At 66.4% G+C, this 112,532-nt stretch carries 104 protein-coding genes, 1 tRNA gene, 1 pseudogene and 1 riboswitch (1 of these 107 running past the window's edge); of the genes and pseudogenes, 40 read left to right on the forward strand and 66 right to left on the reverse strand.

The window, feature by feature from the left end; translation table 11 throughout:
- Positions 1–480: 480 nt before the first annotated feature.
- On the forward strand, positions 481–1,569 hold the full coding sequence (locus tag AC4D2R_RS16075) for an AI-2E family transporter (RefSeq protein ID WP_490941118.1): 1,089 nt from the start codon (positions 481–483) through the stop codon (positions 1,567–1,569).
- Between the two features lie 461 nt (positions 1,570–2,030).
- Here the strand turns inward: AC4D2R_RS16075 and AC4D2R_RS16080 are convergent, their stop codons facing one another.
- The 3 genes from AC4D2R_RS16080 to AC4D2R_RS16090 form a co-directional block, all read right to left on the reverse strand.
- Positions 2,031–2,528 carry a hypothetical protein gene (locus tag AC4D2R_RS16080; protein WP_490941119.1) on the reverse strand — a complete coding sequence of 166 codons (498 nt, stop codon included), beginning with the start codon at positions 2,526–2,528 and terminating at the stop codon, positions 2,031–2,033.
- A 388-nt stretch (positions 2,529–2,916) separates the two neighbouring features.
- Positions 2,917–4,452: a PH domain-containing protein gene (locus AC4D2R_RS16085; protein WP_490941120.1), complete on the reverse strand. Its 1,536-nt coding sequence runs from the start codon at positions 4,450–4,452 to the stop codon at positions 2,917–2,919.
- Positions 4,449–4,916, reverse strand: coding sequence for a PH domain-containing protein (locus AC4D2R_RS16090; protein WP_490941121.1), 468 nt, complete (start codon positions 4,914–4,916; stop codon positions 4,449–4,451). The genes AC4D2R_RS16085 and AC4D2R_RS16090 overlap by 4 nt, the downstream gene beginning before the upstream one ends.
- 1,774 nt (positions 4,917–6,690) lie before the next feature.
- Here AC4D2R_RS16090 and AC4D2R_RS16095 point away from each other — a divergent pair.
- From AC4D2R_RS16095 to AC4D2R_RS16120, 6 genes are all read left to right on the forward strand, one after another.
- The gene (locus AC4D2R_RS16095; RefSeq protein ID WP_490941122.1) at positions 6,691–9,456 is read left to right on the forward strand and encodes a helix-turn-helix transcriptional regulator; all 2,766 of its coding nucleotides are present in this window, start codon (positions 6,691–6,693) and stop codon (positions 9,454–9,456) included.
- Between the two features lie 256 nt (positions 9,457–9,712).
- On the forward strand, positions 9,713–10,540 hold the full coding sequence (locus AC4D2R_RS16100) for an alpha/beta fold hydrolase (protein ID WP_490941123.1): 828 nt from the start codon (positions 9,713–9,715) through the stop codon (positions 10,538–10,540).
- Positions 10,541–10,564: 24 nt separating this feature from the next.
- The gene (locus AC4D2R_RS16105; protein WP_490941124.1) at positions 10,565–11,404 is read left to right on the forward strand and encodes an alpha/beta hydrolase; all 840 of its coding nucleotides are present in this window, start codon (positions 10,565–10,567) and stop codon (positions 11,402–11,404) included.
- 15 nt (positions 11,405–11,419) lie between these two features.
- On the forward strand, positions 11,420–12,262 hold the full coding sequence (locus tag AC4D2R_RS16110) for an MBL fold metallo-hydrolase (RefSeq protein WP_490941125.1): 843 nt from the start codon (positions 11,420–11,422) through the stop codon (positions 12,260–12,262).
- Positions 12,259–13,101, forward strand: a complete 843-nt coding sequence (locus tag AC4D2R_RS16115) for an alpha/beta fold hydrolase (RefSeq protein ID WP_490941126.1) — start codon at positions 12,259–12,261, stop codon at positions 13,099–13,101. Before AC4D2R_RS16110 ends, AC4D2R_RS16115 begins: the two co-directional genes overlap by 4 nt.
- A 103-nt stretch (positions 13,102–13,204) precedes the next feature.
- Complete coding sequence (locus AC4D2R_RS16120) at positions 13,205–13,909, forward strand: SDR family oxidoreductase (RefSeq protein WP_490941127.1); 705 nt, start codon at positions 13,205–13,207, stop codon at positions 13,907–13,909.
- A gap of 1,091 nt (positions 13,910–15,000) precedes the next feature.
- Here AC4D2R_RS16120 and AC4D2R_RS16125 read toward each other — a convergent pair.
- The gene (locus tag AC4D2R_RS16125; protein WP_490941128.1) at positions 15,001–15,930 is read right to left on the reverse strand and encodes an AraC family transcriptional regulator; all 930 of its coding nucleotides are present in this window, start codon (positions 15,928–15,930) and stop codon (positions 15,001–15,003) included.
- A gap of 275 nt (positions 15,931–16,205) precedes the next feature.
- Here AC4D2R_RS16125 and AC4D2R_RS16130 point away from each other — a divergent pair, with 275 nt between their 5' ends.
- Genes AC4D2R_RS16130 through AC4D2R_RS16150 form a run of 5 tightly spaced genes read left to right on the forward strand, consistent with a single transcriptional unit; the run spans position 16,206 to position 21,624 of the window.
- Positions 16,206–17,558, forward strand: a complete 1,353-nt coding sequence (locus tag AC4D2R_RS16130) for an ABC transporter substrate-binding protein (protein WP_490941129.1) — start codon at positions 16,206–16,208, stop codon at positions 17,556–17,558.
- A gap of 20 nt (positions 17,559–17,578) precedes the next feature.
- Positions 17,579–18,544, forward strand: coding sequence for a carbohydrate ABC transporter permease (locus AC4D2R_RS16135; protein ID WP_490941130.1), 966 nt, complete (start codon positions 17,579–17,581; stop codon positions 18,542–18,544).
- Positions 18,541–19,461, forward strand: a complete 921-nt coding sequence (locus AC4D2R_RS16140) for a carbohydrate ABC transporter permease (RefSeq protein WP_490903945.1) — start codon at positions 18,541–18,543, stop codon at positions 19,459–19,461. Before AC4D2R_RS16135 ends, AC4D2R_RS16140 begins: the two co-directional genes overlap by 4 nt.
- A 42-nt stretch (positions 19,462–19,503) precedes the next feature.
- Entirely contained in the window at positions 19,504–20,562 is a 1,059-nt protein-coding gene (locus tag AC4D2R_RS16145) for an NAD(P)-dependent alcohol dehydrogenase (RefSeq protein ID WP_490941131.1), read from the forward strand.
- A gap of 57 nt (positions 20,563–20,619) precedes the next feature.
- Positions 20,620–21,624: a carbohydrate kinase family protein gene (locus AC4D2R_RS16150; protein ID WP_490941132.1), complete on the forward strand. Its 1,005-nt coding sequence runs from the start codon at positions 20,620–20,622 to the stop codon at positions 21,622–21,624.
- A gap of 653 nt (positions 21,625–22,277) precedes the next feature.
- Here AC4D2R_RS16150 and AC4D2R_RS16155 read toward each other — a convergent pair.
- A tRNA-Leu gene (locus AC4D2R_RS16155) sits at positions 22,278–22,359 on the reverse strand.
- A gap of 142 nt (positions 22,360–22,501) precedes the next feature.
- Between AC4D2R_RS16155 and AC4D2R_RS16160 the strand changes: the two genes are divergently transcribed.
- Complete coding sequence (locus tag AC4D2R_RS16160; RefSeq protein WP_490903350.1) at positions 22,502–23,101, forward strand: ANTAR domain-containing response regulator; 600 nt, start codon at positions 22,502–22,504, stop codon at positions 23,099–23,101.
- Between the two features lie 108 nt (positions 23,102–23,209).
- Here the strand turns inward: AC4D2R_RS16160 and pyk are convergent, their stop codons facing one another.
- The 11 genes from pyk to hisI form a co-directional block, all read right to left on the reverse strand.
- The gene (gene pyk, locus AC4D2R_RS16165; protein ID WP_490941133.1) at positions 23,210–24,703 is read right to left on the reverse strand and encodes a pyruvate kinase; all 1,494 of its coding nucleotides are present in this window, start codon (positions 24,701–24,703) and stop codon (positions 23,210–23,212) included.
- A 46-nt stretch (positions 24,704–24,749) separates the two neighbouring features.
- The gene (locus tag AC4D2R_RS16170; RefSeq protein WP_490941134.1) at positions 24,750–26,207 is read right to left on the reverse strand and encodes a glutamate synthase subunit beta; all 1,458 of its coding nucleotides are present in this window, start codon (positions 26,205–26,207) and stop codon (positions 24,750–24,752) included.
- A complete protein-coding gene (gene gltB / locus AC4D2R_RS16175; protein WP_490941135.1) occupies positions 26,200–30,810 on the reverse strand; it encodes a glutamate synthase large subunit in 4,611 nt (1,536 codons plus the stop codon). Before gltB ends, AC4D2R_RS16170 begins: the two co-directional genes overlap by 8 nt.
- A gap of 248 nt (positions 30,811–31,058) precedes the next feature.
- Positions 31,059–32,222, reverse strand: a complete 1,164-nt coding sequence (gene lgt, locus AC4D2R_RS16180; protein ID WP_490941136.1) for a prolipoprotein diacylglyceryl transferase — start codon at positions 32,220–32,222, stop codon at positions 31,059–31,061.
- Positions 32,219–33,022, reverse strand: a complete 804-nt coding sequence (gene trpA, locus AC4D2R_RS16185; protein WP_490941137.1) for a tryptophan synthase subunit alpha — start codon at positions 33,020–33,022, stop codon at positions 32,219–32,221. The genes lgt and trpA overlap by 4 nt, the downstream gene beginning before the upstream one ends.
- The gene (trpB, locus tag AC4D2R_RS16190; RefSeq protein WP_490941138.1) at positions 33,019–34,377 is read right to left on the reverse strand and encodes a tryptophan synthase subunit beta; all 1,359 of its coding nucleotides are present in this window, start codon (positions 34,375–34,377) and stop codon (positions 33,019–33,021) included. The genes trpA and trpB overlap by 4 nt, the downstream gene beginning before the upstream one ends.
- Positions 34,378–34,460: 83 nt before the next feature.
- The gene (gene trpC, locus AC4D2R_RS16195) at positions 34,461–35,273 is read right to left on the reverse strand and encodes an indole-3-glycerol phosphate synthase TrpC (RefSeq protein WP_490941139.1); all 813 of its coding nucleotides are present in this window, start codon (positions 35,271–35,273) and stop codon (positions 34,461–34,463) included.
- Positions 35,274–35,522, reverse strand: coding sequence for an HGxxPAAW family protein (locus tag AC4D2R_RS16200; protein WP_490941230.1), 249 nt, complete (start codon positions 35,520–35,522; stop codon positions 35,274–35,276).
- Positions 35,523–35,668: 146 nt separating this feature from the next.
- Positions 35,669–36,280 carry a Trp biosynthesis-associated membrane protein gene (locus AC4D2R_RS16205; RefSeq protein ID WP_490941140.1) on the reverse strand — a complete coding sequence of 204 codons (612 nt, stop codon included), beginning with the start codon at positions 36,278–36,280 and terminating at the stop codon, positions 35,669–35,671.
- Positions 36,277–37,851, reverse strand: a complete 1,575-nt coding sequence (locus tag AC4D2R_RS16210) for an anthranilate synthase component I (RefSeq protein ID WP_490941141.1) — start codon at positions 37,849–37,851, stop codon at positions 36,277–36,279. Before AC4D2R_RS16210 ends, AC4D2R_RS16205 begins: the two co-directional genes overlap by 4 nt.
- A 4-nt stretch (positions 37,852–37,855) precedes the next feature.
- Positions 37,856–38,329, reverse strand: coding sequence for a phosphoribosyl-AMP cyclohydrolase (gene hisI, locus AC4D2R_RS16215; RefSeq protein ID WP_490941142.1), 474 nt, complete (start codon positions 38,327–38,329; stop codon positions 37,856–37,858).
- Between the two features lie 78 nt (positions 38,330–38,407).
- Between hisI and AC4D2R_RS16220 the strand changes: the two genes are divergently transcribed.
- Complete coding sequence (locus AC4D2R_RS16220; RefSeq protein ID WP_490941143.1) at positions 38,408–39,052, forward strand: TIGR03085 family metal-binding protein; 645 nt, start codon at positions 38,408–38,410, stop codon at positions 39,050–39,052.
- 32 nt (positions 39,053–39,084) lie between these two features.
- Here the strand turns inward: AC4D2R_RS16220 and hisF are convergent, their stop codons facing one another.
- The 9 genes from hisF to aspS form a co-directional block, all read right to left on the reverse strand.
- A complete protein-coding gene (gene hisF, locus AC4D2R_RS16225; RefSeq protein ID WP_490941144.1) occupies positions 39,085–39,855 on the reverse strand; it encodes an imidazole glycerol phosphate synthase subunit HisF in 771 nt (256 codons plus the stop codon).
- Between the two features lie 9 nt (positions 39,856–39,864).
- Entirely contained in the window at positions 39,865–40,710 is an 846-nt protein-coding gene (gene hisG / locus AC4D2R_RS16230) for an ATP phosphoribosyltransferase (RefSeq protein WP_490941145.1), read from the reverse strand.
- A gap of 75 nt (positions 40,711–40,785) precedes the next feature.
- Entirely contained in the window at positions 40,786–41,049 is a 264-nt protein-coding gene (locus AC4D2R_RS16235; protein ID WP_490903364.1) for a phosphoribosyl-ATP diphosphatase, read from the reverse strand.
- Between the two features lie 70 nt (positions 41,050–41,119).
- Positions 41,120–41,602 carry a 6,7-dimethyl-8-ribityllumazine synthase gene (ribH, locus tag AC4D2R_RS16240; protein ID WP_490941146.1) on the reverse strand — a complete coding sequence of 161 codons (483 nt, stop codon included), beginning with the start codon at positions 41,600–41,602 and terminating at the stop codon, positions 41,120–41,122.
- Complete coding sequence (gene ribB / locus AC4D2R_RS16245; RefSeq protein WP_490941147.1) at positions 41,599–42,264, reverse strand: 3,4-dihydroxy-2-butanone-4-phosphate synthase; 666 nt, start codon at positions 42,262–42,264, stop codon at positions 41,599–41,601. The genes ribH and ribB overlap by 4 nt, the downstream gene beginning before the upstream one ends.
- On the reverse strand, positions 42,261–42,920 hold the full coding sequence (locus AC4D2R_RS16250; protein ID WP_490941148.1) for a riboflavin synthase: 660 nt from the start codon (positions 42,918–42,920) through the stop codon (positions 42,261–42,263). The genes ribB and AC4D2R_RS16250 overlap by 4 nt, the downstream gene beginning before the upstream one ends.
- A 3-nt stretch (positions 42,921–42,923) precedes the next feature.
- The gene (gene ribD, locus AC4D2R_RS16255; protein WP_490941149.1) at positions 42,924–44,123 is read right to left on the reverse strand and encodes a bifunctional diaminohydroxyphosphoribosylaminopyrimidine deaminase/5-amino-6-(5-phosphoribosylamino)uracil reductase RibD; all 1,200 of its coding nucleotides are present in this window, start codon (positions 44,121–44,123) and stop codon (positions 42,924–42,926) included.
- Positions 44,120–44,812, reverse strand: coding sequence for a nicotinamide riboside transporter PnuC (pnuC, locus tag AC4D2R_RS16260; RefSeq protein WP_490941150.1), 693 nt, complete (start codon positions 44,810–44,812; stop codon positions 44,120–44,122). The genes ribD and pnuC overlap by 4 nt, the downstream gene beginning before the upstream one ends.
- 117 nt (positions 44,813–44,929) lie before the next feature.
- A riboswitch (FMN riboswitch) is annotated at positions 44,930–45,073 on the reverse strand.
- Positions 45,074–45,379: 306 nt separating this feature from the next.
- Positions 45,380–47,179, reverse strand: coding sequence for an aspartate--tRNA ligase (gene aspS, locus AC4D2R_RS16265; RefSeq protein ID WP_490941151.1), 1,800 nt, complete (start codon positions 47,177–47,179; stop codon positions 45,380–45,382).
- A gap of 163 nt (positions 47,180–47,342) precedes the next feature.
- Between aspS and AC4D2R_RS16270 the strand changes: the two genes are divergently transcribed.
- Positions 47,343–48,638, forward strand: a complete 1,296-nt coding sequence (locus tag AC4D2R_RS16270; protein WP_490941152.1) for an APC family permease — start codon at positions 47,343–47,345, stop codon at positions 48,636–48,638.
- A gap of 172 nt (positions 48,639–48,810) precedes the next feature.
- Here the strand turns inward: AC4D2R_RS16270 and hisS are convergent, their stop codons facing one another.
- Entirely contained in the window at positions 48,811–50,139 is a 1,329-nt protein-coding gene (hisS, locus tag AC4D2R_RS16275; protein ID WP_490941153.1) for a histidine--tRNA ligase, read from the reverse strand.
- 287 nt (positions 50,140–50,426) lie between these two features.
- On the opposite strand from hisS, the gene AC4D2R_RS16280 reads away from it, so the two are divergent.
- Together AC4D2R_RS16280 and AC4D2R_RS16285 are read left to right on the forward strand one after the other, a co-directional pair.
- Positions 50,427–51,929: a DUF349 domain-containing protein gene (locus AC4D2R_RS16280; RefSeq protein WP_490941154.1), complete on the forward strand. Its 1,503-nt coding sequence runs from the start codon at positions 50,427–50,429 to the stop codon at positions 51,927–51,929.
- Positions 51,930–52,023: 94 nt separating this feature from the next.
- Positions 52,024–52,710: a hypothetical protein gene (locus AC4D2R_RS16285; protein WP_490941155.1), complete on the forward strand. Its 687-nt coding sequence runs from the start codon at positions 52,024–52,026 to the stop codon at positions 52,708–52,710.
- Positions 52,711–52,922: 212 nt separating this feature from the next.
- Here the strand turns inward: AC4D2R_RS16285 and AC4D2R_RS16290 are convergent, their stop codons facing one another.
- The 9 genes from AC4D2R_RS16290 to pdxT all read right to left on the reverse strand — a co-directional run bounded on the left by AC4D2R_RS16290 (position 52,923) and on the right by pdxT (position 62,791).
- Positions 52,923–55,313: a RelA/SpoT family protein gene (locus AC4D2R_RS16290; protein ID WP_490941156.1), complete on the reverse strand. Its 2,391-nt coding sequence runs from the start codon at positions 55,311–55,313 to the stop codon at positions 52,923–52,925.
- A 113-nt stretch (positions 55,314–55,426) separates the two neighbouring features.
- Complete coding sequence (gene secF / locus AC4D2R_RS16295) at positions 55,427–56,425, reverse strand: protein translocase subunit SecF (RefSeq protein ID WP_490903375.1); 999 nt, start codon at positions 56,423–56,425, stop codon at positions 55,427–55,429.
- Complete coding sequence (secD, locus tag AC4D2R_RS16300) at positions 56,422–58,161, reverse strand: protein translocase subunit SecD (RefSeq protein WP_490941157.1); 1,740 nt, start codon at positions 58,159–58,161, stop codon at positions 56,422–56,424. The genes secF and secD overlap by 4 nt, the downstream gene beginning before the upstream one ends.
- 87 nt (positions 58,162–58,248) lie before the next feature.
- On the reverse strand, positions 58,249–58,719 hold the full coding sequence (gene yajC, locus AC4D2R_RS16305) for a preprotein translocase subunit YajC (protein WP_490941158.1): 471 nt from the start codon (positions 58,717–58,719) through the stop codon (positions 58,249–58,251).
- A 108-nt stretch (positions 58,720–58,827) separates the two neighbouring features.
- Positions 58,828–59,940 (reverse strand): Holliday junction branch migration DNA helicase RuvB, encoded by a 1,113-nt coding sequence (gene ruvB, locus AC4D2R_RS16310; RefSeq protein WP_490941159.1) that lies wholly within the window; start codon positions 59,938–59,940, stop codon positions 58,828–58,830.
- Entirely contained in the window at positions 59,940–60,563 is a 624-nt protein-coding gene (ruvA, locus tag AC4D2R_RS16315) for a Holliday junction branch migration protein RuvA (protein WP_490941160.1), read from the reverse strand. Before ruvA ends, ruvB begins: the two co-directional genes overlap by 1 nt.
- Before the next feature lie 141 nt (positions 60,564–60,704).
- Positions 60,705–61,283 (reverse strand): crossover junction endodeoxyribonuclease RuvC, encoded by a 579-nt coding sequence (gene ruvC / locus AC4D2R_RS16320; RefSeq protein WP_490941161.1) that lies wholly within the window; start codon positions 61,281–61,283, stop codon positions 60,705–60,707.
- A gap of 33 nt (positions 61,284–61,316) precedes the next feature.
- On the reverse strand, positions 61,317–62,075 hold the full coding sequence (locus tag AC4D2R_RS16325; protein ID WP_490903381.1) for a YebC/PmpR family DNA-binding transcriptional regulator: 759 nt from the start codon (positions 62,073–62,075) through the stop codon (positions 61,317–61,319).
- Positions 62,076–62,077: 2 nt separating this feature from the next.
- Positions 62,078–62,791 (reverse strand): pyridoxal 5'-phosphate synthase glutaminase subunit PdxT, encoded by a 714-nt coding sequence (gene pdxT / locus AC4D2R_RS16330; protein ID WP_490941162.1) that lies wholly within the window; start codon positions 62,789–62,791, stop codon positions 62,078–62,080.
- Between the two features lie 84 nt (positions 62,792–62,875).
- On the opposite strand from pdxT, the gene AC4D2R_RS16335 reads away from it, so the two are divergent.
- The 4 genes from AC4D2R_RS16335 (at position 62,876) to AC4D2R_RS16350 (ending at position 67,674) form a co-directional block, all read left to right on the forward strand.
- Positions 62,876–64,147, forward strand: coding sequence for a Mur ligase family protein (locus tag AC4D2R_RS16335; protein ID WP_490941163.1), 1,272 nt, complete (start codon positions 62,876–62,878; stop codon positions 64,145–64,147).
- Positions 64,147–64,869 carry a type 1 glutamine amidotransferase gene (locus AC4D2R_RS16340; protein WP_490941164.1) on the forward strand — a complete coding sequence of 241 codons (723 nt, stop codon included), beginning with the start codon at positions 64,147–64,149 and terminating at the stop codon, positions 64,867–64,869. The genes AC4D2R_RS16335 and AC4D2R_RS16340 overlap by 1 nt, the downstream gene beginning before the upstream one ends.
- 78 nt (positions 64,870–64,947) lie before the next feature.
- The gene (locus AC4D2R_RS16345) at positions 64,948–66,957 is read left to right on the forward strand and encodes a M3 family metallopeptidase (RefSeq protein ID WP_490941165.1); all 2,010 of its coding nucleotides are present in this window, start codon (positions 64,948–64,950) and stop codon (positions 66,955–66,957) included.
- 6 nt (positions 66,958–66,963) lie between these two features.
- A complete protein-coding gene (locus AC4D2R_RS16350) occupies positions 66,964–67,674 on the forward strand; it encodes a GNAT family N-acetyltransferase (RefSeq protein WP_490941166.1) in 711 nt (236 codons plus the stop codon).
- A 62-nt stretch (positions 67,675–67,736) separates the two neighbouring features.
- Here AC4D2R_RS16350 and AC4D2R_RS16355 read toward each other — a convergent pair whose 3' ends face one another.
- The gene (locus AC4D2R_RS16355; RefSeq protein ID WP_490903387.1) at positions 67,737–68,363 is read right to left on the reverse strand and encodes a hypothetical protein; all 627 of its coding nucleotides are present in this window, start codon (positions 68,361–68,363) and stop codon (positions 67,737–67,739) included.
- 287 nt (positions 68,364–68,650) lie between these two features.
- Here AC4D2R_RS16355 and AC4D2R_RS16360 point away from each other — a divergent pair, with 287 nt between their 5' ends.
- Positions 68,651–69,463: a DUF2382 domain-containing protein gene (locus tag AC4D2R_RS16360; RefSeq protein ID WP_490941167.1), complete on the forward strand. Its 813-nt coding sequence runs from the start codon at positions 68,651–68,653 to the stop codon at positions 69,461–69,463.
- A gap of 83 nt (positions 69,464–69,546) precedes the next feature.
- Here AC4D2R_RS16360 and pdxS read toward each other — a convergent pair whose 3' ends face one another.
- The 5 genes from pdxS to thrS all read right to left on the reverse strand — a co-directional run bounded on the left by pdxS (position 69,547) and on the right by thrS (position 74,846).
- Entirely contained in the window at positions 69,547–70,461 is a 915-nt protein-coding gene (gene pdxS, locus AC4D2R_RS16365; RefSeq protein ID WP_490941168.1) for a pyridoxal 5'-phosphate synthase lyase subunit PdxS, read from the reverse strand.
- Positions 70,462–70,646: 185 nt separating this feature from the next.
- Positions 70,647–71,582 (reverse strand): diacylglycerol/lipid kinase family protein, encoded by a 936-nt coding sequence (locus AC4D2R_RS16370; RefSeq protein ID WP_490941169.1) that lies wholly within the window; start codon positions 71,580–71,582, stop codon positions 70,647–70,649.
- A gap of 1 nt (position 71,583) precedes the next feature.
- The gene (gene pgsA / locus AC4D2R_RS16375; RefSeq protein WP_490941170.1) at positions 71,584–72,210 is read right to left on the reverse strand and encodes a phosphatidylinositol phosphate synthase; all 627 of its coding nucleotides are present in this window, start codon (positions 72,208–72,210) and stop codon (positions 71,584–71,586) included.
- Between the two features lie 3 nt (positions 72,211–72,213).
- Positions 72,214–72,834 (reverse strand): HIT family protein, encoded by a 621-nt coding sequence (locus tag AC4D2R_RS16380; RefSeq protein ID WP_490941171.1) that lies wholly within the window; start codon positions 72,832–72,834, stop codon positions 72,214–72,216.
- A complete protein-coding gene (gene thrS / locus AC4D2R_RS16385; protein ID WP_490941172.1) occupies positions 72,834–74,846 on the reverse strand; it encodes a threonine--tRNA ligase in 2,013 nt (670 codons plus the stop codon). Before thrS ends, AC4D2R_RS16380 begins: the two co-directional genes overlap by 1 nt.
- Before the next feature lie 222 nt (positions 74,847–75,068).
- On the opposite strand from thrS, the gene AC4D2R_RS16390 reads away from it, so the two are divergent.
- Together AC4D2R_RS16390 and AC4D2R_RS16395 are read left to right on the forward strand one after the other, a co-directional pair.
- Positions 75,069–75,500, forward strand: coding sequence for a VOC family protein (locus AC4D2R_RS16390; RefSeq protein WP_490941173.1), 432 nt, complete (start codon positions 75,069–75,071; stop codon positions 75,498–75,500).
- A 148-nt stretch (positions 75,501–75,648) separates the two neighbouring features.
- Positions 75,649–75,873, forward strand: coding sequence for a glutaredoxin domain-containing protein (locus tag AC4D2R_RS16395; RefSeq protein ID WP_490903691.1), 225 nt, complete (start codon positions 75,649–75,651; stop codon positions 75,871–75,873).
- Here the strand turns inward: AC4D2R_RS16395 and AC4D2R_RS16400 are convergent.
- Complete coding sequence (locus tag AC4D2R_RS16400; RefSeq protein WP_490941174.1) at positions 75,870–76,577, reverse strand: lipoate--protein ligase family protein; 708 nt, start codon at positions 76,575–76,577, stop codon at positions 75,870–75,872. The genes AC4D2R_RS16395 and AC4D2R_RS16400 overlap by 4 nt on opposite strands.
- 168 nt (positions 76,578–76,745) lie before the next feature.
- On the opposite strand from AC4D2R_RS16400, the gene AC4D2R_RS16405 reads away from it, so the two are divergent.
- Positions 76,746–77,195, forward strand: a complete 450-nt coding sequence (locus AC4D2R_RS16405) for a DUF4383 domain-containing protein (RefSeq protein ID WP_490941175.1) — start codon at positions 76,746–76,748, stop codon at positions 77,193–77,195.
- Positions 77,196–77,248: 53 nt separating this feature from the next.
- Entirely contained in the window at positions 77,249–78,139 is an 891-nt protein-coding gene (locus AC4D2R_RS16410) for a diacylglycerol/lipid kinase family protein (protein ID WP_490941176.1), read from the forward strand.
- Positions 78,140–78,163: 24 nt separating this feature from the next.
- On the opposite strand, the gene AC4D2R_RS16415 is transcribed toward AC4D2R_RS16410, so the two are convergent.
- The 3 genes from AC4D2R_RS16415 to AC4D2R_RS16425 form a co-directional block, all read right to left on the reverse strand.
- Positions 78,164–79,195, reverse strand: coding sequence for an aldo/keto reductase (locus tag AC4D2R_RS16415; protein ID WP_490941177.1), 1,032 nt, complete (start codon positions 79,193–79,195; stop codon positions 78,164–78,166).
- A gap of 58 nt (positions 79,196–79,253) precedes the next feature.
- Positions 79,254–79,538: a DUF427 domain-containing protein gene (locus tag AC4D2R_RS16420; RefSeq protein ID WP_490903399.1), complete on the reverse strand. Its 285-nt coding sequence runs from the start codon at positions 79,536–79,538 to the stop codon at positions 79,254–79,256.
- Between the two features lie 102 nt (positions 79,539–79,640).
- A complete protein-coding gene (locus tag AC4D2R_RS16425) occupies positions 79,641–80,417 on the reverse strand; it encodes a thioesterase family protein (RefSeq protein ID WP_490941178.1) in 777 nt (258 codons plus the stop codon).
- A 274-nt stretch (positions 80,418–80,691) separates the two neighbouring features.
- Between AC4D2R_RS16425 and AC4D2R_RS16430 the strand changes: the two genes are divergently transcribed.
- Positions 80,692–82,203, forward strand: coding sequence for a DHA2 family efflux MFS transporter permease subunit (locus tag AC4D2R_RS16430; RefSeq protein WP_490941179.1), 1,512 nt, complete (start codon positions 80,692–80,694; stop codon positions 82,201–82,203).
- A gap of 9 nt (positions 82,204–82,212) precedes the next feature.
- On the opposite strand, the gene AC4D2R_RS16435 is transcribed toward AC4D2R_RS16430, so the two are convergent.
- Positions 82,213–83,088: a Rieske (2Fe-2S) protein gene (locus AC4D2R_RS16435; protein WP_490941180.1), complete on the reverse strand. Its 876-nt coding sequence runs from the start codon at positions 83,086–83,088 to the stop codon at positions 82,213–82,215.
- 288 nt (positions 83,089–83,376) lie between these two features.
- Here AC4D2R_RS16435 and ypfJ point away from each other — a divergent pair.
- Both ypfJ and AC4D2R_RS16445 read left to right on the forward strand, forming a co-directional pair.
- Positions 83,377–84,308: pseudogene (ypfJ, locus tag AC4D2R_RS16440) on the forward strand (KPN_02809 family neutral zinc metallopeptidase).
- Between the two features lie 172 nt (positions 84,309–84,480).
- Positions 84,481–85,560: an ATP-dependent DNA ligase gene (locus AC4D2R_RS16445; protein WP_490941181.1), complete on the forward strand. Its 1,080-nt coding sequence runs from the start codon at positions 84,481–84,483 to the stop codon at positions 85,558–85,560.
- A 44-nt stretch (positions 85,561–85,604) separates the two neighbouring features.
- On the opposite strand, the gene AC4D2R_RS16450 is transcribed toward AC4D2R_RS16445, so the two are convergent.
- Complete coding sequence (locus AC4D2R_RS16450; RefSeq protein ID WP_490941182.1) at positions 85,605–86,129, reverse strand: DUF2427 domain-containing protein; 525 nt, start codon at positions 86,127–86,129, stop codon at positions 85,605–85,607.
- Positions 86,130–86,370: 241 nt separating this feature from the next.
- On the opposite strand from AC4D2R_RS16450, the gene AC4D2R_RS16455 reads away from it, so the two are divergent.
- Positions 86,371–86,706: a VOC family protein gene (locus AC4D2R_RS16455; RefSeq protein WP_490941183.1), complete on the forward strand. Its 336-nt coding sequence runs from the start codon at positions 86,371–86,373 to the stop codon at positions 86,704–86,706.
- On the opposite strand, the gene AC4D2R_RS16460 is transcribed toward AC4D2R_RS16455, so the two are convergent.
- Positions 86,647–87,297 carry an alpha/beta fold hydrolase gene (locus tag AC4D2R_RS16460; RefSeq protein WP_490941184.1) on the reverse strand — a complete coding sequence of 217 codons (651 nt, stop codon included), beginning with the start codon at positions 87,295–87,297 and terminating at the stop codon, positions 86,647–86,649. The two genes, AC4D2R_RS16455 and AC4D2R_RS16460, sit on opposite strands and share 60 nt — an antisense overlap.
- The gene (locus tag AC4D2R_RS16465; protein WP_490941185.1) at positions 87,269–87,646 is read right to left on the reverse strand and encodes an alpha/beta fold hydrolase; all 378 of its coding nucleotides are present in this window, start codon (positions 87,644–87,646) and stop codon (positions 87,269–87,271) included. The genes AC4D2R_RS16460 and AC4D2R_RS16465 overlap by 29 nt, the downstream gene beginning before the upstream one ends.
- Positions 87,647–88,506: 860 nt before the next feature.
- On the opposite strand from AC4D2R_RS16465, the gene AC4D2R_RS16470 reads away from it, so the two are divergent.
- Positions 88,507–89,253: a YqjF family protein gene (locus AC4D2R_RS16470; protein WP_490941186.1), complete on the forward strand. Its 747-nt coding sequence runs from the start codon at positions 88,507–88,509 to the stop codon at positions 89,251–89,253.
- Positions 89,254–89,277: 24 nt separating this feature from the next.
- Here AC4D2R_RS16470 and AC4D2R_RS16475 read toward each other — a convergent pair whose 3' ends face one another.
- The 4 genes from AC4D2R_RS16475 to AC4D2R_RS16490 form a co-directional block, all read right to left on the reverse strand.
- Positions 89,278–89,856 (reverse strand): dienelactone hydrolase family protein, encoded by a 579-nt coding sequence (locus AC4D2R_RS16475; protein WP_490941187.1) that lies wholly within the window; start codon positions 89,854–89,856, stop codon positions 89,278–89,280.
- Positions 89,849–90,880 carry an NAD-dependent epimerase/dehydratase family protein gene (locus AC4D2R_RS16480; protein WP_490941188.1) on the reverse strand — a complete coding sequence of 344 codons (1,032 nt, stop codon included), beginning with the start codon at positions 90,878–90,880 and terminating at the stop codon, positions 89,849–89,851. Before AC4D2R_RS16480 ends, AC4D2R_RS16475 begins: the two co-directional genes overlap by 8 nt.
- Positions 90,881–90,966: 86 nt before the next feature.
- Positions 90,967–91,734 (reverse strand): sulfite exporter TauE/SafE family protein, encoded by a 768-nt coding sequence (locus AC4D2R_RS16485; RefSeq protein ID WP_490941189.1) that lies wholly within the window; start codon positions 91,732–91,734, stop codon positions 90,967–90,969.
- A gap of 39 nt (positions 91,735–91,773) precedes the next feature.
- Positions 91,774–92,460 (reverse strand): cupin domain-containing protein, encoded by a 687-nt coding sequence (locus tag AC4D2R_RS16490; protein ID WP_490941190.1) that lies wholly within the window; start codon positions 92,458–92,460, stop codon positions 91,774–91,776.
- On the opposite strand from AC4D2R_RS16490, the gene AC4D2R_RS16495 reads away from it, so the two are divergent.
- Positions 92,443–92,817, forward strand: coding sequence for a DUF2087 domain-containing protein (locus tag AC4D2R_RS16495; protein WP_490941191.1), 375 nt, complete (start codon positions 92,443–92,445; stop codon positions 92,815–92,817). The two genes, AC4D2R_RS16490 and AC4D2R_RS16495, sit on opposite strands and share 18 nt — an antisense overlap.
- Positions 92,818–92,949: 132 nt before the next feature.
- Positions 92,950–93,540, forward strand: coding sequence for a hypothetical protein (locus tag AC4D2R_RS16500; protein ID WP_490941192.1), 591 nt, complete (start codon positions 92,950–92,952; stop codon positions 93,538–93,540).
- Positions 93,541–93,576: 36 nt separating this feature from the next.
- Here the strand turns inward: AC4D2R_RS16500 and AC4D2R_RS16505 are convergent, their stop codons facing one another.
- Together AC4D2R_RS16505 and AC4D2R_RS16510 are read right to left on the reverse strand one after the other, a co-directional pair.
- Positions 93,577–94,266, reverse strand: a complete 690-nt coding sequence (locus tag AC4D2R_RS16505; RefSeq protein WP_490941231.1) for a LacI family DNA-binding transcriptional regulator — start codon at positions 94,264–94,266, stop codon at positions 93,577–93,579.
- Positions 94,267–94,305: 39 nt separating this feature from the next.
- On the reverse strand, positions 94,306–94,596 hold the full coding sequence (locus AC4D2R_RS16510; RefSeq protein WP_490941193.1) for a LacI family DNA-binding transcriptional regulator: 291 nt from the start codon (positions 94,594–94,596) through the stop codon (positions 94,306–94,308).
- Positions 94,597–94,748: 152 nt separating this feature from the next.
- On the opposite strand from AC4D2R_RS16510, the gene AC4D2R_RS16515 reads away from it, so the two are divergent.
- Positions 94,749–95,936: an FAD-dependent oxidoreductase gene (locus tag AC4D2R_RS16515; RefSeq protein WP_490941194.1), complete on the forward strand. Its 1,188-nt coding sequence runs from the start codon at positions 94,749–94,751 to the stop codon at positions 95,934–95,936.
- Between the two features lie 121 nt (positions 95,937–96,057).
- Positions 96,058–96,774, forward strand: a complete 717-nt coding sequence (locus AC4D2R_RS16520) for a DUF4386 domain-containing protein (RefSeq protein ID WP_490941195.1) — start codon at positions 96,058–96,060, stop codon at positions 96,772–96,774.
- A gap of 125 nt (positions 96,775–96,899) precedes the next feature.
- Here the strand turns inward: AC4D2R_RS16520 and AC4D2R_RS16525 are convergent, their stop codons facing one another.
- The 3 genes from AC4D2R_RS16525 to AC4D2R_RS16535 form a co-directional block, all read right to left on the reverse strand.
- The gene (locus AC4D2R_RS16525; protein ID WP_490941196.1) at positions 96,900–97,628 is read right to left on the reverse strand and encodes a TetR/AcrR family transcriptional regulator; all 729 of its coding nucleotides are present in this window, start codon (positions 97,626–97,628) and stop codon (positions 96,900–96,902) included.
- 106 nt (positions 97,629–97,734) lie between these two features.
- Positions 97,735–99,342: an AMP-binding protein gene (locus AC4D2R_RS16530; RefSeq protein WP_490941197.1), complete on the reverse strand. Its 1,608-nt coding sequence runs from the start codon at positions 99,340–99,342 to the stop codon at positions 97,735–97,737.
- A 151-nt stretch (positions 99,343–99,493) separates the two neighbouring features.
- Positions 99,494–100,522: an NAD(P)-dependent alcohol dehydrogenase gene (locus AC4D2R_RS16535; protein ID WP_490941198.1), complete on the reverse strand. Its 1,029-nt coding sequence runs from the start codon at positions 100,520–100,522 to the stop codon at positions 99,494–99,496.
- A 91-nt stretch (positions 100,523–100,613) separates the two neighbouring features.
- On the opposite strand from AC4D2R_RS16535, the gene AC4D2R_RS16540 reads away from it, so the two are divergent.
- Positions 100,614–101,321, forward strand: a complete 708-nt coding sequence (locus AC4D2R_RS16540) for a TetR/AcrR family transcriptional regulator (protein WP_490941199.1) — start codon at positions 100,614–100,616, stop codon at positions 101,319–101,321.
- 67 nt (positions 101,322–101,388) lie between these two features.
- On the opposite strand, the gene AC4D2R_RS16545 is transcribed toward AC4D2R_RS16540, so the two are convergent.
- From AC4D2R_RS16545 to AC4D2R_RS16555, 3 genes are read right to left on the reverse strand one after another with little or no spacing between them, the layout of a single operon-like run.
- A complete protein-coding gene (locus AC4D2R_RS16545) occupies positions 101,389–102,873 on the reverse strand; it encodes an APC family permease (protein ID WP_490941200.1) in 1,485 nt (494 codons plus the stop codon).
- Positions 102,870–104,051, reverse strand: a complete 1,182-nt coding sequence (locus AC4D2R_RS16550) for a glutathionylspermidine synthase family protein (protein ID WP_490941232.1) — start codon at positions 104,049–104,051, stop codon at positions 102,870–102,872. The genes AC4D2R_RS16545 and AC4D2R_RS16550 overlap by 4 nt, the downstream gene beginning before the upstream one ends.
- Position 104,052: 1 nt before the next feature.
- A complete protein-coding gene (locus tag AC4D2R_RS16555) occupies positions 104,053–104,499 on the reverse strand; it encodes a tRNA-dihydrouridine synthase (RefSeq protein WP_490941201.1) in 447 nt (148 codons plus the stop codon).
- A 522-nt stretch (positions 104,500–105,021) separates the two neighbouring features.
- Between AC4D2R_RS16555 and AC4D2R_RS16560 the strand changes: the two genes are divergently transcribed.
- Together AC4D2R_RS16560 and AC4D2R_RS16565 are read left to right on the forward strand one after the other, a co-directional pair.
- Complete coding sequence (locus AC4D2R_RS16560; protein ID WP_490941202.1) at positions 105,022–106,335, forward strand: glycosyltransferase; 1,314 nt, start codon at positions 105,022–105,024, stop codon at positions 106,333–106,335.
- Positions 106,336–106,438: 103 nt separating this feature from the next.
- Positions 106,439–107,122 carry a M23 family metallopeptidase gene (locus AC4D2R_RS16565; RefSeq protein ID WP_490941203.1) on the forward strand — a complete coding sequence of 228 codons (684 nt, stop codon included), beginning with the start codon at positions 106,439–106,441 and terminating at the stop codon, positions 107,120–107,122.
- Positions 107,123–107,138: 16 nt separating this feature from the next.
- Here AC4D2R_RS16565 and AC4D2R_RS16570 read toward each other — a convergent pair whose 3' ends face one another.
- Complete coding sequence (locus tag AC4D2R_RS16570; protein ID WP_490941204.1) at positions 107,139–107,933, reverse strand: HpcH/HpaI aldolase family protein; 795 nt, start codon at positions 107,931–107,933, stop codon at positions 107,139–107,141.
- Positions 107,923–108,741 carry a cation efflux transmembrane domain-containing protein gene (locus tag AC4D2R_RS16575; RefSeq protein WP_490941233.1) on the reverse strand — a complete coding sequence of 273 codons (819 nt, stop codon included), beginning with the start codon at positions 108,739–108,741 and terminating at the stop codon, positions 107,923–107,925. Before AC4D2R_RS16575 ends, AC4D2R_RS16570 begins: the two co-directional genes overlap by 11 nt.
- Before the next feature lie 231 nt (positions 108,742–108,972).
- Here AC4D2R_RS16575 and AC4D2R_RS16580 point away from each other — a divergent pair, with 231 nt between their 5' ends.
- Positions 108,973–109,566 carry a hypothetical protein gene (locus tag AC4D2R_RS16580; RefSeq protein ID WP_490941205.1) on the forward strand — a complete coding sequence of 198 codons (594 nt, stop codon included), beginning with the start codon at positions 108,973–108,975 and terminating at the stop codon, positions 109,564–109,566.
- Between the two features lie 19 nt (positions 109,567–109,585).
- Here the strand turns inward: AC4D2R_RS16580 and AC4D2R_RS16585 are convergent, their stop codons facing one another.
- Together AC4D2R_RS16585 and AC4D2R_RS16590 are read right to left on the reverse strand one after the other, a co-directional pair.
- Positions 109,586–110,230: an NAD(P)-dependent oxidoreductase gene (locus AC4D2R_RS16585; RefSeq protein WP_490941206.1), complete on the reverse strand. Its 645-nt coding sequence runs from the start codon at positions 110,228–110,230 to the stop codon at positions 109,586–109,588.
- A 107-nt stretch (positions 110,231–110,337) separates the two neighbouring features.
- Complete coding sequence (locus AC4D2R_RS16590; RefSeq protein WP_490941207.1) at positions 110,338–111,198, reverse strand: EamA family transporter; 861 nt, start codon at positions 111,196–111,198, stop codon at positions 110,338–110,340.
- 85 nt (positions 111,199–111,283) lie between these two features.
- Between AC4D2R_RS16590 and AC4D2R_RS16595 the strand changes: the two genes are divergently transcribed.
- Positions 111,284–112,141, forward strand: a complete 858-nt coding sequence (locus tag AC4D2R_RS16595; protein ID WP_490941208.1) for a LysR family transcriptional regulator — start codon at positions 111,284–111,286, stop codon at positions 112,139–112,141.
- Between the two features lie 103 nt (positions 112,142–112,244).
- Here the strand turns inward: AC4D2R_RS16595 and AC4D2R_RS16600 are convergent, their stop codons facing one another.
- Positions 112,245–112,532: the 3' portion of a DUF1048 domain-containing protein gene (locus tag AC4D2R_RS16600; protein WP_490941209.1), read on the reverse strand. It continues 60 nt past the right edge of the window; 288 of the gene's 348 nt are visible here — the last part of the coding sequence; its start codon lies off the right edge, out of view; it ends in the stop codon at positions 112,245–112,247.

Here is a 112,532-nt window from a genome sequence, read left to right on the forward strand (position 1 = left end):
GCGCGAACTGCCTGGAATTGTCCTCCCAACTGTGGAAACAACGCCACCCCGCAGCCTGGTTCGCCGAAACGGTTCTCAGGCCTCTGCGACCCTTCCTCTGACCCACGGAAAACAATCCACCGACCCAGCGGACGACACGATCACGGCTTCGGCGCCTGCCACCAGACGTACGGCAATCAGCGCGCGTAATACATCGGGGCCGCAGCCGAATATTTGCCCGAACGGCGGTGCCGTCGGACGTCAGCACGACCGCCTTACCGGGGGACTTGGGTGACTCGGTTCCGCCCGGTCCGCGGGGTCGCTGCAGCGGTCGACATGGCCGCCGGCATTGGGCTTAAATTACTGCACTGAACCCATGACGGGTCGTCGAACAGCACCGGTACTGACTGGGCCTCCCGGGGCCAACACCCAAGCGCCCTGAGACAGCGCCCAGGGGCTGGTGTGAAGATTCTGACAAGTGCAAGGTAAGGCGGGGCCACGATGACAACTCACCCTGATGAAACAGCGGGCCCCGAGGGACTCCGGAAAATGCGTGCGCACTCGCTGTTCGGCATCGGCTTCCGGGTGACGCTGGGGATCCTGACGGCCCTCTTGCTGGCCATGGCGCTTGCCTCTTTACGCTCTGTCGTGTTCTCAGTGGGTGCCGCGTTGTTCCTGGCTCTCGGACTCAACCCACTGGTGCAATTCCTCCGTAGGGCCGGACTGACCCGCGGACGTGCCGTTGCCCTGATCGCTCTGACGACGGTGCTTGTTGTCGCCGGGATCCTTCTCATCGCCGGACCATTTGCCCTCGAGCAGGCACGGACCTTCATCAGGTCCCTGCCGGACACAGTGGAAACCCTGCGGTCGCAGGGGTGGTTCCAGCGGGTCAACGAGCTTTCCGGCAGTGCAGCCCAGAACTCCATCACTGCTCTGAGCGACATGCTCACAAGGCCAGAGGTGCTGAGGGGAGTTGCCGGCGGACTCCTGGGCCTCGGCGCGAGCATTGCCGGTTTCGTCTCCTCGGGCATCCTCGTCACAATCTTGACCCTTTACTTTCTTGCCGGGCTGCCGGGGATCAAGAAGGGCTTTTACGCACTGCTGCCCGCGTCAGGGCGACACCGCGGAATCTACCTCACCGAAAAAATTGCAGACTCGGTCGGAAAATATTTCAGCGGCATGGTTATCCTGGCCTTCATGAACGCCGTCTACAGCTTCATCCTCTTGAATGTCACAGGGGTGGATTACGCGTTCCTTATATCCGTCGCCGCATTCTTCATCACGCTCATCCCTCTCCTGGGGACCATCCTGACGACGATCTTTATGACGGTCCTCGCACTCCTGACCTCGCTTCCGGCAGGGATCACAGTGCTGGTTGGGATGCTCATCTACATGCAGGTCGAGGCGTATGTCTTCACTCCCCGCGTCATGAGTAAAGCCGTCAAGGTGCCAGGGGCCCTCGTCCTCATCGCCGCAACGGCAGGTGGATCACTCCTTGGGTTGCCCGGGGCGCTCGTCGCCATTCCAGTCGCCGCCGCTTGCCTGCTGATCGTCAATCATCTCGTCGTTCCCGCGCGGCGGCACCAGTAACGCCCCAGTTGTGGGAATTGATCATGTGGCACCTCCCCCATCTCCGACGGGCCAGAAGCGGGGCACACCGCCGTCCCATGACTGAGACGCGTTCCCGGCAGGGACCGTGGTGGATCCTGCGCGCCCCGAACTGGGCCTGTCCATGCCGTGCGCAGGCGGCTGATGATATCGGCGGCCCGGCTGCGCATTCGAACACTTCCCGGTACCCGGTTCCGAGGTGGATTGACCGGGCTGAAAGCGCTTTTGGCAACAGAGTTTGTAAGTTGGGCTGAGAATGAACTTCGAATAAAAGTCTACGCAAGTAAGCTAACCCCGGCCTCTGTGAGAACTCGGGCTGCGGTACACCTGGCCCGCAACTCCATCAGGCGCGCGCCAGCCGCTCACCGCCGACCTGGACCCGTCGCCGCGGACCCGGCGCGGACCGATTGACGTGGCGGTTGCCCGGGCATCGGCTGGCGTCGTCAATGGCCCGTCGGCCCGGCTTGCCGCGGGCGGGTCAGCAGTGCGGTCAGGCCAGCGGCAAGGCTCGCCGCGAAAAAGAGGAACTTCAGGACCGTAAAAGTAGAGGCCGCGGCAACCACACCAGGATCAAGCACCTCCGCGGCGAACGCTGCCTCAAGGATCAGGTTCTCCGTGATGTCAACGACAACATAGATCACCGGGACGGACAGCAGCAGCCATGTGATCTTTCTGCCGCGGGTGATGCGGGAGATGAGGAGTATCAAGGTGGCTGCAAAAACCACAGCAAAGAGCACGTCCCACAGGTAATGCGATGCGCCGTAACGCTCATACAATTCATCGTTCATGCGTCCTTGCACGCGGGCTATGTAATCGGCGTCATAGCCCGTGAGCAACGTATCCGGCATGGCTAGGCCTCCGGTGGCTCGCGCGAGGGAGGCAAGCTGGAGGCCGTTGATGGCTGCAAGGACCGCGCTGAGCAGGACGCCCGCGATAATCATGAGGGCGTTTCTGCCGCGTCTCTTCCTCACCGGTCCCCCGGCCGGTGTGCGATTACTCCTGCGCGGCCCGGATGGATTCGACGCCATGAACTCATTATCTGCACCCTTGCGGAAAATGGCACCCCTGGTCGTCCAACCCCCAACCTGCGGGCGCAGGCCGTATCGCTGACCGCGTCCGGCGCCTGGCCTTGCCCGGGCCCCGGCGGCTGCCCGGCCGATGAAAAGACAGCCCTCGACGTGCTCCCGGTCCCCCGACCTGCCACGGTGAAGAACGCCTCCGCTTCCACCCGTCTCCCGCCGGAGGCACGCCAACCACCCACAGTCCGGCCCGCAGGGATGCCCTTTCGGCAGGACGCCTGCCGGGGGTTTCCATCAGGGTTCGCCGAGCTCAGTCACCGTGCCACGGCCGGTCCGAAGCTTGCGTCGCGGCACGGTTCGGGTGCTTCCCCACGGCGAGGTGGGCGTCGATCAGCCCCGGTGTGATCTCCCGCGCTAGCATCACCGCACCGGTGCACCCTGAATCGTGCAGCCAGTAGGACCCCGGGCCTGCGGCGGTGGTGGCGACCGCAGTGACAAGTCCCAGGCGGTACTGGAACCACGACTGCCGGAACACCCAGCCGATCACTGTCCGCCGCTGGATCACCGAGGTGGCCCGCCGCACAGTGCCGCAACGCAGCAACAACAAATCAGGCTTCAGCCCGTGACCGAGCGCACGGTAATTATCATCCGCAACAACCAGCGTGAGGGCCAGGACCAGCAGGCCCGCCAGCGCGAACGTTCCCGGTCTCGCCTGCACCGGATCCGGAAAGAACACCCAGATGGTGAGCAGTAACAGGCCTGTGTAGAAGCCCGCCCACCGGTAGCGCTTATACCGGGCCTGCACGGGGTGCCCGGTCAGGTCCGTGAGATCGACCTCACGGCCCAGGACGGCGGAGGCCGCCCGGGCCACGTGGTCCGCCGGGGCCAGTGGTAGCAGGGTTCGGCGGCGGGCCGCCGGCAGGCGCCGTGCAAGGGTCTCCTGCGCGCCCGTGCCGGTACTGACAGCCAGCAGCCGCGCCCGGTGCAACAACCGCGGCACCAGCGGCTGCACGAACTCGACCCCCCGCAGCCGAGACTCCTGCAGGCTCAGCGACCGGCGCACGATCAGCCCGTGGCGGACCTCCAGGGTGCCGCGGGGGGTGCGCTCCAGCCCGAACCGCCACCAATACTCGAAGTACACCAGCACCGCCCCCAGGACGGCCACCACAACCGGCACCAACACCAGAACGCGCGCGGCGGCCACCAGATCCACCTGCTCGGTGAGCGCCCACCGCAGGGTGCGCACCCACCCGAACCACCCCACGAACAGCTGATAGAGCAAGGCGTAGGTCCCGGCCCAGATACTCAACGACAACGCCGTGAAGGGAGCCCACAGCGCCCAGCGGGCACGGCCGCGGGCCAGCATGCCTGACCCGGCCATCACGGGCCGGACGTGCTCGAGCAGCTCGGCGCGCAGCCCGTGGGCCACCGTCGTGGGCAGCCAGGCGAACACCATCGAGGCGTCCCGGCCCGTCTCCCCCGTTCCGAGGGAAATCTGGGTCAGTCCCAGCGGGCGGGCCAGCGCCCCGCTGCGCAGCATCACGCTGCGAACCCGCCGCCGGTCCACGGCAGTGCGGCGCCGCAGCAACCAGCCGCTCCTCAGCCGCAGCGTCTGCTCCTGGACGGCGTAGAAGGTGGTGACCCACCGAACCACGTGGTGCAGCACCACGGCAACGCTGATCACGGCGCCCGCCGGGTAGAGGTACTCGCGGACGAACCACTCCTCGAAGGGCACGGAGGATCGAAGCAGCATCACACTCAACCATGTCCAAGCCACCTGCGGCACTGAGCCGGCCACGATCGACCGCGGGTCGATGCGCCGCCACGGAATTACTGCCCCGCTCACGTCGCTTCCCCCAGGGCCTGCTCCGCCGCGCGCTCGAGCTCGTCCGCGACCCCGGCGGCGAGCTCCCGGTCCAGGCCTACCATCACCAGCGGGCCGTAGGAGGAGGCGGTGGAGACAATGACCGAGGACAACCCAAGCATCAGCTCCAGAAGGTTGCGGCGCAGATGTACGGCCTGAATCCGGTCGGTTGGCGCGAGCTGCCAGGAAATGCGAAGCAATCCGTCGCGCACATACATCGCCTCCGTACCAATCTCCCACCGGTGGATCTGGTACCGGACAGGTGGGGCCAGGAACACCATCACCGCACCGATCACCAGCAGGACCAGACCCAGCCGGTCCAACCACACCAGGACATCCGGAACCCGGGGCAGGAGCCTGGGAACACCGGCAAGCCAGCCGGGCAGGGCCTCCTGGACCCAGCGCACCGCCAGCCACGCCCCGCCCCAGCGCAACAAGGCGCTCAAGCCCCAATAAAGGAGGGCCCGGGGATCGACCCGGCGCTCAGGGACCCGCAGGCCCAAGGATCCACGGGCAGGTGACATACCGTCCCCTCTACATCTCAAAAACCGGCGCAGCAGCAGGAGCACCGTCGCCGCAACGGCCCGTATTCCCCCGGACCATGCACCAGAACACTATCGGCGCCCTGCCGGCGGTGACCAGAGAACGTGATTCACCGGACCTCGATGCGGTGGGGCCGGGAAGTTCCCGCAGAAGGATGGAGACACCCCTGATCACCGCGGCATTCCATGGGCCGGCACCTGCCGTCCGCGGGACAGGCAGGAACCCCGCTACGTCCCTGGGCCCGAACTTCGGCGGAGCGCCACCTGGGCCCCGTCGTCAGCGCCGGAAAAAGTGGCGGGGTCGCGCCTCGACCAGCGAACCTAGAGGACTAAGTCCATCCCGGTGCGGCCGGGCGCGACGTCAACGAAGCCGCGCGATTCATAGAGTCCGCGGCCCGGCGGATCAGCAATCAGGGTCACATAAGCTCCCTGCGGTGCGTGCGTTCGTACATCATAAGAGCGCCGGTTTGCGTTCAGCAGGAATGACTGGCCCGCGGAATGCTCCCAGGGGCGTGAAAAGCGCCGGTACTCCGCAGGGATCGGCACCTGCTGCAACCATTCCGCTGCCTGCCCGTCACAGATCTAAGGAGGTCCGTACCGTCACCCCCCCCCCCGGTTCCACGGTCCATGGACATGAAACTGCCCCCAGTTTGCCTGACTCCTGATCAGCCGGAACTCGATGAGACTTATGGTCATATGACGGGGCCTGAGGGTCGGCACCCGATTCCCACGCGTCCGCTTTCGGTGTCTCTGTAGCCGCCACCGAGCAGACGGATGTCGCCGCAACCTAAGTCTGCTCGTGGTGATGGTGCTCCTAAGTGGCCAACCTTGCGTGGCCGCCTCGGCTGAGCTGCTCGACGAGGATCACCAGGTCAAGAAACCGTCGCCTTAGTCATGTACCTACCCCGCCCCTCCCCCATGAAGTAGTAAGTAAGCCCAAACCGGGCTTCGCGAGAACAAGGAGGCACCCCACCCCCGGAAAACTCCAACCCAACCACCAGATCAGGCACCCGGACCGCACATTGCGCCGGATTGTCCACAGTCAGAGGGCACAACAGCCGCTGACGTGGGAAAACTTGTGCCCGAAGCGGGACTCGAACCGGACTCCATGCCCTGGAAATCCGCCACTCCCCCGAGAACATCCCCCATCCGGCCCAGTCCGGCACCGGTACGGCCCAGTCCATGACCCAGAGTGTGGACACTGTCCATACCCCCGCTTCTCCCCACCGGAGGCCTCTCCGGACAGCCGCACCCGCATGGACTGGGTGTGGCGCTTCTTCGCAGGACAAAGCGAACTGATCGGACCAAACGCATTCGCCTACGATCCGCCATCGGCCATCGGTCGTCACCAGCCAAAGGTCGACGCGCCTATGTCAGCGCCCCGTCCTCCGTCGTTTCATGCTCCTGCGGGCGGCGCACCGCGTCGAGGCCGCGGAATATCTTGGGCACCTACGTTCCCAGTTTGCTTCGCTCTCGAATTCTCATGCTGTTAGTTTGCCCGAGCCGCCGCTGAACTATATGGCAGAAGGTCTCTTGATATGCGCTGCGCGCCCGTATTCCGAGGGCTGCGGCGTCCCTTCGGGCCTCAGAAATGTCGCAGTAACTTTCCCTCCCGAACCGGTGACACTGGCTATCCTTCTCTCAAACGACAATCTCCTCGCCGTGGAATTGGAGCTTGATGGACAGGCTGGAGCCGCCGGTCAACCTTGTTGGACGATCCGACGACAAAGCCTGGCTCACTGGTCTTCTCAGGGCAGCGGCTGAAGGACACGGAGCAGCCGGGGTCGTACGTGGAGACGCCGGTGTCGGCAAAACCTTCCTCATATCCTCAGTCCTGGCTGAGCATCCGCAGCTCCCGATGAAGCTGATAGCCGGGGTCGAAGCAGAAGCCGACCTTCCCTATGCTGCACTCCAGAGAATGATTCTGGCCCACCGCGCGGCCCTTGATGACCTCACCGAAGCCCAGTGCTCAGCGCTCCTTGTGGCGTGCGGGCTGGCAAGCGGTCCTCCAGCCCCCAAGTCCTTGGTCGGCCTCGGGTTGTTAAGTCTCCTTGCGCGGGTCTCGGACGAAGCCCCCTTCGTATGCTTCATCGACGATGCGCAGTGGGTGGATCGCGATTCACTGGATGCTTTTGCCTTCGTAGCGCGGCGCATCCTGGCCGAACGGCTCGTCGTGTTGTTTGCCGTCCGGAGCAATGACGCGGAGCCAACTCCTTTGTACGACCTCCCTGCACGAACCCTCGCGGGACTGAACCGCGCCGACGCCTTGACGCTGCTCGAAACCTCATCCTCACAGGCGCTGGACCCGCGTGTCGCTGACCAGATCGTCGAAGCGACAGGGGGCAACCCACTCGCCCTGGTGGATTTGCTTACGGACCTCACGGGACGACAGCTCCGCGGTGAAGAACTTCTTCCCGAGCCGGTACCGCTGGGGAAGCACCTGGAGGCGCATTACCTCAGGCAGGGCCGCCAGCTGCCGCAGGAGACACAGATGTGGCTTCTGGCAGCAGCCACCGAGCCAGAGGGCAACCTTGAGGCGATCACAGCTGCCAGTGATGCCTTGGGTCTGCGGGACAATGCTTCACGTGCAGCAGAACTGGCCGGTCTGGTTCGTGTCGATTCGACCGTGACGTTCCGTCATCCGCTCGTGCGTTCAGCCATATACAACGGTTCGCCCAGTCATGACATCCGAGCTATGCACCTGCACCTTGCGCATGCAGCCGAGCGGAGGGGTGATACCTACAGGTGGGTGACGCACCGGGCGGCGGCCACCATCGGACCGGATGATGAGGTTGCTGACGCGCTTGAGGAAGCAGCGGATATGGCAACGAAGCGCGGCGGCTATATGACTCGAACGAACCTGCTCGTTCGTTCAGCAGCCCTCACTTCCGCCCAAACAGTCAAGAACCTGCGCCTCCTGGCTGCCGCGGAATCGGCAATCGCGGCTGGCGCACCTTCGCAGGCAGGCGCCCTGCTGAGGGCTTTGAAGCCCGAGGGACTCGACGATTTGGCTCGAGGGCGGCTCTTCATGGCCAGGTGCGATCTGGACACTCTTGCGCCCATGCCAGGTCCTATCTATGCGCATCGCCCTCAACGACTGTTGGTTGCGGCCCGGCTCTTCCGTTCCACCGCCCCGGCGCGGGCCAAGCAGGCCATTGCCAGCGCTTACTGGGCACTCGTTCAGGCCGACGAGATGGTACATGGGACGTCCTCCCGCGAGGTTGCCGAGGAAGCGCGTCGAATCTGCGAATCGGCCCCGGGTACCGATCTGCCCACTCAGGCCCTCATCGCTTTGAGCACCCTCGTCCTTGACGGACCTGCGGCGGCGGCCTCCCTCGTCCGCGCAACAATCGATCAGGCAACAGCACCTGGAATTGCCGACGAGGACATCCTGCAGTCCTTCATTTGCGTTGCATATGCCGCGTGCCTTCTTAGAGACCCGGAATCAAGCGAAGCGGTTCTTCAGCGTGCGGAACACGCTGCACGGAACCTCGGCGCCACCCTGGTGCTTTGCCGCATCCTTCTCCTCGGCGCGTACCTCAATATGCAGCAAGGCAGGATCCGCGAGGGCAGCGAGCGTCTCAACAGTGCGGCGGAGATCATCTCTTTCATGGGACTCCCAAAGGTGTGGGCCGACATGGTCACGTCCCTGCCGGTACTCCGAGGATGGCTCGGCGATGAATCAATTACCAGGGAGGACGAGGTCTCCGCCGAGGCAAGAGCTTTCGGATACGGCTTAAGCGGTGCCTCCCGCCTCATCGGGACCCTTCTGCTCCGAGCAGCGGAAAGCCGCTACGTCGAAGCGTGGAACGCCGGCCGCCAAGTCAGGAATGATGACCCGTTCTTCACCGGAGCCTTGTACCTGCCTGACCTTATTGAATGTGCGGCACGGGCCGGCGATCACCAATCGGCGAACAACCTCCTTGTACGCTTGCGAGAGGCGAGCCACCACTCCAGGAGTAAGTGGGCGGAAGGGCTTGAAGAACGAAGCATGACCCATCTCGACGACGACACACCCGCCCCGCACTTCGAACGCGCCCTAGAATTGCTCACCGGGCCCGCTCTGGAGATGGATGCCGCGCGCACACACCTGCTATACGGGGAATGGCTTCGCCGCCGGCGCCGACGGACCGAAGCCGCCGCTCACCTATTCAATGCGTTTGAGATATTCCAACGGCTTGGCGCGCCGGGTTGGTCGGCACGGGCGCGGCGGGAACTTGCCGCGCTCGGAGAAACACTCGGGCACAACAAACAGACCCTCGCTGCGACACTTACGCCGCAGGAGCTGTCCGTTGCCAGACTTGCTGCAGCGGGCAACACCAACGCCGACATCGCGGCCGAACTCTTCCTGAGCTCCCACACCGTGGACTACCACCTGCGGAAGGTGTTCCGAAAGCTCGGGGTGACTTCGCGGAGGCAGCTTCACAAGATCAACCTCGACTGAGGTGCGCCGCCGGGTTGCGGACCGCCGCGGCCTCAAAGGACACCGCCACCACTTTGGGCCTGGATGGGTTCGTAGTGCTCCTGCCACAATCGCGTAGGGTGCCGCGCAGTGACTGGGCAGCTGACCAGCCCAAGCTTGTAGCCCCACAGCGCGACGTGCGCCTTCGGACTGTGCACCGCACGCGATGCGGGCTGGTCCCTCGCCGTGGGATCTTCGGAAGGAACCCTGCTGGCGCCGAACCGAAGGAAACTTCTCCATGAGCTACGTGACCACCGAAGATGGAACGCAGATCTTCTACAAGGACTGGGGACCGGCCGATGGAACACCCGTCCTGCTCAGCCACGGCTGGCCGCTGAATGCCGATGCCTGGGACAGCCAGGCCCTCTTCCTCGCCGAAAACGGATGCCGCGTCATGGCCCATGACCGCCGCGGGCACGGCCGCTCCACGCAGACCTGGGCCGGCAATGAAATGGACACCTACGCCGACGACCTTGCCGTGGTGCTGGACACGCTCGACCTCAACGGCGTCACTCTCGTGGGCCACTCCACCGGTGGAGGGGAGGTCGCCCACTATGTGGGCCGGCACGGCCCGGCACGGGTCGCGAAGCTCGTGCTCGTGTCAGCGGTTCCTCCGCTCATGCTGCGGACCGATGACAATCCCGAAGGCCTGCCGGTGGCGGTGTTCGACAATATCCGGGCAGGGGAACGCGCGTCCCGCTCCCAGTTGTACCGGGACTTGGCCGACGGACCGTTCTTCGGGCACAACCGGCGCGGCGATGTCCCGCAGGGCGTCCGGGACGCTTTTTGGCTGCAGGGAATGGCCTCGGGCCACCGCGCGGCCTATGAATGCATCGCCGCCTTCTCGGCAACCGATTTCCGCGAGGACCTGGCCAGGATCGACGTGCCCACCCTCGTTATTCACGGCGACGACGACCAGATCGTTCCGTTCGAGGTCGGCGGCCAGCGCTCCGCGAAGCTCATCTCCGGCGCCGACTTGAAGGTCTATGACAATGCCGGCCATGCGCTGCCCGACACCGAGAAGGAACGCCTCTCTCGTGACCTCCTCGACTTCATCCGTTCTTGAGCCCGCAGAGAAAGGCACCCGCAAATGAATCTGCCGACTGAACCCAAACCACCGATCGTCCTGGTCCATGGGCTGTGGATGACCCCGTCCAGCTGGGACACCTGGGCCACAAGATTCCGCGGTCTCGGCCATGAGGTTATCGTGCCGGGCTGGCCGGGTGTCGATGACCGGTCCCCGGACAGCGTCCGCTACGACCCCAGTGCCCTTGAGGGCGTCGGCATCAAAGAGATCGTCGACCATTATGACCGGATCATCCGGGCTATGCCCGAGCAGCCGGTCATCATGGGCCACTCCTTCGGCGGAATCTTCGTGCAGATGCTCCTTGACCGCGGACTTGGGATCGCCGGGGTCGGAGTCGAACCCGGACAGCCCGCAGGGGTGCTCGCCTTGCCGTTCTCAACGCTGCGAACCGGCCTGCCGATCCTGTCGAATCCGTTCCGGATCAACAAGGCCAACCGGTTCACCAAACGCCACTTCCACTACACCTTCGGAAACGACCTCAGCCGACCCGAATCCGACAGGGAATGGGAATCAAGCGCCATCAACTCCGTGAACCGGGTCTTCTTCGAAGGCGTGCTCTCCCTCCCAAAGCAAAAGACCGGAATCACCAAAGTCGACTTCCTCAAGCCGGACCGGGCTCCGCTCCTGCTCATCTCCGGCGGCATCGATCACGTTGCCCCGCCGGCGATCCAAAAAGCGGTGCTCAAGAAGTACGCGAAAGGACCGTCGGTCGTCGAACGCGTCGAGTTCCCGGGACGCACCCACCGCATCGTGAGCCAGGACGGATGGGAAGAAGTCGCGGACTACGCCCTCACCTGGTCACTGCAGCATGCGGCCGCCCGTGACACCCAGCACCACCAATAGTCAGGTCCTGGGAGTGTGGAGCAGCTCCGGATCACCCACATCGGTGGGCCGACGGTCCTGATCGAACTGGATGGGTGGAGGATCCTCACCGATCCGACCTTTGATGGTCCAGGCCGCCGGTACCGCTTCGGACTTGGCACGTCATCGGTAAAAACCGGCCGCCCGGCACTGCAGCCCGCTGACCTCGAGCCGGTCGACGCGGTTCTGCTCTCGCACGATCACCACGCGGACAACCTGGACGGCCGCGGACGCCAGATGCTCCCGTCCGTGCTAACGGTAGTGACCACCAGACGTGGTGCACAACGGTTGTCATTGCCCAATACCCATGGGCTTCGCCCCTGGGAGCAGACGACGCTGCGCAAGCCCGGGATCTCACCGCTTCGCATCATTGCCACCCCGGCCCGTCATGGGCCCGCCCTTAGCCTGCCCATCGTCGGCCAGACCCTCGGTTTCGCGCTCCAGCGCCCCGGGGAGGACACCCTCGCCCTCTGGATGTCGGGGGACTCCGTCCTTTACCGCGGCCTTAAGGACGTCGCGCGCCGGTTCGAGATCGACGTCGCCCTGCTGCACCTGGGCGCTGTCCGGTTCCGGGTCACCGGACCGGTCAGGTACACCATGAACGCCCGAGACGCCGCCCGGCTACTCAAACTCATCCGCCCCCAGGTGGCGATACCGGTCCACTACGAAGGCTGGAGCCACTTCAGCGAAGGCCGCGGCCTCGCCCTCAAACGTCTTCACACACGGCCCGACAAGACTACGGAGGTCCTCTGGCTGCCCCCCGGCCGCCCCGTCCCCATCCCGCTCAGATCCACCCGGCCCGCCCCCACAGGATTCAGCTCAGAAGGAAGATCACCATGATCACACCCGTCCTCCACCGCATCAAACGGTGGCTCAGCCTCCGCTCACTCCTGGCCGCACTCATCGCGGCGGCCGTCATCGCCGCACCCGCAGCCGCCTCCCTGCCCGCCACCTCGGGCCACGATGAACAAAAACCCACCCTCGTCTTCGTTCATGGAGCCTTCGCCGACTCCTCGGGATGGGCGGAAGTAGCCGGCCGCTACCTGGACGCGGGATACCCGGTGCACGCCGTTTCCAATCCGCTGCGCGGGATCCAGTACGACAGCGCCTACCTGCAAAGCTACCTGGCCACCATCAAAGGGCCCGTCGTGCTCATCGGACATTCCTACGGCGGCGCGGTGATAACCAACGCCGCCACCGGGAATCCGAACGTCGAAGCCCTGGTCTACATTGCCGCCTACGCACTGGACGGGAAGGAGACGGTACAGGCCGCAAACACGCTTGGCGGCGGCCAGACGGAAGTTACCAACCACCTGGTGATCCGGCCCTTCCCCGGCGCCCAGGAAGGCGACGCCGACGCCTACATCGACCCTGCCCACTTCGCCCGCCTGTTCGCCCAGGATCTCCCCAAGCAGGTCACCGACTTCATGGCCGTCAGCCAGCGGCCCGGCGCCCTGGCCTCACTCGTCACGCCCTCGGGCGCGCCCGCCTGGAAGGAAATTCCCTCCTGGTACATGGTCGCCCGCAATGACAACATCATCCCCCCGGAGGCGCAACGGGTGATGGCAGACCGGGCCGGCGCCACCACTGTGGAGGTCAAGAGCTCCCATGTGCCGATGATGTCCCGTCCGTCCAAGGTAGTCGACCTGATCGACCGGGCCATCGACGAAACCCATTGACGCAACACGAGGACGGCTGGGGCTGCACAGCCGCCCCAGCCGTCCAGCCAAACACCCTAATCCGGCAACTCCTGAATGGAGCGGCCAACGAGAGGAACACATTATGGACCAGTCCTTTGACGGTGACGTCGTATTCGTTACCGGAGCGAGCGGAGGCCTGGGCACCGAATTCGTCCTGCAGGCCCTCGACCGCGGGGCCGACCGGGTGTACGCGGCATCCCGCGCGCCCGTTCGCGGGGATGACCCGAAGGTTGTGCCAGTGCAGCTGGACATCACCAGCGATGCGTCCGTCAAGGCAGCCACGGCAACGGCAGCAGACACGACCATCGTCATCAACAGTGCCGGCATCGCCTCACTGGAGCCCATCACGTCCGTCGACTTCGACGCCATCCACAGCATGTTCGAGACGAACTTCTTCGGCGCCCTACGGGTCGCACGCTCATTCGCCCCGGTCCTTGCCGCCAACGGTGGCGGAACACTGCTGAACGTCGTTTCAGTTGGCGCCTGGTACCACCGGGGCGGGGCCTACGCCGCATCGAAGGCAGCCCTCTGGTCCGCGACCAACGCCCTCCGCCTCGAACTCGCACCCTCCAACACCACCGTCATCGGACTGTATATGGGCTTCACCCGCACGACCATGACCGAGGGCCTGCCCGGGGACATGAATGAACCCGCGGACATTGTGCGCATCGCTTTGGACGGCATCCGCGACGGCCGTTATGAAATACTCGCGGACCAAATCACCCGGGACATCCACGCCCGCCTCTCCGAACCGGTAGAGGCGATATACGCCGAGCTTCACAGTTAGAAAACCGGGCCGGTGCGCTTGTTTCCAATTTCCCTTGCGCATCCCTGCTCGTTCCGATGGGGACGCCCGGCCCCATTCTGTGTCCCCATGGCCGCCAGCGACCACACCGGACGTCGCAGCAACCTACGTGCGCTTGTCTTGATGGTGCTCAGGGGTCTCGACTCCCGGTAGCTGCTTCGCCTGAGCTGCTCGAGGAGGATCAGCAGGTCAACGAATTCCCACCACAGTCATGCAGCTACCCCGCCGCTCCCCCATGAAGTAGTACGAACGCCCGAACCGGGCTTCGCGACAGAAAGGCGGCACCCAGCCCCCAGGAAAACTCGAAAACGGCCACCAGAACCGGCACCCGGACCGCAGAATTGCACCGGCTGTCCACAGTCAGAGAGCAAAAAGGCCTCTGACTAGGGGAAACATGTGCCCGAAGTGGGACTCGAACCGGACGCCAGCCCCTGGAAATCAGCCACTCCCCCGAAAAAATCCGCAATCCGGCCCAGTCCGGCACCGGTACGGCTCAGTCCGAAACCTAGGGTGTGGACACTGTCCACACCCCCACTTCTTCCCACCAGAAGCCTCCCCAGACAGGCACGCCCCATATTGACAGGGTCGAGCGCTTCTTTTCAGGTGGAGCGAACTATTCAGACCAAGCGCACTGTTGCATCTGATCCGCCATCGGTTATCGGTCGTCACGAGCCAACCCGACGAACCGCGGCCAGCCACCGTCCTCCCCTGTCCTTGCTCCTGCGGCCCACGGCGTCGAGCCCGCGGCCCAGCCTAGGGAATCCAAGTTTCCAGCTATCTCTGCCGGCCTCGGATTCAACGACGATCACATCGGGGACGCGCTGAGCTGGAGCCACGCACTCGGCCGGTGAATACGCCCTGAGGTACCAACTGGTTGATCCCGTCCGCACCGCCTAGCGCATGGACACGTCCAAGGGGGGTAGAACGCAGGTTCGATTGATGAGACTCGATGGGGAGGCCGCCATCGGTACTTTCACGGACACACGTACACAGTCCCGGTCATGTACCTCAAACGCGTCGCTTGACAGTCGATCTCACGGCTCATAAACCCATCGGGGATTCGGGCCGCCCTTCTACAGCTTATTCCGGACGCGCTGGCGGTAATTCCTTGGTGTTTCTCCTGCGTCATTGAGGAAATACCGGTTGAAGTTTGAGAGGTTTGAGAAGCCGACTTCATAGCAGATTTCCGAGATGGCTTTGTCGCTTCGCTCCAAGAGCCGACGGGCGTGTGCGAGGCGCAGTTTACGAGTCAAGTCGCTGAAGTTTTGACCCGTAGAGCGCTTAAAGTACTTCGAAAATGTTGGTTCTGTCATTCCGACCAGGGCTGCTGCGTCGGACATTTTGATGGTTCCGGCGTGGTTGCTGAAGACGTATTCGAGGACCATGTCGACCACAGCCGCGGCCTGGCCGTCGAGCTGGGGCCGGAACCATTCTTCAGCTAGGTAGCGCCGTTCTTCCTGTGGCGCGCGCGTCAGAGTAGAGAAAAGCTCGATGAGGTGCTGGAGCCGCTGGAGTCCTGTGGAAGCGCCCATGGCTTCCATGGAAAGTGCCGCACTTCGGGCCGAGTGTCCTAGGAATTCGATACCGCGGGCGGACTGGTCGAGCAGGGGTTCGACTTCGGCCAATTCGGGGACGAGGGCAGCTGTGTGCTCGACCCACTTTCGGTCAAACTGGATGACCACGTCCCGGTTCTCCAGAACCTCTCCCGGTTCCAGATCGCTGACCCAGTCGTGGGGCAGGCCTGAACCGACAAGCGAGACGTGTCCGGCCTCAAACGTTCCGACGTGGTCACCGACGATAAACTTTCCAGTGCCCTTACGGATGAGGTGAATTTCGTACTCAGGATGATAATTCCACCGCGCGATGGGGCTGGGGTAGCCATGTTCGTGCCACTTAACGGAGTGGTTGGGGTCGGACGCGATGACCTCGCGGTTGGCGCGCATTCCCAACAGTCTTTCAGCCAGCCGGGTAGTCGCTCCGTCGTTGGGGTCCCCGACATTCATGATGGTGCTCCATGTGGCGTTGGTTATGAAACCGGGACAGCGCACTGGCCGTCTTCCCCTAGAGTAACGGTTGCGCTGGAGTGACGAGCAGGAAAATTAGTATCAGAAACAGGCAACCAAGGCGCTAGTTGTGCCTCACCTCACAGCCCTAATCTTGAGGAATAAGAGCGCGGCACACCGAATTCCCGGTAAGCATTCGCCTCGCCCCGGTCCGGCATCGACACGGTAGTCGACATGCGGTGACTGTGCACCCTTGAAGAACAAAGGAGTCCTTAATGCGCCTGAAAACGCGCCCTGCCGTCGTGTCCGCCGGAGCCCTCTGCATCGCCCTGAGTGCCACGGCCTGCGCAGGTGCCGGCGGCGGCAATTCCGCCGGAGATTCAAACAGCATCAGTGTCCTGATGGTCAACAACCCCCAGATGGAGGACCTGCAACGGCTCACCGCTGATAACTTCACCAAGGAAACCGGGATCAGGGTCAATTACACGATCCTGCCGGAGAACGACGTCAGGGCCAAGATCAGTCAGGAGTTCTCCAGCCAGGCCGGCCAGTACGACGTCGCCTCCCTCTCTAACTACGAGATCCCGTTCTATTCGGCCAACGGCTGGCTGGCCCCACTGGACGATGTGGCGGAGGACCCGGAATTCGACCAGGATGACATCCTGCCCGCCTACACGGCATCCCTTACCGGCGAGGACGGCAAGCTGTATGGTGAACCGTTCTACGGTGAGTCCTCCTTCCTGATGTACCGCAAGGACATTCTGGAGGCTAAGGGCCTGACCATGCCGCAGAAGCCCACCTGGGATGAGGTCGCCGAGATAGCGGCGAAGGTGGACGGCGCGGAACCGGGCATGAAGGGAATTTGCCTCCGTGGCCAACCGGGCTGGGGCCAGGTCTTCGCGCCCCTAACCACCGTCGTGAACACCTTCGGCGGGACCTGGTTCGATAAGGACTGGAACGCTCAGGTCAATTCCCCGGAATTCACCGAAGCGGTGGAGTTCTACACCAAGCTGGTCCGCGAGCACGGTGAAGCAGGCGCCGCGCAAGCCGGCTTCACCGAGTGCCTCAACTACATGAGCCAGAGCAAAGTAGCCATGTGGTACGACGCCACCTCGGCCGCAGGCGCCCTGGAATCCGAGGATTCCCCAGTAGAGGGAAAGATCGGCTATGCCCAGGCCCCGGTGAAGGAAACCAAGTCCTCCGGCTGGCTCTGGACCTGGTCCTGGGCCATGCAGGCCGCGTCCAAAAAGCAGGACGCCGCCGAAGAATTTATTGCCTGGGCCAGCTCAAAGGACTACGAGGAACTCGTTGCCTCCGAGCTCGGCTGGGCCAAGGTCCCGTCCGGCAAACGCATCTCCACCTACGAAAACCCCGAGTTCCAGAACGCCGCTCCGTTCTTCGAAGCTGAACGCTTCGCCATCGAGAACGCCGACCCGAAAAACCCCGGCGTCCAGGAACGTCCGGCCGTCGGCATCCAGTTTGTGGGCATCCCCGAATTCGCCGCCCTGGGCACCAACGTCTCCCAAGGCGTCAGCTCCGCCATCGCCGGCCAGGGTTCCGTGGCCGACGCGCTGGCCAAAGGCCAGGAAGCCGCCCAAAAAGTCGCCGATAAGTACAAGCAGCCCTAACCGAACCGCAGGAGAACATCATGACTACCGCAACGGCGCGCATCTCCCGCCCGGGACGCAATGCCACCCCCTCACGAGACGCCAGGTCGCGCGAACGTGCCCTGGCCTGGGCGCGGCGGGCACCGCTGCTCCCGGCCCTGATCTTCCTCATCCTGGTCACCCAGCTCCCGTTCGTGGTGACGCTGATCATCTCGTTCATGAACTGGAACAGCCTCAGCCCGGACAAGACCGCCTTCGCCGGCGTGGAAAACTACGCCACGGTCCTGACCGACCCTGACCTCCGCCAGGCAATTTTCACCACCATCCTTCTCACCGTCTCCGTAGTGCTGATCAGCCTGCTCATCGGCCTAGGACTGGCGCTGCTGCTGGACAAAAAGTTCATGGGCCGCGGCCTTGCCCGGACCCTGCTGATCGCCCCGTTCCTGGTGGTACCGGTGGCCGCAGCGCTCATCTGGAAGCATGCCCTGCTCAACCCCATGTACGGGCTGATCAACGGCATCCTCACCTGGATCTGGTCCCTTTTCGGCGGCGCCGCGGCGCCTCAACTGGATCTGCTCTCGCAGGCACCCATGATGGCGGTGATCCTCTCCCTGGTGTGGCAGTGGACCCCGTTCATGATGCTCATCCTGCTGGCCGGTTTGCAGTCCCGGCCCATGGACACCGTGGAAGCTGCCCAGATGGACGGCGCAACACCGTGGGGGATCTTCCGCCACCTCACGTTGCCGCACCTGCGCCAGTACCTGGAGCTGGGCGGGCTGCTCGGCGCCATCTACATCGTGCAGAACTTCGACGCCGTCTTCACCCTCACTGCAGGCGGACTGGGCACCGCCAACCTGCCCTACGCCATCTACCAGACGTTCTACTTCTCCAACGAATACGGCCTGGCATCCGCCGCTGGCGTCGTCGTGGTCATCGGCACCATCATCGTGGCCACCTTCGCACTCCGCACCGTTTTCTCACTCTTCAAGAAGGAGGCAGCACGATGAGCACAATCACCCCCTCTGCGCCGCAGAGCACACCTCCCGGTCCCACCGCGCTGAACACCGGCCGCGCTCCACGTCGCCGCAAGGCACGTCTGGACCCCACCCGCAACAACACCGCCGCCGGAATCGCGGCCTGGCTGCTGGCCCTGCTCTTCGCAGTTCCGGTCCTGTGGATGATCCTCACCTCGTTCCACTCCGAGACCGACGCCGCAACGAACCCGCCCTCCATCGCCGCGAACCTCACCCTGGACGCGTACCGGGAGTTCTTCGGCGAAACCTCGGGCGTCAGTCCCTGGCCGTCGCTGATCAACTCCGCCACCGCCTCGATCCTGTCCACGGTCCTCGTGCTGGTCCTGGCCTTCCCTGCCGCGTACGCGCTCTCCATCCGGCCGGTGAAGAAGTGGACGGACGTAATGTTCTTCTTTCTCTCCACCAAGATGATGCCCGTGGTGGCGGCGATCCTTCCGCTCTACCTGTTCGCCCGGACCGTAGGAGCCTTGGACAACATCTGGTTCCTGATCCTGATGTACACCTCCATGAACCTGCCCATCGCCGTCTGGATGATGCGCTCCTTCCTGGCCGAGGTGCCGGAAGAAATGCTCGAAGCGGCACAAATTGACGGTGCCAACCTCCTGCTTATCCTGCGCAAGGTCATTGCGCCCGTGGCCATGCCGGGCATCGCCGCCACCGCCCTGATCTGCTTCATCTTCAGTTGGAACGAATTGCTCCTGGCCCGTGTCCTGACCGGCGTGGTGGCAGGCACCGCCCCGGTCTTCCTGACCGGTTTCGTCTCCGGCCAGGGCCTTTTCCTCGCCCAGGTCTGCGCGGCCGCCGTCGTCATCTCCCTGCCGGTACTATTCGCAGGCTTCGCCGCACAGGACAAGCTCGTCCAAGGCCTATCCCTCGGCGCCGTGAAATAGCCCCGCGGGTTCCCCACAAGACTCTCCTCAAGGATTACTTCGATGACAACAACAACCACACACTCACCTGCCAACGGCGCCGGCCTTCCCTCCACCATGCGGGCCAACATTCTCAAGAGCCAGGGCGACATGGCCATGGGAACCCTGCCCCTGCCACAGCTCGGCGCCGACCAGGTCCTGGTGCAGGTCGCCGCCGTGGGCGTCTGCGGCAGCGACGTCCACTACTACGAGCACGGCCGGATCGGCCCCTACGTGGTGGACCACCCGCTGATCCTCGGCCACGAACTCTCCGGCCGGATCGCCGCCGTCGGCAATGCCGTTGATCCCGCCCGCATCGGCCAGCGCGTCGCCGTCGAACCTCAGCGCCCCTGCCGCATCTGCAAGCAGTGCAAGGCCGGCCGCTACAACCTCTGCCCGGACATCGAGTTCTACGCCACCCCGCCGGTTGACGGCGCCTTCGCCGAATATGTCACTATCCAAAGCGACTTCGCCTTCGACATCCCGGACAGCGTCAGCGACGAGGCGGCCGCCCTCATCGAACCGCTCTCGGTGGGGCTGTGGGCCTGCGAACGGGCCGAGATTAAGCCCGGGAGCCGGGTCCTGATCGCCGGCGCCGGTCCCATCGGCATCATTGCCGCCCAAGCCGCCCGTGCCTTTGGGGCCACCGAGATCTACGTTTCGGACATCGCAGAAGACCGTCTCGCGTTCGCCCTCGAACATGGCGCGACCCACGCCCTGAACGCCAGGACCGACGGTGTGGAAGGCCTCGACGTCGACGCGTTCATCGACGCCTCCGGCGCACCACAGGCGGTCCGCTCTGGAATCAAGGCCGTGGCACCGGCTGGCAGGGTCATCCTGATCGGATTGGGCGCGGACGACGTCGAGCTCCCCGTCTCGTTCATCCAGAATCGGGAAATCTGGCTCTCCGGCGTCTTCCGGTACACCAACACCTGGCCGCTGGCGATCCAGCTCATCGCCGACGGAAAAGTAGACCTCGACATCCTCGTCACCGGGAAATTCGCCCTCGCTGAATCCGAAGAGGCGCTCAAAGCGGGGAAGCAGCCCGGCCAGCTCAAAGCCGTCGTTTACCCGGGCCGCTAACCAGCGCTCCCACGACAACAGCAACCACATCTAGGACCAACCTGCGAGGAAGCAGCCATGCCACCACGAGGTATCGTGCCCCAACCAGAGCTCATCTATGACGCAGCCGTGGTCACCGTGATCGGGGAATCACTCGTTGACATCATCGATGACCCCCACCACGGGAACATTGCACCAGATATGCACCCTGGTGGCAGCCCGCTGAACGTGGCCGTCGGGTGCGCCCGACTGGGCCTTCATTCCAAACTCGTCACGCACTTCGCCAAGGACCCGTACGGTCAGATGATCGCCGAGCACCTGGCTGACAACGGTGTCGAAACTATCGTCGGAGGATCCCATCCAACGTCGACAGCCGTCGCGACCCTGGATGAGACGGGAGCCGCCCGGTACACGTTCGACATCAGCTGGGACATCAACGGAGCATCCATCCAGGCCCTGGCGACGGCGGAGAGTTCCACCCACGTCCACACCGGATCCATCGCGACGGTCCTGCCCCCGGGAAGCAGAGCAGTGCTGGGCCTGATCGAGGGTGCCCGCCACCACGCCACGATCAGTTTTGACCCCAACTGCAGGCCAGCGATCAGTCCAGACCGGACGAGTGCCCGGAAACAGGCCGAAGACTTTGTTGCCGTCAGTGACATCGTCAAAGCCAGCGATGAGGACCTTTGCTGGCTCTACCCCAACAGGACAGTGGAGGAGTCGATGGAGGCATGGCTGGCCTTAGGACCCGCCATGGTGGCAGTGACCCGCGGCACCCAGGGGCCGGTTATCTTCAGCCGGGCGGGCGAGGTCAACATGCCCGCTGAAACGGTCACGGTTGTAGATACAGTCGGGGCAGGAGACTCTTTCATGGCCGCCCTGATTTCGGGGCTCACCCAGCTGAACATGCTCGGGGCAGCTGCACGGCAGCGCCTTCGCGCAATCGGCCAGGACCAGCTCCACTCTCTGGCCAATTACGCGAACAAAGCAGCCGGCATCACCTGCTCCCGGCCGGGAGCAAACCCGCCGGGGCTGGCCGATCTCGGTCCGCTTGCCACCTCGTCGCCGGTCACTGAAGGGTAGCCACCTCATGCGAACCCTCGTTTGTCTCCAGATGCTAGGCAAATAAGACAGTTCGAGGCTCAAGAGTGCGACATATAGCTCATGAGTTCCCACGCATCCGGAATCACCGGGTTCAAAACAACCCTCGGCTGTTGCCACCATCTCAACCGCCATCGTTGCACGACTTCAACACTCTGAAGCTGCACCTACCTCAACGATACGGAGCGTGAGGACCACCCTGACTTTTCTTGACTCATGACGAGACAGAGCTGGATGGGGCTAATGATCAAAGGACGGGGCAGAGGGGCCGGGCCGCGGATCCCACGTGGCCGCTAGCTGTGTCTCTGTAGCACCAGCGAACGAGCCCGAGGTCGCCGCCACCTAAGTCTGCTCGTGGTGATGGTGCTCATGAGTCGCTAACTCTCGGTGGCTGCTTCGCCTGAGCTTCTCGGTGAGGACGATGACCAGGTCAAAAACCGCACCGCGGTCATGTAGCTAAACCGCCGCTCCCCCATGAAGGAGTAAGAACGCTCAGACCGGGCTTCGCGAGAGAAAGGAGGCACCACACCCCTCGAAAACTCCACCCCAGCCACCAGAACCGGCACCCGGACCGCACAATGCGCCGGATTGTCCACAGTCAGAAAGCAAAACCGCCTCTGACTAGGGGAAACTTGTGCCCGAAGTGGGACTCGAACCCACACACCTTTCGATACTGCATTTTGAGTGCAGCGCGTCTGCCAATTCCGCCATTCGGGCCTTCGGCGCGCGCCCGGCAGGTGTGGATGAAGCAGTCACAATGCCGCCGGTGCGCGAAACTACTCTACATGCCGATAGGCTGTTTTAGAGAACCGGTGGGTGCCTCCGACCGGCGTAGGAAGTAGTGATCGAGGAGCAAGTAGTGTCTGAATCCAAGGAATCCCCCGCCCGTCCAGCCAAGCGGGTCATTGTCGCTGAGGATGAGACCCTGATCAGGCTGGACATCGTCGAAATTCTTCAGGGCGAGGGCTACGAAGTGGTTGCCGAGGCCGACAACGGGGAGAAAGCGGTTGAGCTGGCGCAGCAGCACAAACCCGATCTCGTGCTCATGGATGTCAAGATGCCGGTCATGGACGGCATTTCCGCCGCTGAGCAGATCGTCAAGGCGCGCATTGCCCCCGTGGTGCTCCTGACCGCGTTCAGCCAGAAGGAACTTGTGGAGCGCGCGCGCGACGCCGGAGCGATGGCGTATGTGGTGAAGCCTTTCACTCCGGCGGACCTGATGCCGGCGATCGAGATCGCGATGTCCCGTCACGAAGAGATCAAGGCCCTTGAAAGCGAGGTGTCGGACCTCAAGGAGCAGTTCGCAACCCGGAAGCTCGTTGAGCGCGCCAAGAGCCTGCTGACCACAAAGATGGGGCTGACGGAGCCCGAGGCGTTCCGCTGGATCCAAAAAACCTCGATGGACCGCAGGCTCAGCATGCGTGAAGTGGCCGAGACGATCATCAACCAGGTGAACTGACAAACCTGCTTCACACGCACAACCCGCCGCACGAGCATAACGAGGAAGGACCCCGCCCACCGGGCGGGGTCCTTCCGCATTTCAGTCTCTACAGCGGTGCGCCGAGGGCTACTTCCTGCCCTTGACCGGCCAGGGACCGACCTTTTCCCTGTTCGGCGACGTGTGCTCGTCGGGGCGCTGACCGGCGTCGGTGATGTCGCCGACGCGGTGCACCTTGATCGAGTTCGTCGAGCCGGCCTGCCCGGGAGGCGACCCGGCTGCGATGACCACCAGGTCGTCCACCTCGACGAGGCCCGAATCGAAGAGCGTGCGGTCGACCTGCGCCGTCATTTCATCGGTGTGCGCGACGAACTCCACAAGCAGCGGCTGGATGCCCCAGATCAGCGACATCGCATTGAGCGTCGACTGGACGGGGGTGAAGGCGAACAGCGGCTTCTTGGGGCGCAGGCGGGAAAGCCTGCGCGCCGAGTCGCCCGACTGCGTGAAGGTGCAGATGTACTTGGCGTCGAGCTGGTCGGCAATCTCCACGGCGGCGCGGGTAATCGCTCCACCGCGGGTCTTCGGCTTGCTGCCCAGCGGAGGAACCCGCTCCAGTCCATGCTTCTCGGTGGACTCGATGATGTCGGCCATGGTGCGCACGGTCTCGATCGGGTACTTGCCCACGCTCGTCTCGCCGGAAAGCATGACAGCATCCGCGCCGTCGAGCACGGCGTTGGCGCAGTCGGAGGCCTCGGCGCGGGTTGGTCGGGGGTTGTCGATCATCGACTCGAGCACCTGCGTTGCCACGATGACCGGCTTCGCCCAGCGGCGGGCCAGCTCGACCGCGCGCTTCTGAACGATCGGGACGTCCTGCAGGGGCAGTTCAACGCCGAGGTCCCCGCGGGCAACCATGATGGCGTCGAACGCGTCGATGATTTCCTCGAGCGCCTCGACGGCCTGGGGCTTCTCGATCTTCGCGATGACCGGAACGCGGCGTCCTTCCTCGTCCATGATCTCGTGGACCCGGTCGACGTCGGAGGCGTTGCGCACGAAGGAAAGCGCAACCATGTCGACACCGATCTGGATGGCCCAGCGGAGGTCTTCCTCGTCCTTGTCGCTCAGTGCGGGCACGTTCACAGCAACGCCGGGCAGGTTGATGCCCTTGTTGTTGGAGACCATGCCGCCGACGACGACCTCGGTGACGACCTTTACGTCATCGACGGCCGTTGCCCGGAGGGAGACCTTGCCGTCGTCGATGAGCAGCAGGTCGCCGACGTTGACGTCCTGGGGCAGCCCCTTGAAGGTGGTGGAGCTGATCTCCTGGGTGCCCTGGATGTCCTCGGTGGTGATCGTGAATACGTCACCGCGGGACAGTGCGTGAGGTCCGTCGGCGAACCTGCCCAGGCGGATCTTGGGTCCCTGCAGGTCGGCGAAGATGCCGACGGGGCGTCCCAGCTCGGCCGACGCCTTGCGGACGTTCTCGTACGTCTGGGCGTGGACCTTGTAATCCCCGTGGCTCATGTTCATCCTGGCCACGTCGACACCGGCCTCAAGCACAGCCAGAGTGTTCTCATAGCTGGCGATCGCCGGTCCGAATGTTGCAACAATTTTCGCGCGTCTCATAAACCTAGCCTAGTCGTGAATTGGTGGTGGAAAGTCCTGTAGTTGCCTAGAGCACCGCGAGTGAACGGTCAGTGGGCGCCACTGGTGCCGGCAGCCGGGTGGATCCCATGAGCCACTGGTCCACCGCTGCGGCGCAGGCGCGCCCTTCCGCGATGGCCCATACGATCAGGGACTGGCCGCGTCCGGCGTCGCCGGCGGCGAAGATGCCCGGCGTGTTCGTCATGTAGTACCCGTCGCGCGCAACATTGCCGTGCTCGTCGAACTCAGCGTTGACCTGTTCGGTGATGCCAGCCGGTTCCGGGCCCGTGAACCCGAGGGAGAGCAGCACCAGATCGGCCTGGATCACCCGCTCCGTCCCGGCCTTGGGCAACCTGCGGCCGTTGACGTACTCTGTCTCGGCGACGCGGATCCCGGTCAGCTTGCCGTTCTCGCCAAGGAACTCGACGGTTGACGCGAGGTACGTGCGCTCGCCACCCTCCTCGTGGGCGCTTGCGACTTCGAACAGGTTGGGGAACGTGGGCCAGGGCTGGTGCGCGGCGCGCTCGGCCGGCGGCTGCTTGCCGATGGCGAGCGTTGTCACCGACGCCGCCTTGTGGCGGTGGGCGGTGCCGAGGCAGTCGGCACCGGTGTCGCCGCCGCCGAGGATGACGACATGCTTGCCCTCGGCGGAGATCTGGTCCTCCACCGTGTCCCCCGCGACGACCCGGTTCGCCTGGACGAGGTAGTCCATGGCGAAGTGCACGCCGTCGAGCTCGCGGCCGGGGATCGGCAGGTCCCGCGGAACGGTGGCCCCGGTGGCGACGACGACGGCGTCGTACCGGCGCCGCAGCTGGTCCCAGCTGATGTCCCTGCCGACTTCGACGCCGGTGCGGAACCGGGTTCCCTCCGCGCGCATCTGGTCAAGCCGGCGCTCGAGGTGGATCTTTTCCATCTTGAAGTCCGGGATGCCGTACCGCAGCAGCCCGCCGACGCGGTCGTCCCGCTCGTACACGGCGACGGTGTGCCCTGCCCGGGTCAGCTGCTGGGCGACGGCCAGCCCCGCAGGGCCGGATCCGATCACCGCGACGGTCCGCCCGGTGAGGCGCTCGGGCGGATGGGGCTCAACCCAGCCTTCGGCGAACGCCAGGTCCGCGATGGAGACCTCGACCTGCTTGATGGTCACCGCGGGCTGGTTGATGCCGAGCACGCAGGAGGATTCGCACGGCGCCGGGCACAGGCGCCCGGTGAACTCAGGGAAGTTGTTGGTGGCGTGGAGCCGTTCAACAGCTTCACGTCCCTTGTCCCGGTAGATCAGGTCGTTCCACTCAGGGATGAGGTTGCCCAGGGGGCAGCCCTGGTGGCAGAACGGGATGCCGCAGTCCATGCAGCGGCCCGCCTGGCTCTTGAGCACTCCCTTTTCCTGGGCCTCGTAAACCTCTTGCCAGTCCATGATGCGCACGGGAACGGGCCGGCGCGGCTGGGTCTGGCGGTCGCGCACCTTCAAAAATCCGCGTGGGTCAGCCACCGGTTACCTCCAAGATTTTGGTCCACACTTCTGCGCCGTCCGGGTCGAGTCCCTGCTCGACGGCGGTCGCCCTCGCGTTCAGGACCGCGGCATAGTCGCGCGGGAGCACCTTCGTGATGCGCTCGACGGTGTCCTCGAACCGCTCAAGCAGGGTAGCGGCGAGGGCGGATTCGGTCTCCTCGTAGTGCTGGATGAGCAGGCGGCGGACGATCTCGACGTCTTCGGCGTCGGGCTTCAGGAGCCGGAGTTCGCCGCTGCTGAGGCTCTGCGTGTTGACCTTGGCCTCGTCGAGGTCAAGGACGTACGCCGTGCCACCGGACATTCCGGCACCGAAGTTGCGCCCGGTCCTGCCGAGGATCAGCGCCTGGCCTCCGGTCATGTATTCGCAGCCGTGGTCGCCGATGCCTTCAGCGACGGCGGTCGCCCCGGAGTTGCGGACGAGGAACCGCTCCCCCACCTGGCCACGCAGGAACATTTCCCCGCTCGTCGCGCCGTACCCGATCACGTTTCCGGCGATCACGTTGCGGTCGGCAGGGAAGACGTTGGACCGGTCGGGGCGCACGATGATGCGTCCGCCCGAGAGTCCCTTGCCGACATAATCGTTCGAGTCCCCGAGCAGCCGCAGCGTGATGCCGGCGGGCAGGAACGCGCCGAGGGACTGCCCGGCCTGCCCGGTGAGCGTCACGTCGATCGTGTCGGTGGCGAGGGTGTCGAGGCCGAAACGGCGCGTCACCTCGTAGCCGAGCATCGTTCCGACGGACCGGTCGGTGTTGACGACGTCCACGGAGATCCTCACCGGGGACCGGTGCTCGAGGGCGTCGGCGCTCATGCTGATCAGCTTGTTGTCGAAGTGCTGGTCAAGGTCATGGTTCTGCTTGTACAGGTTGCGCCGGGGGGCGTCGGCGCCGAACTCGTTGCCGCGGAGGATCGGTTCGAGGTCGAGCCCGTCGGCCTTCCAATGGTTGATTGCCTGCTTCATGTCGAGCAGTTCACTGTGGCCGATGGCTTCCTCGAACGTGCGGAAGCCAAGCTCGGCGAGGATTTCGCGGACCTCCTCGGCGATGAACTCGAAGAAGTTGACGACGAACTCGGGTTTGCCGGTGAACCGGCTGCGCAGCTCGGGGTTCTGCGTCGCGACGCCAACGGGGCAGGTGTCGAGGTGGCACACGCGCATCATGACGCAGCCCGAGACGACGAGCGGGGCCGTGGCGAAGCCGAACTCCTCGCCGCCTAGGAGGGCGGCGATGACGACGTCGCGGCCGGTCTTCAGCTGCCCGTCGACCTGCACGACGACGCGGTCGCGCAGCCCGTTGAGCATCAGGGTCTGCTGGGTTTCGGCGAGGCCAAGCTCCCAGGGGACTCCGGCGTGCTTGAGCGAGTTCAGCGGGCTCGCCCCGGTGCCGCCGTCGTGCCCCGAGACTAGGACGACGTCGGCCTTGGCCTTCGTGACCCCGGCGGCAACGGTGCCGATGCCGACCTCGGAGACGAGCTTGACGTGCACCCGGGCCGAGGGGTTCGACCGCTTGAGGTCGTAGATCAGCTGCGCGAGGTCCTCGATGGAGTAGATGTCGTGGTGCGGCGGCGGGGAGATCAGGCCGACGCCCGGCGTGGAGTGCCGGGTGCGGGCGATCCACGGGTAGACCTTCTGGCTCATCAGCTGCCCGCCCTCACCGGGCTTGGCTCCCTGGGCCATCTTGATCTGGATGTCGTCGGCATTGGTCAGGTAAAGGCTGGTCACACCGAACCGGCCTGAGGCAACCTGCTTGATGGCCGAGCGGCGCTCGGGGTCGAGGAGCCGGTCGGTGTCCTCGCCGCCCTCACCGGTGTTGGACTTGCCGCCGAGGCGGTTCATGGCGATCGCGAGCGTCTCGTGGGCTTCCTTGGAGATCGAGCCGTAGCTCATCGCACCCGTGGAGAAGCGCTTGACGATGCTCGAAACGGGCTCCACCTCGTCCAGGGGCACCGGTGGGCGGTCACCGCCGCGCAGGTTCAGCAGCCCGCGGAGGGTCATCAGCTCCTTGGACTGGTCGTCGACACCCCGCGTGTAGGCCTTGAAGATGTCGTACCGGCGCTCCCGCGTGGCGTGCTGGAGCCGGAAGACGGTCTCCGGGTTGAACAGGTGCGGCGGTCCTTCACGGCGCCACTGGTACTCGCCCCCGTTGTCCAGGCCCCGGTGCGGATCGTCGATGCCGTCGTCCGGGTAGGCGCTGGCGTGCCGGGCCGCGTTCTCGGCGGCGATGACATCGAGCCCCACGCCGCCGAGCTGGGTCTGGGTGCCGTGGAAGTACTCGTCGACGAAGTCCTGGGCGAGCCCGAGCGCCTCGAAGGTCTGGGCGCCGCAGTAGGAGCTCACGGTGGAGATGCCCATCTTCGACATGATCTTCAGGACGCCCTTGCCGAGGCCCTTGATGAGGTTGGCGACGGCGGCCTCGGAGCTCACGCCGACGATGTCGCCGTTGCGCACGAGCTCCTCGCAGCTCTCCATGGCGAGGTACGGGTTGACCGCCGAGGCGCCGTAGCCGATCAGCACGGCGACGTGGTGGACCTCGCGGACGTCACCCGCCTCAACGACGAGCGAGGTCTTGGTACGGTTCGCGCTGCGCAGCAGGTGGTGGTGGACGGCGCTGGTGAGCAGCAGCGACGGGATGGGCGCCCACTGGGCGTTCGAGTCGCGGTCGGAGAGCACGACGTACTGGACGCCGCGGTTCAGGGCGCTTGAGACCTGCTCGCAGATTTCGGCGAGCCGGGCACGCAGCGATGCCTCTCCGCCGTCGTGCCGGTAGAGCCCGCGCACCCGGACGGTAAGGCGGTCGCCCTCGTCGGATTCCAGGTTCACGATCTTCGCGAGTTCGTCGTTGTTGATGACGGGGAACTTCAGCGCGACCTGCCGCGAGCGGACCTGCCCGGTGGACAGGAGGTTCCCGTCGGGGCCGATCGAGACTCCCATCGAGGTGACGAGCTCTTCGCGGATCGCGTCGAGGGGCGGGTTGGTGACCTGGGCGAAGGACTGGACGAAGTAGTCGAACAGCAGGCGGGGGCGCTTCGACAGCACCGCCACCGGAGTATCGGAGCCCATGGCGCCCAGCGGTTCGGCTCCGGCCTTCGCCATCGGCCCGAGCAGGATGCGCAGTTCCTCCTGCGTGTAGCCGAAGGTGCGCTGCCGGCGGTTGATCGACGCCTTGGTGTGGACGACGTGCTCGCGGTCGGGCAGGTCTTCGAGGGAGATCAGGTTCTCCTTCACCCAGTCTGCCCACGGGTTCGCTGCGGCGACCTCGGCCTTGATCTCCTCGTCCTCGATGAGGCGGCCGGCCTCGGTGTCGACGAGGAACATTTTGCCCGGGGACACCCGGCCCTTCCGGACCACCTTCGAGGGTTCAATGTTGAGGACTCCGACCTCGGAGGCCAGGACGACGAGGCCGTCCTCGGTGACCCAGTACCGGGCGGGGCGCAGCCCGTTGCGGTCGAGGACGGCACCGACGAGGCGCCCGTCGGTGAAGGAGACCGCTGCGGGCCCGTCCCAGGGCTCCATGAGCATCGAGTGGTACTGGTAGAACGCCCGGCGTGCGGGGTCCATGGTGGTGTGGTTCTCCCACGCCTCGGGGACCATCATCATGATCGAGTGGGTGATCGGCCGGCCCGAGAGGGTCAGCAGCTCAGCGACCTCGTCGAATGACGCCGAGTCCGAAGCTCCGGGCGTGCAGATGGGGAACAGCTCTTCGGGGGATTCTCCGAGCAGCGGGTTGGCGAGCTGGGACTGGCGCGCCCGCATCCAGTTCCGGTTGCCCTTGACGGTGTTGATTTCGCCGTTGTGGGCGATGGCCCGGAACGGCTGGGCCAGGGGCCAGGACGGGAAGGTGTTGGTGGAGAACCGGGAGTGGACGATGCCGAGCCGGGTCTTGAACCGGGGGTCGGAGAGGTCGGGGTAGAACGGTTCGAGCTGCGCGGTGGTGAGCATTCCCTTGTACACCATCGTCTTCGAGGAGAGCGAGGGGAAGTAGACGCCGTACTTGTTCTGCGCGCGCTTGCGGACCCGGAACGCCGTCGCGTCAAGGTCGGTGGGCCCGTCTCCGGCGGGGGCCAGGAACAGTTGGACGAAGTGGGGCATGCAGGCACGTGCCATGGCTCCGACAAGGTCCGCAACGACCGGCACGACCCGCCAGCCGAGGACGGTGAGTCCTTCGGATTCGGCGATCGCCTCGATGCCCGCGCGCGCCGTTTCCTCTTCCTTCTTCTCCGCCGGGAGGAAGGCAGTGCCCACCACGTAGGAGCCGGCGGGCGGAAGCGGGAAGTCGACGACGGCCCTGAGGAACTCATCGGGCACCTGGGTGAGCAGCCCGGCACCATCCCCGGTGCCCTCGTCGGCGCCAACGGCACCGCGGTGTTCGAGGCTGCGCAGCGCCGTCAGCGCGGCGTCAACGATGTCGTGACCAGGCTCGCCGCGCAGGGTCGCGATGACGGCGAGGCCGCACGCGTCCTTCTCGTTCTCCGGGTTGTAGAGGCCGGTGGCGGCCGGAAGTGCGGCAAAGCGCTGGAATGGTGATTGCACGCCGGTTTCGGTGCCGGCGGCTGGCTCCGGAGTTGTTCCGGTAGTACGAGCAGTCATCAGAAGAGTCCTTCCCCCATAACGGAGCGTCGGGAGGGGACGGCCTTGGCCCCGGGGGCGCCCGGTCGGAGAACTCGGGGCGCCGATTGTGCAGCTGCAGCGGCTGTGCCTTGACCACCCGGTGAGGTGGTGGGCGGTGGAAGCGGAGCGTCAAGCGTTCCGCGTCCTGGCACTGTGCGGTACGGACTGGAGTGGTGGCCCGGTCGGTGTACCGTGCGGGCCACCACAGCGTGGTCCTTTGTCGTCCTTTAAGGGCGGTGACCCGGGGACTGCGTCCGGGAGTCCGAGTCCCGAGGCTCCGCGAGTGCGGGGTCCTGCGACCCGGGGGTCGCTGAGGAGCCTTGTGTTTCGGAAAGATTACCACGATCATTTTCGGTGGCTACTGAGGCGCCCGCCCCGTGGACATTCGCGGCTGATCCGTTATCTACTGCTGCCTCCCCGGACCCGGGTTTCGCCCCCGCCGTCTCCCCATCCTTCTCGTCGTCCTTTTCGCCCAGCTGCTCCCCGGCGGAGTCCTTCGGGGCCCGACCGGGCAGGTAGACGCTGTCGGAGGCGCCTGGGCGCCGCCGCACCGAAAGGTAGATCAGGACCGCGACGGAGAGGAGGAAGACGACGACGCTTGTCCACACGTTGAGCCGCTGCGTGATCCCGAACAGGGTGATCATCTCGGCGTCGTCGATGCGCAGCGCCTCGATCCAGACCCTGCCCAGCGTGTAGTAGGCGGCGTAGAGCCAGACCATGCGGCCCCCGCGGAGGCGGAAACGCCGGTCAAGGAGGAGCAGCAGGGCCACTCCGGCGAGGTTCCACAGCGATTCGTAAAGGAAGGTCGGGTGGAAGAGCGCGCCGGGCGCCTCCGACGCCGGGAAATTGGCGTTCGCGGCGTCGATCTCAAGGCCCCAGGGCAGGTCGGTGGGCGCACCGAAGAGCTCTTGGTTGAACCAGTTTCCCCAGCGGCCGATCGCCTGGGCCAGGAGCAGTCCGGGCGCGGCGGCGTCGGCGAAGGCGGCAAGCCGCACCCCTGCGCGGCGGCAGCCGATCCAGGCTCCAACGGCTCCGAGCGCCACCGCCCCCCAGATGCCGAGGCCGCCCTGCCAGATCTGCGGGATCCGGGCCAGGTCTCCGTCCGGCCCGAAGTAGGCATCCGGTGAGGAGAACACGTGGTAGAGCCTGCCGCCGATGATGCCGAAGGGCACCGCCCAGATGGCCACATCCCACACGACCTCGGGTTTGCCCCCGTAGCGCTCGAAGCGCTTCTGCGTCAGCCACAGGGCGACGATGATCCCCAGGAGGATGCACAGCGCGTACGCGTGGACGGTGAGCGGGCCGAGGCTGAAACTCGCCCATTCCGCAGGAGGGCTGGGGATTGACGCGGGCACGAGGGCCGTGGCGCCGGGAAGGCCTGCCGGGATCATGGGGTGGTCTTTCTCGTTCCGGAACGAAGTTCCTTGGTAAGGGCGGCGACGGCGGGCACGCCGCCGTCACGCAGGGCGGCGACGAGGGCGGTGCCGACGATCACGCCGTCCGCGTATTCGGCGATCTTCTGGACCTGGGCGGCTGTTGAGACGCCGAGGCCCACGCAGGCGCGCTCCGCGCCCGCGGCGTGGGCGGCCTCGACGACGGCACGCGCAGCGGCGCCGACCGAGGTGCGGGCCCCGGTGATACCCATGACGGAAACGGCATAGACGAAGCCGCGGCTTGCCTCAACGGTTCGCCTCATGCGCTCCGGGGAGGTGGACGGTGCAACGAGGAACACCCGGTCGAGGCCGAATTCGTCGGAGGCCGCCATCCATTCGCCTGCCTCGTCGGGGATGAGGTCGGGGGTGATGAGCCCGGCACCGCCGGCGGCGGCGAGGCGTCCGGCGAACTCCCTTACGCCCATGCGCATGACCGGGTTCCAGTAGGTCATGACGAGGACGGCGGCGTCGGTTTCGCGGGTGATTGCCTCAACGACGTCGAAAATCTGGGAAACGGTGAAGCCGTCGGCGAGGGCCTGGACGGTGGCGTCCTGGATGACCCGCCCGTCCATGACCGGGTCGGAGTAGGGGATGCCGATCTCGATCAGGTCGACACCGTTGCGGGCCATCGCGATGCCGGCCTCAATGGTTGTCGCGGCGTCGGGGAAGCCCGCCGGCAGGTATCCGATGAGGGCCGTGCGGCCTTCGGAGCGCGCCTTCTCGATCGCTGCGGCGGCCTTCGACGAAAGCGTCTTCACAACTGCTCACCTTCCTTGGCGATTTCCTGTTCGGCGCTCTCGTCGGGGAGCAGGTCGAAATATTCCGCCGCAGTGGCGACGTCCTTGTCACCGCGCCCGGAGAGGTTGACGATGACGACCTTGTCCTTGGGGCTCTCGCCCGGGGAAAGCTCCGCGGCGAGCCGCTGGCCGACCTTGATGGCACCGGCAAGGGCGTGCGCTGTCTCGATCGCGGGAATGATTCCCTCGGTGCGGCAGAGGAGCTTGAACGCGTCCATCGCCTCCCGGTCGGTGATTGGCTCGTAGGAGGCCCGGCCGATATCGGCGAGGTGGGCGTGTTCGGGGCCGACCCCCGGGTAGTCGAGGCCGGCGGAGATGGAGTGGGATTCCATGGTCTGGCCGTCTTCGTCCTGCATCAGGTAGGACCGTGCCCCGTGCAGGACGCCGGTGCGGCCCAGGGTGATGGTCGCCGCGTGGCGTCCCGATTCGACGCCGTCGCCGCCGGCTTCGAACCCGTAGAGCCGCACCGCCGGGTCATCGAGGAAGCCGTGGAAGATGCCGATGGCGTTGGATCCCCCGCCCACACAGGCGCACACGGCGTCGGGCAGCTGCCCGGTCTGTTCGAGGATCTGCTCCCGCGCCTCTTCCCCGATGACTTCGTGGAAGTAGCGCACCATCGCCGGGAAGGGGTGGGCTCCGGCGGCTGTGCCCAGGAGGTAGTGGGTAGTGTCGACGTTGGCGACCCAGTCGCGCAGGGCGTCGTTGATGGCGTCCTTGAGGGTCTGCGAGCCGTTCGTGACGGAGATGACCTCCGCCCCGAGCAGCTGCATGCGGGCAACATTCAGTGCCTGGCGCCGGGTGTCTTCGGCGCCCATGTAGACGACGCACTCGAGGCCGAGGAGGGCGGCGGCGGTCGCGCTCGCCACCCCGTGCTGGCCTGCTCCGGTCTCGGCGATCAACCGGGTCTTGCCCATCCGCTTGGCGAGGAGGGCCTGGCCGAGGACGTTGTTGATCTTGTGCGAACCGGTGTGGTTCAGGTCCTCGCGCTTGAGGAACACCCGGACCCCGCCGGCGTGCTCGGCGAAGCTGCGCGCCTCAGTGAGCAGCGACGGCCGGCCGGCGTAGTTGGCGTTGAGCTCGCGGACCTGCGCGACGAACTCCGGGTCGGCCTTGGCGGCCTCGAACGTTTGCTCGAGCTCGTCGAGGGCGGCGATGAGCGATTCGGGCATCCAGCGCCCGCCGTACTCGCCGAAGTAGGGGCCCGGTGCGTGGCGCAGGCTTTCGCCGGCGCCGAGGAAGGCATCCGCCGTTCCATTGTCGAGACCGCCGCCCGGTGCAGCGGTCCGGTCTCCGGCAGTGCGGTGAGTCTCGGTCATTGGCTTTCCTGTTCTGTGGAAATCAGGCGGACCGGCGGGCAGCCGGCCATTTTGGAGGTGCGGCGCAGCGGCCGGCGGCGCTTTCAGCTCTGGCGCAGGGCCTGCCGGGCGCGGCGTCCGGCCGCGGCGAACTCGGCGATCGCCCGTTCGGGCTGGTCGCCGCGGACGAGGGCTTCACCGACGAGCACCGCGTGGGCGCCGAGGGAGGCGAACTCTTCGACGTCCTCGACACCGCGGACCCCCGACTCCGCAATTGTCACTGCACCGGTCGGGATGCGCTCGACGAGGTCGGCGAACACGCTGCGGTCGATGTCGAGGGTCTTCAGGTTGCGTACATTGACGCCGATGATTTTCGCCCGGACGGCGGCGGCACGGTCCACTTCCTCGGCCGTGTGCGTTTCGACGAGGGCGTTCATGCCGAGCTCGTGGGTGAGCCCCAGAAAGTGTTCGAGCTGGGCGTCGGACAGCGCGGCGACGATGAGCAGGACGAGGTCGGCGCCATGGGCGCGCGCCTCCCAGATCTGGTACTCGTCAACCGTGAAGTCCTTGCGCAGCACCGGGATGCCGACGCGGGCGCGCACGGCATCGAGGTCGTCGAGGGATCCGTTGAAGCGCCGCTGCTCGGTGAGCACGCTCACCACGGCCGCTCCCCCGGCCTCGTAGCGGGCGGCCAGGGCTGCGGGGTCAGCGATCTCGGCGAGGCTGCCCTTGGAGGGGCTGCTCCGCTTCACCTCGGCGATGACCTCGAGGCCGCCGTCACCGCGCAGCGCGGCAAGGGCATCGAGCGCCGGGGCGCGCCCCGCAGCGCTTTCGCGCAGCTGTGCAAGGGGTGTGTTCCGGACCCGCGGGGCAAGATCCTCGCGGACGCCGGAGATGATGTCGTCGAGAACGCTCACCTAGTGCCCGTTGTTCTTCAGCTTGGAACCGCCGACTCCGTACCCGATGCGGCGCATGATGAATCCGACGAGCAGCCCGATGAACATGACGAGCACGCCGACCCAGAACAGCACGGTGCCGCTGTCACGGTTTCCCTCGGTGCTGGCGAAAATGAAGGCGAACGAAGAGACCGCAGCCCCCAGAATCATGACCAGCACGCAGGTCCACGCCGCCGGGCTGTTGCCGTGGCCGATGGTTTCATCGCCCATCCTGGCGTGGGTCGCCGACGAGTTCTTGTCCGTGACTGCACTGGTGTTCTCTGCCATTGTGCTTCTCCTTCGTGATGTCTAGCTACATTCTGCCATTAGTGGCGGCCGGTCATGTGCCTGTGATGGGACCGATCCGCCGTGCCGCCCTAGCGGGTTGGGTCGTCGCCGTGGGTGAGGCGGTCCCAGCTGTCGATGTCCTGCCCATGCGCAGTGGTGGGCGCGGGGGCCGCCTTTCCCGGGGCTCCCCCTGCAGCGGGATTTTCGTAGCGGCGGCTGCGTCCCCAGCCCGTGCCCGCGACGGTCATCCACACCGATGCCAGCGCGAGGAGCACCCCGGCCAGGGCGGCAACCCACGGCAGGAGCGTCGACGTGGCGACGGCTCCGGCGCCGCCGCTGATCCCGATTGCCTCGCCGATCGCAGGGGCCGCGGCGGCGAGGGGGTCGGCGAGCACGGCGGAGCTGGCCAGGGTGATTCCCGCTCCCGCAATCAGGAGGATTGCCGCGATGACCCACCGGGCCGTGCGTCCGGCAATTGATACGGCGAGGGCGGCGGCGAGGGCAACGAGGGCGAAGGCCGTCACCGGAGTTGCAGCGTCACTTCCGGGGACAGCGAGATCCGGGCGCTGCACCGCGTCCTGGGGCAGGCGGACGTCGAGCCACGTCTGGGTGGTTGTGCCGAAGGCGAGGGCGGCGACGAGGACGATGCCGAGCACGACGACGCCGCGGCGGCGCCAGCGCGGCTGCCTTGGATCGGTCACTTCGCCTCCACCGGGGCGGGGACTGGCGGAGTCGACGCGGGGCGGAGCCCGGAGGCGATCAGCGCAGCGCGCAGCGGCGCGGCGGCCTTGTTCACCGTTTCGAGCGCTTCCGCTTCCTGGACCGAATCAGCGACGATGCCGCCGCCTGCCTGCACGTAGGCCTTGCCGTCCCGCAGCAGCGCGGAGCGGATGGCGATGGCCAGGTCCATGTCGCCGGCGAAGTCGAGGTATCCGACCACTCCGCCGTAGATGCCGCGCCGGTGGGGCTCGAGCTCATCGATCAGCCGCAGCGCACGCGGCTTGGGCGCCCCAGAGAGCGTTCCTGCGGGGAAGGTGGCAGCGAGCACGTCGTAGGCCGTGCGTCCGGGGGCGAGGCGCCCGACGACGGTTGAGACGAGGTGCATGATGTGGCTGAACCGTTCGATCTCCATGAACTGGCTGACGTCGACGCTGCCGGGGCGGCAGACCTTCGAGAGGTCGTTGCGGGCGAGGTCGACGAGCATGAGGTGCTCGGCTTTCTCCTTCTCGTCGGCGCGCAGCTCCTCCGCGAGGGACCGGTCCTCCTCAGGGCCGGCACCCCGGGGGCGCGATCCGGCAATCGGATGGGTGATGACCTCATCCCCGGTCACCGTCACCAGGGCCTCGGGTGAGGATCCGACGATCGAATACTGCCGGCCGTCGGCGTCCTCGAGGCTGAACAGGTACATATAAGGACTCGGGTTGGTGGTGCGCAGGATGCGGTAGACATCGAGCGCCGAGGCTTCGGTGTCGAGTTCGAACCGGCGGGATATCACCACCTGGAAGACCTCACCGTCGACGATTGCCTGCTTACCGCGCTCAATCGCCGCGAGGTACTGCGTCTCGTCCCACCGCTCCCGAACCCGGGCCATGAGTTCGCGCGCTGGAGGGAGTTCCGCGCCGAGCACGGAGACCGGAAGGTCGCTGGGGGCGCTGAGCTTGGCCAGCATCCCCTCGATCCGGGCGACGGCGTCGTGCCAGGCCTCGTCAACCCGTTCGTCCGATCCGTCGAAGTTGATCGCGTTGGCCACGAGGGTGAGCGAGCCCTCGGAATTGTCGTGGATGGCCATGTCGGTCACCAGACACATTGCCAGTTCGGGAAGCTGCAGGTCGTCCTCGGGCGGGCTGGTCAGGCGTTCCCAGTGGCGCACCGCTTCCCAGCCGATGAACCCGACGAGCCCGGAGGTGAAGGGTGGCAGGTCCGGGAAGCGTTCGGTCCGCAGCGCCGCTACGGTGTCGCGCAGGGCGTCGACGGGGTTGCCGGAGACGGGGACGCCTGCGGGCGGCTGGCCCAGCCAGTGCACCCCGCCGTCGCGCGTGGTCAGGGTGGCCCGGGACGCCGCCCCGATGAAGGAGTACCGCGACCACACTCCCCCGCCCGCTGCCGACTCCATGAGGAACGTGCCCGGCTGGCCCTGGGCGAGCTTCCGGTAGACAGCGATCGGGGTTGCGGCGTCGGCCAGGACCTTCAGGGAGACCGGGATGACCCGCCGGTCGCGTGCCAGGACCCGGAACTCCTGGAGGGTGGGGCTGAGTGCGCCGAGCTGGTGCATTGGCCTACTTCCCTTCGTCCTGTGCTTGCTCAAAATCCTGTGCCTGCTCAACATCCTGTGCGGGCTGGAGGTTCTGCGCATTGCCGATCACCACGGGGACGTCCCCGGCGTCGAAGCAGGTGCGGGTGCCGGTGTGGCAGGCCGCCCCGATCTGGTCGACGCGCACGAGCAGCGCGTCGCCGTCGCAGTCGAGCGCCACCGACTTCACCCATTGGGTGTGGCCGGAGGTGTCGCCCTTGCGCCAGTATTCCTGCCGGGAGCGGGAGAAGAAGGTGACCCGTCCGGTGGTGAGGGTGCGGCGCAGCGCCTCGTCGTCCATCCAGCCGAGCATCAGCACCTCAAGGGTGTCGTGCTGCTGGATCACCGCGGCGACGAGCCCGGCGTCGTCGCGCTTGAGCGCGGCGGCTATAGCGGGGTCGAGCCCGGGAAAGGGCGTGGGGGCTGGCTCGGAGGGGCTCACTGATTCAAGGGAAGGCATCGCCCCTAATTCTAGTGTGCGCCCAACCAATGTCCGCACACGCCCAGGGCCGCGGAGATCGTGCTAGTTTCAGCAGTGATGCGCTACGTAACTCTGTCCCGGGAGGTTCTGGCCGAAACGCTGATAGCAGCGGGGCCGAACTGCCCCACGCTCTGCGACGGCTGGCAGACCCAGGAGCTCGCGGCACACCTGTACCTGCGCGAGCACAACCCCGCTGCGGGCCTGGGGATGCTGGTCAAGCCGCTGGCCCGGATCTCGGACCGGGCGGTCCGACGCACCGCTGCGAAGGCCGCAACGCCCGAGGAATACGCGGAGCTGGTGCGCAGGTTTTCCGCCGGGCCTTCTGCGGTGTCGCCCCTGAAAATCAGCGCGGTGGACCGGAACGCGAACCTGGTCGAGTTCTTCGTCCACACCGAGGACATCCGGCGCGCCGGAACCCGGTGGGCACCGCGCGCCCTCGACAGCGACTATTCGGATGCCCTCTGGGCGGAACTGATCAAACGGGCTGCAATCCTTTACCGCGGAGTCGACCTGGGGATTGTGCTCGTCCGCCCGAACGGGCCGCGGCATGTCGCCAAGCGCGCCCCGGTCTCGGTGGCGATCATCGGTGACCCCGGCGAGCTCGTGATGCACGCCCACGGCAGGACCTCCCACGCCCTTGTGACCTTCGAGGGCCAGCCCGACGCGGTGGCCCTCCTCGAAAGCGCCGAGGTCGGGCCCTAGCCGCTTCGCCCGCGGACTTCCACCCCCAGCCGTCAGCGGACCGGGAACCCGGCCTCCCGGATCGCCTGCTTGACCTGGGCGATCATTTCGACGGGCCCGAAGTGGAAGATCGACGCTGCGAGGACGGCGTCCGCCCCGGCGATCACCGCAGGCGGGAAGTGCTCCGGCGCCCCCGCTCCGCCCGAGGCGATCAGGGGTACCGAGACCGCCGCGCGCACCGCCCGGATCAGTTCGAGGTCGAAGCCCTTCTTGGTCCCGTCGGCATCGATGGAGTTAAGGAGGATTTCCCCGACACCGCGGTCGGCGGCTTCCTTTGCCCACTCGATTGCATCGATTCCGGTGCCCTGGCGTCCGCCGTGGGTTGTCACCTCGAACCCCGAAGGGGTTGACGCGTCCCGGGTCCGCCGCGCATCCAGTGAGAGGACAAGCACCTGGGAGCCGAAGTGGCGGGTGATGTCGTCGATCAGGGTCGGCGCGGCGACGGCCGCCGTGTTCACCGAGGCCTTGTCGGCGCCGGTGCGCAGCAGCCGATCGACGTCGGCGATCTCCCGCACCCCGCCGCCGACGGTGAGGGGGATGAAGACCTCCTCGGCGGTGCGCCCGACCACGTCGAAGGTGGTGGCCCGGTTGCCTGAGGAAGCCGTGACATCGAGGAAGGTGATCTCGTCGGCACCGGCGCGGTCGTAGCGGTGGGCGAGCTCAACGGGGTCGCCGGCGTCGCGGAGGTCCTCGAAGTTGATGCCCTTGACGACGCGGCCGGCGTCGACGTCGAGGCAGGGAATGACGCGCACTGCAACTGTCATTGCTTGCTCCTAGATTCTGCAGGCGTGGATCGTGCTCACGAGGATCGCCCGCGCCCCGAGGTCGTAGAGTTCATCCATGATGCGGTTCGTCGAGTTCCGCTTGACCATCGAGCGCACCGCCACCCAGTCGGAATCCCTTAGGGGAGACACGGTGGGCGACTCAAGACCCGGGGTCAGCGCCGCTGCCTCATCGACGAGTTCCTTGCGGATGTCGTAATCCATCATCACGTACTGGCGGGCCACGAGCACCCCCTGGAGCCGGCGGATCAGCACGTCCAAGCCGGCCGGGGCCTCAACGCCGGCACGGCCGATGAGCACAGCCTCGCTCTGCAGGATCGGGTCTCCGAAGATCTCCATTCCGGCCGCCCGCAGCGTGCTTCCCGTTTCGACGACGTCGGCAATGGCGTCGGCGACGCCAAGGCGCACCGAAGACTCAACGGCACCGTCAAGGCGGACCACCGTCGCGTCGATGCCGCGCTTGCCGAGGAAGTGGCGCAGCAGCCCGTCGTAGCTTGTTGCCACGCGCTTGCCCTCGAGTTCGGCGATGTCGGAGAAATCCCCGACCGGGCCGGCGAAGCGGAAGGTTGAGGCGCCGAAGCCGAGCTGCAGCAGCTCCTCGGCGTTGACCTGCGCGTCGAGGAAGAGGTCGCGGCCGGTGATGCCGACATCGAGGGTGCCCGAACCGACGTAGACGGCGATATCGCGCGGGCGCAGGAAGAAGAACTCGATGTCGTTTTCGGGGTCAACCATGACCAGTTCGCGGGGGTCACGGCGTTGGCGGTAGCCCGCCTCGGTGAGCATCGCTGATGCTGACTCGGAAAGGGCACCCTTGTTGGGAACTGCTACACGAAGCATGAAAGTAGTCTTTCGCTCTGAATTCAGGATCGGGGCAGGGTTCCGGCCGCGCTCGGACGTCGTCCGTGGGCGCGGCTACAAATGCTTGTAGACGTCCTGAAGCGTAAGGCCTTTGGCGAGCATGAGCACCTGGAGGTGGTAGAGCAGCTGGGAGATCTCCTCGGCGGTTTCCTCAACCGATTCGTACTCGGCGGCCATCCACACCTCGGCGGCCTCCTCGACGACCTTCTTGCCGATCCCGTGCACGCCCGAGTCGAGCTCGGCGACCGTCCGCGAACCGTCGGGGCGCGCTGCAGCCTTGGCGCTGAGCTCCTCGAAGAGGGAATCAAAGGTTTTCACCATGCCAACGTTACTGGGTCGCTGCAAAAGTACCCGCACCGGCCCCGGCCGGTGTGATGGATGCCTCTGCTCAGGACTGCCACTGCCGCAGCGCGGCGGCGGTGGCAACGGCCGCGCTGAGTGCCTCATGGCCCTTGTCCTCACTTGATCCGGGCAGCCCGGCTCGGTCAAGTGCCTGCTGCTCGTTGTCGCACGTGAGCACGCCGAAACCGACCGGAACCCCGGTGCGTACGCTGACCTCGGTCAACCCCGATGTCGCCGCCGAGCACACGTAGTCGAAGTGGGGGGTTCCGCCGCGGATCACGACGCCGAGGGCGACAACGGCATCGAAGTGCGGAGCCAGCCGTGCGGCGGCGACGGGGAGTTCGAAGCTTCCGGGGACCCTCAGCTCGGTGGTTTCAACACCGGCTTCGGCGGCCGCCCGGCGGGCGCCGTCGAGCAGCCCGTCCATGACCACCGTGTGCCAGATGGCCGCGATCACCGCCACCCGCAGGGGCGCCGACCCCTTGTTCACGTCGCTGATGTCGATGCTGGGTGCTCCGGTCCCGCTCATGGGGTGCTCCTTCGTGTTGATGCCGGCTGCGCTGGTGCAAGCCGGAGGATGAGGTCTTCGATGGTGATCAGGGGAAGGCCGTGCTCATCGGCGAAGGCGCGCAGCGCGGGCACGCGCATCATGCCGCCGTCGTCGTGGACGAGTTCGGCGATGACGGCGGCCGGGTGCATCCCGGCGAGCCGGCACAGGTCGATGCCGGCCTCCGTGTGGCCGGGGCGTTCGACGACCCCTCCCGGCGCGGCGCGCAGCGGGAACACGTGGCCGGGCCGGGTCAGCTCTCCCGGGGTGCTGCCCGGATCGGCGAGCACGCGTGCGGTGCGGGCGCGGTCGGCGGCGCTGATGCCGGTGCTGACACCGGTGGCCGCGTCGCAGGAGACGGTGTAGGCGGTCCCCTTCGCGTCCTCGTTCACTGCGGTCATCGGGGGAAGCATGAGCCGGTCGGCGTCGGCTGCCTCAAGGGGAACGCAGAGCACCCCGGAGGTGTGCCGCACCGTCCAGCCGACGAGGGCGGGTGTCGCTGCCTGCGCGGCGAAGATGATGTCTCCCTCGTTTTCGCGGTCGGCGCTGTCGACAACCACCACCGCCTTGCCTGCGGCGATTGCGTCGACGGCGTCCTGGACGGGGTCGAAGCGGATCTCCGCTCCCCCGGGCAGAACGCTCACCGGCGGTCGTCCGCGCCGGCGGTGCTGCCCGTCCCGCCGGCGGCCGCGGCGAACCCGAGCAGGCGCTCCGTGTACTTGGCCAGGACGTCCATCTCAAGGTTCACGGCGTCGCCGGGCTCCTTTGAGCCGAGGCCGGTTTCGGCGAGCGTCGTGGGGATCAGGCCCACCTCGAACCACGGTTCGTCCTCCTCGGGAGGGCTGACGGCCGTGACGGTGAGGGATACGCCGTCGACGGCGATCGAGCCCTTCTCGGCCGCGTACCGGGCGAGCCCGGCGGGGAGCCCGAAGCGCAGCCGGTGCCAGGCGCCGAGGTCCTCGCGCTCGCGCAGCGTGCCGAGTCCGTCGACGTGCCCCTGAACCACGTGGCCGTCGAGGCGCGCACCGGCGGTGACGCACCGCTCGAGGTTCACCGGGCTGCCGGGGAGCAACTGGCCCGTCGTCGTGCGCCGCAGGGTCTCGCCCATGACGTCGACGGCGATCCGGCCGCCGTCCCGGCGCACGGCGGTCAGGCAGACGCCGTTGACGGCGATCGATGCTCCCGGCTCGAGGTCGGCGCCGGTGGCCGGCGCGTCGAACACCAGGACGGCGCTCTCCTGGTCGGCTGAGACGTCGAGTGAGACGACGCTGCCCTGTTCGGCAACAATTCCTGTGAACATGGTCTACTCCTGGGAAAACTGGGGGGTGTGGTCGGCGTGCCCGGGGGCGTCAAGGTTTTGGGGGTTGTTACGGGCACTACGGCCTTCGGTGCCCGTGGTTCCTGGCGGTGCGGATCCGGAGGGCCGCAGGCGCAGGCGGACGTCGCTGCCGAGCTGGAGCACGGCGGATCCTCCCGCGGGGTCGGACTGCCAGCGGTTGGCCTGGGCCAGCGTGGCGACGCCGATCGGGGGCAGCATTGGCGTCCCCTCCCCCAGGAGCACCGGGGCGAGGTAGCTGACGAGCTCGTCCACAACCCCCGCGCTCACGAACGCCCCGGCGATCCGGGGCCCGCCCTCAACGAGGACGTGCCGGACGCCGATGGCTGCCAGTTGCGCCAGTGCCTCGTGCACGTCGCGGGTCTGCAGGTGCACGAACCCGGGACCGCGCACGGCTGCGTCCTCGGGTACCGCCCGCAGGCCCATGACGGCGCGCCGCGGCTGCTTCGCGCGCTGGAGGGAATCGGATCCGCCGCCGTCGTCGCCGGCCGGCCGCGCGGTGAGGCGCGGATTGTCAGCAAGGACGGTGCCGGTGCCGGCCAGGACGGCGTCGGCCCGGACCCGGATCGAGTGGCCGTCCTGCCGCGCTTCGGGTCCGGTGATCCACTGGCTTGTGCCGTCTGCGGCAGCCACCCTGCCGTCGAGGCTCTGCGCCGTCTTCAAGGTCACGAACGGGCGGCCTTCGGCGACGGCGAGCATCCACCGCGCGTTGAGGTGCTCTGATTCCGCTTCGAAAAGCCCGCCGTCGCACTGGACACCGTGGTCGGCAAGCCACCGGGCGCCGCCGGCTGCCTCGCTGGTCCGGTCGGGCGCGGCATAGACGACCCTGGCGACGCCGGCGTTGAGGATTGCGGCCGAGCACGGTCCGGTGCGTCCTTGGTGGTTGCATGGTTCAAGGGTGACGACCATCGTTGCGCCTTCCACACTGGCATTGCCGCGCTCGCGGGCATCGGCCAGGGCCGCGACCTCCGCGTGGTCGGTTCCGGCACCGCGGTGATGGCCGGTGCCGAGCACCGTGCCGTCGGGTGCGAGCACCACCGCACCGACGAGGGGATTGGCGCCGCGGACCCCCTGGCCCGCGAGTTCGAGGGCGAGGCGCATGGCTGCGGCCTCAGCCGCCGTCCGGTCGCCGATCCCGGCCGCCGGACCGCCCCGGGGCACGCTCATGGCGCCTGCCGGGCGGGAACGCCGGGTACTGCCGTCTTCTCCGCTGTGTCCTGCCGGCCGCGGGCGCGGTACCAGACGAAGAATCCGACGAGGGTGAACCCGCCGTAGATCAGGTACATGACCGCGCTGGCGTAATATCCGGCGCTGAACAGCAGCGGCACGCCGACAATGTCAACGGCCACCCAGATCAGCCAGAACTCCACCCATCCCTTGGCCATCCCGAAGGTCGCAAGGAGGGATCCGACGAAGGTCCAGGCGTCGGCCCAGACCGGCTCGTAGGAGCCGAGGACCCGGAAGAGGGGGGTGAGGGCAACGGTTCCCAGGATCACGCCCGCAACGAGGCCGATGCGCGCCCGGCCCGAGGCCCAGCGGGGGGTGATGGCGGGGCCGCCGTCGTGGCGGCTGCGACGCCACTGGCGCCATCCGTACACTGAGACCGCAATGAACATGACCTGCCGGCCTGCCTGACCGAGGAGGTTCACGGCTCCCGCTCCGCCGAAGACCGAGCCGAGGAACACCGTGAGGAGGAGGACGTTTCCTACGATCCCGACGGGCCACGCCCACACCCGGCGGCGCATGCCACCCAGGGCGCTGAGCAGGCCGAAAACGTTGCCAATGACCTCACGCAGCAGCAGCGATCCGCCGCCAACGGGAATGCGGGCCTCGAAGAGCCACTGAAGAAAATCCATGTCGTTCCTTAACCGTTTCAACGGCTGCGGGGTGACGACAAAAGAGCTGCCCGCGCGCGGCAAAAACCGTGGCGCGGGCCCCCTCGGCGCGAATGCGCACGTAAGGGTGCCCTGCTGTTCGTGCTTCTCCCATCCAGACTTTAACTGTCGGTGCCGGAATTTCACCGGCTCAACCGGGGCTGACAGCGCGGATGCGCAGCCTGCCGTCGGGTCGCGGACTATAACCGCCGGTTCGGAATTACACCGACCCCGGAGCACGTACTCCGAAGATTATTTCACAACCGGAAGCGGGCTCTTCACAATTCGTCCCACAGCGATCACGCGCCCCGCCCCTCCGGCAGAAAGGAGTCCGTCCGAAACAGCAGATCACCACGTTATGGGGCGCCGGAAGCGTGGTCATGTGCACATTCAACCCAGGGGGCGCCGGGCCACGCGGAAGGAGTCCGCCCGAAACAGCAGATCACCACGCCTTCCGGGCCGGAGGACGTGGTGATCTGCAGTTTCGCTATGGGGTTGCGGCAGCCGCGGCTGCGGCGGGAGCGACCAGGCCGAGGCCTCCCCCGGGCCCTACGAGGCCGCGGCCTCCCCCGACGCCTTTGGCGCTTCGGCGCTCTTCGGCCGGGCGTCGACGCCGGCCTCCTTGCGCTGCTGCGGTGTGATCGGTGCCGGAGCAGCAGTCAGCGGGTCGTAGCCGCCGCCTGACTTCGGGAACGCGATGACGTCGCGGATCGAGTCGGTGCCCGCGAGCAGCGAGACGACCCGGTCCCAGCCCAGGGCGATGCCGCCGTGGGGAGGCGCGCCGTACTTGAAGCCCTCGAGCAGGAACCCGAACTTCTCCTGGGCCTCCTCGGCGCCCAGTCCCATCACGGCGAAGACGCGCTCCTGCACGTCGCGGCGGTGGATACGGATCGATCCGCCGCCAAGCTCGTTGCCGTTGCACACGATGTCGTAGGCGTACGCCAGCGCGCTCTCGGGGTCGGTGTCGAAGGTGTCCATGAACTCGGGCTTGGGCGAGGTGAACGCGTGGTGCACGGCGGTCCAGGCGCCGGCACCGACGGCGACATCGCCGGCGGCTACGGCGGCCGAGGTGGGTTCGAACATCGGGGCGTCGACGACCCATACGAACGCCCAGTCGCCGTCCTTGATGAGCCCGGTCCGGTGGCCGATCTCAACGCGGGCGGCACCCAGCAGGGCGCGGGAGGAGGTCTTCTCGCCGGCAGCGAAGAAGATGCAGTCGCCCGGGGTCGCACCGACGGCGGCGGCGAGGCCCTCGCGCTCGGCGTCGTTCAGGTTCTTCGCGACGGGCCCGCGGAGGCTGCCGTCGTCGTCGATAAGGACGTAAGCGAGGCCCTTGGCGCCGCGCTGCTTGGCGAACTCCTGCCACGCGTCGAGCGTACGGCGGGGCTGGGAGGCTCCGCCGGGCATGACGACGGCGCCCACGTAGGGGGCCTTGAAAACGCCGAAGCCGGTGTCCTTGAAGAACTCGGTGAGTTCAGTGAGCTCGAGCCCGAAGCGCAGGTCCGGCTTGTCGGAGCCGTACTTGGCCATGGCGTCGGCGTAGGTCATCCGGCGGATCGGGGTGGGGATCTCGACGTCGATGAGCTTCCACAGGCGCGTGATCAGCTGCTCGCCCAGGGCGATGATGTCGTCCTGCTCGACGAAGCTCGCCTCGATGTCGAGCTGGGTGAACTCCGGCTGGCGGTCGGCGCGGAAGTCCTCGTCGCGGTAGCAGCGGGCAATCTGGTAGTACTTCTCGAACCCGCCGACCTGCAGGAGCTGCTTAAACAGCTGGGGTGACTGCGGCAGCGCGTACCAGGATCCGGGGGCAAGGCGCGCGGGGACAAGGAAGTCGCGTGCGCCCTCGGGAGTGGAGCGGGTCAGCGTGGGGGTTTCGATCTCGACGAAGCCATCACCGTGGAGGAGTTCGCGGGCAACCCGGCTCGCCTCGGAGCGCAGGCGGAGGTTCTTCTGCGGGGCGGGGCGGCGCAGGTCGAGGTAGCGGTGCTTCAGGCGGGCCTCTTCGCCCACTTCGACGTGTTCATCGATCTGGAAGGGCAGCGGGTCGGAGGTGTTAAGGACGACGACCTTGTCGGCCATCACCTCGATCTCGCCCGTGGCCAGCGCAGGGTTCTCGTTACCCTCGGGCCGCTTCTGCACGGTTCCGGTGATCTGCAGGACGTACTCGTTGCGCAGGGTGGAGAAGACCTCCTCCTCGCGGACGACGACCTGGGCCACGCCGGAGGCGTCCCGGAGGTCGAGGAAGGCGACGCCGCCGTGGTCGCGGCGCCGGGCCACCCAGCCGGTCAGGGTTACGGTTTGTCCAATATGCCCGGATCCGAGCGAGCCGAGTTCATGCGTGCGCAGCACAGCATTCCTTCCTACAGAAGTACCGCAGGCGAATGTTCACCTGCCTAGTGTTAGATCAAACGTGTCCGAGTTTACCGGTCATCCCCCGCGGCGCCCGCCAGCGGGCCGGGGCGGCGGATTCCGGCCGAGGATGCGGGCAACGACAGTGGAAGGCGGAACCCCGATGAGCACTGGTCCCGGCCTGCGGCGGTCCATGGGAGGCTTCGACGCCACGACGGTGGGCGTGGGATCGATGATCGGCGCCGGCGTGTTCGTCGTCTTCGCCCCGGCGGCCGCGGCGGCAGGCAGCTGGCTTCCCGCCGCCGTCCTGCTGGCGGGGTTCATCGCCTACTGCAATGCTGCCGCAACGGCCTCCCTCGCCACCGTCTACCCGCAGAGCGGCGGCACCTATGTCTACGGGAGGCGGCAGCTGGGGCATTGGCCGGGGTTCATCGCGGGGTGGGCCTTCGTGACCGGGAAGACCGCCTCCTGCGCCGCAATGGCTTTCACCTTCGGGCTTTACGCGGCGCCGGGTTTTGCAACGGCGGCCGCCGTCGCCGCAGTGGTGGGCCTGACCACGGTGAACCTGCTCGGGGTGAGCCGGACGGCACTGATGACCCGTGGAATCGTTGCCCTGGTGGTTCCGGTGCTCGCGTTCGTTATCGTTGCCGCGTGGGCGGCGCCCGGCACGGGCGGCTCGATGCCGCCGGACGGCGGGGTGGCGGGGCTGCTGCAGGCCTCAGGTCTGCTGTTCTTCGCCTTCGCCGGATACGCGCGGGTCGCAACGATGGGCGAAGAGGTGCGCGAGCCGCGGAAGAACATCCCTGCGGCGATCCTCGGCGCCCTAGGCTTCACGCTGGTGCTGTACCTGCTGCTGGCCGTCTCTCTGCTCTCCGCCCTTGGGCCTGCGGCGCTTGCTGAATCGCCGGCGCCGCTGCGCGATGTGTTCACCGCCGTCGGAACAACCGTCGGAACAACCGGCGGGGCGACCGGCCCTGACGCGGGCTCCGTTGCCCGGACGGCGGTGGTTGTGGCGGCGGCCCTTGCGAGCCTCGGGGCGCTGCTGGCCCTGATCGCCGGCGTGGGACGGACAACCCTCGCGATGGCGCGCGAGGGCGACCTCCCTCGTGCCCTGGCAGGGATCTGGGAGCGGTACGGCGTTCCCTGGGCGGCAGATCTGACGACCGCCGGGCTGGTGATCGTGCTCCTGCTGACCACCGATGTCCTGACCGTCGTCGGGTTCTCGAGCTTCGGCGTGCTGCTCTACTACGCCATCGCCAACGCCGCGGCCCTCACCCTCCGGGAGCGGCAGTGGTACGCCCCGCGGCTGCTCAACGTCATCGGTGCCGCGGGCTGCCTGCTGCTGGCGTTCACCCTGCCGGCTGCCTCGGTGCTCACGATGACCGCGGTGCTCGTTGTGGGCGTCGCCGTCCGCGCCATCGCACTCACGCGGCGCCGCCGGCAGGCCGAGCGCGGCTGAGGTCCAAACCGAAACGCACCGGAAAGCGACGGGCGCAGCGGATTAATCCGGTGCGCCCGTGGTTAAGAGGTGGGCCGGTCATTGCGCGGTGCGCCCGTCGCTATGGGGTGCGCCGGTCATTGCGCGGTGCGCCCGTCGCTAAGCGGTGCGGCCGTCGCTAAGCGGTCCGGCCTCAGGCGCGGGTGACCTGAGGCAGCAGATCGTCCGCCGGGGGCGTCCACGTGGCGGGGTCGGCGGCGGTCTGGTCGCCGGAGCGGATGTCCTTGACCTCGTGGGTCCCGTCGGCGCTGGTGAACCAGACGAACGGAATGCCCCGCCGGTCGGCGAACTTGATCTGCTTGCCGAACTTCTCCGCGCTCGCCGCGACCTCCGCGGAGATGCCGCGTGAGCGCAGTGAGGCAGCGACGTCCTGCGCCTGCGACCAGGAATCGTCGTCGGCGAGGGTGATGAGCACGGCGGTGGGAACCTGGCGGGACACCACGGCGAAGTCCTGGCTGAGGATCCGCGAAACGATCCGCGTGACGCCGATCGAGAGCCCGACGCCGGGGAAGGTGCGGTTGCCCTTCGAGGCGAGGCTGTCGTAACGGCCGCCCGAGCAGATCGAGCCGAGTCCCTCGTGGCCGTCGAGCACCGTCTCGTAGACGGTTCCTGTGTAGTAGTCGAGGCCGCGCGCGATGCTTAGGTCGGCTACGACCCTGCCCGGCGCCCGGCGCGAGGTCTCGGCGATGACCTCCTCCAGTTCGGCAAGGCCCTGCTCAAGGAGGTCGTCCTTCACGCCCAGGGCGCGCACCTGCGCCACGAACGACGTGTCCGGGGTGCGGATCGCGGCGAGGGCAAGGGCCGCCTCGACCTGCGCGTCCGTCGCACCGAGCTCCTCGCGGAGCAGGTCACCCACCTTCGCGGCGCCGATCTTCTCGAGCTTGTCGATGTTGCGCAGCACCGATGCGGTGTCGGTGATCCCGATGCCCCGGTAGAAGCCCTCGGCGAGCTTGCGGTTGTTGACGCGCACGGTGAAGTCGGGGATGGGAAGCGCCCCGAGTGCCTCGACGATGACGAGGGTGAGCTCGACGTCGTTGCGGAACGGCAGGGCGCCGTCGCCGACGACGTCGATGTCCGCCTGGGTGAACTCGCGGGCGCGGCCCTCCTGGGGGCGCTCCCCCCGCCAGCACTTCTGGATCTGGTAGCGGCGGAAGGGGAAGGCGAGGTGGCCGGCGTTTTCGACGACATACCGGGCGAAGGGCACGGTGAGGTCGTAGTGGAGGGCGAGGCCGTCCTCGGAGGCCGAGGCCTCCTCCGCCTGCAGCCGCGAGACCGCATAGACCTCCTTGTCGATCTCCCCCTTGCGCAGGAGCTGGCCGACGGTCTCCACTGCCCGGGTCTCAATGTTGGAGAAGCCGTGCAGTTCGAATACGCGCCGCAGGGTGTCGAGCACGTGCAGTTCAATTAGCCGCTCCTGCGGAAGCCATTCCGGGAAGCCGGACAATGATGCCTTACGTGCCATGAGGCGGGTCTCCTTGGGTTGGCGCATACACCGGTGCGGCACTCAGTTTAGGGCTGGATGACCCGCGCGGCGAAACGGGCCCGGGAGTGCCCTCCCCGCCCGCCCCGGTACATCATTCGTCACACCGGGCACCCTGTTCCCGTTGGTTCGTTGCAGAACGAAACACAGCGGGCAGACGCGCTGCCGAACGGACTGCCAGCGGTTCCCGGAACGATAGACTCCTAATCTCTGAAGTAAGTGGCTCCGGACGCGTGCCTGGCCATCCAACGAGCGAAAGACTTCCAGCGGTGACAGATAGTCAGCAATCCGACGAAATGACCATCGGCGACGTAGCCCCCGCCGCAGACTCCCCGACAGACACCCCCGGTGCTGAGCCGGCGGACAGCGCCGAAGCCGCTCCGCCCGCCGGCGGGAACGTACCCGCACCCGCGGCGCAGCCGGGTCCCGCCCCGCGGGCTCCGCTGCCCACAGCACTTGTGCCGCGCCCGCACGGCAAGGTACAGCGCCAGGTCGCCGTTCCTCCCGTGCACAGCACGCCGCTCGAGGAAGCGGCGAAGTTCGCGCGGGTCGAGGACGACGGTCACGTGTTCCTGCTGCTCGACGGGGAGGAACACCCGGTGGGGCAGCTGCCCGATGCGTCGAAGGATGAAGCGCTCGGCTACTTTGTGCGCAAGTATGACGACGTCGTGAGCCAGGTCGCATTGCTGGAACAGCGGGTGAAGAGCAAGGCGCCGTCGTCGGACATGCTGAAGACCGCCGGCCACCTGCGCAGCCAGATCGCGGAGCGCAAGCTCGTCGGCGACGTCCCTGCCCTCGAGGCACGCATTGACGCGCTGTCCGAGTCGATCCGCGGGCTGGAAAAGGCCGAGCGGGCCGAACAGGAAGCGGTCAAGGCCAAGGAGCTCGCGGCGAGGGAAGCGATCGTCTCCGAGGCCGAGGAACTGGCAGCCCGCGACCCCGCGACCGTCCAGTGGAAGGCAAGCAGCACGCGGATGAACGAGCTGTTCGAGCTGTGGAAGACGGCACAGAAGAACGGTCCCCGCCTGGGCCGCGGCACCGAGGACGCCCTGTGGAAGCGGTTCCGTGCCGCACGCACCGTCTTTGACCGGCACCGCCGCGCGTACTTCTCCCAGCTCGACAGCGAGAACGCCGAGGCCAAGCGGGCCAAGGAGGCGTTGATCGCCAAGGCCGAGGCGCTGGCGACCTCCACCGACTGGGGTGCGACGGCGGCCGAGTACCGCCGCCTCATGGACGACTGGAAGGCCTCCAAGCGGGCGAGCCGCAAGGACGACGACGCCCTGTGGGCGCGCTTCCGTGCCGCCCAGGACCGGTTCTTCGAGGCTCGCAAGAGCGCCAATGAAGCAGTGGATGAGGAGTACGGGGCGAACCTCGTGGTCAAGGAGGCCCTGCTCCAGGAAGCGAAGCAGCTCGTGCCGGTGCGGAATCTCGCGGCCGCGAAGAAGGCCCTGCAGTCGATCCGTGACCGCTGGGAAGAGGCGGGCAAGGTTCCCCGTGCGGACATGGGGCGGATGGACGCCGGGCTGCGCTCGGTCGAGGACGCGGTCAAGGCCGCCGAAGACGAGCACTGGCAAAAGACCAACCCGGAGACCAAGGCACGCACCAACAGTGCGCTGAGCCAGCTTGAGGCAACCATTGCCTCCCTGCGCGAGGACCTTGCCGCGGCCCGGGAAGCCGGAGACGCGAAGCGCATCTCCGCCGCGGAGGAAGCCCTCGCCGCGCGGGAACAGTGGATGGAAATGCTGCAGCGCTCGGCCCAGGACTTCTCCTAGCCTCCCCGCTCCGGCACGCGGTGCCCCTCCTCCCGTTTTCCACATTCGGGGGGAGGGGCTTTCTCAGTGCTGCGCCGTTGGCGATGCTGGAGCAATGCCGCCTCTGCTCGACCCCGCCGGCACCCAGCCGGTCCGGCTCCTGCCACGCCCTCCGGAGCGCGGAGCCGGACCGCCAGGCACCGCGTTGTTCCATGCCGGCGACCTGTTCAGCGCCGTTGAGCTTCAGGCGATGTCGATGGATGGCCTGGTGCGGCGCGTCTATGGCCAGTCGTACGTCCGGACCGGGCAACCCGACGACCCGGTCTGCCGGGCGCAGGCGGCGGCGAACGCCGTCCCTTCACCACTGCGGGCGAGGGTGGCGCTGGGGCGCCAGTGCGCGGCGTGGGTGTACGGCTGCGCGCCGCCGCCGGCGCTGGTGAGCGTCGTCACCGACCACCGCCGCCGCACCACGGCCCTGCCCCCGTTCAGTGGTGCGACGATGCACCAGGTTGCGCTGGGGCCCTTCGACATCAACCTCGTGGGCGGGGTACCGGTGACCACGCCTCTGCGCACGGCCCTGGACATCGCCGTGCACGGGTGCGACGGCTCGGCCGTTGAGGTCCTCCGCGCGATCGGCTCAAACCCGGCGCTCGACTGCCCGCTGCGGCTTGTCGAAGCGGCACTCGCGTGCACGCGCCGGGTTCCGGGACGGTCCCGGGCACTGGAGCGGATCCGCAGGGCCAGCGGGGGTGCGGTCGGCAGGGCACCGCAGCCTGGGACGGCTGAACGCGCCGGGCGCTGAGGGAAGTGAAGGCTGTGCACGGGACGGTATGCGGTCGGCAGGGCATCGCAAGCCTGGGACGGCTGAACGCGCCGGGCGCTGAGGGAAGTGAGGGCTGGGCGCGGGACGCCGTGCGGGTGGACGCCGGTGGAACTACGGCGATGGAACAACGGCGGGCGGCGGGCCTCATGGCCTCCGCCCGCTCAGGTTGCCGGCCTGCCCCGACGGCGGGCCTAGGTGCGGCGCTGCGAACCGGTGGTGCGGTAGACGTCGAAGACCCCGTCGATGCGCCGCACCGCCGCCAGCACGTGGTCGAGGTACTTCGGGTCGCCCATCTCGAAGGCGAACCTCGACATCGCCACCCGGTCGGAGGAGGTGTTCACGTTTGCGGCCAGGATATTGACCTGGTTCTCGGAAAGCACACGGGTCACATCCGAGAGCAGGCTCTTGCGGTCGAGCGCCTCGACCTGGATCTCGACGAGGAACACGCTCGACTGGGTGGGAGCCCATTCCACGGGAACGATCCGGTCGGGCTGGTCGCGGAGGTCGACAACGTTGCGGCAGTCGGAGCGGTGGACCGAGACGCCGGAGCCGCGGGTGACGAAACCGACGATCGGATCGGGCGGAACCGGGGTGCAGCAGCGGGCCAGTTTCACCCACACGTCCCCCACACCGCGCACGGTCACACCGGAGTCCGAGAATTTCGGACGGCGCGGCTGCGTGGCGACGGTGGTCTCGGCGAGGTTGTCCTCGGCGTCCTCGTGCCCGCCCATCAGCGCGACAAGGTGCTCGATGACGTTCTGCGCCGAGGTGTGGCCGTCGCCGACCGCCGCATAGAGTGCGGCGATGTCCTGGTGGCGCAGCTCCTGGGCGACCGTGAGCAGGGCCGAGTGGGTCATCATGCGCTGCAGGGGAAGGTTCTGCTTGCGCATGGCGCGGGTGAGCAGGTCCTTGCCCTTGTCGATTGCCTCCTCGCGGCGCTCCTTCGTGAACCACTGGCGGATCTTGTTCCGGGCCCGGGGGCTCTTTACGAAGCCCTGCCAGTCCTGGCTGGGCCCGGCGCCTTCGGCCTTGGAGGTGAAGATTTCCACCCAGTCGCCGTGGTTGAGTTCGCTGTTGAGCGGCACCAGCCTGCCGTTGACCCGAGCGCCGATCGTCCGGTGGCCGACCTCGGTGTGGACGGCGTAGGCGAAGTCCACAGGGGTCGAGCCCGCCGGCAGCGCCATGACCTCGCCCTTGGGCGTGAACACGAACACTTCACGGGCGTTAATCTCGAAGCGCAGCGAATCGAGGAACTCGTTGGGGTCGGCCGTCTCCTGCTGCCAGTCGACGAGGCTGCGCAGCCAGCCCATGTCCTCGTTGTCCGGCCCGTCGGAGGCCTTCCCGGCACCGTTCTTGTACTTCCAGTGCGCCGCGACGCCGTATTCCGCCCGCCGGTGCATGTCATGGGTGCGGATCTGGATTTCAACGGGCTTGCCGCCGGGTCCGATGACCGTCGTGTGGAGCGACTGGTACATGTTGAACTTCGGCATGGCGATGTAGTCCTTGAACCGCCCGGGCAGCGGATTCCACCGCGAGTGGAGCGAACCAAGGGTGGCGTAACAGTCACGGACGCTGTCGACGAGGACGCGCACGCCCATCAGGTCGTGGATGTCGTCGAAGTCTTTGCCCCGCACGATCATCTTCTGGTAGATCGAGTAGTAGTGCTTGGGCCTGCCGGTGATCGTGGCCTTGATCTTCACGTCGCGAAGGTCTTCGTCGATCTGGTAGCGGATCAGGTTCAGGTGCTTCTCGCGCTCCGGGGTGCGGTCCCCCACCATGCGCACGATTTCCTCGTACACCTTGGGGTGGAGTGCGGCGAAGGAAAGATCCTCGAGCTCCCATTTGATCGTGTTCATGCCCAGCCGGTGGGCCAGCGGCGCGAAGATCTCAAGGGTCTCCCGCGCCTTCTTCGCCGACGACTCGGGCGAGACGAACCGCCAGGTGCGCGCGTTGTGGAGGCGGTCTGCGAGCTTGATGACGAGGACCCGGATGTCCTTCGCCATCGCGACCACCATTTTGCGCACTGTCTCGGCCTGGGCCGCGTCGCCGAAGGACACCTTGTCCAGCTTGGTGACACCGTCGACGAGCATGGCGACCTCGGGCCCGAAGTCCCGGCGCAGTTCGTCAAGGGTGTAGGCGGTGTCCTCCACTGTGTCGTGGAGCAGGGCGGCGGCGAGCGTGGTGCCGGTCATGCCCAGTTCGGCGAGGATCGTCGCAACAGCCACGGGGTGGGTGATGTACGGGTCGCCGCTCTTGCGCATCTGGCCCTCGTGGCTGCGCTCGGCCACCAGGTAGGCGCGCTGGATGAGGTCGAGGTCCTCTTTGGGGTTGTTCGCCCTGACCGTGCGCAGCAGCGGTTCAAGGACCGGCGAATATCCGCTTGTGCCGCGGCCCGCAAGCCGGGCGATCCGTGCCCGCGTGCGGGCGCGGCGTCCCGGCGACGCCTGGTCGGGGCTTGCCGCCGTCGGCGCCGGTTTGACGGTGAGCGAGGGCGCCACCGGACCCGTGACAGGGCGCTTGGGGGCGTCGGCCTGTGCCGTGCGGCCCTCGGGCCGCCCGGCGGAGGTTCCCGCGTCAGCCATGTTCACCCCTCATCTTGAGTGCGTTCTGTACAGGCCGGGCCCGTGGGGTGGGCCCGCCGCACTGTACACACAATCAAGTTTAGCCGGGTCCGACGGCGGACCCGGCCACCGCCTCAGGCTTCGGCGGCTTCGAGGGCCCGGCGGTGCTTGACCTTCTTCTCCTGCTTCTTCATTTCGGGCTCGTTCAGGCGCAGCGCCGCGTACATCGGCGCGGCGACGAAAATGGTGCTCAGTGTGCCGAGGATGATGCCGATGAACAGGGCCAGCGAGAGGTCCCGCAGCGTACCTGCGCCGAGGAGGTAGGCGCCGATGAACAGGATCGAGGCAACTGGCAGTACCGCTACAACGGAGGTGTTGATCGACCGCACGAGGGTCTGGTTGACGGCGAGGTTCACCTGCTCCGCGAAGGTGCGCTTGGTCGTCGTCGAGACTTCGGCGGTGTTTTCCCGGATCTTGTCGAAGACCACGACCGTGTCGTACAGGGCGTAGCTCAGGATTGTGAGGAAGCCGATAATCGCCGACGGCGTAACCTCGAAATCGCTCAGCGAGTAGAGCCCTGCGGTGACCACCATGACCACAACGAGCGCGGTCATCGCGGCAACGGACATCTTCCAGGTCCGGAAGTAGAGCGCCATGAGGACCGCCGCGAGGAGGACGAACACAATGAGCCCGATGAGGGCCTGCCGGCTGACGTCCTCGCCCCAGGTGGGGCCGACGTAGCTCGAGGTGACCTGCTCCTCGCTGACGCCGTAGGCGGTGGTGAGGTTGTCGCGCACGCTCAGCGTCTGGTCGTCGGTGAGGCGCTCGGTCTGGATGCGCATCGTTGCCGGGGCGATGTTGGTGACCCGCGGCACCACGTCGGCGACGACGTCGGTGACCGCGCGCTCCCCTGCGGCGACGTCGGTGTTCTCGGTGGCCGAGACGGTGAATTCGGATCCGCCGCGGAAGTCGATGCCCAGGTTGAAGCCGCCCTTGACCACCGGGACGATCAGCGAGAGCAGCACGGCGGCGGCCGAGATGATGAACCAGAGCCTGCGCTTTGCGACGAACGGGTAGGACCGTTTGCCCGAGTAGAGCTCGTTGCCGAAGTTGGCGAAGCTGCTGCCGTTCATCGGTTCTCTTCTTTCTCTTCGCCGCGGCCGCGACCGGCCAGGGCTTTCTGCTGCTCGGCGATGCGCCGTTCGGCGATGGTCATCCGGCGTTCGGCCTCGCCGGTGGCGGCGCGGTTGCGCGCGCTCACAGGGGCGACAGGCTTGTCGGCCGGATCACGGAACCTGCCCGCGCCGCGGTAGAGCGGGGTGACGCCGAGCCGCTCGGGGTCGAGTCCGGACCACCGGTGGCCCTCTCCGAAGAACCGGGTGCGTGCAAGGAGGCGCAGGACCGGGTGGGTGAACAGGAAGACGACGATGAGGTCGGCGATCGCGGTCAGGCCCAGGGTGAAGGCGAAGCCGCGCACGTTGCCCACGGCCACGAAGTAGAGCACAAGGGCGGCGAGGAGGTTCACGGCCTTGGAGGCGAGCACCGTGCGCTTGGCCCGGCGCCAGCCGTTCTCGACGGCGGAGATCATGCCGCGTCCGTCGCGGAGCTCGTCGCGGATGCGTTCGAAGTAGACGATGAACGAGTCGGCGGTCTGGCCGATGGCAACGATGAGGCCCGCCACGCCGGCAAGGGAGAGCCGGTAGTTCTCGGTCCAGCCGAGAATGGCGATGGCGAGGTAGGTCAGCACACCGGCCACGACCAGCGAGGCGATGGTCACCAGGCCGAGCATTCGGTACTGGAACATCGAGTAGAGGGCAACGAGGGCAAGGCCGATCACCCCGGCGATGAGGCCGAGGCGGAGCTGGTCGGCCCCGAGGGTTGCGGAAATCTGCTGCTCGCTCTGGATCTCGAAGCTGATCGGCAGGGCGCCGTATTTCAGCTGCTCGGCCAGGGCCGCGGCGGATTCCTCGGTGAAGCTGCCGCTGATGCTCGGGTTTCCGTCGGGGATGACAGCGTTCGTCGTCGGCGCGGAGATGATCCGCCCGTCGAGGACGATCGCGAACTGGTTGCGGGGATCACCCCGGCCGATCGAGAAAAGGCGTTCGGTGACTTCGCGGAAGGTCTTCGCGCCCTCGTCGTTGAAGTCGATGTTGACGACCCAGCTGTTGAGGGCCTGGCCCTGGCTCCCGCGCTGGAGGCCGTGGCTGGCCGTGTCGATCTGGGTTCCGGGGACCTCCACCGGGCCGAGGATGTATTTGCCCTGGGTGTCGGGTTCACACGCGACCATCGGCTGGTCCGCCGGGGCGTTCTCCTCCTTGGGCTCGAGCGCCGCGGGGTCCATGCAGTCGAGGGCCTCGAACTGCTTGAACACGTCGGGGGTGATCCAGTTCGGGTCGCTCGCGTTGGTCGGCTCGGCGGTGGGCTTGGGCAGCTCATCCTCGGGGGTGGGCGTCTCGGCCGCGGGCGCCTGCCCGGGACCGCCGAACAGCACGGGGCGGAACTCCATCTGCGCGGAGGCCTGGATAAGCTCGCGCGTTTTCGCGTCGGGAATCCCGGGGAGGGAAACAATCACGTTCTGCCCGGACTGGGTGTTGATTTCGGCTTCGGCGACGCCGCTGCCGTCGACGCGCTGCCGGATGATCTCGACGGCCTGCTCAAGCTGCTCGTCGGTGATCTCGGTTCCGCCGTCGGAAAGCTTCGGCGACAGGATCATCTGGGTGCCGCCCTCGAGGTCCAGGGCGAGCTTCGGAGCCCAGCTCGCGGAACTCCAGATGGATCCTGCTCCCAGCAGAACTGAAAGGAGGGCTATAAGTACGCCCAGCCAGACGAGTGTCCGTTTGGCTGCCGTGCCCGGGCCGGTACGTGGCATTGGGGATTGTCCTTTGGAATGTGGCGTTTGAGCGCCGTGCCGATCCGTTCCGGCCGCCGGCACGAGGCAGCGGCCGGGAAGGGAATGCTAGTTGTCTTTGTTCCTGTTGTTTTCGCGGTTCAGCCGCTCCACGGTTTCCTCGGGGGTCTCGACCCGCGTGGACTCAAGGGGGTCGCTGTCGGCCGCTGAGGCTCCGGCGGGCCCGGGGGCGTCAACGTCGGCGTCGTCGATGTCTGCGGTCTTCGGCTCCTGGTGCACGACCTTGCTCAGGGCCTGGGTGTGGACCGTTGCGGTGTTGCCCGGGGAGAGTTCGATGACCGCCTTGTTGTTCTCCTGGTCGATCGAGACGATCGTCCCGAACAGGCCGAACTGGGTCATGACCTCGGCACCCGGCTCCATCTGGGTGCGCATCTCCGTTGCCTGCTGCTTGACCTTGCGCTGCTTGCGGAACATCGTGAAAATCAGGAACGCGAGCGCGAGCGGGAGCAGGATGGAGAAAATGTCGAAAGGCTGTTCTTGGGCGGCATTGCCGGCGGTAGCTACTACGTTTGCGAACACAGAGAAGTTCCGTTCCTATCACTCGGGTCGGCGTAAGCGCGCGTAATGAACCGGCGCACACCGCGTATTCTCCCAGTGTAAAGGGAAACACCTCCGGTGAAGCACGGCTCAGCTTCCCGGCCAGTCCCCTGCGGCGAGATCCTCCGCTTCGTCGTCCTCGGGCAGGACGGAGAACAGGTCTTCGGGCATCGCCGCCGCAACGGAGGCCGGCATGGCGAGCCCGAGGTGGCTCCAGGCGGAGGCGGTGGCGATCCTGCCGCGCGGTGTCCTCCCCAGCATCCCCTCACGGACCAGGTACGGTTCGGCAACCGTCTCGACGGTCTCCGGCTCTTCGCCCACGGCGATCGCCAGGGTGGAAAGCCCCACCGGTCCGCCGTTGAACTTGGTGATCAGGGCGGTGAGGACGGCGCGGTCGAGCCGGTCAAGGCCCTTTTCGTCGACCTCGTACATGTCGAGGGCCGCACCCGCGCTCCCCGCGTCGATGAGGTCGGTGCCGTGCACCAGGGCCCAGTCCCGCACCCGCCGCAGCAGGCGGTTGGCGATACGCGGGGTTCCCCGGGAACGCCCGGCGATCTCGGCGAAGGCGGCCGAGTTGACCTTCATGTCCATGAGCATTGCGGAACGGCGCAGCACAAGTTCAAGTTCGTCGGTCGAATAGAACTCGAGGTGCCCGGTGAACCCGAAGCGGTCGCGCAGCGGCCCGGGCAGCAGGCCGGCGCGGGTGGTGGCTCCAACGAGTGTGAACGGGGGAAGGTCGAGCGGGATGGCGGTCGCGCCCGGGCCCTTGCCGACGACGATGTCGACGCGGAAGTCCTCCATGGCCATGTAGAGCATTTCCTCGGCGGGCCGGGACATGCGGTGGATCTCGTCGAGGAAGAGGACTTCGCCCTCCGTGAGCGAGGAAAGGATCGCGGCGAGGTCGCCTGCGTGCTGGATTGCCGGACCCGAGGAGATGCGCAGGGGTGCGTTCATCTCGGCGGCGATGATCATCGCCAGGGTGGTCTTGCCCAGGCCCGGGGGGCCGGAGAGCAGGACGTGGTCGGCGCTGCGCCCGCGCATCCGGGACGCTTCGAGGACGAGGGACAGCTGACGGCGTACGCGTTTCTGGCCGACGAAGTCGTCGAGGTTCTTGGGCCGGAGCGCCGCCTCGACCGCCCGGTCCTCGGGATCGGAACCGGCGGCGACAAGCGGCGCTTCATCGGGGTGCTTGGAGGGGCTCATCAGAGGCTCTTCGTCCGGACCGAACTCCGGGCGCCGTCCTGGCCGAGCCGGCGGAGGGTGAGTTTGAGGATCTGGCCGACGTCGCCGGTGGCGGCTACCTCCGGAGCATCGGCGATTGCCGCGTCGATGGCGGAGCCGGCGTCCTTCTCCGACCAGCCAAGGCCCATCATTGCTGTGAGCACCTGCCCCTGCCAGGTGTTCTTGGGAACGCCCGGCGCCTCAAGCGGCACGAGCTTGCCCGCGAGTTCGAGCACGATCCGGCGGGCACCCTTGGGGCCGATGCCGGGAACCTTGCTGAACGCCTTGTCGTCCCCGGCGGAGGCGGCGATGCGGATGGCCTCGGGTGCGTGGACGGCGAGCACGGCGAGGGCGAGCCGCGGGCCGACGCCGCTGATCGCGAGCAGGGTGTCGAACACTTCCCGCTGTTCCGCGTCCTCGAAGCCGAACAGGGTCATCGAGTCCTCCCGCACGACCATCGTGGTGAAGACCTGCGCCTGGCTGCCGACCCTCAGTGTCGCCAGCGTCTGCGGGGTGGCCTGGACCTGCATGCCAAAACCGTTGACGTCGAGCACTGCCGACTGCAGGCCGACGTGGGCGACGGTGCCGCGGAGGGAACTGATCATTTCAGGGGGCTCCAAGGAAGGTGGGGTGGGGACGGCCCGAACCAGCGTCCGAACATACTTTCTATTACGTTACCTTCAACCAGGGCTCTCCGCCCGGCGCCACACCGGTGCGGAGTGCTTCCGGGGGCGGGTTCGAGGGGCCTAGCGGCTGCGGCGGGCGCGAGCCTCGGCCTCGGCCCACAGCCGCTGTGCCGGGGTGGCGGCTCCCGTTCCGGCTGCGGCGCCCGCGGCCTGCAGTCCCACGCCCCTGCGCCAGGCGTGGGTAATGGCGAGGGCAAGCGCGTCGGCGGCGTCGGCCGGCCTCGGCGGGGCGTCGAGCCGAAGGATCTTCGTGACCATCTTTGTCACCGCCGCCTTGTCGGACTGGCCGTTGCCGGTGACGGCCGCCTTGACCTCGGTCGGGGTGTGAAGGGCAACGGGGATGCCCCGGCGGGCCGCCGCGGCGATGACGACGCCCGAGGCCTGGGCCGTGCCCATGACGGTGCTGACATTGAGCTGGCTGAACACCCGCTCGACGGCGAGCACCGCCGGCTTGTGCAGGTCGAGCCACTCATCGACCGCCTCGGCGATTACCAGCAGCCGCTGGTCGAGGCTGCGCCCGGCCTCGGTTCCCACGACCCCGACGGCGACGAGCGTCGAGTGCCGGTTCGGTTCGACATCGACGACGGCGAGACCGCACCGGGTGAGCCCCGGGTCGACGCCCATCACCCTGAAGCTCATGGCGTCCCGGCTCCCGGAGCCCGCCCGCCGGTGCTAATCGTCGCTCTCGAGTTCTGCGAGAACCTCTTCGGAGAGGTCCGCGTTCGAGTAGACGTTCTGCACGTCGTCGAGGTCTTCGAGCGCATCGACGAGCTTCAGGAACTTCCGCGCGCCGTCGACGTCGAGCTGCACCTGCATCGAGGGGACGAACTCGGCCTCGTCGGTGTCGTACTCGATGCCGTTCTCCTCGAGGGCGGCGACCACGGCCCGCAGGTCCTGCGGCTCGGAAATAACCTCGAACGTCTCAGCGCCCTCCTTGACCTCCTCCGCGCCGGCGTCGAGCACGGCCATCAGGATGTCGTCCTCCGACAACCCGTTCTTGGGCAGTGTCACAACCCCCTTGCGGGTGAACAGGTAGGAAACCGAACCGGGGTCGGCCACGCTGCCGCCGTTGCGGGTGATGCCGAGGCGCACCTCGGAAGCAGCACGGTTCTTGTTGTCGGTAAGGCACTCGATGAGCAGGGCAGAGCCCTGCGGCCCCCGGGCCTCGTACATGATCGTCTGGTACTCGACGGCGTCGCCGAGCAGCCCGGCGCCGCGCTTGACGGCGCGGTTGATGTTGTCGATGGGGACGGAGGTCTTCTTCGCCTTGGACACCGCCAGCTCAAGGCCCGGGTTGCCCGCGAGGTCCGCACCGCCGGCCCGTGCCGCCACTTCGATGTTCTTGATCAGCTTCGCGAAGGACTTCGCGCGCTTGGCATCGATCGCGGCCTTCTTATGTTTGGTTGTTGCCCACTTAGAGTGCCCCGACATGCTTACGCTTCTCCTCTGATCATTCGAATAAACAACTGATGGACCCGCTGCTCGCCGGTGACTTCCGGATGGAAACTGGTGGCCAACAGGTTGCCTGACCGCACTGCGACAATTCTAGCGACCGCTTCGGACCGTGCGGCGTCGGCCTCGTGCGAGTGGTGCGGCTGTGGGGTCTCCCCCGCCGGGACCTGCGCCAAAACCTGAACCGATTCCCCGACGCTCTCCACCCAGGGCGCCCGGATGAACACGGCCCGCACCGGATCCGCGCCACGGGCACCGCCTGTTTCCTGTAGCCCGGCGAAGTCGAGGTCCGTTTCGAAGGATTCGCGCTGACGGCCGAACGCGTTGCGGCGCACCACCATGTCGAGGCCGCCGAAGGTCTGCTGCGGGTTGCCTTGGCGGTCCGTCGACGGGTCGGCAATCACATTGGCGAGCATGATCATCCCCGCGCAGGAGCCGTAGGCGGGAAGCCCGCCGCCGATCATGTCCTTCAGCGGGCCGGCGAGGTCGAACGACCGCGTCAGCTTGTCGATCGTCGTTGACTCCCCGCCCGGGATGATCAGCCCGTCGATGCCCTTCAGTTCCTCGGGGCGCCGAACACCCGTCGCGGTGCCGCCGAGCGCTTCGATGGTGCGGATGTGCTCGCGGACGTCGCCCTGGACCGCCAGAACGCCAATGCGCACGCCGGAGGTTGAAGAAGGAATCGATGAGGCCATTGGCCAATTCTAGGTTGGACGCCGTGCGATTCCTGAATCCGGGCCGGCGGCCGGTCCTCCCGCCGTTGCGCTAGGTTTAACAGCATGAATCCCCTCAGCGTGCTCGTTGGAAAAGCTGTGCGCCGCGCGTCTCGGCTGCGCGGCGGCGGCTCCGCCCTGCCCGGTCTCGTGGTGGAGCGCATCGATCCGGGCTTCATGGGCCGGGCCCTGTCCTCCCTTGAGCACGGAGTCGTCGTCGTCAGCGGCACGAACGGCAAGACGACGACCACCAAGATGGTCGTGGAACTGCTCGAAGGCCAGGGTCTGAAGGTGTTCACGAACCGCACCGGCAGCAACTTCACCCGCGGTGTCGCTGCGGCCCTGCTGGGCGAGGTGGACTGGCGCGGACGGCTCCAGGCCGATATCGCCGTGCTTGAACTGGACGAGGCCCACGCCGTGCACTTCGTGAACCGCGTGGCGCCCCGGCACTCGCTGCTCCTCAACGTCCTGCGTGACCAGCTCGACCGTTTCGGGGAAATCGACGCGACGACCCGGCTCCTCGAGCAGATCGCCGCGAAGACCACCGGCACTGTCATCCTCAACCGCGAGGATCCGCGGGTGGCGGGCATCGCCCAGACCGTCCGCGGCGCACAGGTTGTCTACTTCGGGCTCGATTCCTCGCTGCGGAGCACCTTCCCCAACGACGACGAACTGCGCGGCGCCGCAGGGATCCCCCAGCCCTCCCACCTGCCGGCGGAAGTGGTGCTCGAGAAGGTCGACGGGAATTCGGCGGTCTTCTCGATCGCCGGCGAGTCGGTCGGGACCGACCTGCTGCTCCGCGGCGTCTACAACGTCTTCAATGCGGCTGCCGCCCTCACCGCGGCACGCGTGGTCCTCGGCGACACGGTCGACCGTGAAGCCCTGCTCGCCTCACTGGCCGCCGTCCAGCCGGCCTTCGGCCGCGGCGAAAGCCTCACCGTCGAGGGCCAGCCCCTGGAACTGGTGCTCGTGAAAAACCCCAGCGGCTTCCGGCTGGGCCTGAAGTCCTTCGACCCGCAGGGCTGCTCCACAATGATCGCGATCAATGACAACTACGCCGACGGGCGGGACATGTCCTGGCTGTGGGACGTCGACTTCGATTCCCTGCGCGCCGGCGGCGTCGACATGGTCTCCGGAGTGCGCGCCTACGACATGGCGCTGCGGCTGAAGTACGACGACGTCGCGGTGGGCGGCGTTGACGTGGACCTCCAGTCGGCGCTGCGGGGCTTCCTCAAAGCCGGCTCCGGCCGACCGAAACGCATCTTCTGCACCTACACGGCCATGCTGGCGATCCGCCGCGAACTTTCGAAAATCACGACCGTCGAGGTGGTTTCCTGATGTCCAAGGGCACAATCAGCATCGTTCAGCTCTACCCGCGCGAAATGAACATCTACGGCGACTGGGGGAACGTCCTGGCGCTCAAGCAGCGCCTCGCCTGGAACGGCTACGACGCCGTGATCTCCGAACATAACGCCGGCGATGACTTCCCGGAGGACGCCGATCTGATCGTCGGTGGCGGCGGCCAGGACAGCGGCCAGCTGGTCATCCAGCAGGACCTCCAGGCGATCGCGCCGCGGCTGCGGGCCCTCGCCGACGACGGCCAGCCGATGCTCCTGATCTGCGGCATGTACCAGCTGTTCGGGAAGTTCTTCCGCACCGTCGACGGCACCGTCATTCCCGGCATCGGCGTGCTCGATCTCGAGACCCGCGGGGGCGAACAGCGCCTGATCGGCAACGTCGTTGCCACGAGCCCGGAATTCGGCGAGATCCACGGCTACGAAAACCACAGCGGGCAGACCTTCCTCGGCACGGGGGTGGCCCCGCTTGCGACGGTGACCAAGGGTGAGGGAAACAACGCCGAGGACAACCATGAGGGCGCCCGCTACAACAACGTCGTCGCCAGCTACCTCCACGGCTCGCTGCTGCCGAAGAACCCGGCGATCGCCGATTTCCTCATCCGCACGGCGGTCGAACGGAAGTACGGCTCCTTCGAGCCCGGCGAGGTCGACGACAGCGTAGAGGAACTCGCCCGCCGGCATGCCGCCGCCCGGCCGAGGTGATCCGCCGGCACCGGCTGTGCCGCATCCTCCGGTCCTCCTGATGCGCTCGCCCGCCCCGGCGTGCAAAAGTTGATCCCTATGAGCAACCCTTTCCTTGAGCCGAGCACGCTTCCATACCAGCTCCCCGACTTCGGCAGCATCCGCGACGAGCACTACCTGCCTGCGTTCGAGGCCGGGTTCGCCGAGCACCTCGCCGACATCGACGCAATCGTGGATTCCGGCGGGCCCGCGGACTTCACGAACACCGTCGAAGCCCTTGAACGGGCAGGCAGCACCCTGCGTCGGGTGGCAGAGGCGTTCTACAACCGCACGGGGTCCGACTCGACGGAGTCCATCCAGGAGATTGAAAAGCTCGTGGGGCCGCGCGTCGCCGGCCACGAGGACGACATCTACCTGAACCGCCGGCTCTTCGAGCGGCTTTCGCAGGTACCGACGGAAGGCCTTGACGCCGAGGCGGTCCGGCTCGTTGACGAATACCGCAGGCGGTTCGTCCGGGCGGGCGCGGAACTCGACGACGCCGCGCAGGAACGGCTGCGGGACCTGAACTCCCAGCTGTCGGAGCTCGGCACCGAGTTCCAGCAGCGGCTGCTGCGCGACACCAACGACGCCGCCGTGCTGCTCACCAGCGCAGAGGAACTCGACGGCCTCTCCCCCGAAGGCATTGCCGCGGCGGCTGGTGCCGCCGAAGCGGCGGGGCACCCCGGCAAGTACCTCCTGGGCCTGATCCTCCCCACCGCCCAGCCCGCCCTCGAACTGCTGGCCAACCGCGACGTACGCCGCCGCCTCCACGAAGCCTCGGTGACCCGGGGATTCCGCGGCAACGACAACAACACGCTTGGGCTGGCCGCGCGTATGGCCACGCTGCGCGCCGAACGTGCCTCCCTCCTCGGATTCGCGAACTTCGCCGAAGCGGCAACCGACGACCAGACCGCGCCCTCGCTCGACGCAATCCGCACGCGGCTGCGCGAGCTCACCGCCCCGGCAGTGCGCAACGCACGGGCGGAGGCCGCCGAGCTGGAGAAGGCGGCAGGGCATCCGATCGAACCCTGGGACTGGGCCTACTACGCGGCGAAGGTGCGCCAGGCCACGTTCGACGTCGATCTCGCCTCCCTGCGCCCCTACTTTGAGCTGGAGCGCGTCCTTTCCGACGGGATTTTCTTCGCCGCCAACCGGCTCTACGGGCTCACCTTCACCGAACGCAGCGACCTGCGCGGCTACCACCCGGAGGTGCGGGTGTGGGAGGTTTTCGAGGCGGACGGCAGCGGGCTCGGACTGTTCCTCGGTGACTACTACACACGCGACACAAAGAACGGTGGCGCGTGGATGAACTCCTTCGTTGAGCAGTCAGCGCTTCAGGGAACGCGCGCGGTGGTGGTGAACAACCTGAACATTCCCAAGCCGGCCCCCGGCGAGCCGACCCTGCTCACCTACGACGAAGTGGTGACCGCCTTCCACGAGTTCGGCCATGCGCTTCACGGACTCCTCTCCAACGTCACCTACCCCTCGCTGTCCGGGACGAACGTGCCCAGGGACTTCGTCGAATACCCCTCGCAGGTCAACGAGATGTGGATGCTCTGGCCGGAGGTCGTCGCAAACTATGCCCGCCATCATGCGACCGGCGAGGAACTGCCGCAGGAGGTGACCGCCCGGCTGGAAGCTGCCCGGACCTGGGGTGAGGGCTTCGCGACTACCGAGTACCTTGGTGCGGCCCTGCTTGACCTCGCCTGGCACAGCCTCGAGGCGGGGACGGAAATCACGGACCCGGAGGCCTTCGAGCGGGACGCCCTGGAGGCGGCCGGACTCGACTTCGCCCTGGTTCCACCGCGGTACCGCACGGGGTACTTCCGGCACATCTTCGCCGGAGGGTACGCTGCCGGCTACTACGCGTACATCTGGAGCGAGGTGCTCGACGCCGACACCGTCGAGTGGTTCAAATCCTCGGGAGGGCTCACCCGCGCGAACGGCGATTATTTCCGCCGCGAACTCCTCTCCCGGGGCAACAGCCTCGATCCGCTTGAGGCGTTCCGCAACTTCCGCGGGCGCGACGCCGAGATCGGGCCGCTGCTGAAGCGGCGCGGGCTGGACTAGCACCCGATGGTCACGATAGCCCAGTGCCAGCACCTGCAGAGCGCCTGGTTCGCCGCGCTCGCCACAGCGACCGGCGGAAGGACCTTTTCCACCCACGGATGCTCCTGGGCATGGCTTCCCGCCCGGCGCGAGCTGATGCTCCTGTTTCCCCAGGAGATCTCACCGGGAGGCATTCGGCCGGCTCTGGCGGATGGGTCGCGCCTCGGGGCAAAGACGGTCGGGGTCTGGCTCAACGGCGCAGTGAAAAGCACAAGCCTGTCGGGAATGGGTTTCGACCCGGGGTGGCAGCCGTCATGGATGGCCGCTCCGGTGAGCCTCCCGGCGGGGTACGACGACGCCGCCGCCTCCCTCTCCACCGAGGTTCCGGACTACCGGGGACCGCTGGCGCGGGAACTGAGGGTGGTGCGTTCCCAGCCCCGGCAGGCGTGGCACGCTGAGGCTCGGGTTGAGGGAAACCTCGTGGGGGCCGCGTATTCGTTCTACCCCTCGGGGGTTGTGGGGCTGCGCGGTCTGGGCGGCATCTTCTCCGTCGAGGTGCTGCCTCCGTACCGGCGCCGGGGGCTCGGCACGGCACTGGTCAGCCGGGCGGCGAAGGCCGCCGCGGCCTCCGGTGCCCAGCACCTTGCGGTGAATGCCGCACCGCAGGGGGCGGAGTTCTTCCAGGCCCGGGGGTTCAACCTCGTGGGGCGCGGCAAGACGTTTTGGATGGGTCTCTGAGGACCGCTGCGGGCCCGGCCTCCCCGAGGGGAAGCCGGGCCCGCAGACCGCCGCAGGTCCGCTTAGGAGCGGGTCAGGCCGGCCTGGTGCTCGATGCCTGCCTGGTCGACCTTGCGGTGGAAGTGCATCCCCGCCTTGCCGCCGAGGACGGCACCAACGAGGGGAACCAGCACGGCAATGACGAGGGCAATGATTCCGCCCGTGGTCAGTGCCCCCTCATTGATGGGAATGCGGGGGAACCCGTTGATGCTGCCGAGAATGTTGAACTGGCTCCCGGCAACCGCACCGAGGATGGCGAGAACAACAGCGACGACGACGGCCCACAGCCACACTGCGAAGCCCTGCTTGGCGCCGTCGAAGCGGGCCATGCGGCCGGCGACGTACCCTCCGCAGTAATACGCGACGAACAGGATGACCGCCAGCACAATGCCGCTGACGATTCCGACGGTCTGCAGGTCAGAACTGGCCTGGTCGGCCACCTGCCCGGCGTCCGCGTTGTTGGCCACCCCGACCCCTGCACCGACCGCGGTGAGCAGTGCGGTGAGCAGCACGGCGATGCCAGTCGCAGTCATCCAACCAAAGAAGGCCGAGCCAAACTTGATGCCGCCGAACTGCCGCCGTTCCTCGGCAACGAGGTCATCGCGCCGTCCCTTGGGCGTGCTTGCCCCTGCAGCGTTGTGGTGCGTCATTTACTTCTCCTTCTGATATCTGGTCCTGTCTCAGCAATCCTCCAGCGCGTTCCCGCACCGGCTTCCCGGAGCCGGAAAGCCTCTGAGTGATTCGAAAGCCTACTTACTAGCTATACGAAGAAAGTGCCTCGATGCAACTCAAAGAGGCGGAGAAATCGATGAAAGTCCGCACGGGAAATTCACTTGACACTCTAGTAGTAAGTTAGCTTGTCATTTTCATGACACGCCCCTAGAGTGGGGTCGGACGCAAGGGAGCCACCGCTCCCGTGAACAGCAGGAGAGGAATCATGATTACTTCCGAACAGCTGAACCGCCTGGCCGAGGGCCGGGGCAAGGTCTACACCGATGACGGACAGAAGCTCGGCTCCGTAGGCCAGCTCTACGTCGACGACGAGACGGGCAATCCGAGCTGGGTCACTGTGAACACGGGCCTTTTCGGAACATCCGAATCGTTTGTCCCGCTTGAGGCGGCAACCGTTGATGGAGACGACATCCGGGTCCCCTACAGCAAGGACCTCGTCAAGGACGCACCGAACCTCGAAGGCGACGGCCACCTGAGCCCCGAGGAGGAGGACCGCCTTTACCGGCACTACAGCCTCGGCGGCCGGAGCGGCACGGACCTCTCCAACGGAACCGGGACTGCCCGCACCGATCGTGACGCAACCGCCGGTGCCCCCAGGGACGCGGTGGGGCACGACACCTCCGGCCCGACGACGGACGAAGCCATGACGCGCTCGGAGGAGCAGCTCCGCGTCGGCACCGCCACACGCGAATCGGGACGTGTCCGCCTGCGCAAGTACGTCGTCACTGAGAACGTGACGAAGACTGTTCCGGTGTCGGAGGAGCGCGTGCGCCTGGAACGGGAACCGATCACCGACGCCAACCGCGACCAGGCCCTTGCCGGTCCCGCGATCAGCGAAGAGGAACACGAGGTCGTGCTCCACAAGGAGACCCCCGTGGTCCAGAAGGAGGCGGTCCCCGTCGAGCGCGTGCGGCTCGACAAGGAGACCGTGACCGGACAGGAAACCGTGAGCGAGGAAGTCCGCAAGGAGCAGATCGAACCGGACGGAATCGACGGCAGGAACGTACGCGGCAGCTAGTCTCCGCGAACACAAAGGGAGGGGTGCAGCCGGCCGGCTGCACCCCTCCCTTTCGTTGTGCCGGCGCCTCGGCGCCGCGCCTGTTACCAGCCGCGCTCGGCCAGGCGGTGGGGCTGCGGGAGCTCGTCGACGTTGATGCCGACCATCGCCTCGCCCAGGCCGCGGGAGACCTTGGCGACCATGTCGGCGTCATCGAAGAAGGTCGTGGCCTTTACGATGGCGGCGGCGCGCTCGGCCGGGTTGCCGGCCTTGAAGATGCCCGAACCGACGAACACACCGTCGGCACCAAGCTGCATCATCATTGCGGCGTCGGCCGGCGTCGCGATCCCCCCTGCGGTGAACAGGACAACGGGAAGCTTGCCCTCACGGGCAACTTCCTTCACCAGTTCGTAGGGCGCCTGGAGTTCCTTGGCGGCCACGTACAGCTCGTCCTCGGCCATCGAGGAAAGCCGTGCGATTTCGGAGCGGATCTTCCGCATGTGCATCGTGGCGTTCGAGACGTCGCCGGTGCCGGCCTCGCCCTTGGACCGGATCATCGCGGCGCCCTCGTTCAGGCGGCGGAGGGCTTCGCCGAGGTTCGTGGCGCCGCAGACGAAGGGAACCGTGAATTTCCACTTGTCGATGTGGTTGGCGTAGTCGGCGGGAGTGAGTACCTCGGACTCGTCGATGTAGTCGACGCCGAGCGACTGCAGCACCTGCGCCTCAACGAAGTGCCCGATCCTTGACTTTGCCATGACCGGGATGGAGACGGCTTCGATGATGCCGTCGATCATGTCGGGGTCGCTCATACGAGAAACACCGCCCTGGGCGCGGATGTCGGCAGGCACCCGTTCCAGCGCCATGACCGCCACGGCACCGGCGTCTTCGGCGATGCGTGCCTGCTCGGGGGTGACCACGTCCATGATCACGCCGCCCTTCAGCATCTCGGCCATTCCGCGCTTGACCCGGCTGCCTCCGGTCTGCGCTGAAGTTGTCGAATTGTCGTCAACGGTGGACACAAAAAGCCCCTAAAGATTGGTAGAAGATACGCCTCCATGATACGCCTGTCGGCGGCCTGCGCCTTCCGCAATCGGGCCGTGCCGCACGGACGTTCACGGTGGTGCTCCTGCGCCGCGTCACCCCGCGTCATGCTGCACCCGGCGGTTGCGGTCGGTGCCGGGCCTGCGCTCGGGCGTGGACCGTCCTAGAGGTGCGCTGATACGTCGCCGGGCAGCTCGCGCAGGACAGGGCTGGTGCGGGGAACGAGCGCCAGGATCGCTGCCGGCAGCACCGTGACGTCGACCGGGAGCGGGCCGACCAGTTCTCCGTCGGCATAGAGGCTGATGCCGGGCGCGGCGTCGATGCGCAGCGTTTGCCCGGTGAAGCACCGGATCCCGGGCTGGGCGAGGTGGGCGCCGCGGAAGGCCCGCAGGAACACGCTGACTACCCGAAGCCGGCTGCCGGCGCCCATCACAACGACATCGAGCCGGCCGTCGTCCGCCACCGCGTGCGGCGCAATGCAGAGCCCGCGGCCGTACTGGCCCACGTTTCCGGCTGCCACGAACCACCCCGGGAATACGTGCTGCGTCCCTTCGACCGTGACGCGGAATTCCGCACCGCGCCAGGCGCACAGCGCCTTGACGCCTCCCAGGATGTAGCTCAGCGGCCCGAGGGGAAGCCTGACCTGGTTCGCGAACTCAGCCGCGAGCGAATCGAAGCCCGCGTGGGCAACCCCGAGGAAGGGCACTCCGTTGGCCGAGCCGAGATCGAGGGGCCGCACGGCCAGTTCCAGCACCCGGCGGGCGGAGCGCACCGGGTGGACGGGCAGGCCGAGCCTGCGCACCGTGTCGTTGCCTCGGCCGCCGCCAAGCAGCAGCAGTACCGAGCCGGTCCCCCGGACCCCCGCGGCAACCGCTCCGTGCAGCCCGTCGCCACCGAGGGAGGCGACGAGGGTTCCGGATCCGGCGCCGGCGGCCGCGGCGGTGGCATCGGGCAGGCTCGTGGTGATGTGGACGGCGACGTCGAAGCCGTTCGCCTCCAGCGCGTCGCGGACCCCCGGCCACAGCCGCCTGCTGCGGCCCCGGCCCGAGGAGGGGTTGACGATCAGCAGTGCCGTGGTGGTGAGGAGGGCTGAGCCCACCTCAGCCCTCTCCGGCGGGATCGTGTACCAGGGACTGGCGGCGGACGGCGGCGGTCCGCTGGAACACCGTGATCAGGCTCGCCACGGCAAGGAGCACCAGCACTCCCAAGAGGAACCCGTGGGGCAGCCCCAAGCCGGTCAGCCCGGTGACAACGAGCACTGAGACAAGGCGCTCGGCCCGCTCCGCAATGCCGAGGTTGGCGCTGAATCCCAGGGACTCGGCCTTTGCCCTGGCATAGGAGACGAGCATCCCGAGGACGAGGCACACGAGCGCCGCGACCGCGATCGGGGTGTTGGCGCCGCCGGTGAAGAACCAGACGGCGAGGCCTGCGAAGACTGCGCCGTCGGCAACGCGGTCGAGGGTGGAGTCGAGGAAGCTCCCCCACAGGCCGCCACCTCCGCGGATGCGCGCCATGATGCCGTCGACGACGTCGGAGAAGACGAACAGGGTGATGAACAGGGTGCCCCAGAAGAGCTCCCCCAGGGGGTAGAAGACCAGAGCACCGCCTGCCACCCCGGCGGTGCCGGTGATCGTGACGGCGTCGGGCGTCACCTTCCACCGCAGGAGGAGCCTGGCCAGCGGGGTGAAGAGGGCGGTGAAGAACCCGCGCGCGTATTTGTTGAGCATCGCCTACGCCGGCCCGTCGGCGGGCGCCGACTCCGCTGTGCTTTGGTCGGCCGCCCAGCCCTCGGCGACCTGCCGGCGCACCTCACCGAGGGTCTGGGTCACCGCCTTGGTCTGGGCGATGATCGGCAGGAAGTTCCCGTCTCCGCCCCACCGCGGCACAACGTGCTGGTGCAGGTGGGCTGCGATGCCTGCTCCGCCGGTCATTCCCTGGTTCATCCCGATGTTGAAGCCGCCGGGGTTGGACACCTTCCGCAGCACCCGCATCGCGGTCTGGGTCAGCTCTGCGAATTCCGCCGTCTCCGCTTCGTCGATGTCCGTGTAGTCGGGCACATGGCGGTAGGGAACAACGAGCAGGTGGCCCGGATTGTAGGGGTAGAGGTTGAGCACCACGTAGGCCGAGGCGCCGCGGTGGACGATCAGCGATTCCTCGTCGCTGCGCGTCGGGGCGATACAGAACGGGCAGTCCTGCTGCGATTTCACCTGATCCTGCCCGCCCTTGATGTAGGCGAGGCGGTGCGGTGTCCACAGCCGCTGGAAGGCATCGGGGACGCCGGCGAGCTCGAAGTCGTCGGTCACCGCCTCGTCTCCTGGATAGCTCGGTCCAGCGGCCGGGGAGTCCGGCATCAGACTGACTTGTCCCGTGAGCGCACAACCTCGACGATGCGTTTGACGGCCTCGTCGACGGGCACCTGGTTCTCCTGGCTTCCGTCACGGAAGCGGAAGGACACCGCCCCCGCCTCCTGATCCTCTCCACCGGCGATGAGGACGAACGGGACCTTCTCCTTGCTGGCGGTCCTGATTTTCTTCGGGAAGCGGTCCGTGCCGGCGTCGACCTGGGCCCTGATGCCTTCGGCCTTCAGTTTGTCGACGACGTCGTACATGTAGTCGTTGAAGGCCTCGGCAACCGGCACGGCGAGGACCTGCACCGGGGCGAGCCACGCGGGGAAGGCGCCCGCATAGTGCTCGGTGAGCACGCCCATGAACCGCTCGATGGATCCGAACAGGGCACGGTGGATCATCACCGGACGCTGGCGCGTCCCGTCGGCAGCCTGGTACTCGAGCTCGAAGCGCTCGGGAAGGTTGAAGTCGAGCTGGATGGTGGACATCTGCCAGGTGCGCCCGATCGCGTCCTTGGCCTGGACCGAAATCTTCGGGCCGTAGAACGCGGCTCCCCCGGGATCCGGAACGAGCTTCAGCCCCGATTCCTCGGCCACTTCGGCGAGGGTGCGGGTCGCTTCCTCCCAGATGTCGTCGGCGCCGACAAACTTTTCCTCGTTCTTCGTCGAGAGTTCAAGGTAGAAATCATCGAGGCCGTAATCCTTGAGGAGTCCCAGGACGAAGTTGAGGGTCCCGGTCAGCTCTTCCTTCATCTGCTCGCGCGTGCAGTAGATGTGGGCGTCGTCCTGGGTCATCCCGCGCACCCGGGTGAGGCCGTGGATGACCCCGGATTTCTCGTACCGGTACACGGAGCCGAATTCGAACAGCCGCAGCGGGAGCTCGCGGTAGGACCGCCCCCGGGACTGGAAGATCAGGTTGTGCATGGGGCAGTTCATCGGCTTGAGGTAGTAGTCCTGGCCGGGCTTGCGCACCGAGCCGTCCTCGTTGAGCTCCTGGTCGACGTGCATCGGGGGGAACATTCCGTCCCGGTACCAGTCGAGGTGGCCGGAGACCTCGTAGAGGTGGCCCTTGGTGATGTGCGGGGTGTAGACGAACTCGTACCCGTCCTCGGTGTGCCGCTGGCGGGAGTAGTCCTCCATTGTCTTGCGGATGATTCCGCCCTTGGGATGGAAGACCGGCAGCCCCGATCCGAGCTCGTCCGGGAAGGAGAAGAGGTCGAGCTCGGTGCCCAGGCGGCGGTGGTCGCGGCGTTCGGCTTCGGCCAGCCGCTCCTGGTAGGCCTTCAGGTCGTCCTTGGTGGGCCAGGCGGTGCCGTAGATGCGCTGGAGCTGCTTGTTCTTCTCGCTGCCACGCCAGTACGCGGCCGCGGAACGGGTGAGCGCGAAGGCGTTGGAGATCAGTTTGGTGTTGGGCAGGTGCGGGCCGCGGCACAGGTCCTCCCAGGCGACGTCGCCGGACTTCCGGTCGACGTTGCCGTAGATCGACAGCCCTCCGGCGCCAACCTCGACCGACGAGCCGTCGTCGTCGGCGGCATCACCCTTGAGCCCGATCAGTTCGAGCTTGTAGGGCTCCTCGGCCATGGCCTGGCGCGCCTCATCCTCGGACACCTCGCGGCGGACGAACAGCTGGTTCGCGTTGACGATCTTCAGCATCATCTTTTCGAGCTGCTTCAGCTCGTCCGGGGTGAACGGCTCATCGACATCGAAGTCATAGTAGAAACCGTCGGTGATGTATGGGCCGATGCCGAGCCTGGCGCGCGGGCGCAGCTGCTGCACCGCCTGGGCCAGCACGTGGGTGGCCGAGTGCCGCAGCACCTGGAGTCCCTCGGGCGAGTCGATGGTGACCGCCTCAACCTGCGCCCCGCCAGGCAGCACCTGGTCGAGGTCCCTCAGCTCTCCGTCGACCCGGACCACGACGACGTCACGCCGTTCCCGGAAGAGCTCGGCACCCGTGGTACCCGCGGTCACCTGATTCTCTTCGCCATCGACGATGAGGGTTATCGGTTGGGGCGCTGACACGGTGGACTCCTAGGGAAGTGGAACTGGTTTCGGTGGTGCATTGCAGATTCCGGGCGGTATTGGGCCGGGCAAGCGCTCGTCGCATTCGTGCCGCGGTTCACTCGATCGTATCGGTTGGGTACGAGGCCCACCAACAACCGCCACACCTGCCGTTCGACGTGCCCGCCGAGCACACCGCGGGGGCTGTCGCGGAAACGGCCGCGGAGGTGAGAGCATCGAGCAATGAAACCTCAGATCCACGTCGTTACCCTTGGCGTGCGGAGCCTTGACGACTCCCTGCGCTTCTATGCGGACGGGCTTGGCTGGAAGCCGCTTCTTCACGTTCCCGGGGAGGTGGTGTTCTTCCAGGTTGGGCACGGGCTGCTGCTCTCGCTGTTCAGGGCCGACCACCTCGCCGCCGAGGTCGGGGGCGGCCCCGGCAGCGCCCAGCTGTTCACCCTGGCGCACAACGTCGACTCGCCCGAGGAAGTCGACGCGGCGCTGAACACGGCGGTCTCCGCTGGTGGAACGATCGTGGCCGAGGGAACGCAGATGAGCTGGGGAGGCTACTCCGGGTACTTCGCGGACCCTGACGGGTTCCGGTGGGAGGTCGCCCACAATCCAGGTCTCTACGTCGCGGACGACGGCACCGTGACCCTCGTCGAAATCGCCTGAGCGCCGGCCCGGCGTCCCTGCCTGAACCCGGTGGACGGGGTTCGGAATCGATTGGACGCATCCCGTGTTGGGATTATTGAAGGAATAACCAACAATCCTCTTTCAAGGGAGCACCGTGGAGTACACACCAGCCGACGGAACAATCACCATGTTTTCAACATCGTGGTGCGGGTACTGCCGCAGGCTCAAGTCCCAGCTCACCGCCCAGGGCATCGGCTTCCGGGAAGTGAACATCGAGGAAACCCCGGGGACGGCAGAACTGGTTGCCTCCCTGAACGGCGGAAACCAGACGGTTCCCACAATCATTTTCCCCGACGGTACCTCGGCAACGAACCCCTCCGCCGCTGAAGTGAAGAGCCGGCTGGGCCTCTAGGACCGGCGCGCATACGCGCCGAGAACGGCTCCTTCGACATCGGACACCCGCAGGCCCGGCACGAGGTCCTCGGCCGCGCCGGCGGTTGCCGGATCCCATTCCAGGCCCAGCGCGGAGTAGGTGTCGCTGAGCACCCCGCGGATTGACGCGGAGTCCTCAACCACGATCACTGAGGAAAAAAGCCACGCCCCGGCGATGACGCGCTGGGCGGTGCCGACCAGTTTCACAGGCGGGCGCCCGGGAGCGGCACCGTGGACGCTGAACTCACCGGGACAGTACTCTCCCGGGATCTCCCCGACAACCGCCGGCACGCCAAGGCCGGCCAGCGCCTCGGCGAAGAGCGCCCCGAACTCGGCGAAGCGGGAACGGGTCTGCGCGACGGCATCGGCCGCGGGCTCGATATGGTCAACGATGAGGCAGCCCCCATGATAGGCAGCCGCCCGCCCGCCGGCGCGCCGCACCACCGGAGTGAAGCCGCCCGCCCGCGCCTTGTCCTCGGCGTCGGCGAAGCCGGGCAGCCGGGCGTCGCGCTGCCCGAAGGCCACTGTGGGCGCCGGCCGATAGAACCGCAGGGTGGCTCCACGGGTTCCCGCGGCGACGGCCCTGAGCAGATCAAGACCGGAGGCAAGGTCGGCGACCGGCCCCTCGGATGTCTCCTGGCGCAGCAGGGAAAGTCTTCCCAATCCGGGATCTGCGGAGGTCATGCGTTGTGAATTCCTTCCCGGTTGCGGCACGCGCCGAGGCAGCCGGGCCCTCGACATGGTGCTGATCCAGCCAATCTAGCGGAGCACCGATGGTGCGTGAAAACTAAGTGCGCTTATGATTGAGGTCGCCACACCTCCGCGTTGGCGGTGACCAGAGATTGGAAAGCCATGAATGCAGCTGCCCGAAGGCGAGGGATCAGGTGGACGCGCGTCCAGAAGGCCTCGGCCGCCGTGAGCGCCGGGTTCCTTGTGCTCGGTCTGCTCGGCTTCGTTCCAGGCTCCACGACCGGCATCGAAAACCTTTCGGTTGCCGGAAGCTCCTCCGGCGCGTTCCTTGCCGGCCTGGTCCAGGTCTCGGTCCTTCACAATGCCGTCAACCTGCTCCTCGGCGCGGCGGGGATCGCCGCCGCGCGCACTGATGCCGGCGCCCGGGGCTTCCTGGTCGTCGGCGCCGCGTTCAACCTGTTCCTGGCCGCGTACGGGGCGTTCATCCGCAACGACTCGATCCTGAACGTCCTGCCCCTGAATGACGCAGGAACCTGGCTCCACCTGATCTCCTGCACGTTCATGGCCGCGTTGTTCCTGCTCCTGTGCAGGGTGTCCTGGAACGCCGAGTGAGCCCGGACGCCTATCGTCCCCCGCCCCTTATCCGCTCCGACAGAAAGCCAATCATGGTCTCCGCACACCAGTTCAATTCGATCTCCATCATCTTCAACCCGAACAGCACCGGGGATGCGCCGAAGCTCGCCGAGGAACTTGAGCGGCGGCTGCGTGACCTGCTCGACTACCCGGTGGACATCACCCCCATGCCTACAGCGCACGCCGGCCACGCGGTGGAACTGGCCCGCGATGCGGCACGCCGCGGCAATGCGCTTGTGGTTTCGGTCAGCGGCGACGGCGGCTACAACGAGGTGGTCAACGGAGTCATGCAGAGCGGAAGCGCCGACGCCGTGTGCGCGGTCATGGCCGCCGGCAACGCGAACGACCACCGGAGGGTCACCGGACAGAAGCCGCTCGCCGAGGCGATAGCCGACGGCCAGGTGCGCAGGATCGACCTGCTTCGCATCAACATCGGCGACGGGTCTGCCGACCAATACGCCCATTCCTACATCGGATTCGGGCTGACACCGGTTGTGGCAATCGACCTTGAGAAAGGCAACAAGGGTTCCCTCAACGAAATGTTTTCGGTGGTGCGCACCTTCGCCCGCTTCAAGCCCTTCGAGATCCGGCTGACCGACGGCAAGCACAAGAAGTTCGACAGCCTTGTGTTCGCGAACATCGCCGAGATGGCGAAGTACGCGACGCTCAGCGAGGCCGAGGAACTTCCGACTGACGGGAAATTCGAGGTCATCACCTTCCCGCACATGGCGAAGTGGCGGGTGCTGCTGACGGCGCTGCGTGCAGCAACCAAGGGGCTCGGCGACCAGCCGAGCATGAGCAGCTACGAGTTCACCACCCTCAAGCCCATGCCCTACCAGATCGACGGCGAAGTGAAGTCCGCACCAGCCATGACGACGGTGCGGATCAACAGTGCACAACGTGCGCTCTCCGTGCTCGGCTGAGCCCTTCGGCGGCCGGCGCCCGGGTCAGCGTCCGCCGGTGATGTTGCGGCTGCGCTGCTCGAGGCCGGGGGCACCATAGGGGTAGTCGTCGAAGGCAGGGGCACTGGCGGCGTCGAGGCGGTCCAGTTCCACCTCTGAAAGCTTCAGTGCGCCGGCGGCGAGGTTGTCGGCGAGCTGCTCCTGGGTGCGGGCACCGAGGATGACAGAGGTGACGGCGGGCTGCTGCGCGACCCACGCGAGCGCCACTTGGGAGGACGTCACATTGCGGGCTGCTGCCACTTCATTCACTGCGTCGAGGACCTGCCAGGTCCGCTCACTGGCATTGCGCTTCTCCCACGCCTCCATCCCCCGTTTGGGGTTCTCGCCCAGGCGCGTCGTCCCGGTAGGGGCGGTGTCGCGCTTGTACTTGCCGGTGAGCCAGCCGCCGCCGAGCGGTGACCAGGGCAGCATGCCCATTCCGGCGTCGAGGGTTGCGGGTACGATCTCCGCCTCGATGCCGCGGACCAGCAGGCTGTACTGGGGCTGGATGGTCACGGGCAGGCTGTAGCCCCGGGCCTTGGCAACCGCGACGGCTTTGGTGAGCTGCCAGCCCGTGTAGTTGGAAAATCCGTAGTACCCGATCTTGCCGCTGCGCACCGCTTCGTCGAGGAACCCAAGGGTCTCCTCGAGCGGGGTCAGCGGATCCCAGGAGTGCACCTGATACAGGTCGAGGTGTTCCACCCCGAGCCTGGCCAGTGACGCATCGAGGGCCCGGCGGAGGTGCCTGCGCGAGAGGCCGACGTCGTTCACGCCCTCACCCATGGGGAAGCGCCCCTTGGAGGCGAGGACCATCGACTCCCGCTCGGCAGGGTTCTTGTCCAGCCAGCGGCCCACGATCTCTTCGGAGGCACCGGCCGTGTACACATCCGCCGTGTCGATGAGGTTTCCGCCTGCTGCTGCGTAGTCACTGAGGATGCGGTGGGACGTGGCTTCGTCCGACTCGGCACCGAAGGTCATGGTTCCCAACGTGAAGGCCGAGACGGCCGTTCCGCTGTTGCCTAGCTTGCGGTACTCCATGGGTGGTGTCTCCGTTCCGGTAGTGATTCAGCGGTGCAGCAGGCGGAAGCCGCGCCGGTTACTCGGTGACCGTCACGCCCCGCCAAAAAGCGAAGTGATCCTTGATGTTACGGGCTGCGTCTTTCGGCTGCGGGTAGCTCCAGGCCGCGTCGACATTCTTTTCACCGTTCACTTCGAGCGTGAAGTAGGTTGCCTTGCCCTTCCACGGGCACGTCGTGCTCGTGTCGGTCCGCTGAAAGTACTCCTTCTTGACGGAGTCCTCGGGGAAGTAGTGGTTTCCCTCAACCATCACTGTGTTCGCAGATTCAGCTATGACCTCGTTGTTCCAGACTGCCTTGGCCATGATTCCTCAATCTCTTGTCGACATGGATGTGCGGCGCCGCTGCGGCGTCGTAAAGAGTCAAACGACAGGGCGGCGCCAACCATTCCATTGGCACTGTCCGCCCTAAATTTGCCGGACCGTAAGGATCTGCTCGGATCGGCCGAAAGGCCCGCTGAGATCGTGGAGGACGCTCGAGGTCACCCCTACTCCGTCCTGCCCGAATGTCACCCTCGTGTCGAGACCGAGCCATTCGCCGGCGGGCAGGCGGTGGAAGTGCAGCTGGAGGTCAACGTTGGGGAACATCCAGCTGCCCTTGCCGGGCCGAACGCGCGCGGCGATTCCGTTGGCGGCGTCGATCATGCCGCTCAGGCGCACGAGGTCGGGCGTCGGCCCGTCATCGATCAGTTCCAGCGGTGAACGCAGCCAGATCTGGCCCCTGCCCGGACGGTGACCGGGCACCACCCGGAACTCGAGGGATTCGATGAAGCCGCCGGGCCACTGCGTCATGCCGCCGTAGGGGCCCGCCCGGTCCGGTCCGGGCATGGCGGCGTCCTCGACGGCGGCGACGTCGACGGTGTCGGTGCGGGCCAGCCGCCACGCCCTCGCAGTGACCGCCGTGCGTCCCTGCGCACGCAGTTCGGCCTCGACCAGCTCGATCGTGCGTCCCGGGCGGAGGACCCGCGTGGCCACCTCGAATTCGCCGCCGGGAATCATGCCCAGGATGTCGAAGCCCACGCGGGCCAGCTGCAGGTCCGGGCGGGGCGCGCAGTCGAGGAGGCACTTGACGAGGAGTCCCGCCACGGGTGCCATGTGCTGCTCGTCGGGATTCCAGGCCCCCTGGGCGTGGACCGTGGATTCGAATCGGCCCTCCCCCAGTGAGCGGTAATACGAGCCGGGCATGCGCTACTCCTTCGGGAATCAGCAGGTGGGAAGCGCCGGGCCGTGCTCCGGCGCACCCGCACCATGCTAGTGCAGCCGGCCGCCGGCCCCGCCGCGTGCGGTTCCGCACCGCGTGCCGGCGGCAGTAATGACCCACCGGAATAGAGCAGGCTGTGAGCGGGTTGTCGAAACTGGACCCAGCCAAGCGCCGGCGCTCCCGCCCGGGAGTAAAGGGGACGCCGCGGCATCCGCGGCAAAAGCAAAAGTAGGCGCCGTCTTAGAAGAAAGAGAGCTCATGCCTCGCAGCACGTCACCACAGGTGTCTCCAGATACAGTCCAGCCGAAGCCGGCCCCGAAGCCGGCCCCGAGGCCGGCCGAGCCGGACGTCTCCGCGAAGGACCGACTGGTCATCCGCCTGCTCATCGTCTCGGCGTTCGTCGTCATCCTCAATGAAACGATCACCGGCGTGGCCATCCCGCGTCTGGTCGAGGACCTCGGCATCACCGTCGGCGCCGGGCAGTGGCTCAGCACCGCGTTCCTTTTGACCATGGCGGTCATCATCCCGATCACGGGCTTCCTCCTGCAGCGCTTCAATACCCGTCCGTTGTTCCTGGTCGCCATGTCGCTGTTCAGCCTCGGCACGCTCGTTGCCGCCCTCGCCCCGGGCTTCGGCACCCTCGTGACCGGGCGGGTGATCCAGGCCAGCGGTACAGCAATCATGCTGCCCCTGCTCATGACCACGGTCATGACACTGGTGCCGGCCGCCTCCCGCGGGCGCACCATGGGCAACATCTCGATCGTGATCTCCGTGGCCCCCGCCGTCGGTCCCACCGCCGCTGGCGCCATCCTCAGCGTCCTTGACTGGCGCTGGATGTTCTGGCTCGTCCTGCCCATCGCGCTGGTCTCCCTCATCCTGGGAGCAACCAAGATGACGAACGTCACCTCCCCCCACAAGAGTGCAATCGACGTGCTGTCGGTGATCCTCTCGGCCCTGGCCTTCGGTGGCATCGTCTACGGCTTCAGCCAGCTCGGTGAGGCCGGCGCCGAAGCCGCGATTCCCGCCTGGATTCCCCTGGCGGTCGGCATCGTCTTCCTGGCGCTGTTCATCGCGCGCCAGATCCGGCTCCAGCGCGCCGACCGTGCCTTGCTCGACCTGCGCACGTTCACCTCGCGCAACTTCACCCTCGCGATCCTGACCACGTTCCTCGCCTTTATGGCCCTGTTCGGGACGATCATCCTCCTGCCGATCTACGTCCAGAGCGTGCTGGGTGAGTCGCCGCTGGTCGCGGGCCTGCTGCTGCTTCCCGGTGGCGTCCTGATCGGTGTCCTTGGACCATGGGCTGGTCGGGTCTTCGACCGCCGGGGACCGCGTGTCCTGCTGGTGCCGGGGGCGCTGCTGATCGGGGCTTCCTTCGTGGCCCTGAGCTTCGCCTCGGAGACCACGCCGATCTACCTCGTGCTGATCGCCCACATCGTCTGGAGCCTGGGCCTGGCCCTGATGCTGACCCCGTTGCTGACCTCGGCGCTCGGCTCGGTGACGCCGAACCTGTACTCCCACGCCAGCGCCGTCTTCGGCACCGTGCAGCAGATCGCCGGCGCCGTCGGCACGGCACTGTTCATCTCGGTGACCACCATCGTGGCGGCCAACCTGGCGGCCACGGGGCAGTCGGAGACTGCGGCCCTGGCCGGCGGCATCCAGGTGGCCTTCATCTGGGGAGCCGTCATCTCCCTGGCCGCCGTGATCGCTGCCATCTTCGTGCGCAAGCCCGAAAACGCACCGGACTCCTCAGCCGCGCCGGCGCACTAGGCTCCGGCCCTAGGAGGAGCTGATGCTCTCCTCCGCAGCGGCCCGGCGGACGGTGATCATGCCGTCGTCGACCCTCGCCTCGTACACGGGCTGCGGGTTGCTCGCCGGGCCGCGGACGACCGTCCCGTCATCGAACCGGAAGGTACTGCCGTGCCAGGGGCAGGTGACGCAGCCGTCGGCGATCTCGCCCTCCTCGAGCGGGCCGCCGAGGTGGCTGCACACGCTGTCCATGGCGCTGATGGTTTCGCCGTCGCGGTACAGCAGGATCGACACGCCATCGGCCTCCACCAGGCGGCGCGCGCCATCAGCCAGTTCGCCGTCCGTCAGGACCGGCGTCCAGGCCGCGGGGCCCTCGCGCCACGCGGTGCGGTTGACGTTGACGCCGCGCGCGTAACTCAGGTGTCCGCCGAGGAAGGCGCTGAACAGCAGGGCACCGCACCCGCCGACCCCCAGGATGGTGCCGGCGGTGCGGTTGCCCCGCCGCCGGGCCACCGCCGAGAGGCTGTAGAGGGCCAGTGCGGTGCTGTTCCCCACAGCATGGACCAGCCCTACCCGGCTGTCCTTTCCTACGGTGTCCGCCCAGTCGTTCGCTCCGCTGAGCGCCGTCGGGACGGCCGAGGCAATGCCCACCCCCACGAGGAGGTCCGCCGAGTGTTCCGAGTCCCGCCCGCCGACCAGGTCAAGCAGCGTCGCCATGGTCCAGGCGCCGGTTGGAATGTCGGTGAGGACCGGGTGCAGCCGATGGCCCAGGGCCGTGCCGCTCAGGGCGTTCCGCAGGGCCCGCGGCCTCAGGGTCTTTTCCACGGCCGATGCCACGGGCGCCGCGACGGCATCGAGGGCTTTGAATCCTTCAAGGGCATCGACCAGCGAGTGCAGCGGGTTCACGGAGTTCTCCTTCGGGTCGGCGGCCCGCCCGGTCACGCGCGCGGTGCTCCCTCGAGCCGGAAGACCGCGGGGCGGTAACCCTATTGTCAGGGGCGCCCGGGGTGCCGCAAGCCGGCAGGCCCGCGCTAAATTTCCCTTGGAGCAACGGCCGGACACTGGCACAATGGCACGCCGGAGGTCCGCCGCAGCGGCTTGTCCACAGCGACCATCATCTCTTTCCCACCGCACCTTGAACCGCCTCACCACCTTGGTGGGGCGCCTCAGTCGGACTGCCCAAGAAACCATCAGTTGGCTTATGGCTGGTCAACGAGTTTTAACGACAACGTCCGCCTCGACCCCTCGACCCCTCGCGCGTGAGCGACCGGCGCGGCAAGGGGGCGCGGCGTGGCCATTGGCGGCGGCCTCGGTGGCGGCCTCGTGCTGATCCTCTCCCTCCTGTTTGGACCCGAAGTGGTGGGCCAGCTCGGGCTCGAGGACGGCACGGGCCAGTACCAGGGCAGCCGTGCGGGCGCCCAGGAGGCAATAACGTCCTGCCGGACGGGAGCCGATGCCAACGAGCGCCTCGACTGCCGCATCCTCGCGACTGCCGAGAGCCTCGACAGTTTTTGGCTGCCCTACCTGGACCAGTACGGCGTGCAGTACAGCGAACCCGGGGTGGCCCTGTTCAGCGGCCGGACGGACACCGGCTGTGGCAGCGCCACCAGCGCCGTCGGCCCTTTCTACTGCCCGGCGGACCAGCAGACCTACTACGACACAGAGTTCTTCGATGACCTCGTGACCCGGTTCGGATCCTCCGGAGGGCCGCTGGCGCAGGAGTATGTCATCGCGCACGAGTTTGGACACCATATCCAAAACCTCACCAACACCCTTGAGGCCGGGCAGCAGGACCCCCAGGGTCCGGAGTCGGGGGCCGTTCGGGTCGAACTGCAGGCCGACTGTTATGCGGGGCTGTGGGCGGCCCACGCGTCAAGCACCCCGACCCCGAGACGGGCGAACCGTTCCTGCGCGGATTCACCACCACCGACCTGCGCGATGCCCTGTCGGCCGCATCGGCCGTTGGTGATGACCGGATCCAGGAGTCGGCAACGGGCCAGGTGAACCCGGAGGCCTGGACGCACGGTTCGAGCAAGCAGCGCCGGGCCTGGTTCCTTGAGGGATATTCAACCGGCGACATCAATCAGTGCGACACCTTCAGCGCAAGCAACCTCGACGCCCCCTGACCGCCCGGGGCCGCGGCAAGTGTCCCGGTTGCACCCCCTTTCAAAGGCGGGCCGGTTCGTTAGGGTGTAACCACACAGCGCTCCGGGCATCGCCGCGTAGGCCTGGGTGACCGCCTGGCGGACACTGATCGGCCGCTGCACGCCGGCCACCGCCCCACTCGAAAGGGACAGCATGCACCTTCCCGTCAACCCTCCCTTCACGCCGATGCTGGCCAAGGCCGCAGCGCGCATGCCGGACGGCGCAATGAGCTATGAACCCAAGTGGGACGGGTTCCGGTCGATCATCTTCAGGGACGGGGATGAGGTGGAGATCGGGTCACGTAACGGCAAACCGATGACGAGATACTTTCCAGAGGTGGTAGCTGCAGTCCTGAACAACTTTCCGCAGCGGTGCGTGGTTGACTGCGAGATCGTCGTCGTGACCGGCGAGCGCCTGGACTTCGAGGTGCTCCAGCAGCGTATCCACCCGGCGGCGAGCCGGGTTGCCAAGCTCGCGCAGGAGACGCCGGCGAGTATTGTCGCCTTCGATCTGTTGGCCCTTGACGACGCCGACCTGACGCTTCGGCCCTTTGAGGAGCGCCGCCGGATGCTCGAGGAGGTGTTCGCCACGGCCAGCCCACCGGTCCACCTCACCCCCGCCTCCACCGACCGCGAGGTGGCGCTTCGGTGGTTCCAGCAGTTCGAAGGCGCCGGGCTCGATGGGATCATCGCCAAACCGCTCGACGGCACCTACCAGCCCAACAAACGCACAATGGTCAAGGTCAAGCACGAGCGGACGGCCGACTGTGTTGTTGCGGGGTACCGCACCCACAAGGGCGACGCCGAGGGCGTCGGGTCCCTGCTGCTCGGTCTTTACACCGACGACGGCGAGCTCATGGCGGTGGGGGTCATCGGCGCCTTCCCCGCCGCCCGCCGGCGCGACCTGTTCGCCGAACTGCAGCCGCTGGTCACAGCCATCGAAGGCCATCCCTGGGAGGAGGTGGGCGGGGAGGAGGGAATCCGCACCCCGCGCAATGCCGAGGGCAGCCGGTGGGCGGTCGGCAAGGACCTCTCGTTCACTCCCCTGCGCCCCGAACGGGTGGTGGAGGTCCGGTACGACCACATGGAAGGCCAGCGCTTCCGTCACACCGCCCAGTTCAACCGCTGGCGCCCTGACCGGGAACCAACATCGTGCAGATTCGACCAGCTCGAGGAACCGGTGCGCTACGACCTCGCCCAGATCCTCCCGGCAGCCGCCGGAAAGGACTCGTGACCTGACCGCACCGACACCCCGCGCCTACGCGGGTGCAGCACGGCTCAGGCGCCCGCGTGCGCGGGGGCCGGGGTGAGGAGATCGTGATGGAATGCGTGCCATGCGATCCAGCCCCCGGCCACCGCAAGCAGCAGTGCTCCGATCGGTTGCGTCGGCAGGCTTGCCCCGGTGGTCACCATCTCCAGCACTACTCCGAGGGGATAGAAGATCACGGCGGAAACCACCCACAGCACTGCGGCGCCACGCGGAAGGGTGCCCGAGAACCAGGCGGCGGCTCCCAACAGAATGTTGCCCAGGAAGGCGAGCAGCAGCCCGAGAAGGTAGGTTCCCGTCATGGCTCCCGGGAACCCGCTGCGCATGACGCCGGGAATGCCCTCAAGGTAGGCACGTCCCACTGCGGGGGTTGCAAAGGTGGAAATCACCGCTGGAACAAGCAGGAGCGCGTGCCCCGCCGATGTGACAACCGTTGCTGCCAGCGCCAGCGCCCCGCTTTTACTCGGAGCGAGCCACGCCCCCAGCGCGAAGACGCCGAAAATCGCGATAATCGTTCCACCGGTGCTGCCAATCAAAATGGCTGACGAATTCCGCCCACGCCTCGGTATTCACCTCCTGATCCGGTTGGGGGTTGAGTGAGGACCAGGCGGTGAGCAGCCCGTAGACGGGCAGGGCGAGCAGGCCGGCCCTGATCCACCGACCAGTCGTCTGGGAATTCATTGTTGGAAACCTTCCCGGGTCCGGCGGCACCTAGCGCCGCCGCCACTCACCGATCATGATTGAGGCTGACGGGAGTCGATTTGAGGAGGCGGCACGGTGGCGGTTCAGCATGTCCTCGCGCAAATGGCGGTCAGTGATCTGGGTGCGGCCCTTGCCTGGTACACAGCACTGTTCGGGCGGGAACCCGATGCCCGCCCCATGGACGGACTTCTCGAATGGCACTTGATCGATTCCGCCGGTTTCCAGGTCTGGGCCGAGCCGGGGCGGGCGGGGCATTCGACGATGGTGTTGGCCGAGTCGGACCTGTCTGCACGGGCCGCACAGTTGAATGAGCTCGCAATCCCAAACCGCGGCGTGGAAACCGCCACATCCTCAAGGGTTATCGCGATTGAGGATCCCGACGGCAATCGCATCGTCTTCACCGGGCAGTAGGCAGGAGCCCGGGCGGTATCCAGTGCTGCGGTTGCGCCGCGAGCTTGATGTCCCACCGGACGGGTCCAACGCCGACATGGAAGTGCCGACCCGATCTGTGACCGAGCCGGCACTTCCGCTGTTCGTCCGCCTCCCGGATCTACTCCTTAGTGTCTTCGGCAGCGGCACATGCGAGCTGGAGATCTCGACGGTCGTTGCACCCGAGCGCTCCGCCATGAACCGCTCCGCCTCCGGAGGAAGGGAACGGTCCTCGGTACCCACCAACGCCGAACTTGGAATGGTCTTCCACGCCGCCGGCCCTGACGGAGTAGTGGTGGAGCGGGCTGTGAAGGGGCGCTGCGTCGCGGCGAGGATCGCGGCCTCCCGGGCAGAGAGGTCCTGTGCGACGAGTCCGTGGACGAACAGCGGGTCAATGTAGAGATCAACGTCCCCTTCCGGGGCACCGGGGTACGGCCGCGCGATGAGGTGGTTGCCGATGTCGGTCTTCCCTCCGCCCAGCGCACCAGCCTCAGCCAGGGTCTCACCCTCTTCGGGGATATACGCGTTGATGTAGACCAGCGCCTTAACCTCGGGGGTTGCCCATTGCGGCATTGGTGATCGTTGCACCCCCGTAGGAATCGCCGACGAGGATGAGGGGACCGGGAATCGTAGTGAGGAACGACCTGAGGTAGTTTGCGTCTTCGATGATGCCGCGCAGCGGATTAGGCGGGGCGATCACCGGGTAGCCATCCGCTTGGAGTCTCTCGATGACACCCGCCCAGCCGGATGCATCGGCGAAGGCGCCATGGACGAGGACCACCGTCGGTTTGACCGCGTGGCTCTCGGTCTCGGCGCCCCCTCCCACGGCCGAGGGAAGTCCCACTCCCAGTGTGAACACCAGGACCAGGATGATGAACAGCCGCCGCCACGGAGGCTTGGGGGTGGGGTTTTGGGTGCTCATGACCGAAGCCTTTCGTGAGGAATTGGAAAGCCAGCAGCCCAGGGCTGCATGAGGAACGGCGGGGCCGGGCACCGGAAGACGGAGACGCCTCATTGATGGCCGGAGTCAGGAGCGGGACACAGCCGGCGATTGTGGTCAACGATGATGTCGGTGCCGGCCTGGGCTCATCAGCGGCACGGCGCCGCAGCACCGGGCGAGGAAACGTTGTTTGAAAATATGCATGCTGCGTTTCGTGAGCGGCATTTCGCGCTATGGAGCTACGACCGCTTCTCCGGCAGGCAGGACTTTGGGAACGCCCAGCCTGATTGCACAGGAAAATAACTCGTACATTGCGAGCGAAATCCCAGTATGGCCGTCTCACCGGCCGAATGGCGGTGACGGCGGAATGGTGAACCGTTGCGTGGATTGTATTATGGGCCACGCCGGCCTCGTCGGCCGATGTCCCGGTTTCGGAGCCGACGACGTGCCGCGCCCGCGTTCCGGATGGTGCTCCCTGATTTCACACGGCTGGATCATGGGTAAGGGCACTGTCGCCACTCCACTCGACCTCCTGCCCCAGCCGTGACCAGCTGCGTCCCAGGGCCGGCATCATCGGACCGACTAGAAGGTGGGTAATTCCCCGCGCGAACAAATGGATAACTGACACGTCCTGCCGTGGCGGCAGGCATCAATCATTTGCAAATCGACAGAAAAAACACGAACGGATAGCGGATTATCCGTCCGGTCGATTTAAGAGAAGGGTCTTTCCATGAGTGGCACTCAAGAAAACGGCCGATGATTGAAACTTCCGTATTTCGGAATCGAATAAGCGTGGGATCGCATCTGTGGTAACCGGGGAGTATTGCTGTTAGGTTTGCCGCATGCAATCGGATCGCCGAGACGCCTCGGACCCATGGCCGGCTGCACCGCCCCTGCCCCGGCCCGTGTTCCTCGATCAATTCTGGAGCGACACGATCTTCCTTCACTGGCGCCTTCCCGTTTCCGCCGCGGCGCCGTATATGCCGCCCGGCGTCGAACCGGACGTGTTTGAGGGATCTACCTGGGTTGGTCTGATTGGGTTTCGCATGGGCGGAACGCGCATCGGCGCGGCCGTGCCGGCCCCTTATTTCGGGTCTACGACTGAAATAAATGTGCGTCTTTATTCAAAGGCGACGGAGGGGTCGCGGGGAGTTGTGTTCGTGTCGCTCGATGCGTCGAGGCTCGCCATTGTACATACCGCCCGCGCCTTCGGAATCCCCTACGTTTGGTCTCGGTGTCGGCCCTCGAGCACCCGCGCCGCCCAGACCTATGGATACGACGTCGACCGCTACCGGGGGCAGGCAACGTCGTCCTTCGTCGTTCGAGCCGACACGGCCAGCCAAGCCGATGACCGCCTTTCGCTCGAACTCACCGCCCGGTTTGGGCTTCACGCTCGCATTGCTGGCCGAACCGTCTTCATCCCCAACTCACACCGGCCGTGGCCGCTTCATCCGGCCTCGCTGGTCAAGTTGGAGGACCAATTGGTGCGGGCGGCCGGTTTCGATGTCGAGGGCCCACCAGAATCTGTGCTGTTCTCCCCCGGCGTCCGAACGCTGTTTGGACGGCCGAGGCCTATTCCGGCGCCCTGACCGGCCCGCCGGCCGGGTGATCGCTTAGGCAACGCGGTCAAGGAAGCCAAGCACGCGCTCCGCGAGCAGACCCGCCGCATGCCCGTCGTACGAGGGAAGGCTGCTGTCGGCGAACAGATGCTGCCCACCGGGATAGAGAAACAGTTCGGCGTTCGGTGAAGATTCAGCCAGGGCGCGGGCGGCGGCGACGTCGCCTTCGCCAATGAAGAACGGGTCGGTGTCCATGCCGTGTACCTGCACCGGCAACGCCGGGGGCCACGCCGTACCAAACTCGGAGACCGGGAGGCACGAATGGAAGAACAGGGCGCCCTTGGCGCCGGGACGGGTCTGGGCAAGCATCTGGGCGGGCAGTACGCCGAGGGAGAATCCGGCATAGACGAGACCGGGAGGCAGCGTGTCTGCTGCCTCCCGGCCCCGTTCGATCAGGGATCCGACCCCGGTTTCCTGGGCGAAGGCAATCCCGGATTCGAGGTCATCGAAGAGGCGGCCCTCGTACAGGTCCGGAAGGTGGACGTCATGCCCACTCCTCGCAAGCATGTCCGCAAAACTGCGGACACCAGGCGTAAGCCCGTGTGCGTGGTGGAACAAAAGCACCTCAACCATGTCGCTCCCTTCTGAGCTGGTTGTTGTCCGGGACCAGTTCGGCGAGCAACTCCGCTTCCTCATGCGGCGAGAGCCCCGCACGCCGGGGCCTGTCGATGCCCTCGGCTTCCTCCCACCGCAGGGTGGCCCTCAAGGTCTCTGCAAGCGGCCGCAGCAGCAGACCTGCGGCCTTGGCACGCTGATTGGATCGCGCGTTCATCCCCTGCCAGCCTGGATCGCTCAGCCACAGCGGAAGGGATTTTGGGCCTGCCCAGTCGGCGACGCCGTGCGAGTGGAGCCAGTCATTGCTGGTCTTCACCACCGGGCCCTGGTGACCGGCGACCGTCCTTGCGGCAGCGATGTGTTCACGGAAAGGCACGGTCTCACCCATTGCGTTATAGGTGCCGCCGAGGCGAACCTCGCAGCTCCGGACGAGCCATGCCGCAAGGTCCCGAACGTCGATGACCTGGGTGGGTAACGTCGGGGTATCTGGGATGAGCACCGCTCCGTCCGGCACAGAGGGATGCGCAAACCGTAATGGCCAGTATCCGGTGCGCCCGAAGATGTCACCGGGGCCCCCAATCAGCCCCACGCGCGCAATCATGCCGCGACGGTGGCCGAATCCGTCTAGAACGGCCTGCTCGCAGGCGACCTTTGCCTGTCCGTAGGATTCCATCGTTTCCATGACATCCGAGTCCAACGGCGGGAGCAGCGGCGCAGCTTCATCCTGGCCCAGCGGTCCCTGATTGGCGTACGCGCTTCCCGAGGAGACGAAGAGGTAGTAGCGGCTCCCCGCGAGGTCGCGGACTGCACGTTTGACTTGGCCTGGCTGGCGGGACACATCCACGACCGCGTCCCACTGGAGGGCGGCCACCCGAGCCAGTCCGTCCTCTGAGTCCCGATCCGACCGGACGAGTGACGCACCGGCGGGGACCGAACCCGATTCGCCTCTCGCCAGGCACGTCACCTCGTGTCCGCGCTCGACCGCTTCGCGGGCGATCTCACGACCGAGCCACGCGGTGCCGCCAAGGATAAGAAGCTTCATCAAGACACCATAGGTCAGAAGGAGCGGATGGAGGACCTACAACCGCAGTTGGTTCCGCCGTGAATTGAGCGAGGAAGGCATTGAAACTAGTCGAAGAAGACCATCCGGATCACGGCCGCGGTTCCGACCACGATGATGGTGGCCCTGAGCACAAACGGGGAAAGCCTCCGCCCGAATCTCGCTCCAATGAACCCTCCGATTGACGCACCGCAGGCAATCAGAAGGACGGCGCTCCAGTCTATTGACTCCCCTGCTGCGACCACGAAGATCCCTGCCGCTACTGCATTCACGGCTGTGACAAGGACGTTTTTCACCGCGTTGATCTGCTGCAGCGCCACAACGGTTGTGACACTCATCAGGCCCACGACGAGGACGCCCTGGGCCGCGCCGAAATAACCCCCGTAAACGCCGAGAACGAGAATGCCCCCCAGCAGGACGGCGTTCTTCCCAGTGGCGCGCACAGGATGGTTCTGGCGTTTGAGGGCTGTTCGACGTTGGATTGTGGGCCCGAATGCCACCATCAGCAGCCCGAGGGTGATGAGGATTGGAACTATCGTGTGGAATGCCTCGGCGGGGAGGACGAGCAGCAGCACAGCCCCCGTGACCCCGCCGGCTGCCGAAGCCGGCAGGAGCCGCAAAAGCAGGTCCTTATTCGGGGCGAGTTCTCGGCGGTATCCCCACGCCCCGGAAAGCCCTCCGGCGACCAACCCGATGTTGTTGGAAATATTGGCCACCAGGGGTGGATGCCCGAACAGCAGCAGCACTGGGAACGTCACCAGGGTTCCGGATCCAACGGCAACGTTGATCAGCCCGGCACAGAATCCCGCGAGGAGTATTACCGTCGATTCGACCAAACCCGAGTCCGATCGTTGATGTTGTAACCGAAGGACATGTCAGGAGAACCTGTAATGGACGTCGGAAAAACTGTCGGCGGCCAGCGCATAAAAGAATGCCAGCGGAACCGGACCGTCATTCCTGATCCCATGTTCGGCGCCGCCGGGAATGAATGTGGTTGACCCTGCCCTGACTTGGTGCTCCTGACCCTCAAGAGTGACCGTTCCAGTGCCGGAGAGAACGTAGTACGTTTCAGCCTGGTCGTGTCGATGCAGGGCGAGGAAGCCCTTTTCGGGCAGCTCGGCGACCCCTGTCACCAGCAGTGAGGTCGGCGTGCTGTCAGCGGAGAACAGAGTCCGCCACGTCACGGTGCCCCGCTCGTCGTTCCAACCCTCCTCGGGCAAGTCTTCAACGTTTCGTACAAGCGAAGCCGGGGTGTCATATGCCATAGCCCCAACATAACCTCTGTCCATCACCTGCCGCTCACAGTCGAGCTTGAAGGGATAACGGGTAACCAGCATCCCCAGTCGGGCGGGTGCGGCGTAGGATCGACGCACCACGGCCCAGCCGGCGACGAGCGGGAGATCAGGCAAGGAATTGTGAACAATTGGCGAAAAGTATTGGCAGCGCTGAGCAACGATAAACTTCGGATTATTTTCGCGGAAATGGTGTTGGAGGATGCCCGGAACAGGGGCCTGGCCGTACCACCCGGAAAGCGCCCGAAAGCGATGGAACAGCTCGCCCAATCAGGTCTGGTGCTCAACGACAACGGGTGGGTGCTGAACTCCGGTATCTTTCGGTCACTCCTGCAGGAGCACCACGACGGACCGAGACGCGAAGGGATTCAGCGCTTCTTGGTGGATGGCAGGATCAATCAATATCCAGCGAACCAACGTCAACGGTACGAGTTGCTGAAGTGGGTCGCCGCTGACGCCCTCAAACCCGGTGAAGAGCTGTCAGAAAAAGACGTCAATGAACGGTTGAAGGAATACGCCAAGGATTACGTCACGCTGCGCCGGTACCTGGTCGACGCCGAACTGATGGAAAGAACCCGGGCAGGCACCTTGTATTCACTGGTCGTGGACACCGACGAAACCCAATAGAAGCGCAGATTCAGCAGGGAGCCCGGTAGCAGCCGATGATCCATTGACATATCTGTCCGCCGGGCGGACTCTGTGCATACAAGCACGTCTGAAGGATTCTCCTCCATCCGTGCTCGTCCGAATGGGGTGGCGATGAAGCGCGTAACCAAGATCGTCGCTTCCGCTTTCTGTGCGTCTCTTATTCTCACTGGCTGCGGGTTGCCGAACAGGAATACCCCTCCCGAGCCGCGCGACGATGCCCGCGTCGTGCTCCCGTATCGATACGATGCAGGCGGCCCCAGTGCCCAGCTCCGCGGCGTGTACGAGCAAGTCCTGCGCCATGTGGAAGAACATCCCGACGAGTTCGGTGGCGCGCACTTCGATTGGTCCTATGAGACAGTGCGGGTTTGGACCGCGGCGGAGAGCGCCTGGTCCGAGGCAGGGTTTGCGGCGCTCCGCAACGAGCTTGACCCCGAGGGCGAGTGGATCGGGCACCAGGGGACCGGAAAATCCCTGAGCTATCTGAGGGACCTCCGGGAGAAACTCCTGTCCAAATACGACCCGGATGAATCGAGCAGGATCGCTGACATCTACGTGGACCCCACTCTCAACGGGGTTCGTGTACTGATCGAATACAGATTCCTCGAACCCGAGCTCCGGCAGCTGCCATTGGCCAAAGAACTGACGGCCTTCGCCCCGGAAGTCCACATCCAGGACGTTGGGTCGCCGAACGTAGCGACATAATGATCTCGGCACAAGAGGCGCTGGTGCTGGGTTCGGCTAGGTTGATTCCCTGTGCAATGTACGGGCCGGAAGCCGGACGCTCGCGACCGGTGCGCCGGTGAGCAGACCGAGAAGCGCGCTGATCGCTTCCCTGGCGAGATCGGCCAGGGGCTGCCTCACCGTGGTCAGGGCCGGTTTACTCCGCTCGGACCATTCATTACCGTCGAAACCCACAACGCTGATGTCTTCGGGGATGCGGTGACCCTTGTCGAGCAGAGTCTGCATGCCGCCGGCAGCAACGACGTCGGACGCGACAAAGATGCCGTCCACGCCGGGATTCCGCTTCAACAGGACTTCCATGGCCCGTTGGCCGGCCTCGTACGTGACACCGGCCGCTTCGACCACCAGGGCGGGGTCGAAACCGTGCCCGAGGGCTGACTTGTACCCGCGCACGCGCGCCCGCCCATAGCCGGTGTTCAAGCCGACCGCGATCATTGCTATGCGACGGCGCTCCGCCGCCACCAGGACGGAGGTGATGTCCCGCGCCGCGGATTCGTCGTCAATCGATACTGAGACGGGCCCTCTCGAACGGGTTGGTTCACACATCAGGACGGCGGGGAGCCCTGTGTCCTCGATCGCTTCCAGGACCCGTGGGCACTGTTCATCGGACAACAGGATCACGCCATCGACCGACCCCGACCGAAGGAATTGGGCCGCGCTCCTGTCATCGTCGCCGGCTCCCAGCAGTACCGTGACCGCCCGATAGCGGTGTGCCGAAAGGCCCGCCTAGAGGGAGAGCAGCAGAACCGAGGTGTTCGGATCGCCGGTCAGCCGCGTGCGGGCCTCATCGACGATCACCGCAACGGCCCGCGACTTTCCGGCCGCCAGGTCGCGTGCCGCCTTGTTCGCGACGTACCCGACCCTGGCCGCGGCGTCCTCGACGGCGACGCGGGCACGGTCGGACACATAAGCCTCACCGTTCATGACCCGTGAAACGGTGCCCCGCGAGACGCCGGCGGCTGCGGCGACATCCGCAATTGTCACCCGTGCCCGCCGCTCGTCTCCACTCCCGCTCACAACCCGACCTTACGTGGGTTTGTCCAAAAACCGCGTGCCTACGGGGGGGGATTCCCCTCGACTCCCCCTCCCACTAAGCGCCAGCCGGGCCGACGCTCACCTCTCCGGCGTCCTCCGCCTACGATTGCCCGTGAAGGACGAGGGAGGGAACCATGGCCGAGCAAGGACACAATGCAGTGGTGGTCGGGGGCGGCATCGCCGGACTCACCGCCGCGGCTTCTCTCCTGCGCGAGGGGTGGAACGTGACGGTGCTCGAACAGGCACCCAGCTTCGCCGAAGTCGGGGCCGGCCTTGCCCTCACAACGAACGGCCTGTCCGCCCTTGCAGCCGTGGGTGCCGACGCCGCTGCCCGGGCGGCGGGCAATCGGGTTCACATGGCCGGCACCATGGACGAACGAGGCAGGTGGCTGATGAAAATTTCCGGTAACGGAGGATCCCGTACAGCACCGGAATTTTACGGGATCCACCGGCAGGAACTGCATCGCCTTCTACTGGCGTCGGCTCAGGGGGCAACCCTTGTGAACGGCGTGCGGGTCACCTCTATCGACCCCGGGCAGGCTGACGGACCACGGGCGATGGTTCAGACGGGCTCGGAGGAAGGAAGCAACTCCTATGAAGCGGACCTCGTTGTGGGAGCCGACGGACTGCGCAGCGCGCTGAGGACCCGGTTGGCCCCGGCGACAACACCGCACTACAGCGGGAAGTCCTCCTGGCGGGGCATTATTGATGATTCAGCTTTGGTCAGTGATGACGTCGTTGTCCGTTGGGGTCCCGGCACGGAATTCGGCGCCGTGAGAATCGGCGCCGGCCAAGTGTACTGGTACGGCTACACCCACTCGGCGGAAGAAAAGGACTCGCCCGACGACAAAGCTGATGCGCTCGACCACTTCCGAGGCTGGGCCGAACCGGTGCCATCGCTCATCGGGGCGACTCCCGGCCACCGGATAATGCGCCATAACGTCTATGCGCTCGCGCCGGAACTCAGGACCTTCGTTCATGGGCGTACCGTCCTCATCGGGGACGCCGCCCACGCCATGGAGCCGACGATGGGGCAAGGAGCCAATTCGTCCCTGGAGGACGGTGTATGCGTCGGTCTTCTCATCGCCAGGGCGGTCAACGACGGCGCCACCCTCGCGTCCGCGTTGCAGATTTTCGATGACCAGCGCCGTCCCCGCACCCAACGGATGGCCCGCCGCTCCCACCGCGCCGGGCAAATCGGAGCGGATCTCCGTGGCAAACCCGGCATCAGCATCCGCAATTCCATCCTGAGAGCCATCCCCGGGCACGTGGCCGCGCGGGCCGGAATGTCAGTGCTGTCGTGGAAGGCCCCGCTCCGGTAAGGCCGCACGAAAGCGGCTCGGCAGCGCAAACCGTTCCTGCTCTTGACTTGTATACGGCGTATACCTAGATTTGGTGTCGATGGTGTACGCCGTACGCCACAGCTACAGGAGAGAGTGGGAAATGACTTCAACCCGAAGGATTGCCATCGTCGCCGGCATCCTCTTCCTGATTACCCACGTCACTTCAATCACGGCGCGGGTTCTCTATGTTCCGGTTCTCAGCAACCCCAACTACATTGCCGGTCCGGGGCCGGACACACTGATCCTTCTGGCAGCCTTCCTGGACGTGCTGCTCGCTGTCGCCATCATCGGGACAGGCGTCGCCCTCTTCCCCGTGGTCAAGCGGCAAAACGAAGGCGCCGCCCTCGGTTATGTTGCCCTGCGGACATTCGAGGCCGCCGTCATCACCGCCGGCGTCATTTCCCTTCTGGCGCTCGTAACCCTGCGTCAGGACCTGCCGGAAACGGGTCCCGATTCGATCGCCCTCGGCAGCGCGCTTGTGGCATTCAACAACTGGACCTTCCTCGTCGGACCGAGCTTCATCTGTGGAACAAACACCCTGCTGCTCGCGTACCTGCTGTACCGCTCGGGCCTGGTGCCTCGGTTCATCGCCGTGCTCGGACTCGTGGGAGGCCCCCTGGTCTTCGCCTCGGGAGCCGCCCAGATGTTCGGGCTCTACGAGCAGGTTTCGGCATGGGCGGTCGTCACCGCCCTCCCGGTGTTCGCCTGGGAGGTGTGCCTTGCCGTCTACCTGATTGCGAAGGGCTTTCGACCTTCCGCGCTGACGGCACTGAACGCCACATCGGAACCGGCACCCAGCGCAACCGTCCCCGCGTAATAGGCGAGCTCTGTCGTCCTGCCGGCGCTACTGCAGTGCGGCGGGCTGTGCCTCACGGCGCGGCCCGCCGCCGTGCCCTTCCCGGAGCATGACGCACAGAGCAGCCGGCAGGGTTCCCGGGCTCGCTATCCGCGGTCCAGCTTCGCTGCCTGCGAAGTCCAACCGCCCGCATGAAGGCGCTCAAAGCCGTCGAGCAGCAGGTCGAGGGCGAACTCGAACTCGAACTGGTCGTCACAGCCGTGACCGACCACTGAACGCTCGTCGTGCGGCATCGACGTGGCGACCGCCACCACGTTTGGATAACGCTGCGCCGCCTGCTCGAGCATGGCGGCCCTTGCCCGTGCGGCATCCGCCGACGCCTCAGGCTTCGGGGCGGCAGGGTCATCGAAAAGTTCCTGGGTAAACCCCCACATCCGTCCACCGAGGGCATGCATGACGTGGTGGGTGAGATCCACGGAGAACCCGCCGGCCAGGAACGCGCCGATGAACGACTCAACGTAGTCGAGTACGGCAGGCGTCATGCTGGTTCGCGTCTCGATTGCCCGGCGCGCCCACGGGTGCCGCTGGAGGGCCCGCCTTGCCGAGAGCACTCTCGACCGCACCGCGTTCTTCCAGTCGGAAGCGCCCAGCGGAGGCTCGATCTCCCCAACGATGACATCGACCATGCCGCCGAGGAGTTCCTCTTTGTTGGCGACGTGCTTGTAGAGCGCCATGGGCGCAACGTGGAGTTCCTGTGCGAGCCTGCGCATGCTGAGTGACTCGATGCCGATCTCGTCGGCAAGGGTGACCGCGGCCTGCAGCACCCGGTCCCGGTTCAGCCGCACGCGCCGCTCGGTCTGGGTTTGCTCGGTCATCGTGGACCCCCTCTCACTTCGCCAACCTGTCCCTTCGACAGGAGTACAGCGTACGCGTCGGCGAGGCGCAGGCAAAAACCTGCTGCTTTGACCGGCGCCGGGACCACTATTCCGAGGAAGCGCGCCGGGCCCGCAGAACGTACCGCTGGATCTTTCCCGAGGGCGTTTTCGGAAGCGCGTCGATGAAATGAATTCTGCGCGGGAAGGCGTGGGCCGCGAACTGGGTCTTGACGAGCTCCTGCAGCTCCCGAACGAGGGAAGCGTCACCGTCCGTTCCCTCATTCAGGACAACGTAGGCCTCCAGCACCTCTCCCCTGATCTCGTCGGGAGCGCCGACGACGGCGCTTTCAAGGACCGCCGGATGGGTGGACAGGACGCTCTCGACGTCGAAGGGGCCGATGCGGTATCCGGCCATGATGATGACGTCGTCGTCGCGCGCCGAAAAATAGTAGTAGCCATCAGCATCGCTCATTCCTGCATCGCCCGTGACGTACCAGCGGCCGTCGGCGCTGAACCGTTCCGCGGTTCTTTCCGGGGCACCGTCGTACCCTTTGAACCACATCATCGGGCTTGCCGTGGCGTCCACCGCCACCCGCCCCATCTCCCCTGCCTGCGCCTCCTCGTCGGATTCATTCTTGAGGACGGCGCAGCGCCAACCCGGCATGGGATGGCCCATCGACCCGGGACGCAGGTCCTTGCGGATCGAGTCATGCCAGCCGTTGATGATCATCATGCCGTGTTCGGTCTGCCCGTAGTGATCCCGGACGGGGACGCCGAACGTCTCCTCCGCCCAGGAGATCACTTCAGGTGTTAAGGGCTCGCCGGCCGAGGAGGCCCTGCGCAGGCGCAGCTTCCCGGTCATCAGCTCGGACTTCGACCGCATCGTCCGGTACACGGTGGGGGCGGCCGCGAAGTTCGTCACCCCAAAGCGCTCGAGGACGGCGAAGCTCAGTTCGGCCGAGAAGCCGGCGTGCAGCAGCAGGCACCGCCTTCCCGCCGCCAGGGGGCCGAGAATGCCGTAGTACAAGCCGTAGGCCCACCCGGGGTCCGCTGCGTTCCAGAAGACGTCGCTGCTCCGAACATCCAGCCCGAGTTCGATGTAGTGGCGGAAAGCGGCAAGTGCCCGGAGGGGTACGGGGACGCCTTTGGGCGTCCCCGTCGTCCCTGAGGTGAAGATGAGGACCAGAGGCCCATCACCTCCGACAGCTTCAGCAGGGATGCCGGCCGGCTGGGCTTCAAGCAGCGGGGCGAGGGCGAGGTCCGGCGCCTCGGCACGTCCGCCGACAATGACGACGGCGGCGGTCGGTTCCTTGATCTTCTCGCGCTGGTCGGCGTCGGTGATGACAACCTTGGCGTTCGAGGACGCCAGCCGGAACTCGATTGCCGGCCATGCGAACGCGGTGAACAGGGGTACATGGACTGCCCCGCGCCTCCAGATAGCCATCAGCATGACCACAAGATCCGCTGATTTGCCCATGAGGGTAGCGACGGCATCACCCGGGCCAACACCGAGGCCGGCCAGGGCGGCGGCTCCCCGTTCCGAGCGCTCACGAAGCTGACCGTAGGTGATGTCCTCGCTGGAAAGGTCGGCCTCGACAATGGAGAAGGCGATGCCCGCCGGATCATGCGAATCGCACAACAACGACGCCGCACAGGCTTCGGGATCGGAGTACCGGGCGAGGACGGCCTCGACGCTGAGGACGGATCGGGTCATATGGCTGGTCTCCTCCTGTGGTCATTGCCGCGTCCGGGCGGAGGCACTCCTTGCTCCGATCCCCAGCCGAGGCACTATTGGCCCAGACTCGCAGCAATCCGCCCAAAAAAGAAGAGCAGATCCCAGCGCGGCCGGCCGCAGCCGACGGGGATCAGATGGTGATTGCCACTTTTCCGCGCGCCTTGCCGGCGTCGAAGTAGCGCATGGCGTCGGGAACCTGCTCCAGCGGGTAGGTCCGGTCCAGGACCGGGGTGAGGGACCCTGCTGCCAGGAGCCCGGCCAAGTGTTCGAGGTCGGCCGTACCCACTTTGCCCATGAGCATCATGAGCCGCTGGCTGATGAATGGGGAGAGGACAAGTGCCCGGAACTGGCGGTCAAGCCCGCCGGTCCAGGTCCCGCCTTCCTCGCCGCCGGTGAGCACCGCCGTTCCGGTGCGGGTGAGGGCCCGGCGCAGCCGGGCTGGGGCGGGGTTTCCTGCGATGTCGATGATGACGTCGTAGCGCTCGGCTCCGTCCGCGAAGTCCTCCCTGGTGTAGTCGATGACGCGGTCGACACCGAGGGATCGCACAAGATCCATTTTGCTGGTGCTGCAGACGCCCGTGACATCGGCACCGGAGGCCTTTGCCAGCTGCACGGCAAAGGTGCCGACCCCGCCCGAGGCACCGAGGATCAGTACCTTCTGCCCCGGCAACACGGGTCCGGCCGCGCGGAGGGCCTGCAGCGCGGTGCTTGCCGAGACCGGAACCACTGAGGCCTGTTCGAAACTGAGGTTGGACGGCTTGCGGGCCAGCCTGCTTTCAGCTGCCGCCGCGTATTCAGCGAAGGGGCCTTTCCCGACGCCGAAGACTTCATCGCCGACAGCGAATCGCGTGACCGCCGCTCCGACCGCTTCAACCGTTCCGGCCAGATCCAGGCCGGGCACCGGATTCCGTGGCGCGCGGATGCCGTAGGCAAGGCGCAGGGCGTAGGGCAGCCCCGTTGTCACATGCCAGGTTCCCCGGTCCAGTCCTGCGGCATGGACCCTGACCAGCACCTCGTCCTCCCTGACCTTCGGCCGGGGGATCTCCGCCAGATGCAGCACGTCCGCGGGGCCGTAGGCTTCCTGCACAATCGCCCGCATCGGGGTCGCAGGCGTGGCGGTAGGCGCGGTCTGTGCGGAGTGCGTACGGTCAGCTTTCATGGTTGGTTCCTTTCAGGAATCCACGAGAAATTCGTACAGTGTACGACACTGTATCGTACTACGTACGAAAGCGCTACAGCCCGGAGGATCAATGACATCGGATATGCAGGACCGCCCCGCCCGCCGCGTTCCGCTCAGCCGAGAGACGGTCCTCGGCTATGCGCGGGACCTTGCCGATGAATCGGGACTCGCCGCACTGACCATCCGCTCCCTTGCCCGGCGCATGGGGACCAAGCCGATGTCGCTCTACCACTATGTCGCCAACAAGGGCGCGATCCTGGACGGCATCGTCGACACTGTCTTCAGCGAGATTCAACCGCCCTCCCCGGGAGGCGACTGGCGGGATGAAATGCATCGCCGAGCACATGCGATGCGCGAGGTGCTCAAGCGCCATCCATGGGCGGTGGGACTGCTCGAATCCCGATCCTCCCCCGGCCCGGCAACACTGCTACACCACGAGGCGACCCTGGCCACCCTGCGGGCGGCGGGCTTTTCGGTGAAGCTGACGGCGCACGCCTATGCCCTGCTCGACAGTTACATCTACGGATTCGCCCTCCAGGAAGCGGCGCTGCCGTTCAACGGACGGGACACCGCGGCAGAGGTCACAGCACCGATTGTTGAACTCTTCTCCACCGGCGAGTATCCCCACATGGTCGAGATCGCCACCGAACACGTGCTCAAGCCCGGATACGATTTCGGTGATGAGTTCGACTTCGGACTGAGCCTGATCCTCGACGGCCTCGTGCGGCTGATTCCCGGGTCCGGTGGGGAACCGAAAGCAACCCGGCACGAGCACTGACGCCTCGTCGTTGGTTGCCGCGCTGTAAGCCCTGGCAGACTAGAGCACCCGCGCGCCGGAGCGGTGGTCAGCCGGGCGTCGGGCCGTATGCGTCGAGTGCCAGGTCTGCGGCCTTCCGCCGTCCCGCAGAGGCGTACCAGAGGGCCATCAAGCCGACGCCCAGGAGCAGCGCGCCGACACCGATCACGAAGGTTCCCCCGACGCCGAGGAAGACGGTGCTTCCATAGGCGGGGTCGAGCATGTCCACTGCGCTGAGCAGGAACGCACCAGTCATCATCAGCGCCCCCAGCAGCGGAAGGATTCCCTTGAACACGAGGTTCCGGGTGCTCGAGCGCAGCGTGCGCCGGAAGTACCAGACGCACGCGAAGCCGGTGAGGCCGTAGTAGAAGGCGATGAACAGCCCGAGGGAGGCGATCGAGTCGGCAAGGAAGTCCTCGCTGATCAGGGTCATTGCCACGTAGTAGGCGGAGGCGGTGACTCCCATCAGCACCGTCGAGAACGTGGGCGTCAGGTACCGGGAATGGACGCGGGCGAAGCGGTCGGGAAGCGCCTTGTGGGCGGCCATCGAGAGGGTGCCGCGCGCGGTGGGCAGGATCGTTGTCTGGGTTGAGGAAACGGCAGAGATCAGCACAGCCAGCACCACCACCCAGGACCAGTCGCCCAGAACGGCCGCGCTGATTGCGTAGAAGACATCAGCCGCATTCGCCTCGTTGCCGAGGCCCAGTCCAACGGATCCGGTGCCTGCGAAGGCCATCACGACCACGCTGACCCCGACATAGGTGAGAAGGAGGACGACCGAGGAGATGAGAGCGGCCCGGCCCGGTGTGGTCCGCGGGTTGCGGGTCTCCTCGTTCAGTGCGAGGCAGGTATCCCAGCCCCAGTAGATGAACAGGGCCAGGAGCACCGCATACGTGAATGACTGCAGGCTGTCCACAGCGAACGGGTTGAACCATTCAAGGGAGACCGGTGTGAGGTCGAAGGCCTGTCCGGCCCCGATGCGGTAAAGGGCGAAGCCGGTGAAGAGGGCGAGGGCCGCGTACTGAAGAATGATCAACGTCCGCTGCATCTTCTCGGAGAGGTCGATGCCGCGGTAGTTGGTCCAGGTCATTGCGGCGATGAAGGCAACGCCGGTGATCGTCACCAGCAGCGTATTGTCTGCCAGCCCGGGATTCACCAGACGCCAAAGATATTGCCCAGCGATCTGCGCGAGGTTGGCGAGGACGACGATCCCTGAGAGGGCCAGGGCCCAGCCGCCCATCCAGCCGGTGAACTTTCCGAACGCCCGGGATGCCCACGTGAAGGTGGTGCCGCAGTCCGGAGTGTCGTTGTTGAGCTCGCGATAGGCGTACGCGGTAAACAGCATTGGAAGAAAGGCGGCGATCAGGACCACGGGTGCCTGCACGCCCACGGCAAGGATGATGAACCCAAGGGTGGCCGCCAGGGAGTAGACCGGCGCGGTCGAAGACAGGCCAACGGAAACGCTCCCCGCCAGCCCGAGATCATCCGCCGACAAACCCTTGCCGCGCACGGAAGGGGTCACTGGGGCGCTCATTTTCTGCCCAGGTCAGGGGCGGGTGCGTCGATAATGTTCGGCACGAAGCGGCAGAAGTAGTCGGTCACGTAGCCGTCGGATTCGCGGATGCCGACGCCGACGGATTCGCCGTCGACGACCCAGGCACCGAGAACCGGGTGGTTGCCGTCGAAGTCCGGAAGGGGGCTCCATGCCTGGTAACACCAGCCTTCGGCACCGTAGTCGCCGGGCTGTTCGATGTCCACGCCCTTGGCATGGATGCGGATATTGTCCCCTTCGCGCCCGTGGAGGGGTTTGGCAACCCATTCCTTCAACCCGTTGGGGCTGTCGAGGAAGGAAGGCAGGAGGTTCGGGTGCCCCGGGTAGAGGTGCCAGAGTGCGGCAAGGAGCGCCTTGTTCGAGAGGAACATCTTCCAGGCCGGTTCATACCATCGGGTCATCACCGGCCAGTCGCGGATGTTCTTGCCGAAGTCCTCCTTCATCATGTGTTCCCACGGATACAGCTTGAAGATATTGCTGATGACGTTCTCGTCAAGGTCGACGAACCGCTTGGTGCGGGCGTTCCAGCCGATGTCGCTCATGTTGATGCCGACGGTCTCCCATCCTGCCTGGTTGGCGACGTCGAGCATGTATGCCGCGGTCATCCAGTCTTCGCCCGACTCTTCGACTTCGGTGTGCGCCACGTGCAGCCTTGCCCCGTCGAGGCCCCCGCGCTGCTTCTCCCATGCACGGACAAGGGCTTCGTGGACGCCGTTCCACTGGTCGTTGCGGGGCATTACGTCCTGCAGCCAGTACCACTGCGCAATCGACGCTTCGATCAGTCCGGTGGGGGTATCGGCGTTGTATTCGAGCATCTTCGGCGGGTTCACGCCGTCGTAGGCGAAGTCGAAGCGCCCGTAGACGCCGGGTTCGCCGCGGGCAAGGGAGCCTGCTGCGAGCTTCAGGGCCTCCGGGCTGATGCCGATGTTGCCCATTGCCCCGGTCGCCAGGTAGCGGGCGGCCTCGATGCACATGCCGTGCAGTTCCTCGGTGACCTTTTCGAGCATCTCGACTTCGGCAAGGTCGAACTGGTAGTAGGCGCTTTCGTTCCAGTACTCGATGGAGGAGCCGTCGGGCAGGACCGTCGTCGAAAAGACGAGGCCCTGGCTTTCGACTTTCCGTTTCCAGTCGCGGCGCGGAACGGAGGGGATGCGTTTCACCTCAGCCACCCATGCTTCCGGAGCGGCCGCCGCCGCCCGACTTGGCACTGTCACCGAAGCCGCCCCGGCTGACCGCCGACGACCCCGAGGCGGGCAGGCCGCTCCTGGTCGACGCGCCGGCCGGAACCGTGGTGACGCCGCCCGCGAGCTGGGACCCGACAGGAGGAATAGACCTGTTGATGGCAGCGTTGCGCGCCCCCATGGCGAAGAAGTACCAGCCGTACACGCCCGAGGAGCGGCCTTCCTCGCTGCACTTGCTGTCCTCGACCCGCTCCTCGGTGGTGCGGTCCTGGCAGACCTGGGCGTAGTCGGCGTCGATTACTTCACCTGAAGGTGAGCATCCGGTGAGCACGGCGCTTGCAAGAAGCGCCGTCACGCCAATGGAAAGGGACGCACTTCGGCGGCTTCTGCGCGGGTCGGCCGCTGCAGGGCCCTGAATGTCGGTCATGATTGGCTTTCGGTGAGTGGGATGGATGTCCTGGCGCCGTGAACTCTGGCCCAAACCACCCAGAGGCACATCCCGGACAGGAGCACGCACGCGATTGCCATCGCCGGTACATATCGGGCAATCGAGTTAATCGTGTACACGAACATGGGCAGGATCAAGAGCACCGCCGTGCTCCTGCTACGAGCCTGGACGGCCGGGGCGCGAACCACCGAGCCGGTGGGACTGCACCCACGCCGTCGGACATCGTGCCATCGGTGCTCGCCACATATCCCCCTGATTTCAGTGCGCAGTCGACGCGCTCAGTCTGCCATGAGCGGGCAGAATTTCCTGCACTACACGGCCCGGAGTCTTGAGCGACGGATTGGACTGCGCATCCAGCACATGGAGGATGGACCGCCGCATAGACAGTCTTGGAGCAACAGTGGGCAGCGGTCCGGGCAACGCGAACCCGGGTGTTTCGGACCCCCTTGCTGCGCAATACTTAGCTACACACCCGAGAAGGTCAAGCGGTCGGAGCACCTCATGGCGTCCCTCATCCTCTGTTCCACACCTGTCCACGGCCACGTCACCCCGATGCTCGCTGTGGCGTCCGGCCTCGTGAAGCGCGGACACCGGGTCCGCTTCCTGACGGGGAGCCGCTACCGGGACCGGGTTGCCGCTACAGGCGCAACATTCGTGCCGCTTCCCGCAGAGGCGGACTTCGACGACAGCGATCTTGACGCTGCTTTCCCCGGTCGGGTTGGCCTCAAGGGGCCCAAGGGCATCCGCTATGACCTCCAGGAAATCTTCATGCGGCCGGGAAAGTTCCAGCATGCGGCCATCAGTGGGTTGCTGGCTGAAGAATCTGCCGACGCCGTCCTTACCGAGTCGCTGTTCATGGGGGCCCCACTCCTGGTCGCCGAGCCGAACGCCACCCGGCCCGCCGTCATCAACTGCGGCATCGTACCGCTGAGCCTGGCCAGCCGCGACACCGCTCCCTTCGGGCTCGGCATTCCACCGATGCCCGGACCGATGGGGCAGCTTCGGAACCGGATCCTGCGCTCAGTCTCCGAAAAGATTGTCTTCGCGCCCGTCCAGAAATACGCGGACGCCATGTCCCATGAGGTGGTCAACGCCCCCTTCCCTGCGTTCTTCATGGATTGGCCCCGCGCTGCGGACCACGTGGTGCAGTTCACCGTTTCCGAGTTCGAATATCCCCGCTCGGACCTGCCCGACACCGTCCACTTCGTCGGACCGGTGTCCCAGAGCGTCAAGGGGACCTCTTCCACGGCCGGAGACCACGGGTTGCCGGACTGGTGGGGCGAACTCGATGCAGGCGGCCCGGTGGTTCACGTGACCCAGGGAACCGTGGCGAACAGGGACTTCGATGACCTGATTCGCCCAACAATCGACGCCTTGGCCCACGACGACGTCCTTGTGGTCGTCAGCACAGGTGGCCGGTCCGCCGAGGATCTGGAACCCCCGCTGCCCGGCAATGTGCGCGTCTCCTCCTACCTCCCCTATGACGAACTGCTGCCCAAGGTCGACGTGGTGGTCACCAACGGAGGGTACGGGGGCGTCCAGTTCGCGCTGCGCCACGGCGTACCCCTGGTGGTGGCGGGGGAAACCGAGGACAAGACGGAGGTGTCGGCACGGGTCCAATGGTCCGGAACGGGCATCAACCTTCGCTCCAACCGCCCAAAGCCCGAGGCCATCGCCAAAGCGGTCCGGACAGTGCTGTCCACGCCCAGGTACAAGCAGACAGCCGCCCGGCTGGCCGTCGCAATCAAAGCCTCCCGCGGAGTCGACGCGTTGGCCGACCTCGTGGATGACCTTTCCAAGCCAGCGATGCGCTAGTGCGGATGTGTCCGGCGCAGCGGTCCGTTCCGGGACCTCAACGGGGATGTGTCCCGTGACTGGAGGGCGGCCCCCACGGGGTTTGGCACCTGGCGGGGTGTTGATGTCGCTGCCGTTCGAAGGCAGGTGGCTGGCGCAAAACAGTCCGGCTAGGCGGGTCCCGAGCCATGGGACGAACCTGCTGGGCGGGCGTTATGCCATCGACTTCGTTGCCGTTGACGACCGCCGCCGGACCTCACCCCGCACAGATTGGCGTACTTTCCTCGCCACCGAACCACGGGAGCGGTTTTTCGCCTACGGCCTGCCGATCCTGGCCCCCGGCGACGGCACCGTTGTTGGGGTGCACGACGGCGAATTCGACCACGACGGGCGGCGTTCACAGCTGGCCCTGCTGCCGTATGCGTTGGGCCAGTCCGGGCGGCTCCGGAAGGGAGTGGCCGCTGTCGCCGGCAACCATGTCATCATCGCGCTGCGGCAACCCGGGGCCTATGCGGGTCTGGCCCACCTTCAGGCCGGTTCCATCCGTGTGGTGGTCGGTGAGGAGGTGAGGGCCGGCCAGGCGGTTGCCGCGTGCGGTAACTCCGGCAACTCCACGGAACCACATGTCCACCTACAGGTGATGGACAGTCCGAATCTCTCGGTTGCCCGCGGTCTTCCAATCGCGTTCCGGCGCTTCCGCGAGTGGCCGCCGGGCTCCAAGGATTCCCGAACCCGAGATGCCGGCCTGCCGGACGAGGGAGCCGTCGTCGAACCGTTGCCCGGGCCGGCTGCTGACGCATCCGGCTAGAGGAAATCGCGGGATATCAAGGCCGTTGTTGCCCGCCGGGGCGGGAATGCGTCGGTGTGAACCCTAGGACGGTGCGGGCTCCTGCCGCGATGACCGCGGCGTCCGTTGCCACCGCGACGCGGTCATAACCACGCGCGCGGAGCATGCCCGCGCGCTCCGGAGTGCCGGCGAAAATACCGGCACCCAGCCCCGCCCGGGCGGCTGCGGCGGCGATCATGGCCAGGGGGCCACCCTCGTCGGCCAGAAGGGCGTCGACCGTGGTGCCCAGCGAAAGAGAGAGATCGAACGGACCCACGAAGAGAAGGTCGACCCCGGGAACGGCCGCGATGGACTCGATGTTTGCCAGGGCCGCAGCGGATTCGATCATGACGGCAAGTTGGGGTGCCGCCGCGTGGGGCGCTGGCGCCTCACGCCCCCATAGTGGTGCCAGCGGGCCCCAGCTGCGGGAACCATGCGGCGGGTATCTGCCGGCCTCGACCACCAGGCGGGCTTCGTCGGCGTTGTCGATCTGGGGCACGATGACGGTGGCGGCACCGACGTCGAGGGCCAGGCCGATGCCGGCGGGGTCGGCACCAGCGACACGGACCGCGAAGTTCTTGCCGGCACCCAAGAGGGCGCGGCCGTTGTCGATCAGCGAGCGCCGATCAAACTTGCCGTGCTGGGCATCGAGGGCAATCCAGTCGAAACCGGACCGCGCGAGCGCCAGCACGGTGTCGACGTCGTCACCGAAGCACCATACGCCTGAGGAGCCGGGCCCGATCACTCCCTCAGGCGGTGTCGCAGGGGTGCTGGAAGCGGTGTCACTGTCCATCCCGTGGACCTCCCCGAGGCGCGGTCCGCCCGCCGTCAGGTGGGCCGACCGGCCTGCCGGCGCAGCAGGAACATGACCGCGCTGAAGGGTTACCCACCGTCGGCTCAACGACCAACCCGACAGGAGGAGCCGTGGACGGGCCGGGGCTTGCGGCCGTTATCCCCCGCCTGTTCGGGGCGGGCAAGCGTCCAGCATTTTGGACCGGTAACGCGCAGCACGCATCACCCTTCCAGGCCTCGCGGCCCTCCTTCACCGCGACCGCGGCAATGACGAGCGCAGCCACCGGATCGGCCCAGGACCAGCCCAGCGTGGAGTTGAGCAGGAGCCCCACCAGCAGGACGCCGGAGAGATAGGTGCACAGCAGGGTCTGTTTGGAATCGGCGACGGCGGACCGCGACCCAAGCTCGCGTCCAGCGCGCCGTTGCGCCCAGGAGAGGAACGGCATAATGACCAGGCTGGCTCCGGCCAGGGCGATCCCGACCGGCGAGTGCCTGGCTTCAACGACGCCGGTCAGCGCCCGCACTGCATCGACCGCGACAAATACTGCCAGCCCGAAGAACGAGAACGCGATCAGGCGCAGCGCCCTCTGCTCACGTGCTTCGGGATCGCGTCCTGCGAACTGCCAGGCGACGGCCGCCGCGGACAGCACCTCCACCACGGAGTCCAGTCCGAACGCGATCAGCGCTGCGGATGAAGCGATCGTCCCGGCACTGATAGCCACCATCGCTTCGACGACGTTGTAGGTGATTGTCGCCGCCACGAGGATCCGGATGCGCCGGGCCAGAAGACGGCGCCGGACGTCGTCCAGCTGCGGTGCACCCGTCCCGGTTCCCCGCGGGCGGTGTCCAAAGGCATTGCCGGGCCCCGGGAGGGAACCCGAATGGGTTGGCATCTCCACCCGCCACACGATACCCGCTCCTCGGATAACGGGTCAGGTACGGCCCGGCCTCCTAGGCTTTCTCCGCGGACGCGGTTATGCTTCAGCTCACTTTGGCCGTCCGGAGCGCAGCGCCCACCAGGCCAGGCATCGGGGGAACACATGAGCGCGAAGCACCGATCCGACACTGTCATGACCGTTGACCCCGTGAACGCGCCACCGGGCGCGCCGGTCAGGCCGTCGGGGAAGGCTGTAGGGGCGGTGGTGGCGACTGCGGTCGGCCTCGGCGCCATGTGGGTGCTCGACCCCGGCCCGTTGGGACGGACCTATGCCTCAGGCGCCGTAGTGTGCACGCCGCAACCCGCAGCGGGTGACGCGGCAATCGGCCTTGTCCTGACCAATACCTCGCCGCATCCAGTCACCCTTGAGAAGGTCGATCTACTGGAGCCGCGGGGGCTGAACCTCGTCGATTCCCACCTCATGTTGATACCCGACGGTCCCGGCTCCACCTTCGGCGGCGGGTCCACCGTTCCCCCCGATGACGAGCAAAGCGGATGGTGGGCTTCAGCCCAGCCGGCGGTCGGAAGCGGGATTCCAGCCGGGACCACCGGCAATATCGTGGTGGTGTTGGCCAACGGCCCGGACGATGGTGACGGGGTTGCGCGCGGCGCCCTGCTCACCTACTCCACCGGGCTCCGGAGCTACACCCTGAGCTACGAGTACGAAATCACCATCGCCAAGGATAAGTGCTTTTGAGACGTCGCCGTGGTGCTTGTCAGTGGGCGGCGTGGAATCGCTGCCGGCGGTATTTGGGCCGCTCGATCTCGTCGACGATGGCCCGGGCGAAGTCGGCGGCCGAGATTGTCGATTTCCCTTCGGCATCCTTGAGGACGACATCCTCGCTGAGGCGGTAGGTGCCCTTGTCTTCGGCGGGAACCCACGCGCCGAACTCGATGGGTGGACTGACGTAAAACCAGTCAAGGTTCTCGGGAGACGACTTGAGCATGTCCAGCAGTGCGATACCGGTCTCAACTTCGGGCCGGACCTGGTCCGGAACGTCGCTGATGTCATAAAGTCTCGGGCCGTCCGGTGCCACAAGGAGCGAGGATGCTCCGCCGACTACACCAAGGCGGATGCCGGCGTCGGCCGACAATCCGATCAGGTTTTCGACGAGGCCCTCCTCCTTTCCCACCATGTCCCCTCGTGGTGCGACTGCTTCCAGGATGACATCGCGGTCGGTGACCACCTGGGCAAGGAAATCCGGATCGAGAACTGAGCCGGCGATGTACCTGACGCCCTCCAGCTGATCCGCCGGCGGTTTGCGGCTCACCGAGACAACATCATGTCCGCGGCTTTGCGCCTCTTTTACGACTGCGCTTCCTGCATAGCCGGTGCCGCCCAGAACGGTGATGCGTGCCATCTCGTGCTCCTTCAATCGAAACTTCCCGATGTACGGAATTTAACACTCTCGGACCGTTCCGTCGTTTCCTTTCGGTAATGATCGTTCACGGGAGCGCCCGCCGACTTCTAATGCTTTGGGTTGCTGCCGCGGAGGAGCAAAGCGGAAGCGTTTGCGCCGACAATGAGCAGGACTCCTGCCCATTCCATGATCCCCAGTGACTCGCCGAGTGCCACCGCTCCGATGGCCGCGGCAAAGACGGGATTGATGCTCATCAGGATCCCGAAAAGGTTCGCGGGCACCCGCCGCAGGGTGACAAGGTCCGCGACGTAGGGCACTACGGAGGCGAGGATTCCGGCGACGACCGCGCACATGACGGCGAAGGCGTCGGGTTGTTGACCGATGAAGACGATGAGGGCGATCGGGATGAACAGCATTGCGGAGACTCCTGTAGCCGCTGCGGTTCCCTGGACGCCGGACACCCGGCTGCCGATCGTTTTGTTGAGCAGGATGTAGGCGGCCCAGCTGAAGGCGGCGCACAGGCCGAATCCGATGCCCACGTAGTCTGTTGATGCTTCTGGATGGGTGATTGCAACAACGCCCATCCCGGCAACCCCGGCGCAGATCAGGCTTCCTTTGCTCCTTGGGGTAAGCAGGGCGACGGACAGGGGGCCGAGGAACTCCAAAGTCACTGCCAGACCGAGCCCAATGCGGTCGATGGCGGCGTAGAGGGAAAGGTTCATCGTTCCGAAGACAACCGCGAGCAAAAGGATGGGCCACCATTGGCGGCGGGTCAGGCTGCGGATCCGCGGCCGGATCAGGGGCAGGAGCACCGCCGCGGCGATGAACTGGCGTACCGCGACAACACCGATCGGCCCCATGCCTGGAAACGCAAGCGAACCGCTGGCGGCGCCGAGTTGGTTTGAGAGCGCACTCGCCACGAGCGTCGCCGCCGCCCGGCCCCTGCCTCCGGTCTCCATTTTGTCCATTGGTGCATTCTGGATCGCCGCACTGCATCCACATAATGCATAACTGGAGCCATTGATGCACCAGATGTATGAATAGAATCGGCGCATGGACTTCGAGTTGCGGCACCTGCGCTCCTTCATCGGAGTCATTGACACGGGAAGCTTCACCGATGCGGCAATCGAGCTGGGCATCTCCCAGGCTGCCGTGTCCCGTAACGTCGCTGCCCTGGAGCGCGCCTTCGGTGTTCGGCTGATGCGGCGGACCACCCGGAGTGTCGAACTGACCCCCGCGGGCGAGCGTGCGGTTCACCACGCCCGCCGCGCCCTCGCCATTCTTGAGGACCTCCGGCATGAGGCGGTGTCCGGCGGGAAGACCGTCCGGATCGGCTATGCCTGGTCCGCCCTCGGCCGACATACTCCAGACTTTCAGCGCAGATGGGCTGCAGCCTTCCCGGACACGGAACTCCGTCTCATCAGGACAAACACCGCGACGGCGGGACTGGCCGAAGGGACGAGCGATTTTTCAATCCTGCGGCGGCTGCCGGATCCCGCCGTCTTCGAACTCGTCCTCATCGGGGTGGAAAAACGATACTGTGCGATGGCCGCCGAGGATCCCCTCGCGGGCAAGCGAAGCGTCACCCTCGCCCAGGTTGCCGGTTCTACTGTCGCAATCGATCTCCGCACCGGCAGCACCCAGCTCGATCTGTGGCCCGATGGCGGGCGGCCTGCGGACACCGTAGTCACCTCCGACGTCGACGACTGGCTGACGGTCATCGGCAGCGGCAAAGCCCGCGGGATCACCGCCGAATCCACGGCCCACCAGTACCGCCGCCGCGGCCTTGTTTATCGTCCCGTCCGCGACGCGCCTCCGGTCCCCGTCTACGCCGCGTGGACCAGGGCTGATCCGCCCGCGGCGCGCAGGGACGTCGTCGAACTGCTGGTCGGCCTCTACGTCGAGACATGAGTGACGGGACTTTACGAATCCTCCGGCGAGGGCACACAAATGTCCCGCACACTGACCGCAAACCCAAGCGTCCGGCCCGTTGTGACCATGCTGCTCATCGGGTCTACTCGCCCCGGGTGACGCCCTGAATTGCTTGGGTGAGCCGTTTTCGCTCCTTGATCATCCATTGACCCGCCGGATAGTTCAGACGGAACACCTCGGCAAATTCCACGGGATCTTCACCCACGATCGCTCCCACCGGGGTTCCGCTTGCCGCGCTCTCGTCGAAGAGATCGCCCAGATCCTCCAACATCGTCAGCAGCTCGTCGCCCTTCCCCGGTCCGAAGTACATCAGGTACCGCTCCAACGCCCCGATAGCGGTGCGGTAGCCTGCCGGAAGCTCTTCCGTGCG

The sequence above is a fragment of the Arthrobacter sp. TJ-217 genome, from assembly GCF_058269255.1.

Bases quoted from the DNA above. Each gene is read 5' to 3' on its own strand.
- AC4D2R_RS16075 (WP_490941118.1), top strand. From the start codon at position 481: ATGACAACTCACCCTGATGAAACAGCGGGCCCCGAGGGACTCCGGAAA.
- AC4D2R_RS16080 (WP_490941119.1), bottom strand. From the start codon at position 2,528: ATGATTATCGCGGGCGTCCTGCTCAGCGCGGTCCTTGCAGCCATCAAC.
- AC4D2R_RS16095 (WP_490941122.1), top strand. From the start codon at position 6,691: ATGGACAGGCTGGAGCCGCCGGTCAACCTTGTTGGACGATCCGACGAC.
- AC4D2R_RS16100 (WP_490941123.1), top strand. From the start codon at position 9,713: ATGAGCTACGTGACCACCGAAGATGGAACGCAGATCTTCTACAAGGAC.
- AC4D2R_RS16105 (WP_490941124.1), top strand. From the start codon at position 10,565: ATGAATCTGCCGACTGAACCCAAACCACCGATCGTCCTGGTCCATGGG.
- AC4D2R_RS16115 (WP_490941126.1), top strand. From the start codon at position 12,259: ATGATCACACCCGTCCTCCACCGCATCAAACGGTGGCTCAGCCTCCGC.
- AC4D2R_RS16120 (WP_490941127.1), top strand. From the start codon at position 13,205: ATGGACCAGTCCTTTGACGGTGACGTCGTATTCGTTACCGGAGCGAGC.
- AC4D2R_RS16125 (WP_490941128.1), bottom strand. From the start codon at position 15,930: ATGAATGTCGGGGACCCCAACGACGGAGCGACTACCCGGCTGGCTGAA.
- AC4D2R_RS16130 (WP_490941129.1), top strand. From the start codon at position 16,206: ATGCGCCTGAAAACGCGCCCTGCCGTCGTGTCCGCCGGAGCCCTCTGC.
- AC4D2R_RS16135 (WP_490941130.1), top strand. From the start codon at position 17,579: ATGACTACCGCAACGGCGCGCATCTCCCGCCCGGGACGCAATGCCACC.
- AC4D2R_RS16140 (WP_490903945.1), top strand. From the start codon at position 18,541: ATGAGCACAATCACCCCCTCTGCGCCGCAGAGCACACCTCCCGGTCCC.
- AC4D2R_RS16145 (WP_490941131.1), top strand. From the start codon at position 19,504: ATGACAACAACAACCACACACTCACCTGCCAACGGCGCCGGCCTTCCC.
- AC4D2R_RS16150 (WP_490941132.1), top strand. From the start codon at position 20,620: ATGCCACCACGAGGTATCGTGCCCCAACCAGAGCTCATCTATGACGCA.
- pyk (WP_490941133.1), bottom strand. From the start codon at position 24,703: ATGAGACGCGCGAAAATTGTTGCAACATTCGGACCGGCGATCGCCAGC.
- gltB (WP_490941135.1), bottom strand. From the start codon at position 30,810: ATGACTGCTCGTACTACCGGAACAACTCCGGAGCCAGCCGCCGGCACC.
- lgt (WP_490941136.1), bottom strand. From the start codon at position 32,222: ATGATCCCGGCAGGCCTTCCCGGCGCCACGGCCCTCGTGCCCGCGTCA.
- trpB (WP_490941138.1), bottom strand. From the start codon at position 34,377: ATGACCGAGACTCACCGCACTGCCGGAGACCGGACCGCTGCACCGGGC.
- AC4D2R_RS16200 (WP_490941230.1), bottom strand. From the start codon at position 35,522: ATGGGCGATGAAACCATCGGCCACGGCAACAGCCCGGCGGCGTGGACC.
- AC4D2R_RS16210 (WP_490941141.1), bottom strand. From the start codon at position 37,851: ATGCACCAGCTCGGCGCACTCAGCCCCACCCTCCAGGAGTTCCGGGTC.
- hisI (WP_490941142.1), bottom strand. From the start codon at position 38,329: ATGCCTTCCCTTGAATCAGTGAGCCCCTCCGAGCCAGCCCCCACGCCC.
- AC4D2R_RS16220 (WP_490941143.1), top strand. From the start codon at position 38,408: ATGCGCTACGTAACTCTGTCCCGGGAGGTTCTGGCCGAAACGCTGATA.
- hisF (WP_490941144.1), bottom strand. From the start codon at position 39,855: ATGACAGTTGCAGTGCGCGTCATTCCCTGCCTCGACGTCGACGCCGGC.
- hisG (WP_490941145.1), bottom strand. From the start codon at position 40,710: ATGCTTCGTGTAGCAGTTCCCAACAAGGGTGCCCTTTCCGAGTCAGCA.
- ribH (WP_490941146.1), bottom strand. From the start codon at position 41,602: ATGAGCGGGACCGGAGCACCCAGCATCGACATCAGCGACGTGAACAAG.
- AC4D2R_RS16250 (WP_490941148.1), bottom strand. From the start codon at position 42,920: ATGTTCACAGGAATTGTTGCCGAACAGGGCAGCGTCGTCTCACTCGAC.
- ribD (WP_490941149.1), bottom strand. From the start codon at position 44,123: ATGAGCGTGCCCCGGGGCGGTCCGGCGGCCGGGATCGGCGACCGGACG.
- pnuC (WP_490941150.1), bottom strand. From the start codon at position 44,812: ATGGATTTTCTTCAGTGGCTCTTCGAGGCCCGCATTCCCGTTGGCGGC.
- AC4D2R_RS16270 (WP_490941152.1), top strand. From the start codon at position 47,343: ATGAGCACTGGTCCCGGCCTGCGGCGGTCCATGGGAGGCTTCGACGCC.
- hisS (WP_490941153.1), bottom strand. From the start codon at position 50,139: ATGGCACGTAAGGCATCATTGTCCGGCTTCCCGGAATGGCTTCCGCAG.
- AC4D2R_RS16285 (WP_490941155.1), top strand. From the start codon at position 52,024: ATGCCGCCTCTGCTCGACCCCGCCGGCACCCAGCCGGTCCGGCTCCTG.
- AC4D2R_RS16290 (WP_490941156.1), bottom strand. From the start codon at position 55,313: ATGGCTGACGCGGGAACCTCCGCCGGGCGGCCCGAGGGCCGCACGGCA.
- secF (WP_490903375.1), bottom strand. From the start codon at position 56,425: ATGAACGGCAGCAGCTTCGCCAACTTCGGCAACGAGCTCTACTCGGGC.
- secD (WP_490941157.1), bottom strand. From the start codon at position 58,161: ATGCCACGTACCGGCCCGGGCACGGCAGCCAAACGGACACTCGTCTGG.
- ruvB (WP_490941159.1), bottom strand. From the start codon at position 59,940: ATGAGCCCCTCCAAGCACCCCGATGAAGCGCCGCTTGTCGCCGCCGGT.
- ruvA (WP_490941160.1), bottom strand. From the start codon at position 60,563: ATGATCAGTTCCCTCCGCGGCACCGTCGCCCACGTCGGCCTGCAGTCG.
- ruvC (WP_490941161.1), bottom strand. From the start codon at position 61,283: ATGAGCTTCAGGGTGATGGGCGTCGACCCGGGGCTCACCCGGTGCGGT.
- AC4D2R_RS16325 (WP_490903381.1), bottom strand. From the start codon at position 62,075: ATGTCGGGGCACTCTAAGTGGGCAACAACCAAACATAAGAAGGCCGCG.
- pdxT (WP_490941162.1), bottom strand. From the start codon at position 62,791: ATGGCCTCATCGATTCCTTCTTCAACCTCCGGCGTGCGCATTGGCGTT.
- AC4D2R_RS16335 (WP_490941163.1), top strand. From the start codon at position 62,876: ATGAATCCCCTCAGCGTGCTCGTTGGAAAAGCTGTGCGCCGCGCGTCT.
- AC4D2R_RS16340 (WP_490941164.1), top strand. From the start codon at position 64,147: ATGTCCAAGGGCACAATCAGCATCGTTCAGCTCTACCCGCGCGAAATG.
- AC4D2R_RS16345 (WP_490941165.1), top strand. From the start codon at position 64,948: ATGAGCAACCCTTTCCTTGAGCCGAGCACGCTTCCATACCAGCTCCCC.
- AC4D2R_RS16350 (WP_490941166.1), top strand. From the start codon at position 66,964: ATGGTCACGATAGCCCAGTGCCAGCACCTGCAGAGCGCCTGGTTCGCC.
- AC4D2R_RS16355 (WP_490903387.1), bottom strand. From the start codon at position 68,363: ATGACGCACCACAACGCTGCAGGGGCAAGCACGCCCAAGGGACGGCGC.
- AC4D2R_RS16360 (WP_490941167.1), top strand. From the start codon at position 68,651: ATGATTACTTCCGAACAGCTGAACCGCCTGGCCGAGGGCCGGGGCAAG.
- pgsA (WP_490941170.1), bottom strand. From the start codon at position 72,210: ATGCTCAACAAATACGCGCGCGGGTTCTTCACCGCCCTCTTCACCCCG.
- AC4D2R_RS16380 (WP_490941171.1), bottom strand. From the start codon at position 72,834: ATGCCGGACTCCCCGGCCGCTGGACCGAGCTATCCAGGAGACGAGGCG.
- AC4D2R_RS16390 (WP_490941173.1), top strand. From the start codon at position 75,069: ATGAAACCTCAGATCCACGTCGTTACCCTTGGCGTGCGGAGCCTTGAC.
- AC4D2R_RS16395 (WP_490903691.1), top strand. From the start codon at position 75,649: ATGTTTTCAACATCGTGGTGCGGGTACTGCCGCAGGCTCAAGTCCCAG.
- AC4D2R_RS16400 (WP_490941174.1), bottom strand. From the start codon at position 76,577: ATGACCTCCGCAGATCCCGGATTGGGAAGACTTTCCCTGCTGCGCCAG.
- AC4D2R_RS16405 (WP_490941175.1), top strand. From the start codon at position 76,746: ATGAATGCAGCTGCCCGAAGGCGAGGGATCAGGTGGACGCGCGTCCAG.
- AC4D2R_RS16410 (WP_490941176.1), top strand. From the start codon at position 77,249: ATGGTCTCCGCACACCAGTTCAATTCGATCTCCATCATCTTCAACCCG.
- AC4D2R_RS16415 (WP_490941177.1), bottom strand. From the start codon at position 79,195: ATGGAGTACCGCAAGCTAGGCAACAGCGGAACGGCCGTCTCGGCCTTC.
- AC4D2R_RS16420 (WP_490903399.1), bottom strand. From the start codon at position 79,538: ATGGCCAAGGCAGTCTGGAACAACGAGGTCATAGCTGAATCTGCGAAC.
- AC4D2R_RS16425 (WP_490941178.1), bottom strand. From the start codon at position 80,417: ATGCCCGGCTCGTATTACCGCTCACTGGGGGAGGGCCGATTCGAATCC.
- AC4D2R_RS16430 (WP_490941179.1), top strand. From the start codon at position 80,692: ATGCCTCGCAGCACGTCACCACAGGTGTCTCCAGATACAGTCCAGCCG.
- AC4D2R_RS16445 (WP_490941181.1), top strand. From the start codon at position 84,481: ATGCACCTTCCCGTCAACCCTCCCTTCACGCCGATGCTGGCCAAGGCC.
- AC4D2R_RS16460 (WP_490941184.1), bottom strand. From the start codon at position 87,297: ATGCCGCAATGGGCAACCCCCGAGGTTAAGGCGCTGGTCTACATCAAC.
- AC4D2R_RS16465 (WP_490941185.1), bottom strand. From the start codon at position 87,646: ATGAGCACCCAAAACCCCACCCCCAAGCCTCCGTGGCGGCGGCTGTTC.
- AC4D2R_RS16470 (WP_490941186.1), top strand. From the start codon at position 88,507: ATGCAATCGGATCGCCGAGACGCCTCGGACCCATGGCCGGCTGCACCG.
- AC4D2R_RS16475 (WP_490941187.1), bottom strand. From the start codon at position 89,856: ATGGTTGAGGTGCTTTTGTTCCACCACGCACACGGGCTTACGCCTGGT.
- AC4D2R_RS16480 (WP_490941188.1), bottom strand. From the start codon at position 90,880: ATGAAGCTTCTTATCCTTGGCGGCACCGCGTGGCTCGGTCGTGAGATC.
- AC4D2R_RS16495 (WP_490941191.1), top strand. From the start codon at position 92,443: ATGGAACAGCTCGCCCAATCAGGTCTGGTGCTCAACGACAACGGGTGG.
- AC4D2R_RS16500 (WP_490941192.1), top strand. From the start codon at position 92,950: ATGAAGCGCGTAACCAAGATCGTCGCTTCCGCTTTCTGTGCGTCTCTT.
- AC4D2R_RS16515 (WP_490941194.1), top strand. From the start codon at position 94,749: ATGGCCGAGCAAGGACACAATGCAGTGGTGGTCGGGGGCGGCATCGCC.
- AC4D2R_RS16520 (WP_490941195.1), top strand. From the start codon at position 96,058: ATGACTTCAACCCGAAGGATTGCCATCGTCGCCGGCATCCTCTTCCTG.
- AC4D2R_RS16525 (WP_490941196.1), bottom strand. From the start codon at position 97,628: ATGACCGAGCAAACCCAGACCGAGCGGCGCGTGCGGCTGAACCGGGAC.
- AC4D2R_RS16530 (WP_490941197.1), bottom strand. From the start codon at position 99,342: ATGACCCGATCCGTCCTCAGCGTCGAGGCCGTCCTCGCCCGGTACTCC.
- AC4D2R_RS16535 (WP_490941198.1), bottom strand. From the start codon at position 100,522: ATGAAAGCTGACCGTACGCACTCCGCACAGACCGCGCCTACCGCCACG.
- AC4D2R_RS16540 (WP_490941199.1), top strand. From the start codon at position 100,614: ATGACATCGGATATGCAGGACCGCCCCGCCCGCCGCGTTCCGCTCAGC.
- AC4D2R_RS16545 (WP_490941200.1), bottom strand. From the start codon at position 102,873: ATGAGCGCCCCAGTGACCCCTTCCGTGCGCGGCAAGGGTTTGTCGGCG.
- AC4D2R_RS16555 (WP_490941201.1), bottom strand. From the start codon at position 104,499: ATGACCGACATTCAGGGCCCTGCAGCGGCCGACCCGCGCAGAAGCCGC.
- AC4D2R_RS16560 (WP_490941202.1), top strand. From the start codon at position 105,022: ATGGCGTCCCTCATCCTCTGTTCCACACCTGTCCACGGCCACGTCACC.
- AC4D2R_RS16565 (WP_490941203.1), top strand. From the start codon at position 106,439: ATGTCGCTGCCGTTCGAAGGCAGGTGGCTGGCGCAAAACAGTCCGGCT.
- AC4D2R_RS16570 (WP_490941204.1), bottom strand. From the start codon at position 107,933: ATGGACAGTGACACCGCTTCCAGCACCCCTGCGACACCGCCTGAGGGA.
- AC4D2R_RS16580 (WP_490941205.1), top strand. From the start codon at position 108,973: ATGAGCGCGAAGCACCGATCCGACACTGTCATGACCGTTGACCCCGTG.
- AC4D2R_RS16585 (WP_490941206.1), bottom strand. From the start codon at position 110,230: ATGGCACGCATCACCGTTCTGGGCGGCACCGGCTATGCAGGAAGCGCA.
- AC4D2R_RS16590 (WP_490941207.1), bottom strand. From the start codon at position 111,198: ATGGACAAAATGGAGACCGGAGGCAGGGGCCGGGCGGCGGCGACGCTC.
- AC4D2R_RS16595 (WP_490941208.1), top strand. From the start codon at position 111,284: ATGGACTTCGAGTTGCGGCACCTGCGCTCCTTCATCGGAGTCATTGAC.